A 115,343-nucleotide genomic window follows, 5' to 3' on the forward strand; every position below is an offset into this window, starting at 1 on the left:
CACCACCCGACGAATGCCTGCCTTCACAATGGCTTCCGCGCACGGGCCTGTCCGACCGTGATGAGAACACGGCTCCAGCGTTACGTAAATTGTCGCTCCCTGAGCGTGTTCCCCCGCCATACGCAACGCATGAATCTCGGCATGTGGCTCGCCGGGCTTCAGATGAGCGCCGATCCCAACGATACGACCGTTGTTGACAATGACTGATCCGACGAGCGGATTCGGTTCTGTTTGCCCTTTAGCACTTCTGGCATTTTCCAGTGCCAGGCGCATATATTTTTCGTGAGTGGTCATAGAACCTCCCTGAGATCGGAATCCCGCAAATGGCCGGATCGTTCCACTTTTGTATTCAAATACCGTTCATTATATTGCGACACATCGCCCCAGAGCGGCATGCGACCCGCCACATTCATACCCGATTTCTTCAAGGCATCCAGTTTTTTGGGATTATTTGTGATCAGGGTTACCGGTTTTTGTCTCAGGTGACGGAGCACACTAATGGCGTCTGCATAGTTGCGGGTATCATCTTCAAAACCCAATTGGTGGTTGGCTTCTACAGTATCCATGCCTTCTTCCTGCAGAATATAAGCCATTGCTTTACTAAACAAACCGATTCCGCGGCCTTCATGGTTAGCCAGATAGAACAATGCACCCGTTCCATGTTCCACAATCATTTTCATGGACTGGTGGAGTTGAAATCCGCAATCACAACGCTTGCTACCAAAAATATCTCCAGTATGGCAAATACTATGCATGCGAACTAATGCATTTTCCGACTGTTGAAGATCGCCATACACCAAAACGCTTGACTGTTGTCCCTCTGCCAAATCCAGTGTGGACAATCGCTTCACAATCGTCTCAGCGGTGGCATTCAGTAAGTCCTGACGATCTTCCTCATCCCGTACAGGCAACCAGCAGTACCACTGAAAAACAACCGTTTCTCCTTCCAAATTAACTGGTAGCTTGATCGGTCCTACTAAAATCGTCGAAGATTGCTCTCCGCGAACGGTTTGAATTTTATCGTTAAGTAGCGTAGCTACATCTTTTTGGTTCATCTCTCTGCACCATCCTTTATATAAACTCTATATATGAAAATTCCGGTAATTCATGTTGTTGTCAGGATTTATATCCTTTGATTATCGGCTTGTAAGAAATGTTCATGAAACGTGGATTCCATCGTCAGCTGCCGTCCCTGAAGCTCGGTGACAGCCTGTCGCCGTCCGTCTTCGAACGCCTTTAGGTCTCCTGCGGTATAGCTCTTCTGTCGTAAACGAAGAAGCTCACTGGCTAGCACATCGGCATCCTTCAAAGCTGCATTCAAGCCAAAAGCTCCGGTAGGTGTCATGGTATGCGCCGCATCTCCAATAAGGACCAGCCCGTTCTGCGCCCAGGTGTCACTGCGACTGCTGAAAATATCCAACGGTACGAAGTCCTTCCATGAACGAATGTGATCATGCACACTATGCTTCAAATCCGGAAAAGCCTCGGTAAACCGTTGTATAAAGGGTTCAAAAGATTGCTTAAACAGGGTTGGAAAGCTACCTTCCTCCACATTCCAGCCAATTTGAATATAGCCCTCAGCCTGCGAGAATAAAGCCAACTGCCCTCCGTTGACCCGTGCCAGACGAGTGACGGGCTCCCACCCAGCAGGTGCTGTGATTTTCGCCCATAGCAGATCATAGCCGTGTCGAATGTTTGTCACAGGCATCTGCGCCAGCTTGCGCACAGTCGAATAGCGACCGTCTGCCCCTACAATCAACGAACTGTCAATCGTGATCTCATGACCGTTCTTATCGCGGGCGGCCAAGCCCGTGTACCCCTGCTCGCTGTTACCTTCCAAGGTAGTCACAGTTGTACCCGCCAGGTAACGGAAGGACCCGTAGGTTGACGCCTGCTTGAGCAGAGCCTCCAAAAATCGAGGCTGTGGAATATGAACCCCCACATTACCATCTACTGATGCTGGCTTGACCGTCTTCACTTGCTGCTGATGCTCCCAATATTCGATTCTTGTAGAGGCGAGAACATAGTCCTTATGAATTTGTTCGAGCAGCTTATGCTTTTGGATCACTTCCTGACCCTCATCATTCAAGATTTCACCGCGGAAAGCCTTTCCCGCTATGCTCTGCCGCTCAATCAATATCGTGGATACACCATGCGCCGCCAGTAGACAGGACAACAAAGTTCCTGCGGGTCCCCCTCCAACTACGCACACTTCACATTCCAACTTCATCTGACTTCCCCCTACGCCCAAACCACACCATAACGATTAGTTCGTATCTGTTCATTTAATTACATCATTAATAATATCAAAAATAATATCAAATTAAGTTCAAATTTTAAGTATTCATATCTCAAGCTCCGTATCAAAGCCAACAAGTTACTTTATGTAACAAAGTATATTTATATCACACCATTTCGTCAAGTAATAAATTTATGTAAAGTAAAATCATTTACTTTTAACAGTGGATCGTTAATAATAGGAGCATGAGGTGATCACATGAACATTCCGCAGATGTGCCCACGGTTTGAAAAAGCTATGGAGCTACTGAGTAAGCGTTGGACGGTGTTGATCGTATTTCAACTAACCAATGGTCCGCAACGTTTCGTCGCTATTGAGAATTCAATCCCTAATTTAAGTGGAAAGGTCCTTTCCGACCGTCTAAAAGAGCTGGAGGAAGAAGGAATCATACAACGTATGGTTTATCCTGAGAAGCCTGTACGGATTGAATACTCTCTTACAGATAAGGGACGCGATTTAGCTCCTTTGTTTGACCATATCGGTACTTGGGCTACACGCTGGATTGAGGTTCTACCAGCACTTGAAAAGCAATGATCCATATGGGCTACAGCTATTTTTCCTAAACTAACATGATAAAAACACACAGACTGCTAACATGCCAAAGAACGCCTTTGCTCTAAGTACAATTTGTACTCATAGTGCAAGGCGTTCTATTTTTCATATGAAGGAACTTTATTGATTCACCTACATATCGATTCCATTATTTAAACGTTTCCCTCACCGCTGCGTTGCATTTCCTCACGAATGGATTGCACCCGTTTTTTCCCCCAGTCATACATCATCTCCACAATGGGCAAAATCGTCATCCCCAGTTCAGTCATCGAATACTCCACCTTTGGAGGTACCTCGGGATACACTTCCCGGTGCACAATACCGTCCTCCATCAACTCCCGCAGCTGATTGGTCAGCACTTTATGCGACAGCTTCGGAAACAGCCTTTGCAGGTCACTGAAACGGTGCGCCCCTTCTACACCCAGATGCCATAAAATGACGACCTTCCACTTTCCGCTTAAGACCGAAAGGGTCAGTTCCTTTTCGCAGTTATAGTCTCCGTTGACGATCTTCTCCCGTATTTCTTCTCTTAGCGTATCGGACATATATCAATTAACTCCTTCTAAATCATCATGGTCTTGCACTCTAATAGTAACCTACAGGTAACCTCCGTACTTGAAAGTGCATTCTTCACAGCCTGACGATGCCATCCTACAATAGTAGATATCGTTTCACATTCAAGGAGGAATGAAGTATGAGTAAAAAAGCTCTTTTTATTATACCCCCAGAGCGCTTTAATGAGGATGAATTGTTTAAACCAAAGGAGGCACTGGAGCAAGCAGGTGTTACTGTGACGCTAGCTAGTACAAAAACAGGCGAAATCATAGGTGACTACAACGGTAAAGCGACAGCTGATCTTGTTTTTACTGACGCTGTGCTGGCTGATTATGATGTGGTATCTGTGATCGGCGGATCAGGAACGAATGACTATCTTTGGAATAACGCGGATCTCCAAGCTCTGCTGAAACAAACTCATGAGCAAAAGAAACTATTGGCTGGCATCTGCGCAGGTTCTGTAGCCGTGGCTCAAACTGGACTGCTCTCCGGCAGAACGGCTACATGTTATCCTGTGGATGTACAAAAGGACCTGCTCCAATCGCATCAAGCCGAATATGTGGCACAGCATGTCGTTGCGCATAGCGACATTATTACAGCCGACGGTCCAGATGGTGCACAGGACTTCGGCGCAGCACTTGTCAAAGCCCTGCAATAAGCACATCTTTGAGGTTCTAGGTGGGCACTTTAAACAGCACTCCAAAAAGCCGCATCGCGTCCTTTCTTTTGTATGGGACCCGATGCGGCTTCTTTGTGCCATTTTCATGCTTAAGTGATTAATTTAATTGTATGGTCCTGGATTTTCGTGTTAGCTTTAAAGAATCGACGTTTAGTATAGGAGGCTTATATGCCGTGTTTATGAAAGGCAAAATCCATTTACATCAGGTAACGTCCGAATCGTTGCGACTGGGCGCCTTACTATCATTAGTAGGGGGCTTTTTGGACACATATACCTTTGTTGGAAGAGGCGGTGTTTTCGCCAACGCACAGACAGGCAATATCGTGCTGCTGGCTGTTAAAGTCATTCAGGGGCACTGGATTCAGGCATTATCCTATATCCCGCCTCTGATCGCCTTTTCACTGGGGGTTTTTGTTGCTGAAGGGATTAAACGCAAATCAACCCACCGTTTAACTCCAGACTGGACCCGCGCAATTCTTTTACTGGAAATCGCGATTTTTTTCATCGTGGGATTGATTCCACAAGGAGTTCCCAATACGGTAGTAGTGGTGATCGTCTCATTCGTCGCTTCCGTGCAAATGACTTCCTTCCGCAAGCTCATTGATGTGCCGTACACCTCCACGGTCAGCACCGGTAACCTTCGATCAGCTATCGAGGCTGTGTATGTCGCTGTAACGACCAAGGACACGAACGCTGCCATTCGAGCGATGCGTTATGGTGTCATCCTGGCTGCCTTCTTGGTAGGAGCCTTGCTGGGGGGATTTCTGACTTTGACGATTGGGGATAAAGCCGTTTGGGGCGCTGTTGTTGCACTTATTTTTTCTTTTATTTTATTTACAGAAGAGGAAAAGTGGAAGCTGCCGCTTCGTCACTAATCCTCCATTACATCAGCCCTGAATGAACTGCCGCTGGGCCGTTTCGAAGAAATTCAAGAGGTCATTGCGGGACGAAAATGCTGCCTGCGCAGATTGGTTGCTACCGCCCCCTTTGCCCTGAAACGCGCCCAGATTTTCCTTTAAATACGCTCCGCAGCTAATGGAATGGGTACCATTATGTGCCAGAATGATTTTGTTTTCGGCTGTTGTGGCAAATAAAACAAGCAGATCATGCTCAGCGGTCAGCTTGGCAGCCAATTGCTGCATCTCCTGAATGGATTTTTGTTCAAATACATGAGCAAGAACATGCCCCTGTACAGCAGACAGCAACTCTTTCGCCTGGTACGATGCATTTTCCTCTTGCAAGAACTCCACTTGCGCCTTGAGCTGCTTATGCTCCTGCTCCCACTTTTCGAATCGAGTCAAAATATCCTTTCGTCCAGTATTGAACTTCGTAGATAACACGTCCAAAATCCGAACACTCTCATTAAAGTCCTGGAGTGCGCGAGCACCACATTTGAAATGGATTCTCGCCATCCCTTTTTGCTTTTCCCATTTCAAGCATTTAATCATTCCAATTTCCCCGGTCTGAGCTACATGTGTACCGCCGCAAGCATTATATTCAATGCCCTCGATCTCGACAATCCGAATATTTTCCGTCACTTTGGGCGTTTTCACCAGCGGAATATCCTTCAATTGCTCACTGGTTACAAAAAAACTTTTTATGTTGCGATTACTATAGATTTGCTGATTTACTTCCTGTTCGATTGCCGATAGCTGCGCAGGTGTTACATCCGAACAGTTCACATCAATCGTGGCATATTCTTGTCCCAGATGAAAGCTTTCAGTACGCGCACCCAACAACTCCAGACAAACCGCTGACAGCAAATGCTGTCCGCTATGCTGCTGCATATGTTCAAATCTGCGCTCCCAATCCAATTGGCAGGCCACCTTTACATCCTCTGGAAAACGTTCTACCTGATGCCAAATGTCCCCATCCTCAAGAACAACATCTAATACACGGACGCCCTGAATTGTTCCTGTATCACAAGGCTGGCCTCCGCCATGCGGATAAAAGGCCGTTTCCTCCAGCATAACCAAATATTTTCCGTCTCTTTCCATGCTCTGTGTAATATGAGTGTCCCACTCCGTAAGATTTGGAGCAGTGTAGTATAATTTTGTCGTCATTCCAGATTCCTCACTTTTAGGTTCTTTGTCTCGTACGATATCCACTTATTATCAAGCACTTCATTGTAAATATCAATGTAGGGAAAAGCTTGAACCATGGCACGAACAACTGTAGAAAGAAAATAAAGTACTAGCTGGATATGTTGGTCCCACGCGACATTTCGAATTATAAAACCGTCAGATCTCGTAAAAAAAGTATTAGACTGGCCCCAGCTATAAAAACAGCGGCAGCCGTGGACGAGAAAATAAAGTCCTAGACTGTCGCTGTTTTATTGAACTAAAGTTCTCCGTTAGTATAACAATGCATCATCTTTACGGTTCCCGAAGGAGTTAATGCACAATGAGGACTGGGCAACTTGATAGCTGTGAAACCTTGTGGCTGACACTTCCAAGCATCATTTCTTTTATGCCACTTAGCCCACGGCTTCCAATAATAATGAGTTGCTGCTTGGAATCTCTTGCATAATTTAATATTTCATGTGCAGGATCTCCCTTAAGATGAAGTGTTTCCGGGTTAATCCCCGCAGATTCTAATTTGGATTTGGCTTGTTGCAACTGTTCCAAACTCGCTTTCTCCATTTCGTTCAATATTTCTTCCAAGAAATGCCCTGGTAAATATGTCATGCCATTCGATACATATTCCTGGCTGACATTAACCAAGGTAACTTGAGTTTGTTTGTTTCGAGCTATTTCAACGGTTGCATCGAGGAGTTTGTTCGTTATTTCAGCTTTATCAATTGCCACAATAATTTTGTCAAACATATTTATCGTCCTTTCCGTGGCAGCTCGTAACTATTTCGGCTACCTACAAAACGGTTTCTTGCTGCTCCTATACCGACTAAAAAGAGTAAGACCGAAGCGCCAAGCAGAATGAAAAGTGGCAGATTCCAACTATTTGTCGCATCATGCAGAAATCCTATAAGGGCAGGACCGATTGCGGCAAGAAGATATCCGATCGATTGCGCCATGCCAGACAGTTCCGCTGCTTGATGCGCATTTTCAGTACGTAAACCGAAAAACATCATGGACAAACTAAAGGCGCAGCCTCCACCAATTCCGAGTATTATAATCCACAACAGAATGATATAGGAGCTTCCGTATAGAAGTCCGAGCGTTCCCGTTAAAAGCAAAATGATTGTGATGACCACTAACAAACGTTGGCTAGACATGCGCCCAGCAATAACGGGGACAATAAAGGTAAATGGAAGCAGAGCTAACTGCATTATCGAGAGGTACCATCCTGATTGGTTTGAGCCAATTCCTTGCTGCTTTAAAATTTCAGGCAACCATGCGATCAACACATAGAAAACCATGGACTGTATACCCATAAACAAGGTTACTTGCCAGGCAAGAGGGGATCGCCAAACATTCACATCGTTGCTGGCCATCTGTTGACTCGTCGTGGTTGTTTGCTTCGTTTGATTTCTTAATTGAGGTAACCAACAGAGAATCGATACAAAGCTTAGAATCCCCCATATTCCCAATGCTCCCTGCCATTTTAGACCTGCGTTCACGGCTAGCGGTACACTGATTCCCGATGCGATTGCTCCAAATAAACTCATTGAAATTGAGTAAACACCTGTCATGGAGCCAATTTTATTTGGGATATCCCTTTTGATTAAACTTGGCAATAATACATTACATACGGCAATTGCGAATCCAAGAATTGCTGTCCCAATATATAGATTAGCTGCGCCAGATAAAGAACGTATTACAATGCCAACAGTCAGAAAGATTAGGGCAATCAAAATGATACGTTCAATCCCATACCTTCGTCCAAATTTGGGTACTAGAGGTGATAATAAAGCAAAGGCAAGCAAAGGTAGCGTTGTTATCAGGCCTGCTACTGTATTTGAAATACGAACGTCATCCCTTATGAGACTCACTAAAGGACCGACTGAGGTTAAGGGAGCACGTAAATTAGCTGCAATAATAATAATGCCGAGAATTATCAGTCCTATAGAGGATGGTACGGCTTTTATATTTTGTTTGTTCGACATTCTTCATTTCTCCTTACTAAATTCATACGTAAAATTTGTTTCCTGCTGATTGAAAAACTATGAAATAACATCCGCGCGAACAATAAAAGTATATTATAATATATTATTTTTAACAATAATTATTTTATAATATATTATTTTTAACAATAATTATTTTATAACACACATTAACTCATCTAAAAACAAAAATACAACTCTGAATTCCCGTCATGGAATTCGGAGTTGTATTTAATAAGTGGAATTTTCGACTTTTAGAAACCATACTTTAAGGATATATGGAGCACTGTTTCGCTATTCGTACGATTGGTATAAGAGTGAGGACAATCTGCACGAAAACTGATCGTATCATATTGATTCAATGTGTAAATCTCTCCATTGACTTGAATTTCAATGGAACCAGTCATTACTGTCGCAATTTCAGTTGTATTCACATGATGACCTTCAGGGTGATACGAGCTATTCGGCTGTAAGTAAGCCCGACACATTTCAATATCGTTGCTTGCGTTTTTAAAGACCGGTTCAATGATCCAATTTTTTTGATCATTAGAAAACCGCAGTCCTTCGCCTGCTCGATACAAACTAACAGGGTCTTCTGATTTCAACAAAGCTAATAGCGGTAAAGATATGCCTTTTGAAATTTTCCATATAATCGCCAAAGTTGGATTTGTATCGCCACGTTCGATATTCCCCAGAGTAAGTTTGCTTACACCCGTTAATTCCGCTAAGTCGTCTAAGCTCATGTTTTTTTCTTTTCTGTACTTTTTCAAGACACCGCCGATTTGTAATACAATTTGTTTTGATTCATCGATTTCATCCATTTGATATGCACCTCAACAAAAAACAATTATAGCTAGTATACTGTTTATCTAGACTCTTTTCCATACAATTAGTATGGGATGGTGGACTACACTCCTATGCAAAATTCTGACGTCTATGTAACTAATCTGCCAGTTAGCTTAATGAAGCATCGTCAGTCTAACACTTTATTTTTCAGTCTAATACTTTATTTTCTTTTTACAACAACCTCCATATAGTGAAAAATATACATGACGATTAACAAATTTTAGCTTGAAATTCATTTTTGAATAGATTAAGATTAGTCGGCTAACTAATTTGTTGATTGGAACATACTGTAAGAAGAAAGGAGAACCCTATGGATTTTGATTTACGGGACTTGCCCACTCGTGAGGCGCTGCAAGAATTTTCTAAGCGTATCCCCGAGATTGATGTAAGAGCGACAGAAGCTATGCTATTTTTTATGCGAGTATCTTCCAGTGTTTTTAAAGTCAGTTTTGAGGGCTTTGAGAAGTTCGATATATCTCATGGAAAATTTTCAATATTAATTCTCCTGTACCGTAACATCCAAACAGGATTGCTGGCTACAGAGCTTGCGGAGAAAGTAGGAGTTAGCAAGCCTACCGTTACCGGTCTGCTTGACCGCCTGGAACGCGATGGGCTTACTATGAGATCCGTACACCCTTCCGACCGCCGTATGAGCATTGTTAAACTGACCGAACAAGGAACAGAAATGATGGAAAGACTGCTGCCTACACATTTCACAAGCACTTCCACACTGATGAGCCACCTATCCACCGATGAAAAAGAGCTGCTCCTGACATTACTCCAAAAAATAGAAAGCGGCATCCCTCAAGCAAAAGAGATATATAAAGCAGCAAAACCAGAATAAGTTTTAATTTTGCGTTTTAGTTAGCCGACTAACTTTTAAATTATTAAATAAAAGAATAAATAAAATGTACATACCAGGATATTTATTCGAGTCTATGTTTAACTCATTTTATGAATGTAAGGAGCGTATTACTCATGAATCGCACACAAGTCGCCAGCCTCATCATCCCTGTCATTTCTATTGCCTGCCTTATCGGCGGGGGGTTCCTGCTTCAGACTAACGGACAAGATCAAGTCAATGCTTCTCGATCTGTTAAAGGCACAACACTAAATGCGGATAGCATTCATGTATCGTTTGAACAAGTAGGAGGCAAAATCCTGAACATCCCGGTAACAGAAGAAACTAAGGTGAAAAAAGGAACTGTCCTTATGACTTTGGATTCCAAAGATGTGGATCTGCAAATTGAGCAGCTGCGGACACAAATCGCCCAGTTCAATACGCAGATCAGCCAACAACAACAATCCATCCATTTAGGGTATACACGAGCAGCAACTCAGGAAAAACAGGCACAGCTAGATATCGCGCAAGCTCAAGTGACTGAGAGTAAAAGTCAGGCCGCATTGCAGCGGGCACAAGCGGCTGAACGTCAAGCCACTGCTGCGGAACAACAGGTCAATAACGGGGCTCGGGATGAAGATGTTCAGCAGCAACGAATTGCCGTAGCCTCAGCCACCAAAAATGTTCAGACGGCTCAGACCAACTATAAGCGTAATAAAGCACTCTATGATGCAGGAAGTGCATCCAAAGCAGCGTTGGATGATGCCGAATCCTCTTTGACTTTAGCGACAAATCAGTTGAGCCAGCAAAAAGAGTCTCTTCAAAAGCTACTTCATGGTGCCACTTCTGAAGAACGTATGCAGGCCAGTGAACAGACGACACAAGCAGCCGTTTCGGTAAAACAAGCCGAGGAAGAAATTCGCGGTGCCCAATTGTCCGTCGATCGTTCCAAGACCCAACTGGAAACCATTCAGCAGAGTCGTCAACAGTTGGCAGATCAGAAGCTGGCTATTGACCTCTTAAAGCAACAAAAAGACACACAGGAAGTTCAGCTTAAAACGTTGCTGCTCAAAAAAGAACGCCTGGTGTTAAAAGCACCACAGGATGGCAAGGTTACTTCGATTAGTACCAAAGTCGGCGAAAATGTGGCGCAAGGGGCTCCTGTGATTACCCTGGAAACCAATGATTTATATTACGATCTCTATGTGAATGAAGAACAAGCGGGGAAATTCAAGGCCAATCAAGAAATTAAAACTCATATCTCTGGTCTCAATAAGGACCTGAAAGGTACGGTACGCTATGTAACTGCCGCACCACAATTCGCTAATGTGAAGATGTCCCGTGAAAAAGGAGAAGCAGATACCGCTACATTCCAGGTACGTGTATATGTAACAAGAGAAGCAGCTTTGCTACCAGGCATGACAGTTGAGGTGAATACAAATGAAATCTCTTCGTGATGAATGGTCGTATCTGGTTCACTCCAAGTATCCGATCATAGCTATCATCTTCCCATTGATTGCCGTACTGGGGTATTCACTGTTGCTCCCAAGCAGCCAAATTAACGACGCTAACGTGGTAGTGGTGGATCAAGATAACACAGCTTACAGCCGTGAGTTCATTCAGAAAATAGATGCTTCCCCGTATATGAACGTAGCTGAGATTGTTTCGTATACGGACAACCCTGAACAGTATTTTTATCATGAGCAATATTTGGCTGTTATTTCCCTGCCGCATGGTTTAGAGGATAATCACAATCGTTCCCTTTCCAGCCGCGTGGGTCTCATTCTCGATAATACCAATGTTCAATCTATTACTTCGATTCGTACAGCTATGCAGGAAATTAGCGTTTCCGAGAATATGGAACTGTCTGTTCCAGCTATGTTGAAAACCGGGATGAACGCAGAACAGGCCCAAGGGGCCCTCAATGGTATCGCCTTGGAAGTGCGTTCCCTGTTTAATCCAACGAATGACTATCAGAATACGACGATACTTGCATTCACTTGTATGTTCTCTTTTATGATACTCAATATAAATAGCTTACCTCTGGTCGCTAGACTCCGGGTTTCCAAGAGGCTGGCTGCTGAGCTGCAAAATCCGTTCAACATACTACTGCGTATGCTTCCTTATACGCTGTTTTCGACGGCTGGCTTAATCTTCTCTCTCGGGATGCTTAAAGTGTTTGGAGGAGGCCGTTTCGAGGCCAATCCGATTCTCTTTATAATTCCGGTTGTCCTGTATGTATTCGGTACCGTTTGTATCAATGTCCTGGTTGCATGGGGCGCTGCACATCCAGGACTAGCCATCGGCAGAATGGTGATGATACTCATGCCTGCTTTTGTTTTATCAGGGGCTGTTCTTTCCAGATCACTGTTTCCACCTTTAGCGATTCAAATCGGTGATTTCTTCCCCTTTGTATGGATGTACAAATTCCTTCGTACCATGGGTCTGCGTGGTGCACCTTTGCAAGAGATGCTTCCCGAACTCGGTTCTCTGTTACTATATGTGGGTGTACTCTCCATGCTGGTGATCGCCAGAGCACTGTGGGAAAAACAAAAGCTGGCCAAGCAAACTGCTGGCAATGCTTCTGAAAAGGGATCACCACATCCTGTTGTTCCAGCAAGCTCAACTGGCGGCGGGTTATCTATGCAAGGGGCACCATCAGCACCTATGCATGAGCCTATAAAAGGATAGAGTCTCGTCTATAAAATAAAAAAGGGTTAAGTGCCGTCTAACGAGCCTTAACCCTTTTTCAATAATCAGGATTTTGCAAAATTCTCAATAATATTAAATTGTCATTGTTATCAGAATAAAATTCACTTATATGCCCGACCTAATTGATAAGCGTGCTCCAGTAAACCTTCAATGTATTCTTTCGATTCGGACAAAGTATCATAGAAGAACTCCACCTTGGACTCTCTTACTCTTGCGTAACCAGCAATGGCTTTATTCAAATAATTAGTAACTAAATCGTGATATTCATACTTGATCAGATGTTCTTTCGTTCCTCCCGCCAAGCACAGCCACAAGACCTGTTTTGTCTTGAACTCCTCAAGTAAACCTATGTTCCACACTTTATCCAGGTACCCTTTTAGCATGGAAGGAACACTGTACCACCATAGAGGAAACACAAAGACCAGAGCATCCGCAGCAGCAATTCTGTCCATCTCTCTCCGTGTTTCAGGAGCATATTGTTTATGAGGCGTATTCCAATCCAGCTCATCTGCCGCGCTATATACCGGATTAAACCCATCCCGATACAAGTCCAAAATATCTACCTCGTGCTTATTCTCTTTCAATCCCTCTACAAAACGATTCATGACCGCAAGGGTAAGTGAATCTTCTCTAGGATGCGTGACGACCAATAGAACTTTCATGTATCCGTAACCTTCTTTCTCCTCGTGATTGGTGTACCCTGTTTACAGATGCTATTATGGTTGATATATATATAAGTGTGAAGTACGCACTTCATTGTACCGTAGGTACTTTAAGGTTCCTTAGTGCTTTTAGAACTACAAATTGGAGGGGGAAAGTTTATGGAAGACAACGCCAAAACCTATATGCTCGGGATCGAAGCAACTTTGGAGGTCATCAGTGGAAAGTGGAAAGGCATCATCCTACACCATTTAATCAGCGGCAGAAAACGTACATACGAACTTCGTCAACTCATTCCCAAAATCACCCAAAAAGTGCTCACCCAACAGCTTAGAGAGCTTGAAAAGGATGGAATCATCCACCGTATCATTTATAACCAGGTTCCACCCAAAGTGGAGTACGAGCTTAGTGAATATGGATGGGATTTTAAAGATCTGCTTGATCGTTTTTGCTTATGGGGAGAAGATCATTTGGATAGGATCTATGGAGATAAAACAAAGGTGCTGGAAGAGTATACTGTGAGGGAAAAAAACGCCAAACAAGCACCACCTCTTTAAGGAAGCGTGCTTGTTTGAAATACTATACTACATGCCTCTTCCTAAACTGTGCACCTTGTTTATTCACCAGTCTCCAAAAATTTCCGAATACGAGCCCCTACTTCATCCCGTACACGCTGGAACACGCTCCATTTCTCTTCTTCTGTTCCTTGTGCTTTAGCCGGATCATCAAACCCCCAATGTTCACGACGAACGTGCGGAGGTGTGATAGGACATTTATCAGCAGCATCTCCGCACAAGGTCACAACGAAATCCGCGCTGTTCAGCAAAGCAGGATCTATAATATCTGAAGTTTGACCGGAGATATCGATCCCTATTTCATTCATCGCTTGCACCGCTTTAGGGTTAAGGCCGTGTGCTTCAATGCCCGCACTGTATACATTCCAACGGTCTCCCAAGTATTTTTTGGCCCAGCCTTCTGCCATTTGGCTGCGGCAAGAATTACCAGTGCATAAAAAGTAAATTTTCTTCTTTTCCATCATTAATGTCTCCTTCAATGTTCAATTATGAAATGACTAACCACAGGTATAAGCCCAGTAGGGTCATAAAAAGTGTAGGAATGGTTAAGACAATGCCTGTCTTAAAATAAGTCCCCCAAGAAATTTTTACGTTTTTCGAACGGAGCACATGCAGCCACAACAACGTGGCTAATGAACCAATCGGAGTTATTTTCGGCCCTAGATCCGATCCAATCACGTTAGCATAAATCAACGCCTCTTTGACCATACCGGTTGCATGGGTGGCATCAATGGCAAGCGCATTAATCATGACCGTAGGCATGTTATTCATGACCGACGAGATAATCGCCGCAATAAAACCCATGCCCATGGTGGCCACAAACATACCTTGATCGGCAGCCGCTTGAATCACATGGGCCAGCAGATCCGTCAAACCGGCATTACGCAGACCATACACCACAACATACATTCCGATGGAGAAAAATACGATAGCCCATGGAGCGCCCTTGATGACTTCTTTCATCGGCACTGCAGGACTTCTACGCGCCATCAATAAGAAAAAGATAGCAATAATACCGGCCACCACCGAAACGGGAATATTAAAAAATTCGCATGCAAAGTAGCCAATGAACAAAACCGCGAGAACGATCCAGGACATACGGAACATCTTTGGATCTTTAATCGCTTCCGCAGGCCTGATTAATTGTGTCGCATCAAACGTTTTCGGAATCCTTTTACGAAAAAAGAGATACAGTACTCCTATACTGGCTGCTAAAGAAAATAAATTAGGTATAATCATGCGACTCGCATATTCCATAAAGGTGATACCAAAGAAATCGGCTGACACAATATTAACCAAGTTGCTGACCACAAGCGGAAGCGACGTCGTGTCTGAAATAAAACCGCTCGCTATGATAAAAGGAAAAACCATTTTCTCATCCAATTTAAGTGCCCGAACCATCGCCAGTACAATCGGTGTCAGTATTAAGGCCGCACCGTCATTCGCAAAAAAAGCAGCAACAACGGCGCCAAGAATGGTCACATAAACAAACATCCGGGTTCCGCTTCCTCGCGCAGCTCGTGCCATGTGAAGCGCCGCCCATTCGAAGAAGCCTATTTTATCAAGCACCAACGAAATCAGAATAATGGCTACAAAAGCCAGTGTCGCATTCCAGACAATATGAGTAACTTCCCAAACATCATGCAAATCGACGACACCCACCAGCAAGGCGAGTATGGCACCGCCGCAGGCAGACCATCCTATGGACAAATTTTTAGGCTGCCAGATCACCAACACTAAAGTGGCTAAGAATATAATGCATGCCAACAAAATCAATGTTTTAAACCTCCATTACATCACCTTATAAACATATACTTATATTAAAAACATCTTTATCCCTGCAAGGAGTTAAACGGAGCAGCCTTTAGGATGAGCAGCAAGCCGATGAATCCGGTCCACAAGATGCGATCGGCTCCTCTTTATTCAGCCATTTTAAAATCTGCTTAGAGTCTGGCATACTCTCAAGAACAGCTTGAATATGCGGCTTGTCGTCTACATTTAAGGAATAGTATACCCACTGACTTCGTCGTTCTTCTTTTACAATCCCTTGCGACTTTAATTTTCTCAAATGTTGGCTAATGGCTGGCTGCGACATATCAAAGATATCTACAAATTCGCAAACACACCATTCTCTCTCTCTTAGCAGGGAAAGCATGGCCAGCCGAGTTTTATCCCCCAATAGCTTTAAATGATCGGCTACATAACCAAGTTGATCCAAGGTGTGCCCCCCCTTCCACTTATATAACTATATGCTTATATACTAATGTAGTACGGTTTTAATATCAAGCACGAATAATACTTATTCGTTCACCAATTGCATAATCCAGTCTTTTATATCCACGATTCGCAGTGTTTTGGGACGTGTATTCGTTCCGGAAATAATTAATGGGACAAGGGAATCTTTTTCATGCAGCGATCCATGAGCTCCCCCTCCGATGTGAGTAGGGGAACTTTCGCCGACGAGTTCATATCCAGGTTGGACCGTGACGACAACATATCTTCCTTCATGTGAATTCATTGCCCCGTGTAGCCTCGCCAAAACGTCTGGATATTTTCCATATTGGATCCGGTTGTTATTCACCGTAATATCCACAAGGTCCTCTTCGCCCGACAAGGTCCACGATTGCCCATATTCATCGATGAATTTTCCACCGGGATGATAAGAAAACAGCTTACCCTTTTTTCCCTTTGTAACATGAATATTGTTTTTACCATCTTTCATAGCGATAATGTCGAGCTTGTCCTCATGCTGTAAAAGCTTCGCCACGTTGGACAGCTCTACGTTATCGCTTATCGCATAGATATAGGCCATCCGTTCATTAGCGGCAATCACGATTTGGTCATCACTTCTTACAGGTTGATTTAATTTTGCAATACGGTAATGATTCAAAAGCGACTTTAAATCAACAGCGGCAACCTGTCGATCATCATAAACAGCGCTTTGCGCACTGTCACCCATGACAACCCATATCGCATTGTTTACAGCTTGTTCCCACGAACCATATGCATTCAACACAGTTTGCAGTGCTTGATCTGCTTTTTCGATTCCCTCCAGTTGAGTCGGGCCCTTTCTATGCGCTAAATTATCATTCTCTGGAAAGTATGTGATGGTTACGTCTGGAAGTTTCTTCTGGCTTATTAGAAAAGCGGTATCTTTTGCGGAAAATTCGTCGTTCATCCCAAATTTTTTCCACAAAGGAGTATTCCAGCTATTTTTCAGATTCAATTGTGCCAAAGCTGCATAAGATAACCATTTAGGCCCTGTTACTATCATTTTTTCTGGCACCCTGCTGCTATTCGCTATGAAGTCAGGCACTTTTAAGGCATGTTTCGTTTTCCCTCTGAAGACAATAGCATTGATGGACGCGGATTCTTTTCCTTTGTCAGCCAATTCCTCATGTATGGTTTTCGTTTTTTTATTCAAATGAACTTGGTTTAATTGGTAAATTGCGTCTAAGAATACTTGCAGTTGGTCTATCTTCAAGGCTTCTTTGGCACCATTGCCGTAGAGAATCATGCGTTTCTTTTGGTCGCTGTACCAAACGAGTCCGGGCACATGATGTTGGTTTGCATACGTTCCCGTTAATAATGTACTGTCGATTGTCACAGACATCGTGGGAAATGAACTCACTACTTGCGGGAAATATTGCCCTTGATGAAGGAGATATTGCATCGCGGGTGCACGGCCTTCTTGAATCGCATCTCGCAAAGGCTTATCCATTAATGAATCAATCAAGATCACAATGACAGGTTTTTTGCCCATTTGATTTACTATGATAGGTGACTTCACACTTTGTTGTTTTAGCTGTTGACTGGAGTCCGCTCTACAGCCCAAGATCATCAACAATAAACTTAGCACTAGTGCTATGGTAACTTTATTTTTCATGCCCATGTATGTGTCCCTTTCTTAGAAAAACTTGATCCTCTTATTTTTTTCTTGTACTAAAAATATTATTCCTGTATTGGATCATTGGGACAAAGGTATTTCATACAAGCAATTAAAGTTACGCCTCCATGAATTTTTTGGATCTAATAGGCCAAATTTAAGATCAAACCATTCAGGGAGGGAGCATAACCATGGCTACTACAAACATAAACGAATACTCTATGCATTACATGGATTCTGGTGAAGGAATGGCCATCCTATTCATTCACCCTCCAGTACTCACAAGCTTAAATTTTACATACCAATTCCAAGAGTTATCATCCGATTTTCGAACTATAGCTTTTGATATCAGAGGACACGGTAAAAGTCAGCCTTCCGAACAAACGGTTACTTATCCTCTCATCGCCCTGGATATTAAACATTTGATGGACCGGATGAGCTTAGATAAAGTATTTTTGTGTGGATATTCTACCGGAGGCTCGATAGTACTTGAGTTCCTCTTGACTTATCCAGATCGGGCATGGGGAGGAATTGTTATCAGTGGAATGTCGGAAGTAAACGAATGGCGACTAAGAAACAAAATTTCTTTGGGCATTGCTCTTTCCAAAATCGGCGCAGTCGGTACGCTTGCCCTTTCTATTGCTTGGTCACAAACGAAACAGCTATCTTTGTTCCGTAAGTTATTCAACGATGCGAAGCAGGGAAATCCCAGGAATGTCGAACAATATTACCGTTACAGCTTGAAGTACAACTGCACCTCTCGGCTCACGGAAATCCAGCTTCCTGTCCTGCTCGTTTATGGTGAAGAAGATAAGCACTTTCATCCCTATGCCAAAATATTGCATCAACAGTTACCAAATAGTGAGCTGGTTTTCCTTAAGAAAGCTGACCATCGCCTTCCTACGAAGGCCGCCAGATTATTGAATGAACTGATCAAGCAGTTCGTAGATCGCTTCAGTCTTTAAGGTAAATCCTACAGGAAAATTCCACATACATATCTACATCCCACTCCTGTTACGTAAGCGTCAAGTAGCCCCCACCTGTTCAACTAAATGAGGGCTAAGTTATGCTGAATTATGATTTAACAAGTTAGCGGAAGTGATGCTGACCGAGGTGTTTCGGTCAATCTCGCCTTTGAACCCTTCCATAAACGAAGCAAGAAGCTGAGTTCTGAAAATCATTTTATCGGAGATTGGAGATTGAGCTGTCTTCACAATTGTGAAACAAACAGCCCCGGCCGAAAGGCAGGAATCAGCACATTACATGCCGTTTTCTGCGCCATCGTCGCGCAACCTTACAAGAGTGTTAGGCAATTGTCATCTAGATCAATGGTATCAACCTAGCTGCTCCTCTATACTAATCCATTGATAGGATTATTTTTAAGGGGGAGTTGGCGTGAGGTTTTTTGAAATGCTGCTATTCTTTTCAAGTGCTTGTTTGTTGGCACTCCTGTTCATTATCAATCAACGTATTCGAAAACCAGCTTTGCTCCTGACAAGCGGAGCAGGCTCCATTTTTTTAGTGATACATTTGCTTGTCGAAGGATACAGGGTTCAGCTTTTATTTTTATACGGATTTACGATCCTGATGCTTATGCTCTCACTTATAGACGTTTTCATAACGCTGAAAGTCGTTCGGACTGCCTCGCGAATCCGTAGGGTGCTGGGCCGCCTTTTTATCGTGATTGGGCTAATCGCAACGGGGTGCTTCCTCTATGTGTTTCCCGTATTCGACTTTCCGGCGCCAACCGGCGAGTTGAAGGTAGGTACGCAAGTCTTTCATTTCATCGATCCAAGCCGGGAGGAGACATTTGGCAAAACCACGACAGGCAAAAGGGAATTGATGGTTCAGGTATGGTATCCAACTCAAGCTGGCATAGGCAAGTATGCTCCCTTTATTCCCGAAACCCAGATTTTACGTTATATGGCCGCGGACTATGGCCTTCCCGGGTTTACTTTTCAACACCTGAAGTACGTACCCAGTCATGCTTATTCGGGGGCCGAAGTCTCTTGGGCACAGACTTCATACCCGCTGATCCTTGCGAATCCCGGCAACGGCTCTTCCAGGTACCTCCACACGTCGCAAGCCGAAAATCTCGCGAGTCATGGATATATCGTGGCAGTGATCGACCACACCTACAATACATTTGCAACCGAGTTTCCGGACGGGCGAATCACGACCAGCACAACCAACGACTTATTCTCGCCCGACCATGATTACCAGACGAGTAGAGGAAATCGCGACAAATTGGGACAAGTTTTAACCGGCGATGTGGCGTTTGCGCTGGACCAATTCGAGCTCATCCAATCGGGACAGATTCCAAGTCATCTAAAAGGGAGAATTGATCTTGGTCATGTCGGGGTGTTCGGTCATTCCATCGGCGGAGCGACGGCCTATGACGCTTCTTACGATCCGCGAATCGCGGTTGGAATAGACCTTGATGGAGGGCTTTATCGACTGCGTGACAGAGAGGGTCTGCGAAAGCCGTTTTTGTTCATCAACTCGGAAAGCTATTTCGAAAAATTAAAAATGGTGATGGATAACCGGGTCTACACGGATGCAGAGCTTAACCATATGGGCTCAACAAGAGAGTGGGAGGATCAAGTAACGGAAGATAAAAAGTTGGAGCTTGAACGGATGCGCGAAACGGTCGACGAAGGAGGACAAGTCCTCTATATCGAAAATACGGAGCATTTGAATTTTGCCGACGTACAGTTCATTTCTCCGATTTTCAAAATGCTGGGCATTACAGGAAAGATTGCGCCCGAAAGAGCGAACTCCGTTATCAATGCCTATATGCTGGATTTCTTCGATAGGTATCTGAAAAATCAAGGCGGAATCTTAATGAAAGGACCGGATAGCCGCTTTCCGGAGGTGAAGTTCGTAACCTCGCTATTATAAATTACGGAACAGGCTACCGATTTTGATATGCTCCCCTTCAAGTAGACAGGTTTAATAAATAAACCGCTACTTGAAGGGGAGTTTTCCTTTGTCTAAGAAGAACGAATACAATGCGATTGAGAAACTAGCCATCATACAGGAGTTAAAAGCAGGACAGAGCAGCCGTGTGGAAGTAGCAAAAAACATAACATCAGCGTTACCACCTTAGTAAAATGGCTACTACTTCTTCCTTGCCTGTAGGCCATTGAAATCTGCCACGTTCTAGGCTGCGATAGTAAAGCCAGAACCCATTGTGATCCCAATATAGAATTTTGAGCTTGTTGCATGCCCGGTTACAGAATACGAATAAGCCGGAGGAGAACGGATTCAGACCAAAGCTTTCCTGAACGATGGCAGCAAGTCCGTCGATCGACTTGCGCAGATCGGTGGAACCACAAGCAAGAAACACACGCTGATGCTTGGAAAGGTCAGCATGGTGAAGTAAGCGCGTGAATCACTTCGCGCAAAAGCATTGGGTCAAAGCGGGAATGAAGCTCGATACTGGCTTCACCGATATGAAGGATTAGAGAAGGAGAAACGCTGCCAGGTGGATCTACAGTGGCAAGAGGTACAAACTGTACGGGAGAAGTCTTTGGATCTGGAGTAGCTGAGGATGATACCGCTTTATTTTGTACAGCAATATTTCAATTGTTCGACAGAACAATGATTTGCGGAGCACCAAGCTTTCATCGTGAGGCCACTTGCCCGATAGGCTGCGATACGTGTGTGCCAATCTTGTCTGCGTTGTTCTTTGGCATTCATGAGTTACCCTCCGTATTCAGGTTAATCTCATGATCTCATAGCTAGGTTAGTAGTTGAAGGTATGGAGAGTTTGACTCTTAGCCTGTTACTGTATCTTTGCCTGTATATTGACCTGCTCCTCAAAGTGAAAAATAATATATAATATTTCACACCATGTAAATATACATTTTATACTAAAATCATATATAGTTTAGGAAGGATAGAAATGTTTCTGCTACTAAATCCGAAGGGGTGTAAAAAAGAAATGCTAAAGCGTATTCAAAATCTTTTCGTTATCCCTAACTACCCATTGTTCATGATCTGCATGTTATTGCAAGGCATGGCTATATCCATCAGCGCACCTTTTTTAGCTGTATATTTTACAAGTACACTTGGCGTATCTGTGGGAACCTTTGGTGTGTTTACAGCGGTGACTTTGATTTGTGGCATATGGATAAGCTCTCTGATTGCCAAACGTTCTGATACCGGATTAGATCGTAAACAAATTTTGGTGATTTGTACGTTATTTAATGCCGTAGCATTTGCAGGATATCTTGTAATCCAAAATTTTTATGTACTTTTTGTTTATATGACGATCTTTACGGCCATTGGTGCTCCTGGGATGCCGCAGTTATTTGCCAGTGCACGTGAAGCAGTAGATCGCAGTAAATCTGCGGATCACGCCTTTGCTAATTCAACGCTTCGGTCTATGTTTTCTCTTGGCTTTATTACCGGGCCGCTTTTTGGTTCCTTTTTGATTGCACATACGGGCTTTAAAGGTATCTTTATGGGAACGACCTCTATTTTTGTTCTCATTGCTGTTCTTTTATTCTTTTTTATCCAGCAGCCTCCCGCTCAGCTTAAACATAAGAATCAACTTTCACTTCATAACATTACATTACATAAAAATATTGAGATTCTGATCCCCTTTTTAGTTCTTACTCTGCTCTATACGTCTCACTGGATGAACAGTTTAAATATTTCTTTGTTCATCATTCACAATTTAAAAGGTGACACGAGTGACGTTGCTCTAGTATCCAGTATTTGCGCCATTTTAGAAATCCCCTTGATGCTCATGCTAGGCGTACTAGCAGCTAAATACTCCAACCGTTTGCTTGTATTTTTAGGGGCATTAACAGGAGTTGTCTATTATATCCTTGTTATTATGTCTACGGAGATGTGGCAGCTATTCGTGGGGCAACTTCTTCTAGCCTTCTTTGTTGCAGTGATTTCTGCCATTGGCATTAGTTACATGCAGGATTTGTTGCCCTCTCTTCCAGGGTACGCATCGACGCTATATTCCAATGCGACAACCATCGGAAGACTGGTAGGGAGCTTGATGGGCGGATTAACCGCTCAATGGATTGGTTACCGAAACACCTATTGGGTATGTTTGGCCCTAATCATCTGCTCCCTTGGTCTCCTGGCAATTTCGAAGAAATTAGAGTTTGAAAAATCTGCTGCTTTAAAAGAAAGGAATCACAGTATATAGACTGCGCTTATTTTTCTATGGTGGAGAAATGACTCATAATTGTATCTGCCGCATGTCTGTACCCACCAGCCTGGCGTAATGATTCGCCGATCACATGAGCCTGTTCTTTATAGGTTGGATGACTCAATACCTCTAATAAGGCAGCTCTCAAACTAGCGGGTGTAAGCTCATTTTTATCCACAACAACACCCGCTCCCAGTTCCTGCACCCGACTGGCTACGATCGGCTGATCCGATGTTAAAGGAATCATGACCTGCGGTACATTGTAATATAGGGCTTCACTTGTACTGTTCATCCCCGCATGTGTAACAAAAGCGTCCACATGCTGAAGCATTTCCAATTGCGGAATATAAGGCTTGATTATAAAATTGTCAGGGATACACGGGGCCAATGGCTCCATGTCTGTATAATTGCCTGAAGACAGCACAAACTGCACAGGCAAATCGCGAAATGCTGCAAAACAAAGCTTATAAAATTCCAAGTCTTTATTCAAAATAGTACCCATTGAAATGTAAACCGCCTGTGGATGCAGAACACGAAGTTGTTCGAACGGGAAAGATGGAGCATCTTTCCGCGGTACAATAGAAGGACCTGTAAAAATAAAACTGTGATCCAGTTTTTCGGCTTGCGGTTGAAAATAGCGGCTTGTATAAACTATTCTTAAGCGCCCGCCATGAGGAGCAATCTCTTCTATAGCCGGAGCGTCAACCTGAAGCTCATTAGCTAGTTGATGCGTTATTTGCATCGTAGCCGTGTACAACTTTTTTACCTCCGGATCATTGTCATTCATGCCTTGTCCCGATCCCAACGGCTCTACGAAAGCAAAAGAAGCGATAGAGCACACAGCAGGGATTCCTAGCTTCTGTGCAATAATCGTGCCTCCCCAGCCCATCAAAGAATCATAGATTAAATAATCATAGGTTCTGTTTTCAATAACTCTCAAAACCTCTGGAATAATCGGAAGAATCATACCTTTTACCATCATGTACACAAATTGATAATGATGTTTGTATTCTGCTGGCTTTAAATCAGAGTCTTTAGAAAAAGCATCATCAACAAAAGGGTAGGTGATCATCTGTGCTCCTGTCTGTTGAATTCTCGTACGATATTCTTCCGTACACACATAGTCAACATCCTCCCCACTGTCTACCAACCTTTTCACTAATCCTAGTGTCGGATTAACATGGCCTTCAGCAGGCGTGATCACTACTAACACACGTGCCATACCTTACACCTCCAAATCAATAATAAATTACAATTTGAAATAAATGCACTTTTAACATAGCAAACATTTACCATATAAACAAGTATTTTCAACACCGAAAATTAAGTATGTATCCTCTACTCAAACTATAGAAATAAGCGAGGCTGAACGCTAGAAGCGCTTGCCCCGCTTAACCATTGAACATCAAATTTAAAGACGCCAATCCCAATGGTCTGTCCCGCTCAGAACAGCTTCAACGGTGTACTGGCTTGCTTCATCGGCGGTAAGCTGTTTGGCCCAAGGTACACGCCCGCTACTTTCTGCACCTGGCCCAAAGTTGTCAAACTCTCCAAATCTTGCGGTCTGCTCATTGGATTCCTTGCCCCAATTGTTCCAGCCGCCCGGCTTGATATGGTCATCCATATAGGTCTTCAAAAAAGTAACATGAGCGTAAGGGCGCCATGGCCGTCCGAGATCCACCTTGCCTGTCAAGCCATTTTCTGTTGTCAGCCGACATTGAATAAATACAAAGCCCGGCTTGTTCTCTTCTGTTGAAGCTGCTGTCACATATCCAGCACGCAGGCTGTGTATGATCGAATTATCAAACACGGCAGGTGCATTGCCAAATATAAAATCTACACTGCCACTGATGTAGCTGTCCTTGAAATACTGTCTGCCACGGTTCACAAGCAACGTATCCTGTAGGCCGGTAATTTTGACATTGTGATACTTACCACGATCGCCTTCGGCATATAACGCTACAGCCTGCACCTGCCCAGTTCCTTCTGTATTGGCAACCGTGACATTCTCCAACACAAAATCGGGACTTTGCACACGCATTGTATAGCTGTTGCTTGTTCCTAATTCTTTTCCGTCCACCACGGTTTTGGCCGTATCATCAAAAGAAATGATCGTTTTGTCGCGATCTTCTCCGATAATGCTCAGATTTTTTTTGGAGGAATTCACCTTTATTTTTTCACGATACGTACCGTTTTTGAGATGGATAACTGTCCTTGTGTTGCTGTCGTCAGGGACTGCGTCAATAGCTGCCTGAAGAGATCTAAAGTCAGCAGGGCCATAGGTTGCTACCACCACACTAGTGGGATGAGTTCCTCCTGAGTCTGTCAGGTTGCGGATGGTGACATTGCTGAATTCCGAAGTATTGTAATTCCATACATCGTTTTGTTGTTTGGATGCATCGGTAGCCAACCCGATCAATAGCGGCTGATTATCCGGCACATCTATAACAGTTTCACCAACCTTCTCCCAGTTCGCCACACCATCTGCGGATACCCAGCCGGTAACCTTTTGTCCTTGTCGTACAAGACGAACCGAATATGGCGTTGTAATAAAAGCCTCCATTGACGCACGTTTCGTCTTACCATCCGTTTGATCACGACTGATAAGAATACCCTGTTTGCCATATTTAACAAATGCTAAAGACATAAAAGCCATTTTTGATCCAGGCTTCAGCGATTCACGAATCATTACACCCGCTTCGGCATTATCATCCACCGGGGTAATTTGTTCCACACGGGCTGTGATCTCAGTGTCACCTTCCCATTTTTGATAAGCATAATGGAAAATATCTGCCTTACCGTCAACGTCTCCCGCTGACTTCAGTCGTATGCTCCTACCGCTTGCATCTTCTTTTAAGACCTGAGTATGCCCTTTTATATAACCATCGTTGCCCTCAGAGCCAATCTCTTCGCTGAGCCAACTTCCCGATGGCGCAGTCGTATTGACGTGAATGGTAACAGGATTGGAAAATACAGCAGTCCCCTTGCGGTCGGTCACCCGTACAATAATATTGTGGGTACCGTCTGTTACATGATTCCAATCGAGATGATAAGGTGCGGTCTCTACTTTACCAACAAGTTTGCCATCAATGATAAATTCAACGTGAGCAATACCATCTTTATCCTTGGCTGTTGCTGTTATGGTCGCATCCCGGCCTGCTTCCAAAATATCGTTATGCTTTAGTGAACGTCCGTTTGCATCCGACACCTGAACGACGGCCTCTGGATTATCCACCTCATTTCCATTCGCTAGCTTCTCAATAAGATCATTTAAATAGACCTCAAGATTCGTATAACCCTTGGCAAAATGAGCATACGCCCCTGTACCGGCAAGCCCCTGACCGTTACGGTCATCTGCATTATTGGGGTCCAGCCCATTGGCACGTTCCCATTCATCCGGCATTCCATCATGGTCACTGTCAGAAAGCTCCGTCGTCGTTACGTTATAATCGTCATAAATCCACCCTGCTTCACGCGGAGAGTTAATAAACGCACCCGTTCCATTCTTCACATCATTCATAATTCGGGCGTCCACCGCATCTCTTCTTGGCAGCGTGGCTCCTGAGCCGGCAAGCACCTCAGTATATGCGGTTTGTGCATCTGTCGCTTGATATGGACCATACGCATCTGGTGAGATTCCGTTGTCGTATTCCCCTCTAACTTCAATCGGCTCCGCCAAACGGGTGGAAGGATCAATAATTGACCCAATGGATGTTCCAAGCTGCCAGTTGTCTTTCGTAACCGAGTCATTGCCGTACATGTAGTTACCACCAATAAAGATGCGTGTTTTATATTTTTTACTACCCACGTCCACAAAGATTTGACCGCGAACGTCCTGATATGTGTTGGGGCCATACTTATAATAGTTATTTAGCACATTATACGATCCTTCACCGCCGCCGTACGAAGAGAAAAATCCCCAGTTATAAATGACATTATTGGTCATTTCCACAGCGTCGATTTGTTTTTTATCGGTTGGAAAACGCGGATTACGGCTTGCATTGTGAGCCAACAAGTTATGATGATAGGTGGAATTTCGTCCGCCCCATATGCCGCCATAGCCGTGGCGACCTTTCTGGTGAGTGGTCATTAGCATACTTTCTGACGCAATGGACCATTGTACCGTTGTATTGACGTTGTCATACAGGCTCAGTATCTCATCCACCGACCAGCTAAAGGAACAGTGATCAATCATTATGTTTTTATGGTATCTGGCTCCTAACGCGTCATCCTCACTGGGGTAACGGTCGGTCAATCGGAAACGCAGGTAACGGAGAATGACGTTATCTGCATCAATCCCTGTTGTGTAATCGCTTACAGTTATACCGTCGCCAGGAGCTGTCTGACCAGCAACCGTCAGGTTGTTTCCCAAGATTTTAAGTGGCTCCTTGAGGTGAATCGTTCCACCCACCCGGAATACGACCGTCCGATTATCGGAGCTGACCGCTGCGCGAAGAGATCCGGGTATTATCTGTTCCCCTTTGCCGTAGTCTGCCAGCGTGGTAACCTCATACACTTCACCTCCGCGTCCACCGGTAACATATTTACCGCCACCCTCAGCCCCCGGAAACGCCGGAATATCCGTCGCTACTTTCGACACCTTTGCATTCTCTGTTCCTACCGCAGTCTCCGCTTGGATTAGTGGTGGGCACAAGGTCAACAACAATGAACCCACAACCACATTACATAGCACCTTTTTCCATGTACGCTGCTTGCTCATATTCTGTTTCCTCCCTAAGATTTTCTTCCACATCAGCGCATATTTTTATAAAAACACGATTCGAGACGTTCAGAAGCGCCTTCACCTCCTTTCATCAATCTTTTCTGCTTTTATCATTGGCAGGTTGTCATATATACTGTTGGTATATGAATGCGCTTACTTATCTTAATTTGTAAAGGAAGAAGCACATGAATGAAATGAAAGAAGATAAATATGTCATTGGCGAACAACAATTTTCCATTCATCACATCTATCGTACCGGTTTCACAGTCATGCCCCGGCCTCATGTCCATGAGAACTATGAGCTGTATCTCTTACTGCGAGGCGAACGCATCTATTTTATGAATGGCAAGGTATACACCGCTCGCAAGGGGGATCTGATATTCATCCTTCCTCATGACTTGCACTCTACCGCCAGTACGCAATTGCAGGAAACAGAGCGCATCTTGATTCATTTTTCTCCGACGTTTCTCCCACAGCAGGATCATGACATTCTTGACCTGCCGCCGTATCAGCAATCCGCGTTGCTTCGCTTACCTGCGAGAGAGCAAGTGGAAGTTGAACGTTTATTCCTACAGATGAATACCGAATGCAGGAATAAGCAGCCTCTGCATGACCGTTGCGTACAGCATCTACTGCTGGAAATGCTGATCCTGGTGCACCGATCGGAAGCGATCGAGCGTAGTGAACCTGTTTCCTCTCATCCCATGCATCAGAAAATCACGGAAATCTCTTCTTTTATTCAGGATCATTACAATGAACCGTTAACTCTCGAACAAGTGGCCGCCTGCTTTTTCATTAGTCCAGCGTACCTAAGCCGTATCTTTCTAAAGTTGACTGGTTTTCATTTCAGCGAATACATCCGCGTAGTGAGGGTCAGGGCGGCCCAAACCAGACTTCGAACCACCAAGGACAAAATCCAGCATATTGCAGAGGATGTCGGGTTCGGTCATGCTTCCCACTTTAATAAAATCTTCAAAAAAATAACTGGGCTCTCCCCTCTTCAGTACCGCAAGCAGGTTCGGTAGATATTCAGTGTAAAGAATTAGACGCCGATTTTATACCTCCGCTCTTGTCTTGTTTTTCCATTTTTATATCCACTTGCTCTTTCATGGAACTAAAGACAAGCCACTTTGGAATAAGTAAAATGCACAAAAAAAACCATACTTCGCTGCAATGCATGCAACGAAGTATGGCTATTACATAGTCATTCTACATCTTTAAAATTATAAATTACTCTTTCTATGACCTTTATCGCAATGCTTTAATATCCTGAATTAGCAATTCAACATTTTCTTTCTTCGTTGCCCAACTGGTACAGAATCGAACAGCACTATGTGCATCATCAACCTTTTCCCAAAAGGAGTAAGTATATTTTTCACTCAATGCCTTTAGTATACGATCTGGTAAAATCGGAAACTGCTGATTGGTTGTAGAACGGTATTGAAAAGAAAACCCTTGCTCAGATAATCCGTTTTGAAGCAGCATGGCCATATCTATAGCGTGTTTGGAAATTTCAACGTATAAACCGTCTTCAAACAAAGTTTCGAATTGAATGCCCAACATTCTTCCCTTAGCCAGCAGCCCTCCTTTTTGCTTGATCATATATCGAAAATCTTTTTTCAATGTACCATTTAGAATGACTACTGCTTCTCCCATCAAGGCTCCAATTTTGGTCCCACCAATATAAAATACATCGCATAGCTTCGCTATATCTGCTAAAGATACATCGCTATCTTCGGCCACCAAGCCATAACCTAATCGGGCTCCATCTATAAACAGTGGTAAACCACACTCTCGACAGACTCTACTTAATGCCTCCAGCTCTGATTTACTATAGATCGTTCCATTTTCAGTAGGTTGGGAAATATAAACCATACCGGGCTGTACACTATGCTCAGGAGCGGCATCATTCCAGTGAGCGTCATACAAATCTTGTACCTGCTCGGCCCGGATCTTCCCATCCCCGCTTGGCAAAGTAAGTATTTTATGTCCAGTAGCTTCAATCGCTCCGGTTTCATGAACAGCAACATGTCCAGAAACTGCCGCAACGACGCCTTGATGTGGACGCAGAATAGAAGAAATGACGGTGGTATTGGTCTGTGTACCTCCAACCAAAAAGTGTACATCCGCATTTGGGGAGTCACATGCTTCTTTAATATATGCTCTGGCTTTTTCACAATGATCGTCCACACCATAACCTGGAGTTTGTTCATCATTAGTCTCCAGTAGTCGCTTTAATATGCGCTCATGGGCACCTTCGGTATAGTCGCATTCAAATCGTATCATTCTGTATCCTCTCCAAATTATCCAATTTCTTCTGAATTAACAACATAGAAGCATGTAATTCCTTTATCTCTTCTTCTGAAAGTCCTTGAACTAATTTTAGAATTTGTTCATCAGACCTTTCATTCAGTTGGTTATAGAACTCCTTTCCTTTAGGAGTCAAACGAATCAGATTTGTTCTATTATCCAACGTTGAATTTTCCTTAACAAGAAAGCCCTCTTTGCAAAATTTAGCAATGATCCTACTCATATAGCTGCGATCAATTTTAAGAGATTCGACAAGAGTATTCGCAATACATGGCTCGATCAACCCGATCTCTATAATGACACGGGCCTCGGTAAAGGAATATCCGCTATCCAGCACATGTCTATCTAAAACCCCCAGTATATTCGTATAGAACCGATTAAAACGCCTCATATCCGCTATGATATTAGCATCTATATTGATCATAACTCCCCCAATTTAGTGGACTTTTGCAACAATTATAGTAATGATTTTTGTGGACTATGTCAATGAAATAATAATCACAAAAGAAAAATCGTACATTAAGACACTCGTCTAATGTACGATTTCATAATAATAAGGAAATAATGAAGTATATTCTTTTCTATATTTACTTACAAGGTCATTGAGCTATCGCTATTTATAGCCTTTTCCTTCTTATGCTTCCGTTTCAGCTTCAGATGAGCTACGACCATATAAAGAGTCGGAACTACAAACAACGTTAAAATGGTTGAAAAAATCAGTCCGAATATAATGGTCGCTGCCAATGGCTTGAATAGAATTTCTCCCATCGTAGCAATCGGTATCATTCCGACGATCGCAGTTAGCGAGGTGAGCAAGATCGGACGGAAACGGGCAGAGCATGCCATTAAGATGGCTTCTGTTAATTCTGCGCCTTCACGCCGCGCATCTTCAATAAACTCGATCAATACAATACCATTGCGCACGACGATACCGGCAAGTGAAATGATACCCATAATACTCATAAAACCAATTGGCATACCTGTAATAAAGCTACCAAGCACTCCTCCTGCTGCTGCCAGGTACACAGTCGTCATTATAATGATCGGTGTGGAAACCGAGTAAAACTGCATGGTGATCAAGAGCAGAATGAGAAAAACAACGATAACGGCTAATTTGCCTAAATCCTTAAACAAATCGGTCTGCGTAGATGTTTCCCCGTCCATTTCCCAAGTGTACCCCGAATCGAAATGTGTACTTGTAAGCTTGCTACGGATGTCCTGGGTGAGCTCCGTAGCCGTACGCCCTTTTGCATTGGCGGAGATCGTTACCGTCCGTTCCAAATCATAGCGGTGGATTTGCTGAATGGAAAAGTCCGGTTTCATCGTTGCTAACTGGGATAACGGGATCTGCTCTCCTCCCGCATTAGTGACACTTAGCTGTTGGAATAACACCTCAGGATCATGGTTAGGTTTATCCATGTACATATTGATATCCAGCAGTTCCTTACCCGTGTCAAAATCCGTGACCTTCACTCCGTCACCCATTAGCAACAAAGTGCGGGTTAAGTTGGAATAGTTGACCTGATATTTATCCAAGGCCTGCTGGTTGACTTGAAAATTCAAATTATAGCTTTGCATCCCCATATTATCGGTCACATCTACAGCTCCAGAAGTTCCCGCAACAATTTCTTTTATTTTTGTGGTCATCGTTTGCAACTTTCCAAGGTCTTCTCCTTTAATACGGACAGATACTGCACTACCGACTGGGATGCCTAATTGAGGAACACGTATACTTATTAATGCTGCTGGATATTTGGCTTGCAGCGTACTTGTCCAGCTGTCCACTGTTTTTTTGATATCAAAGACTCCCTCTTTACCAACAACAGTAAGTTGTCCGTGTACCGCTCCCACGGAGCCACTACCAGCTACTATATCGCTGTACATTTGAGGTGCTCCACCACCTGCCGTTGCTGCCAAATGTTCGGTTTCTGGCTGCTTTTTAACCCAGTTCTCAATCTCGGTTATAACCTGATTGGTTGCCTGCAACGACGTTCCTTCTGGCATCGTTACGTTGATTGTGGCATCCGGTTGGTCCGATTCAGGAAATAATTGAATGGGCACAATAGCAAGCAGTCCATAAGCTGCCGTACCAATCATAAGACCAATAAGCGCAGTGAAAAGTGGTCGACGCAGTATTCTCGGCATCCAGTTTTTAGCGTATACATTAGAGAGGGACTGAATTTGATTGCCAAGAAGCCCTGGAGGCTTGGTCGGTTTGCTACGTTCTTTACCTTTATGACGGTTATCGTACCATTGACGGAAAATAGGAATGATCGTAAGCGACATAATCATGGAGGCCAGCATCGTTAACGAAATAACGGTAGGGATCGGTTTAATAAAGTCTCCCATATTGCCCGGTAGAAATAAAAGCGGGGCAAATGCTGCAACCGTAGCCAGCGTGGCTGTAATGATCGATAAGGATACTTCTTTCGTTCCTTTAATTGCCGCCTCCGTAGCATCTTCCCCAAATTCAGAGCGTCGGCGTTCAATGTTGTCGTTTACCACAACGGCATCATCAACCAGTATCCCCAGTACGATGATTAATCCGATGACTGAAATTTGATTCAGCGTCGTTCCTGTCATCGGCAAGACAATAAAACCGATGGCAATAGAAACAGGGATAGCCAAGGCCACAAATGCAGAGGTCAGCAAGTTCAAACCTAATGTACAAATCACAATAACCGATGCAATAGCAATCATCATCTCTTTGGAGAGATTACCAAATATTTCACTTACACGGTCATTTTGAGCGAAAAGTAGTTCAAAATGTACATCCTTAGGTAAACTACTCGCAAGTTCGTTGATTTTGGCTGTTGCCGCTTTGGATACCGTTGGTACGTCTGTGCCTTTATCTCCACTCAAACTGATTGAAATAGCAGGCTTGGTATTCACATACGTATAACTCCCCGTTTTTTTTAAAACAAGCGAGGCTGAACCTATATCCTTCAAGGATATAGGGAACCCTTCTTCGTTGCTTGAAATCTGAACATTATTTAAAACATTGGGATCAGTTGAAGCATCTACTGTCAACTGATACGTACGCTGATTGAAATCCAGACTTCCTGTAGGCACTCTATCGTTTTCATTTTTAATGGCTTGAACGACCTGTTCCCAGGAGATGTCATATTGCTGCATTTTTTGAGTGTTCAGGCTTATCCGTACTTCTTGTTCTGGAATTCCTTGAATATTAACTTTTGAAATTCCTGAGACCGTTTTTAATTGATCTTTCCATTTATTCATCAATTCATTTAACGCATATAAATTTTCAACTTTATCAGAAGTGATTGCGTATGACCCGATGAAGGAGCCTGCCATACTATCATTGATAATGGGCTGCATCGCATCGTCCGGAAGTTCAGACTGCGCATCCTGTACCTTTGTACGAAGATCGGCCCACACTTTTGTCGGATTTGCCTCATCCAAAGCTTCTATACTTATACTAGATTGGCCCTTAGATGAAGTGGAAGAAATAGTTTTGACACCCTCCACTTCTTTAATTTTCTGTTCCAATATCTTCGTAATGGTTTGTTCGATTCTTTCAGGTGAGGCCCCTGGATACACAGTTGTGACACTGGCTGACATAGGAATAACGTCGGGCATCTCCTGTTTAGGTAACGATGCAAAATTGTAAATCCCTAGCAAAATACACATGCCAAAGAAAATAAGTGTGATTTTCTGCTTTTTAACGATATATTTAATCATTCGGACGACTCCTCCGATTTCCCAAGTACATCATTCCCAATTAAATCACCATTAAATAAGGTTCCTGCTCCTTGCGTAACGATTTGATCGCCTGCCTGTAGCCCAGAGACCACTTCGAGTAGATTATTAGTCACTTTCCCCAGTTTAATCGCGGCTTTTACGGCCTTTCCATTCACAACTTTAAAGACATACGGGTCATTTTCCGTACTAATTACAGCCTCTACGGGTACTAAAAGCGCTTCGTTTTGATTCATGCTTTTAGAAGCACTAATGACTTGACCAGGCTTCCAATTCAGTTCAGGATTGGGAATGCTAACTTCCACATTGATGCTTCCCGTTTTGGAATTAGTCGATGGATAGATCTGGGTAACAGTCCCTGTTCTGATTTCATCATAGAGAGATATATTTACTTTTTGGTTTTTCTTCCACGATAAGATTTCACTGTCCGGTACGGGGAGAAGTACTTTTAAAGTCTTGATATTTCCGACAACAAATGCCTCACTCCCGCTGGAGCCCAATTGACCATCAGATATCTTTTTTTCAATCACAACACCTGTGATCGGGGAGGTTAAAGTAGCTTTTTTCAGTGACAAGGATGACTGTTCATAAGCAGCCAATGCATCCTCATAGGTAGCCTGCGCCTGGGCTTTGCTGGCTATCCCTTGTTGCCTAGTAGCCCTAGCTGACTCCAGCCCTGCTCTGGCCTGATCTACCCCAGCCGAAGCTTGTGCACGTTGTTCTTGGGATGCCCCTGCAAGCAAAAGAGACAATTTCTCTTGCGCATCACTTAAACTTTCTTGTGCGTTCGTTAATTCCAGCTGTGCATTCTCATTTTCCGTTAAGGATACTGCACCTGCCTGGAATAGACTTTGGGACCGTGCGGCATCCGCTTTCTTCTTGTTGTAATTATTAGTTGCTACAGTAACCGCATTTTGAGACTGTGCAATCTCCTGCTTTTTGGCGCCATTGTTCAATTCCTGTAATTTGGATTGGGCCGCATTGACCTGGGATTGTGAACTATGAATGCCCGCCTGTGCCGATTGAACAGAAGCCTCCGCTTGGCTAACACCAGCCTTTGCCTTTTCCATGGTTGCCTTTGCCCGATCCAGCTGTAACTGATAAGCAGATGTATCTAACTTCGCAAGGACACTCCCTTTTTCTACTGAATCTCCAACCTCGACCATGGTGTTCAATATACGTCCATCCGCTTCAAAGGAAACATTGGCCTCATTACTTGCCTGCAATGTCCCCGCCAAATTAAAATCATTGGCCAAAGGTTTCATTGCAAGTTTCTCCACTTTTACCGGGTGACTGGCTTGTGTTACAGAGTTCTCCGTTGCACTGGAGCAACCAGAAGCTACTATAGCTAATGCAACCCCTGCAATCATTATTCTGATTCCTTTTCTCTTCAACTAATGTCATCCTCTCTGATTCTCTCTTCTAAAGGTGCTATCAGCAACCCGTGGGTCAAGTAAACTTTTTCATTCTTTTTTCATGTTATAACAATGAACAAACAAAAAAATCGTACAAAGGGGCAAGCACCTTATGTACGACTGGGCAAATAAATAACATATTTTCAGTTATTATTTCTAAAGCTGTAAAATACCACGTTCCAACGAAACAGCAACAGCTTCGGATCTGGAATCAACACCAAGCTTGTTATAAATATTCGTTAAATGTGCCTTTACGGTACGCTCGGAAATTCCCATATCAAACGCAATTTCCTTACTTTTATAACCATGTGCAACAGACTTTAATATGTGCTTTTCCTTATCAGTCAGAACTAAGTTTCTTTCGTGTGACTCTATCTCAGCTTCTCTCTTATTCGTGGCAGCGAATACCCTTGCTGTTATTTCTGGCTGAAGCAGCGTTTCCCCCCTTAGCGCAGACTCAATAGTGCGAAATAAATTTTCTCGACTGGTATCTTTTAATAAATATCCTTTTGCTCCCAAAGAGAGTCCTTTAATCATTAAATCATCTTCGTTATAGGTCGTCAGGATAATGACTGGTGTTTCATTTTGTTTTTCTCTGAGGGCTTTCATGGTTTCCAAACCACTCATTTGTGGCATATATAAATCCAACAATATGACATGCGGCTGAAGTTCTTCAATCAATTTAAGAGCCGTTACACCTTCTCCGGCTTCACCAATAACCTCATAACTGTCATTGGTCTCCAGCACCAGCTTTAATCCTTCTCTAACTACCCAATGATCGTCGACAATTAAAATCTTGTATTTCATGATAGGTCTCCTTTAGTAAGAGGCGCCTCTATTTTTATAGCTGTACCTTCTTGAAATATACTGCTAATATTGATTTTTCCACCCAGTATCCGTACACGTTCATGTATACCTATTATTCCGTAATGCCCTGTTTGCTTGGCAATAATATCCGTATCAAATCCTTTTCCATCATCGCGAATCTCGATTTCAATCTTGCCTTCGTTATCTAAAATATTAATCCATACGGTATTAGCATGTGAATGCTTCGCTACGTTGGTTAAACACTCGCTTATAATAAACAATCCATGTTCGAACACCAGTCTGGGAACCGAAGCTTTAATTTTGATGTTGCGTATTACACGAATGCTCGTAGCCATTGTAAATCGCTGTATTTCTTCCTCCACTGCTTCTGCAAAATCAACTTCCGAGATGGTTTTCGAACGCAGATTGTCTATAGCTCGCCTTGAATCAGACAATGTTCTTCGCACTTGTGACATCGATTGTTGAACGATCTCCTGAGCTCTTTGCGTACTTCCTTTTGTCAGATGGGCATCAATGGCTTCAAGTTGCATGATTAGCCCAGCAAGCCCCTGTGCCAGCGTATCATGAAGATCACGGGCCATACGTTGTCGTTCGTTAGCAATTGTAAGTTCTTCGACCTTTTGATGTGCGATTTCAAGTTCCTTAAGAACATTTTGCGTGTGGATTCGTGCTTGGACTTGTTTGAGAAAAAGAATGGCATAAGCTACTATAACAACTGCAATTAGAAAAAATAGCGGGATGAACAATACAAACTGCTTGCCATCATTATGCCAGACCACAGCCACACAAAAAAGTACATAGGAGATCAAAAATACAAGAATGACCTTAAGCGGCTTATAATAAATACCTATACTCTGCCCCACCAAAATTGGCATTAACCCAACCAGTACAATGGAGAAACTTTCAGGTAAAAGTAAGGCACTTGAAAAGATCAATCCTCCTTGTACAACAAAATAAGCCCATGAAAAATATTTTGCAACTCTTTGAGCATGCAAGTACAAGAGGATGTGTAATATGACAATTACAGTAAATAAGACACTTTGCAGAAGATTTAGTCCACTAGACAAATGTTGAAGAATGACAGACTCACTATAAATTATAAAAATCCATATTATAGTTAATACTTTTGAAATATCTTTCTTTTCAAATTCACCTTCACTTTCACTTATTTCCGTATCTACATTCTGGACCTGTACATTGAATTCATCGTTCATAATTCCCTCCTACAATTCTGAATTCGGCTTTTCAACTTATTAAAGACCATGCCGCTATGAGGGCCTGATCCATTTAGTTTGGACAGAAATCATTTATATATTATTTTACAAAAAAACAAACAGAAAAAAACGTACACATGGGCAATATCATTTGTACGTTTGGGCATTAAATACTATTTGCTTTTTAAGAATCATCTTCATTTCGGTATAAAAGCTTAATGCTAACTCTCCTCTGCACGTTACCTGCAGCTTCATTGTCTTCAGCAATCACCTGCCACTGTCTGCCGATAAGCCCTTGCAAAGTATCGATTTCGAGAGGATCAAGATACAGATTTTTCAACGTGATCCCATCTTGCTCATAATCGCGATCTAGGGCTCGATCAAAACGAAAATAAAGCAGCCTTTTCAATCCATTGATGTGTAAAAACTTAAATTCATAACCACTAAGGATCGCTTCTTCCCACTCGTCTCCTATGTCTTCTGCCGTTTGACAACGTTCTTTGAAATCCATTGTTTTTTCTTTAACCTTGTCGAGCAAAGGAGTGAAATCCTGTTTTTTGATACATTCAATGATGACGTCTTTTGGTTCACCACTCGTACATAAGTTCTCGATCAGAAAGGCCACTGGGATGGACAATTTCACTTTACTCATTGGAGTATACTCCTTTACTCAAGTAGGAATTGAACCAAGCCACCACTTGTTCAAAGTTATCCACACGAAGGGACGGTTTACCGCTCTTTAGCAATGAATGATTGGACCCGGGATATCGAATGAGGCGTGTTATTTTACCCAACCGCTTAAGAGCCGTAAACAACTCATCCCCTTGGCTAACAGGGCAGCGCAGGTCTTCCTCGCCGTGTAAAATCAGCAACGGAGTTTCAATGCTATTTACATGTGCCAATGGGGATTTGAACCAGAGTAGCTCAGGATCTTCCCACGGGTTAGCCCCAACGATTCCCTCTGTGTAGGAAATACCAATATCGCTCAAGCCATAGAAGGAGAGCCAGTTGGAGATGCAGCGTTGCGTAACGGCAGCTCGAAATCGGTTCGTGTGAGAAATGATCCAGTTGGTCATCAGGCCGCCATAACTGCCGCCAGCCACCCCGAGCCTGGTTTCATCTATACAATCAAACTGGTTCAGCGCAAAGTCCAAGGCGTCCAGCAGATCACGATAATCTCCTCCCCCAAAGTCCCCCCGGCAGGCCTGAGTAAAATCCTGACCATAACCAAAGCTACCGCGCGGATTGGTCATGAGCACGGCATATCCCTGCGCAAGGAGCGTCTGCATTTCATGGCTATACGTGCCGGTATACATCGCATGGGGTCCGCCGTGAATTTGTAAGATCAAAGGAACCTGATCCCCCGGTACCATTCCGGCCGGTTTGAAAATCCATCCTTGTACCTTGAAGCCATCCGAAGCCTCAAACCAAAACGTCTCTGGTGAACTCACTTGCAAGGAAGCCATATGATCGTCGTTATGGTGCGTAAGTCGCTTCTCTTCCCCTGTCTCCAGATTCATTTGATACAGCTCGCCTGGCCGGTCCACATCAAGTGCAGCAAAAACCAAATAGCGGCCGTCAGCAGATAGCGTGTACTGATAGATATCTCTATCACTTCCGCCAGTCACCGCTTGAACATCCCCGTCCATTGTGATGCGGTATATATGAACAGCACCCTGCAACGTCCCGAGCACATACATTTCTGGCTTCAATCGTGCAGGAGCATATAACGGAGATGGAGACAGACCAAATGATTTCATATCGCTTAAGGCGAAGTTGCCGATTTGCATGTCTAATTCAGGAACCAATAGTTCCGGGGCTCCCCCCGTAACAGGCACGGTGTATAGTCGATTCTGGCTACCACTTCCATAAATGCGATCACTAGCGATCAGAGTCAATGATTTTCCGTCTGGGGCATACGAAAATTGGCTAATCGCCAAGCTGGAATCCGTAACTTTCACCAGATTACCGCCGTCGCAATCGATCGTATACACATCCGAAAACGAAAGCATGTCTGCATCCTTCATGTCGTCGTCTACACGTTTGGACAAGAAGGAAATCTGCTTGCTGTCCGTGGACCATACAGGGTAAGATGCATTCCAAGGTCCCGACGTTATTGGCGTGATCCGGCCGTTTTCAAGCTCCAATACATATAAATGACTAAATAGACCATTCCACCAGCCCGATCCTTCAGCTTTGGGAGTGGTGCGATCCACGATACGTCCCCGCTCACCGGATTGCTTGCTATATTCCTCAAGCCCCATGGCTTCCCGCTCAGCGTGTATACTCACCATACTTGTGAATACAATATACTTTCCGTCCGGTGACCAGACGAATGCACCCACTCCCCGCTTCACCTCCGTCTGCTGCTGTCCCTCTCCACCTTCAGCCGGAACCGTCCATAGCTGTTTGCTTCCATTCGCCAGACGTAAAAAAGCTAGCTGTAATCCATCGGGTGACCAAGCTGGAGCCGAATCCTTGTGGCCACCGGTCAACGGCTGATCGTCGTTCCCAAGAAGGGATGCGACACGGATGGTGTTTGGTAGTCATTCTTTGGGCGATCTATGCTTTTATTGACGTAGGCAATCGTTCCATCGGGGCTTATTGTGGGATCACTGATCCACTGATATCCGTACAAATCCTCCGGTACAATTGATCGTTTATTCATGAGTAGCCTCCTTTTTTTGGTTAACGCCTACTTCCAAAAGTTCATCTATTCGTGAGCCACCTGCTCATGCAGGGGAAAATGACAGGCAGCAATATGTCCTGGAGTATGCTCTTCGAGCAATGGACTCTGTAGTCGGCATATCTCTTGTGCATAGGGGCAACGCGTGTGAAAAGTACAGCCCGAAGGCGGATTGGCAGGATTGGGGATTTCCCCCGTCAATGTGATCCGTTCTTTACGCAGCCTCGGATCAGGAACAGGCACTGCCTCAAGCAATGCTTTTGTATACGGATGTTGCGGTCTTGCAAACAACTCGTCACGATCTGCAAGCTCCACGATTTTGCCCAAGTACATCACCGCGATGCGGTCGCTAATATGCTTGACGGAGGGCAACCCGTGGGCAATAAAAATGTAGGTAAGCTGGAACTGCTGCTGAAGCTCCTTTAACAAATTCAAAATCTGAGCCTGAATTGACACATCCAGCGCGGATACAGGTTCATCACAAACAATGAGCTTCGGTTTCATAGCCAGTGCTCTCGCTATGCCAATCCGTTGACGCTGCCCGCCACTGAATTCATGGGGATGCCGATCCGCTAAATGCGCGCCTAACCCTACCGTTTCCAACAGTCGAAAAACTTCAGCTTTAAGCTCCTTGCCTCTAGCAATCCCGTGTACCTGCAGCGGTTCCGCGACGATATCAAAAACCTTCATTCTTGGATTTAAAGAGGAATACGGGTCTTGAAATACAAATTGTAAATCTCGTCTGACTTTACGGACTTCTTCGTCTGTTAAATCAGACAGGCTTTGCCCTTGAAAACGAATTTCGCCTGCCGTGGGTTCTAATAGTTGTGTAATCATTTGTCCTGTTGTTGATTTGCCACACCCTGATTCCCCTACAATACCTAAGGTTTCTCCTGGCATCACCTTAAAGCTCAAATCATCAACCGCCCGTACATAACCGCTCTTTCTGGAAAACCAGCCCTTGTTCATCGGAAAATATTTCTTAAGCCCATTCACTTCGAGAAGCGGTGTTTTCTGTGCTGTCTCGTTCATACTGACACCTCCTCCATCCGTAAACATCTGACATAGTGTCCTGGATTCTTGGCCTGTATTTCAGGATGAATCCTTGTGCACTGTTCCTGGGCATAAGGACAGCGGGGATGAAATGGACAACCACTCGGCATCTGCATCATATTAGGAACGGTACCGGGAATGGAATCCAGCCATTCCCTCTGTTCCGTAAGCTTAGGGAGTGATCCTAGCAGTCCGATCGTATAGGGATGGCCCGGCTTTTCGAACAATTCAAATACGTCCGCTTCCTCGACTACTTCCCCGGCATACATCACGACTACCCGGTCAGCCATTTCCGCGACGACACCTAAATCGTGGGTAATAAGAATGATGCCTGTATTCTCTTCCTTGCTCAGCTTGTGGATTAAATTCAAAATTTGAGCCTGTATCGTTACATCCAGGGCCGTCGTCGGCTCATCAGCGATGAGCAGTTTTGGCTGGCAGGCCAAGGCCATTGCGATCATCACCCGCTGACGCATTCCTCCCGACAACTGATGTGGGAAATAACCTACCACTTTCGACGCGCCAGGTATACCTACCCTTTCCAGCATCTCTATACTTTTCTGCCGTGCTTCGGGTTTGCTCAGCTTCTGATGCTGCCGGATGACCTCACTGATTTGGTTGCCAATCGTAAATACAGGATTCAACGAACTCATTGGCTCCTGAAAAATCATGGATACCTCGTTTCCCCGATATTTGCGCATTTCTCCCTTGGACAATTGGAGCAAGTCTCGTCCTTCAAGCAGAATCTCCCCGCCCACGACTTTACCTGGTGCTGCCACTAAACCCATAATAGACAAGGAGGTTACACTTTTACCGGAACCGGATTCTCCAACAATAGCTACTGTTTCGCCTGGATTCACAGTGAAGCTGACACCGTTGACCGAAGGAACGATGCCATCCTCCGTTTTAAAGTAGGTTTTCAAATGATTCACTTCAAGCAATCTCGTGGTCATCTTTTCCGATCCCCCGCTTTCTGTTATTCTTTCGCTTTCATATGGGGATCTAAGACGTCGCGAAGCCAGTCACCGAGAAAAATGACGCCCAGGACTGTGATGGTAATCGCCAGACCGGGAAACGTTGCCACCCACCAGCTCGTGGCTATATACTGCCTCCCATCGCTCAGCATGCCACCCCAGGACACTGCTGGCGGTGTAATCCCTAACCCGAGAAAACTAAGAGAAGCTTCCATAATAATCGTCGTTGCTACATTCATACCGGAAATGACGATAAACGAAGACAGGACATTTGGTAAAATGTGCTTCAACAAAATCCTACTATTTTTAGAGCCAATCGCCTTGGCTGCTTTAACAAAGTCTCGTTCCTTGATACTCAATACCTCGCCCCGGACAACTCTCGTATAAGAAACCCAATTTGTAACGCCAATGACGAAAATGAGCGTGGTCATGCCAGGCCCTACAACGGCCAAGACAACCAGCATCAGCAGAATAGCCGGAATAGCCAAAAAGGCGTCGGCAACTCTCATTATGGTGGCATCCACCCATTTACCATAAAACCCGGCGAGGAGGCCGAGGATTGCGCCAATGGTGCCTGAGACCAGAACTGCACCAATACCGACGATAAGCGAAACTCTCGCTCCATATACGATACGACTCCACATATCTCGTCCTAGGTTATCTGTACCAAGCCAATGTTTCGGCAATCCACCATCCAGCCACATAGGCGGCTTCAGACGGTTAAGCGGGTCAATTTCCGCAGGATTGTGACTGGCCAGCATAGGGGCACATAATGCCGTTAAACTAACGAGCAGTAAGATTACTGCGCCGACTGTTCCGGTTTTACTTCGTAACAGTTGCTTCCATATGCGTCCGATACCGGACGGTTGTGTCTGCTTTTTGCCATCCAGGTTTAGATCTGGACCAAGGGCTTGTACATCATGAATGCCTGCCACGCTTCCCCCTCCCCTCTCTAGTTGTATTTAATCCTTGGATCAAGCAGTCGGTAAACGACATCGGTTAAAATATTGCTGACCACCACAATAAAGGCAATCACAAATACAGCAGCCTGAACGATAGCCATGTCGTGCGTATTCACAGCGACGACAAGTAACTGTCCCAAACCCGGCCATGCAAATACCGTCTCTGTAATCAGTGTGCCTCCGATCAAGCTCGTAAATTGCAAGCTCATAATCGTAACGACCGGAATCAATCCATTACGGAAAGCGTGTTTTCCGATAACCACGATTTCTAGAATCCCTTTACTTCGGGCTGTTCGAATATAGTCCTGATTCAAAATGTCCAGCATACTGGAGCGAATGAGTCGGGTCATCTGTGCAGAAAGGCCGACACCCAGTGTAAAGGCCGGGAGTATTAAATGATCCATCCCGCCCCGGCCGGACACCGGAAGCATCCCTAACATGACGGAAAATAATAAGATGAGCATAATCCCCATCCAAAAGTTAGGCATGGCCTTGCCGACTACGGATAAACTGGAAATGATTAAATCGGTAAAGGTATTCCGTTTGACTGCTGAGATGACGCCCAACGGCACAGCAATGATGACCGCAAAAATCATGGCGGCTACTGCCAATTCAAAACTGGCAGGCAGCCGTTCCAATACTAACGGCAAAGCCGATTCACCATAGCGAAACGAGGTACCAAAATCTCCTTGTAAGGCACTGCCAATAAATTTAATGTATTGCGTATATAAGGGCTGATCTAGCCCCAGCGCCTGCGTTAACACTGCACGATCCTCAGCTGTAGCGGTCTCCGGCAGCATAAGGGCCACAGGGTCCCCGGTTACCCTCACCAGGATGAATACAATAAGGGAGACAATCAACAGTACAGGGATAACCTGAAGCAGTGATTTAGCGATATACGTTTTCAATCTGTCACCTCCGTAACCAGCAGGCTTTTTTTAAAAGGACGGGCAGGAACCTTCATTGAGGTCCCCGCCCGTTCATTTCTCTTCTTTATTTAGCAGGTGTAATATCCTGTGCATAGAACATCTCATCGCTTCTCGGTTGGAAATTCACACCGTTACCGGTGCCATAAATCCCTTCCATTTGGAACAGATATACGGCTGGACGATCTTCAGCCAAAATCTGTTGCACATGCTGATACTCCTTTTCACGCGAGGCTGTATCCAGATTCGTCAGCGCATGCTGCAGCAGCTTCTCTACCTTCGGATTGTTATAATCCGTTTCGCCTTTTGCCTCTTCTACCAGATAGCGATTATAGTTGTTGGAAGCATCAAATAGAGAATTACCAATGCCGATCATAAACATTTCTTTGAAAGATTTGGAACTGTAACGCTCACTGAAAGCACTTGGCTCCAGCACGTCCAATTTAATGTTGAATCCTTCTTTATTTAACATGGCGGCTACGACCTCGGCATACTCTTTGTATATTGAGGATACTGAAAGGGTCAATGTCGGGCCTGCGCCAGCATAACCGGCCTGCTTCAGCAGTTCCTTAGCTTTAGCCGGATCATATAATGTTTTCTCATATAAGGAAGGATCGGCACCAAAGTTGCCTGGTGTAACCGAAGTACGGGTTACAATCCCGGCACCGCCTGCGATGCTGTCTACGATTCCTTTTTTATCAATCGCGAGATCTATCGCTTCTCTCACTTTGGAGTCAGCCGTAACACTGCCCTGACTTTGACGTAAAATCAATTGCAGCACACGCTGGATCGGAGCCTTAACGATTTTTTTACCCTCTTCGCCTTGAACACGTTCTATATCCGTGGAAGGGATACCAGATGCAATGTCAATCGAGCCTGCGAGCAGTTCAGATACACGCGTAGAGGCTTCTGGAATGGAGCGAAAAACAACTTGATCCCATTTGGGCTGACCTTCGTAATACTTATCGTTTTTAACGAGTACCACCCGGTCATCCTTGATCCATTGGCTAAATTTATAAGGGCCCGTACCTATCGGATTTTTAAGGAATGCCTCTATCCCATTTTTCTCAATATACTTGGAAGGTAAGATGCCAGCTCCCATTTTGGATAAACGATTCAACAGCAACGGATCAGGTCCATCGGTGATGATGTCTGCCGTATGTTCATCTACCACTTTCACTTCTTTGATATTTTTAAAGTAGGAATTTTGTTTGAGTGTGTTATCCTTTGCTACTCTTTCTATCGTGTACTTCACATCTTCGGCTGTGAATGGATCACCGTTATGGAAGGTTACCCCTTCGCGCAGATGAAAACGCCAAGTGGTATCATCTACCTTTTCCCAGGAAGTAGCGAGTCCAGGTACTTTCTTTTGCTGACTATCATTTTTCAATAAGTAGTCAAATACGTTAACCAGAACAGCTTCACTCGCCGTATTGTTATTGTTATGTGGATCAAAACTTTCAATATCCGTAGCATTAGCAATTGTCAGTACTTTACTGTCGGTCGATGTTGCGCTGTCTTTACTACCGCCCGTGGATTGGGTACCGCAACCCGCCAGGATCATCGCAGCAATCAGTAACGTAATCCCGCCTCTAAACCACTTATGTCTATTCATCTTGTCCACTCCACTCCATTAAGGTTGTATATTGCCACACAGCTGCATTTGAGCGTCTTAATCCCAATTTTATGTTGTCTTCAAAAAATTCAGCGCGATGGCCGACATCATGGCTACCCCATAAGGCAGTACCATTTCATCTAAATCAAATCTGGGATGATGTAATGGATAGCTAGTATCTTCATCACCTCTCCCACATCCCAGCCGGAAAAACACGCCGGGTACCTGCTCACAATAAAAAGCGAAATCCTCCCCGCCTGTTGACGGTTTGATGTAGTCCCACTCCTTGGAGCCAAACAATTGCTCACTCGTTTCCGTCATCAGATCGACCATATCCGGGTCGTTCTGCACAACCGGGTAGCCCTGCTGATAACTCAGCTCATATCCAGCCCCGAACGACTCACACACCCCACGGACCACCTGTTCGATCAGCTCAGGCATCCGGTTACGCAGTTCCGCAGATAGGGTACGCACGGTACCGATCATCTCTACTTCCGGTGCAATGGCCGCTCCCATATAACCGCCACTAATTTTGCCAATCGTAATGACCATGGTTTCAAGGGGATCAACCATACGACTTGGAATGTTTTGCAGGGCAGAAATAACCTGCGCGGACACGGCAATGGCGTCTATTCCCTCGTGTGGACGGGCAGCATGACCGCCTTTGCCTAGAATCTTAATCGTTAAGCTATCTGCCGATGCAAAAGCGACCCCTTTGCTGACCCCCAGTGTTCCTGTCTTCAGACCCGGGAACATATGTAGTCCTGCCATCGCATCCACTTTTGGATTCTCCAATACACCGTCATCGATCATAGCCTTGGCCCCTGCCAAACCTTCTTCAGCCGGCTGAAAGACAAATTTGATATTTCCTCTTTCAGGTCGCTCCAAATGAGCAAGTAACTGTGCAGTTCCCATCAGTATGGCTGTATGGGCATCATGCCCACATAAATGGGCCTTACCTGGGATCTCCGAACGATAGGGGACCGTTTTTTGATCCTGAATCGGTAATGCATCCATATCTGCCCTTAGACCGATGGTAGGCCCTGGGCTTTTTCCCCGTAACAGAGCCACAACCCCGGTTTTCCCTACCTGGGTTGTCACCTCCAACCCGAGACTACGCAAGTGCTCGGCTACAATGCCCGATGTTCGAATCTCTTCATAACCCGTTTCAGGATGGCGATGAAAATCTCTTCGCCATGTGATCAATTGCTCTTGAAGTGGTCTAGATAAAGCCAAAAGCTCGTGTATGTTCATGTTTTCACCCTCCCCACTCGAATCGTATTCTTTTTCTGTATGATATCGTTAGCCTTTTGCAACCACTCTTGCATAAATGGCATCTGCGGAATGTCCGATATGATGCTTCATCATTTCCCGCGACTTCTCAGCATCTCGTGCCCGAAGTGCACTCAAAATTTCTGTATGGACGTCGTAATTCACCATCCGAATCTGATCATCATAGGGCATGAGATCAAGTGCCGGGTTAATCTTGGTACGAATCTGCCTAACCGCATCTTCACAAAATGGATTGCCAGATGCTTTGGCAATGGCCAGATGGAATTTAACATCCAAGGCCCGAAACCATTCTCGGGTACAGTCCGCTTCAATGCTCTGTTCCAGGTAATGCTGAAGCAGGTCCAGTTCATCCGTGGTGATCCGCGCAGCCGCTAAAAAAGCACCCTCTGGCTCCACAATCATCCGATATTCAAAGACCTTCAGCATGTGCTCCCAATCTTTTGCAATTTCTTCCCGGGTACGTTTATGAGAGTTTGCTGTCACTGGAAGAACAAAGGTCCCTCCCTTGGCACCTACTCTCTTCTCAATGAGTCCCTTGGATTCCAATTGAGATAACGCCTCACGAACTGTAATTCTACTGGCATTAAATATTTCTGCGAGTTCCCGTTCTGTCGGTAGTTGCTCCTCGCTAAGCAATTCCTTTAAAATAATAGCCTCTTCCAACTGCTCTCTAATAAAATCACTCACTTTTTTAGCTGATACTTTTTCAAAGCGCAGAGGAGTTTGGATTAACATATGAACACTCCGATCATAAATCTTTAAGGTCTAAACCTTATACCATTGTGAAAAACAAAAAAATATAAATCTGTTGTTATCATAATACCTAGTAAACCTATATGCAATACTTTTTTTTAAAAAAATATTATGATGCTTTCGAAACAATAAAAAGAAGCAGTCCCTTACAGAGCTGCTAAATCTTTGGTTATCCTTATGCATCATATAAAAAGCACGCAACAGGTTATCCTGTGCGCGCTCGGCCATTCTCTATTTCTCCTCCAACTCATCCGGTACATCGTATTTATTGATATGTGAGGTCATTGCTGCAACTGCTTCGCTGGCATCCGTCGTGGCCGGCACTTCTCTAACCACATCATCCGTCTGGTCACGAAAATTCAAACGGTCTGCCTCGACTACTTTCTGTTGATTTGGTTTCATTTTTCATATCGCTCCTTTCTTATTCCAGTACCTGATCTCGTTCTGTTAACGTGTACAAAGGTACTTCCCGTTCCTCTTCTGGATTGCTCAGCGCATAAATGCGTGCCGTCTCACTCTGCTCGTTCACATGCTGAATATAAATGGGTAACCCATCACACAACACATTCGCCATTATGGAAGAGGACGCTATTTCTTGCGCTCTTTGAACATTCATTTAGAAAAAACCTCCCTTGCTAAGTAGAGTTCCCCCTTACTATGCACGAGGTAAATATTTGTTATACACATTTCATGCCAACATGTGTTTTATGATCATGAAAGGATATCATTTGAAAAAATAAATATTATTGTTATTATGGATTGAGAGATTCAGTGAAAACTGCGATCTTAATTGTAGAGAAAAGGAGTAATGATGAATGTTAAACATATTAATGGTTAACTTTCCGGCAGAAGGACATGTAAACCCTACGATCGGGATGACGCAAGCCTTTGCAGCACGAGGGGACCAAGTACATTACATTACAACTGAGAAATACAAGGACAGACTCGAAGCCGTTGGAGCAACGGTTCACCTGCATACCGATCTGATCAGGACTGCTTCTATTGATTCCAGTACTCCGGCTGGGTTGAGTGCATTTATGAATATTCATATTCAGACTTCGATGGACATATTAGCAATCACTAAGCAACTGTCTGAAAGCACTGATTTTGACTTTGTATTCTATGATCGATTCGGAGCTGGCGAGTTAGTTAGAGACTATTTGAAAATCCCTGGTATTGCTTCCTCCCCATCTTTTCTGATTTCGCAGAATCGGATGGCTACCAATCTCTTTCGCTCTAATGGAAATGAGCCGTTTCAACTTGATGAACAGGCCACGACCTCACTACATCTCATGAAAGAAAGATTCGGTGTTGCTCCCAAAGATATGGTTCAATTTATGAACAATACAGGGGCTCTAAACGTTGTATACACCAGCCGATATTTCCAACCAGACGCTGACAGCTTTGGTGAAGAGAATCTCTTTATTGGTCCCAGCTTCCCAGAACGCAAAGGGGAAAATTCATTTCCTTTGGACGCACTACAAGATAAAAAAGTTCTGTATATTTCGATGGGAACGGTTTTGGATCATGTTGAGGACTTTTTCAACACCTGTATTGAAGCTTTTTCCGATTTTGAAGGTATCATCGTGATTGCAGCTGGCGAGAAAGCTGACTTTACGAAAATCAATCCAGCCCCAGAGCACTTTATCATCTCGCCCTATGTTCCCCAATTGGAGGTACTACGTCATTCAGATGTATTTATTACTCATGGTGGAATGAACAGTGTGAATGAAGGGATTCACTTTAATGTACCCTTGGTTGTACTGCCTCAGGACAAGGATCAGCCCATGGTCGCGCAGCGGTTAACAGAACTTCAGGCTGGCTATCGAATAACCAAAGACCAAATCAATGTCCAATCGTTAAGAGATGCCGTAGATGAGGTAATGTCGAACGCGGCGTATAAAGAGGGCGTACAAAAAATAAATGATAGCTTCCAGCAATCTGGCGGTACAGAAGAAGCCCTCGCAAAAATTGATGCCTATCTTCAAGATAAGCTTGTGTAAATCACACGATTACAATTCTACAAAAAACAGGAGCCCTGACCATCAATGGTCGGGTTCCTGTTTGTCATGCATTTCCTATGTGGATATATCCCACTTCTGGAACGAAGCAATCGTACACTTTCCGCTCGCGAACGCTCGAATGCCCGTAGATTCCACTCCCGGATACACTCTTCCTGTGAGGACGTATTCACCATCGCCGATGAATATTTCCACCGAGCTTTTATCGACAAAAACCCGAAGCTCCAGACGGCCCTCGTTTAAGCCCACAGGCACTCTTCTCTCCCCGCCTGGGCCTATACCGGCACGTTCTCGGTTGAAACGGAACAGACCGTCATCGGGACGGTACGACAGTACAGTCTCCTCTTCACTACCCACCCGCAGTTTCAAACCGAATTCATCGGTGTTACTGGCCTCAAACTCAAATACGACCTTCAGTTCGTAGCTATCTCCACGCGCGTCCATAATCTGCTCACCTGTCAGTAAGATATCCCGCTGCTCGAACAGATTGCATCGGTAATTCTTTACCTCTTCAAGCGGACGGAACAGCAGCCTGGCGCCGTCGATAACCACTTCCCGCGGAAGACTCATCGCCCCAGCCCAATGGTGCCCCTGCTGGGTCGGCATCTCCGACTCCCACATATCCATCCATCCGATGACGATACGCCGCCCTTTATCATCCAAGGTTGACTGTGGGGCATAGAAATCGAATCCGTGATCCACCTGAGCATACCGCTCTGCCGTAAATGTTCCTTCAACGGAATTGAAATCACCTATACCGTACATGGTGGAATGCAGATTGCGGTAAGCCTCCCCCTGTGCAGGCATGCGCTGCGGGGACAGCATAAATACGTGCCGACCACCGAGCGGGAACAGATCCGGGCATTCCCAATTATCGCCAAAGCGTCCGTCACTCACGGCTAGTACATTGACATACGTCCAGCTTTTCAGGTCTTCAGAACGGTAAAGCAGTACAAGTCCGTTCCCTTTCGCATCATTAGAACCGAGAACGGCGTAATATTGACCTTCGTGTCTGAACACCTTAGGGTCACGGAAGTCTTTACGGCTGATCGTGTCCGGTATGGCGTCATAACCGATGACCGGGTTGCCCTCCCACTTTTCGAACGTTACTCCGTCTTCTGATACTGCGATTCCCTGCGACTGCTTGTAATCCTGATCTTTGTCAGGCCCGGTTACAACATGTCCGGTATACATCAGGACAAGCTTCCCGTCCTGCTCAATCGCACTGCCGGAGAAGCAGCCATCCTGGTCGAACTCACCGTCCGGTGCCAAAGCGATCGGCAGATAATCCCACTTCATAAGATCGCGGCTGACTGCATGTCCCCAGTGCATCGGTCCCCATACTGATTTATACGGGTAATGCTGATAGAACAAGTGATACTGCCCGTTATATTGAATGAAGCCGTTCGGATCGTTCATCCAGCCGAATTCAGCCATTAAGTGGTAGTTCAGGCGATAATCCGGCCGAAGCATATGCTTCGATTGGGAAATAAATTGATCTGCACGCTCTCTCGTATACGCTTTAGTTTGTTTGATAAAGCATCCTTCCCCTGCAGTTATTTAATCGAACCTTGCATAACACCCTGAATAATATACTTCTGGGCGAACAGATAGATGATAATGATCGGAAATATCGTCAGTACCAAACTTGCCATCAATGGACCATAATCCACTGTATAGGTTCCATAAAAGTTGTACGTGGACAATGGAAGTGTCCTTTGCTCCGGATCGACCAGAATGAGGGAAGGCAGCAGAAAATCATTCCAGATCCACAGCACATTAAGAATGGAAATGGTGGCCGTCGTGGGCATCAGTACCGGAAACACGATCCGGAAGAATGTCTGAAACCGCGTGCATCCGTCAATTAGCGCCGCTTCCTCCAGTTCCTTTGGAATACTCTTTACAAAACCATGATAAATGAAGACGGCCAGCGAGCTGCCAAAACCGATATACATATAAATCAGCGACCACTTACTGTTCAGCAAATCAAGGGACCCGTAGATTTTCACCAATGGAATCATGATAGCCTGGAATGGAATGATCATGGATGCAACCATCAACATAAATATATATTGGTTGAACTTGGTATTGTTTCTGACAAAATAATGAGCCGTCATCGCCGCGAACAGTGAGATAAACAGAACACTTAACACCGTTATGACCAATGAGTTGGTGAAGGCAGCGATGTAATTCATTTTATCGAATGCATTCATATAATTGACCATACTGAAGCTCTCTGGAAGCGATAACGGATTTGAGGTGATGGCCATGTTTTCCTTGAACGAATTGATCAGCAGAAAGACGAACGGTACGATGAACAATATGAGTATGACTGTCAACACAATGAATTTGATCACGGAGGAAGCAACTCTTTTTCTTGTCATTACGCCTCCACCTCCAACTTCTTGCTAAAATAAACCTGAAGCAGAGTGATGAGAGCAACCATCAGGAACAACACGAATGCTTCTGCCTGCCCCACACCATAATCACGGGAAAGGAATGCCTTTTCATACACATGCATCGACACCATTTGAGTACTGCTGAACGGCCCACCTTTCGTGAGCGCAAGGTTCACGTCATAGACCATAAAACCGCGCTGCAGGGACAAAAATATACATACGATGAAAGAAGGAACCATCAAGGGCAGCACCATTTTCCGCAGTCTGGTCCAGCTGTTCGCCCCATCAATGCTTGCGGCCTCCATAATATCATTCGGCACACCCGTCAATCCCGCGATGTAAATGACCATCATGTAACCCGCGTTCTGCCACACGGTTACAATCACGAGTGCCCAGAACGCTTTGTCGGGATCAGCCAGCCAAGTCGTGCTGAGCGACTGTATGCTGGCATGTTGTCCCAAATAGACAAGCACGTTGTTGAATATAAACTGCCATATAAAACCGAGTACAATGCCGCCGACAAGGTTGGGCAGGAAAAATCCCGCCCGGAAAATACTCTGTCCTTTTAACCCTTTTGTCAGCACATAAGCCAGCATAAAAGCGATCACATTGATAAGAACAACGGTATAAAACACATACTTAAGCGTCAAGCCGAACGATTTCCAAAACTCAATATCTCTAAAAACAGCCAGATAGTTTTGGATGCCAACCAGCGATAGTGTGGTGGAAATACCATCCCAGTTTGTGAACGTCAGATAGATGCCGTACAAAAATGGAATGATCATTACTGTTATGAAGGCAAACAAGGTTGGTCCGGTAAACAGCAGCCGCGTCCGCAGCCGATTCCATACTCCTTTTTCCGCAATCATGATGATCCCTCTCTTTGTCCCTGATTTCTCTCTCTATTCCGGGTAATTTGAAAACAACCTTATTTTGCGGTCTTCCAGTAGTTTTCGATTTCTTTAACCAGTGTTGCGCGATCACCCTGTTTCGCCAGATACTTTTGCATGGAAGATCCTGTCTTGGACCAGTGGTCGGCAGGCAGCATGCTCATCGACTGCTCTGACTTGCCTTTTGCGATATAATCCTGGATGGACTTGCCAAGCGGATTGGCCGCAGGCAGTGTAATATTTTTGAACGCCGGGATAATGTTTGCTTGGTTCACGAGGAAATCCTGGCCTTTCGCTTCATAGACGATCCAGTTCAGGAACTTCTTCGCCGCCTCTTGCTGTTCTGGAGTAGCCTTCTCCTTGTCAATAACAATGCGCTTGGATACAGCAGACGAAATCTCCTGATTGCCGTAGTCATCGGCATTGTTGCTGATTGGTACAGGCAGAAAACCATATTCTTTGTTAGCGGTATCAAAACTGTTGATTTGCGGCCATGCCCAGTTGCCCATGAACCAAATGCCAACTTCACCTTTGCCGAGCAGTTCCGGTCCGCGTTCATAAGTTCCTGCTAGCGGAGAAGCCTGATCGATATTGTATTTCATCATGACGTCGAATGTATCCATAAGTCCGTTAAATACAGGATTATTAGCCAAGTCCGCCTGGCCCGCTTTTAGTGACGCCATGAATTTGTCCACTTCAGCCATGTCTTTGTTCTGGCCTGCATAAGCAAGAGGCAAATAATGAGCGCCCAGGGACCAGTCCATTGATGAAATCACCAGTGCTTTCTTTCCGGATGTCTCGATTTGCTGAAACAGTTTTTCAAGGTCATTTCGGGTTTTAATTGTGGTGGGATCAAAGCTTCCGCCTACCGCTTTATCTACAACGGCTTTGTTGTAAATGAATCCGTAGCCTTCAACAGCCAGTGGAAACGCGTAATTTTTACCATCAAATGTCGTAGCAGTGGTAGCGTTTTCAACAGTGTCCGCATTCCACTTTTCCCCACTTAAATCGAGGATACGGTCCTTGAATTTCTCAACATCACCTGTATCTAGCATGATCATGGTCGGCGGGTTTCCTGATGCATACAATGCGGAGGCACGCTCAAAAGGAGAACCACCAGTCGGAACCGGCTGGATTTCAACAGTAATGCCCGGATTGTCTTTCTGGAACGCCTTAGCGGCTTCCTCCAGCTGTGGAAGGATTTCGCCTTTGGAGTTCAAAAGCGTAATTTTCACATTTTTTGAATCCCCTGATCCCCCTCCAGAAGCCGAATTACCTTCTCCTCCGGAGCCACTGCATGCAGACACCACCATAACCAAAAGAAGCAGCATTACCATCCATTGAACTCTTTTGAATTTCCTCATTGTTGTCATCCCCTTATTTATATAATGGCTCTGAACACTTAAATAAAACGCTTACAAACGGATTATATGTCAAAGGTTTAACTTGTGTCAATCGTTTGACATGTTGAATTTTTAACATGTACTAAAAAAAATCTGTTCCCCTTGTTAGAGGAACAGATTTTCATTCAGGTCGTTGCACGCTCAATTAGTTCAACAGGCAGCAGATTGACAGGTTGTACCTGCTCCCCTTCCGCCTGCCTGCGGATCAGCTCGACCGCCAGTCTGCCGATGTCTGCAATCGGCTGTCTTACCGATGTAAGTTCCGGCGTCAGCCAGGAAGCAACGCTTACATCATCGAAGCCTACAATGCGCACATTCTCTGGCACATGCCTTCCAGCGCGAATATATTCTTTCAGCGCAAAAGCGGCAATAATATCACTTGTTGCGAACACTCCATCCACATCGGGATGTTCATGAACGAGTTTTGAAATGATTCGCTCGTACTCCTTCTGGTCGAACACATTCAAGTCTGTTTGAACGATCACATGCTCGACACCATTCCTGCCCACGACATCCCGGAATGCTTTGGTCCGCTCATTGGATAGCATGTTCAGCTCCAGATTTCCGCAGATATGCGCAATTTTCTGACAGCCTTTGCGAATGAGCAGCTCCGTAGCCAGCTCGCCTCCGCGATAATTATCCGAGGATATGTAAGGAATATACGGGTCGATCTGCCTATCAAACGTCACGATCGGTGAATTCAAATGTCGGTACTCTTCTACTTCTAATGTATGGCTACCCATAATGATGCCATCCACCCGGTTCCGCTTCAACATATCGATATATACTTTTTCCTTCACGGGATCCATATGTGAATTGCACAGCAGGACCTTGCAGTCATGCTGATAGGCATAATACTCGACCTGATTGGCAAGCTCACCGAAGAAAGGATGCGAGACATTGGGAATAATAAGGCCAATAATATTGGACTGCTTACGTAGCAGAGATCGTGCTATTTCATTCGGTTGATAATTAAGCTCCTCCATTGCGTCAAACACTTTTTTGCGTGTAGTTTCGCTGATATATCCTCGGTTATTCATTACACGGGATACTGTAGTGACTGACACGCCCGCTTTTAATGCTACATCATGAATTGTCGCCATATTAACCTCTTCCCGCACAAAATAAATACATACAAACTATACTCTCTCCTCATCATTTCAACAACCTTACATAACGGAAGGCCTCAAAATGGCCGTAAATGTTAGGTGACTGAACTTTGCGAATCCAAAATTAAAGGTCACAATTGCTCTAAACCATAATGATAGCAAGGCCCCCTTAAAAAGGTCTTGCTATCTTTTCTTTAACCATCCTTCTTGGATTCAACTTCCCCGCCGGACGTAAAGGCTCTGGTTATCGGGGTGAGTAGCGTAGCGGCCCAGCGGTGCATTTTTAAACCACAACTTGATAAAATTTAGGTTTTTTTAAATTATGTTTCAAGCGTTAAGTTTGCTATAGTCTACGCCTCAATTTCAAGCTACAATGAAGATACCAAATATGGAAGCGTTTTATATTTTTTCGGTAAGCCGGTCAATACTTGAAATAATGTATCATTGTCAGCCGCTTCTTTCATGTTTGGTCAATCTTTTATGGAGGTGTAAAATGAAGAAGAAATCTTGGTTTACTTTACTGGCAACTGGAATTGTCTCTCTGTTTTTTTCAGTAAGCGTTTATGCGGGGAATGTTTTTTGGGAACCACTTAATGGTTTCAATTCTGGTGCATGGCAAAAAGCGGATGGATATTCCAATGGGAACATGTTTAATTGCACTTGGCGTGCCAATAATGTCAATTTTACGAACGATGGCAAAATGAAGCTTGGCTTAACAAGTTCTGCGTACAATAAATTTGATTGCGGAGAGTATCGATCGACGAACACTTACAGATACGGCTTATACGAGGTCAGCATGAAGCCGGCTAAAAATACAGGGATCGTATCTTCCTTTTTTACGTATACGGGACCTACTGATGGCACGCAATGGGATGAAATAGATATTGAATTTTTAGGCAAAGACACGACAAAAGTGCAATTCAACTATTATACAAACGGGGTCGGTGGTCACGAGAAGATTGTAGATCTGGGCTTCGATGCATCAAAAGGCTTTCACACCTATGCATTCGATTGGCAGCCAGGATACATTAAGTGGTATGTTGACGGGGTTCTAAAGCATACGGCAACTACAAACATACCAAGCACGCCAGGCAAGATTATGATGAATTTATGGAATGGCACTGGCGTTGACGACTGGCTAGGTTCGTATAATGGAGCGAATCCGCTATACGCTGAATATGATTGGGTAAAATACACGAGCAATTAGCCCATAGTACCAAAAGCAGCCCTGTAGTGGCTGTTTTTTTTGATGATGCATTCGGCCATGAATAAAATCGCTGGAAATCTATTCAAAGCTGGCGATCACCGATGCGCAGCTGAATATAATCAGGTATTTAATAAATCCCCTGTTTAACCCATATGTTTGCGGATGGTTAGCATTTTCCTGCTTCAATTACTTTAAAGATACCAATACAGGAAAGGGGTTATGTAACTCCAATCGGTTTATAACTCAGGAACCAACTTTAATGAAGGGAAGTCAGACAACAAGTATTACGTTTGAAGGAATCATCCCCGGTTCAGCTTCAAGTTCAAGCTTATATTGCTGTCCATTCCACCTTAGGATACTCACGCTCGCGTTTTCTATTTTCTTTCCTGACCATATACTGCTTATTGACATCTGCTTAGCGACTCGCTTTGATACATTAACATGTGCCTTTCAAGGCTTTTTGGACGTTGGCTTCAATTATGAACAGGCTAGCTTAGGTTTGAAATATGTCCCTAGCAATTCATTGACCAGTAAAAGTATGGATGATATAATCATAAAAGGAAAAAATCATTGGTATAGAGCCCTGTGTGAATGGGCTTTTCTCATATTTTATTTTGTAAGCGCGTACAATGATTATTTTCCATATATACCACGGAGGAGGCGATCAAAGAATCCATTTTATCAAAATAAATGTCTTCTTTTTTTTTTATTTTCAATGCAACCGGTTGCATTGTCTATTCCACTAAATATTATCAGGAGGTTGTTAACTTGCTAGGAAAAAAAACTGGGAGTTTTATTTCTTGGTTGATTATTTTGTCGCTTTGCTTCAACTTCTTCGGTTTACCCGGCGTAGCTTCGGCCAGTAGCACCGATTATACAGCCACCTACACGAATTCCACAGCGACTCCCCTTCCCTCTACAACCGCTTCGATCACGTCTACCGTTACCGCAACGTATGCACCTACCACAATACCTAAATCAACTCAAACTGGGTTAACGGTTCACTTTAAGAAACCTTCAAGCTGGAATTCAGCGATTCGAATCCATTACTGGAATCTGAATCCGACAACCGTTCCGATAAGCGGAGCGTGGCCGGGAATCCTGATGAAGTCGGATGGAAACGACTGGTACAGCTACACCATTGCCGAGGCCACAGGCTCAAGTCTCATCTTTAATGACGGTAGCGGCAAACAGACGGCCGACTTGTCCCGCAGTGTGAAAGAGGGCTGGTATTACACAGATAACACATGGTATGATACCAGCCCGGAAATGCCTAAAATTCCGGCGATTTCCGCCTCTCCTGTACCCAAAACATATGATTCGTCCCAATCGGTGACGCTTTCCAGCACCAACAGTGACGATAAGATTTACTATACGATAGACGGCTCGACACCTACGACATCCTCTACCTTGTATACCTCTCCAATCCAAGTTGCTTCCTCTTTGACCATTAAGGCCTTCGGTGTCAACTCAATCGGTCAAACTGGAAATGCATCCTCTTTCGCTTATATGATTGACCTGAATTCAGATCTGCAAGCTCCGACAATCACAGCGAATTTGCCTACCAGACATTCCGATTCCTCTGTGACTGTATCCTTCAACCTAAATGATAACAAGGCGGCAACGACCAAGGCATACTACACGGACGATGGTACGGAACCAACCATAAGCTCGAAAGTATATATCCTCGGCAACGCTATGGCCGGATTGACCGGACCGTCCATCCTTATCTCCAAGACCACGACATTAAAATTTCTCGTTATAGACGGCGCTGGCAATCAAACCAAACAAAGCTTTGTTTATAATATTGGAAATAAAGGTGATTTTCGGGAAGATACTATTTACTTCGTGATTACTTCCCGGTTCTATGACGGTGATTCGAGCAACAACATGCACGCATGGGATGATGCCAAGGCGCGTAATCCGGATTCGGACCCGGCTTGGAGAGGGGACTTTAAGGGGCTGATTCAAAAGCTCGATTATATCAAAGCCCTCGGATTCAGCGCCGTCTGGATTACACCTGTTGTGCAGAATGCCAGCGGTTATGATTATCATGGTTACCATGCAATAAATTTCGCCAAAGTAGACCCAAGATATGAATCGGCGGGAGCTTCTTACCAGGATTTGATCAATGCGGCCCATGCCAAAGGGCTGAAGGTTATTCAAGACATCGTTGTCAATCATACCGGTAATTTCGGTGAAGAGAATCTGTACCCCATGTTCAAGAAAGATCCGGCTAAACCGGATACGGCTAACAACTTGGTGAAAACTACGGATAAGCTGCCGTCAAACTATAATACTATGACACCCGATCAGCAGTATCAGGCAAGGCTCGCTTTAATGAAGAACGCGGAAACGAACAATAACATTTACCATACAGAGAAAAGTCTCTCCTGGGAATCCTATACTGTTCAAACTGGTCAGATAGCGGGAGATTGCGTGGATTTGAACACGGAAAACCCTGCAGTTAACAAATATTTAATTGATACCTACAATCACTATATAGACATGGGTGTTGACGCTTTCCGTGTCGATACGGTGAAGCATGTGAGCCGGTATATTTTCAATAAATACTATATTCCTGCCTGGAAGACAAGAGGCGGCTCGGATTTCTATATTTTTGGAGAAGTAGCCACCCGTTACAGAGATGTCTGGAACAGTGGAATTCCGGCGATCTCGACGCCATTCTATACTTGGAAAAGCTCGAAATCGTATCCGGGCGATGGAAAGAATGATTACGCCTCCAATAAAGTGTCGGTTGAACAAGAGTGGGCGGACAACTCTACTACAGCAGGACAGCCAACCTCGAACAATGCTCTCTTAAACGGAAATACCTATCATACGCCTGACTATTCAATGAAATCGGGCATGGATGTGATTGATTTTCCGATGCATTGGGCATTCAAGACCGCGCAGGAAGCATTCAATATGAGAAGTGGCGATCAATACTATAATGATGCTACCTGGAATGTAACCTATATCGACTCGCATGACTATGCGCCCGACCAGGCTCCGGAAAATCAAAGATTTGCGGGCACACAGGACACTTGGGCCGAGAATCTCGATCTGATGTTCACCTTCCGCGGAATACCCGCTATCTTCTATGGTTCCGAAATCGAATTCCAAAAGGGGGCTGTCATTGATCCGGGTCCAAACGCACCACTAAGCAAAACGGGACGGGCTTATTACGGCGATCACATGGAAGGCAGTGTTACAGTACAAGATTACGGCAAATACACAAATGCTACCGGCACACTTGCGGAATCGCTCAACCATCCTCTGGCAAAACATATCAGACAGCTTAATTTAATCAGAAGAGCTGTTCCCGCCTTGCAAAAAGGACAGTATTCCACAGAGAATGTAACGGGCAATCTGGCGTTTAAGAGAAGATATACCGACAGCGCCAAAGGCATTGACAGCTTTGCATTGGTCACGATTTCAGGAAACGCCACATTTACCGGAATTCCGAACGGAACCTATGTGGATGCGGTGACTGGTAATTCCAAAACCGTTACTGATGGCAAGATCAACCTGACATGCTCCGGCAAAGGAAACGCAAGGGTATATGTATTGAATGGCAGCGGTGGAATTGGAGAAACGGGAACCTATCTGAAGTAAACGGCAGTATGTCTTAGTTAACTGAAGCAACCTCAGTTCGGTATTACACCGTGCTAAGGTTGCTTCCAATTAAAAAGTATATCCAAGAGAGAGAGTCAGGATATTGCTCTGGACTAAATTTTTAACGGATGGGGAGTGAACCAAGATGCACCAACGACAGCTTCTATGTGCGTACATTCCTCCGTATATTTAATGACCAACAACCATCAAGTATTAACGGGTTCTGACCGGTCATCCGGATATGTTCTACCGCATACAACGGGTACAAGCGTTAGACCAAAAGTACCTAAAGCATATGATAATTGAGGATGTCCTTCATGAATGTATAATGCTATTGCCATAATAATGATAGGCAAAACTGTAATACAATCATTATAGTTGTTTCCTCCATTTGCATTGTATTTCACACACGTTTCTTTAACAATTCTTTCAGCTGTGTGTTCGGGTCAGCAAAAGACTGAATAATCTCCTTTATACCTTCTAGAACGTTTTTTGAAGTTGTTAGATACAAATCTATTACTTCCGCAGGCCAGCTGTTAAAGTTGGCCGTGATTTTTATAACTTCTGTTCTTAAAGAAAAAGCACTTAAATTATTAGGGTCTAATCCCGCATTATTAAGCAAATGGGTCAATCCATGCACAAGTTCTACTCTTGAGCGATCGAGATTTTCAAAAGGATTGGAAATATCTAATATATCCCTTAGCTTAGGGATAGCCCAGGTGATTTGTATAAATTTAACCCACGAATTTTTCCTTCTAAGCAACGATTTTGATTTGAATTACGGATATGAGATTATAGGGGGTGTAAAAAACGCCGGTGACCTTAAGGAGGTGACCGGCGTTTTCATATTAGCGTTTCGGCATTTTGCTCTCATCCATGTACAGCAGATTCCAGCGGTGACCGTCCAGGTCGGCAAATCCTGCGCCGTACATCCAGCCGTCAATTTCACTCGGTTTGCCAAAGATGTTTCCTCCGGCAAACTCTACTTTTTGAATAAAGGCATCTACTTCTTCTCTGCTTTCAGCGCCAATGGAAAATATTACTTCTGCGGTATGGGAAGTATCTGCGATTTTTGAACCTGTAAATTTCTCAAACGCCGTATCCAGGAACAGCAGAATCGTTGTTTGGCCTATGGCAAGCTTGGCTCTCTCGTTACCAACGCTAGCCGCATGTAATCCAATCTCATTGAAAAAGGCAGTTGACCTCTCAACATCTTTGACCGGCAGATTAATCCATATCTCCTGTGACATGGCTGTAGCCTCCTGGAATATATTTTCAACTACTCCTACTATACTCTACTTCTGGCAGCAGAAGCGAATCTTATAAAAGAAACCGCAAGGTATCGATCTAGCCAAGAATGGATTTCGCATCAAAGTAATGACTCTCTTACAACAATTCTGCACTCTTCAAGTTCTTCGGAATCCGTATCTAGGTAAAGAAGCTTCCAGTCAGTTGGGTATATTGAATGCGCATGCCGATAATGGATACCCAAAGGTGTCACTGAAGCAAAATCATATATTTTCAAAGAATCTGATTTTAGGGGCATCATCGTTCTTCCCTTTAGCTTATAACTATATTTATTGGTAATAAGATTTTTTATATTCACAAAACAATAAAATATCCGAGTATCAATAAACCAAATACGATTCAGTCAAGAATATATTCAACTCTTCATGCGTAGCTAGAGCTTTCACACTGAATTCCGTCTTCTAACCGAGATGGGGGGCGCTGAAGCTTAATCATGGAGCTTGCAACTGGAGCACTTGCGTAGGAAGCCCTGTTCAACTTTAACGGTGGAGAGTCTTAGCGAAAGAATCTCCATTTCAAGTTATTACTTAGTTATACAAATTCTTTAGATTTTCTTTAGAAATATACTCATTAATTCCTTAGTTTTTTTTATTATGCTTTCTGCATTGAAAGAAAGAGAGAGAAGTAAAAAATGGTTAGATATAACCTAAAAATTTATTAATTCCTAGGGCTATCTATTCTTATTTCGCCCTCTCTCTGAGTTCTTTTAGAATACAATCCCATATGAAACTACATCTAGTATCCTCGTATCTGGCCCACGGTAAGGATGAAGCGTACGTAGCCACAATAATTGAACATAAACCCGCTTGCATACTCCCATCAACAATGCCGATCGTACGGAGTTGTTCATAGAGATTGCGCTAGGTGTAACCATCACACAGTACCCCGCAGGCAGCTTATTCACAGCCACTGCTAACTGAACCAAGTAGTTTGCTTGCCAGGCGGATATGGAAGCTATACTTAACCTGCTAGTTTATTTTGCTGACGCTATTTGTCCTAGCAACGCGGTTTGAATGAAAATGCTAACGGTTTACTGCTGGGTTCCTCCCCAAGAGTACTGATGGCTTGGGTCACGGATGAAGATCTCCTTCATTTACTGGATCTAATTAACCACCGACCCCGAAAATGTCTGGATTGGAGGACCGCTCACGAATCTTTCACAGAAGTCCTGTCGCATTTGGTTTGACAATCCGTCTTGTATTAAAAATATCGATATTATTTTGTCCGAAGGTGGAGTCGACGACACAATGAGAGAATTGCTTCGAAAGCTTAAAATTTTACAGCTATTTTTGGCTTTGTACCGTGCTAAAATTATTAGGATACTGATTCCTGTAGCTATTTTAGTCATTATCTATGTGTATGGAAGACACGAGATTCAGAATATTAACTTAGCTAAAATTATTTATGAATTACGCATGATGCCCGTTCATGTCGTTATTCAATTGATCATTGCTTCTTTTATAGCGGTATCTGTAATGAGTACTTATGATTATTTAATACGAAAACAATTTAAGCTTGATATCAATTGGAAAACGACTTATCGATATGCATGGATAGCCAATACATTTAATAATATGATTGGGTTCGCTGGTCTTACCGGTCTAGGACTACGTACATTACTGTATAAGAGAAGTGGCGTTCCTATGAAAACAATGGGAGCTGCTGCACTCTTTTTATCGCCTATCGTATTAGTCGGTCTATCTTTACTTGGCTGTCTTGTACTGGTCGGTGTTTTTCCTGTAGAACCTGTTTTTGAACAACTTCCTTGGCTTCGTATCGGTGTATGGGGAGTTTCATTGTACTTACCGTTCTTCCTATTAATGCAACGATCTTCCCTGTTCGCCAAATGGTTTCATAAGGGCGATGGCAAGTTACCTTGGAAAGTAGTCATCGCTTCTCTAGGTTCCTCTGTTCTAGAGTGGGCTTGTGCAGGGGCATTATTTTGGTTATTCACTTTTTATGATCTGAATCAATTACCGTTTGCCCCGGTATTCGGTGTGTATATTGTAGCAGCAATTGCAGGGATTATTAGTATGGCGCCAGGTGGTATTGGAGCATTTGATCTGATCGTGTTGCTTGGACTTCAGACATTAGGTGTTGATCCATCACGTGCACTAACGATTTTGTTATTGTTCCGCATTTTTTACTTTGTAGTTCCTTGGTTGATCGGTCTTGTGCTAGCTACGTTTGAGATGAGTCCGAACAGTAAACAAATGCGTGAAATGATTACAACTAGTCTGGACGCTTCACGTAACACATGGGTCAAATTCTGGGGCTGGCCTTCTCATTTCGGTCTACTTAGTGATCTAGGAGCATGGGCGCTTGGAAAGTTAGTATTCACCAGTGGTATCATATTACTACTTTCTGCGGCTACCCCAGGCCTAATTGCTCGCCTACGTTTTATGGAACATGTGTTATCTTTACCTATTATGCGTTTTTCAGAACAGTTATCTGTGACTATCGGTATTATGCTTATTGTCGTATCACGTGGTATTTCAATGCGCACTCGTCGCGCTTACATATGGACGGGAGCATTGTTGTTAGCAGGTGCTATCTTCACATTTGCCAAAGGGTTCGATTACGAGGAAGCTATTATTTTACTTATTGTTGCATTGGTGCTATGGATATCTCGGGCTCGATTTAACAGTGAAAGTGCTAGTATTTCTTTACGTAGTATCTGGATTTGGGCGTTCCTTGCTTTTATCTCATCGTTATCGTATTACGTTATTGGTACACATATTCATCCAGCTATTTTGCGACATCTACCAATGCGTGCTCAACAATGGTTTTTGAACCCGCATGAATATGCAGTGACGGCCCTTGTTGGATTAATCGGTGCTTTAATTTTAATGGCATCTATATTCACATTACGCCCGCATCGCTACACAGGAATACGTCCAGATGAGGCGGGTATAGAGAAATTAACTCAATTTATTGCCAAAGAAGACGGTAATCTTTTGACTCATCTTCTCTATCTAGGAGACAAAAAATTTTATTGGGCGCAAAATGATCAAATTTTAATTCCCTATTCTCGAATGCGTCACAAATTAATTGTACTTGGCGACCCAGTTGGTAATAAAAATCTTGTCTCTGCTGCGATTCAAGAATTTCAGAGGTATGCGGATCAGTATGCATTAACCGTTGTTTTTTATCAAGCAACACCTGAATATCTATCGATCTATCATGAGAATGGTTACAAATTCTTCAAACTAGGCGAAGAAGCTTTGGTTCCTCTAACTACATTCACATTAAGTGGGAAAAGTAAGCAGAACTTGCGAACTGCTAAAAATAAATCAGATCGTGAAGGTCAAATATTTGAAGTGCTTGCCCCACCCTATCATTCAGAATTACTGTCTGAATTACGTCAGATTTCGAATGAGTGGCTAGGCGATCGTAAAGAAAAAGCTTATTCTTTAGGCTGGTTCAACGAAGCGTATATTCAGCGCTCTCCCTTAACCTTGCTTCGTAATGCTGAGGGTCACATTTTGGCTTTTGCAACATTAGCTCCAGCTTATGACCAAAATAAAGTGATCTCAATTGATCTGATGCGCCATTTGAATGATACACCGAATGGAACGATGGATGTGTTATTTGTACGTATAATTGAATGGGCAAAAGAACAAGGTTATTCTTATTTCAATTTGGGTATGTCTCCTCTCTCCAGTGTGGGTGAAAATCAGAATGCGCATCGTGAAGAAAAATTAGCTCGGCTGGTGTTCCGATATGGTGGGCACTGGTATGGATTTGAGGGATTGCGCCGTTACAAGGAAAAATTCTCACCTGAATGGCAAGCAAGATATTTAGCTTATCCGGCAGGTATGACACTTCCAATGCTTACGCTGGATCTGGTCCGACTGGTATCTCGTCGTCCAGAACAAGTAGAGCTTCTTTAACCTTCAGAATAAATTCTTTGGATAGGCTACAGTTACGTGGACTGAAAAAATGAGGGCAATGGAAAGAAAGCAATTATTTTTCACGGTTAGATATTCGGAATTCCTTCACATCCTAAGGTGGTCATTTGACCACCTTTTAATGTTTTGACTCAACTATTCTACCTACACTCTTCTAGACATAAAAAACGTGGTTTATTGTATTAGATAACAGATAAACTAGAGGTATTGGTTGGATCAATAAAAAGATATTTAAGGATCAGAGCTTGAAAAAAAAGCTCTTTCAGCAAAAAGAATACTGTCAGTCCTACTGCTTATTAGGTTCTTCCCAATCAGTTCATGAAATATATCTTAATTTAATATGTTTAGAAGCTCTGTACAGCGACGACTTCACGGCAGCTTCGCTCTTGTTTAAAATTTTAGCTGTTTCTTTTATGGAGTATCCTTGGACTAGGCGCAATTCGAGTACAGTCCTTTGCTCGTCATTACTTACCATCAAAAGAATTCGCTCGACTTCCTCTTGAATTACAAAATCGAGGGTATCCTAGTGATAATCAAATAGTTCTCTATGTGAAGAGTATTCTCTCATCTTTTTTCGTTTTCTTAATACATCTATAGCAAGATTTTTGGCATTACTTTTCCTTCCTGTTTCGATTGCTTTTCAACAAATACTGCACCCTCAACAATACCTATTTACGTTTCATGAACATTTTTCAATAAAATTATTCGTATCTCAATGCATCTATCGGCTTCAATCTCGCTGCTTTATAAGCTGGGTATACCCCAAATAAGATGCCTATACCTGCAGAGCTAAGAAACGAATATATGATCGGCGAGACCGTGAATTCAATGGTCATACGAGTTGTTGCTTCAATTATTTTAGACGCTCCTATGCCAGCAGCAACCCCAAGTATACCTCCCATTAGACCGAAAATGACTGCTTCGAACAGGAATTGAATCATAATATCTCTAGGCTTGGCGCCAATCGCTTTGCGAATACCGATTTCTCTTGTACGCTCTATAACGGAGACCATCATAATATTCATAATTCCGATTCCCCCTACCACGAGCGATATTGCGGCTACACCTCCCAGCAATTTGCTCATGATATCATCTACACCCAAAGCTGCACCTGCTGCTTCGGACAGACTCATAGTTTGAAATTGATCCGGTTCTGAGGGTTTTAGCTGATGCGTCACACGCAAGCTCCCCAATATATCTGAACGAGCTTGATCCATCATAGCTGGTGACTTGGCGGAGACATCCAGGCTGGTGATATTTCTCTCACCCAGACGGTTCATCATGGTTGTAGCAGGGATGTAAATTTGATCATTTGTACTGCGGCTTAAATTCGTAACGGGCTGAGAATTCAATACTCCGATCACTTTGAAGGGGATCTGTTTAATTTGAAACGTTCGTCCCACCACGTTTTTGGTATCCCCACCAAAAAGACGTACAACCGCTTGGCTTTCCAGAATAGCAACATTCATACGTTTATCCAACTCATCGTTGGTAAATGTCCTGCCTTCAGCAAAGGAAAACTTTTTAACTTTATAAAATGAAGCGGATGTTCCTATAATAGTTGCATTATAGTTATATCGACCCCATACAACTTTTGAATTGCTCGAAATACTGGGCATTAATGCCGCAATCGAACTCTTTTGTTCCATTGCCTTGATATCAACCCACATAAAGGAGGGCAAGTTGTCCCCATTGACTTCTTCCTCGGTCATTGGCATGGCTGGAGCAACCATAACCACATTATTCCCTAGACTATTTATTTCCTCCTTAATGCTGGCTTTAGAACCGTTTCCGATTGCCATAATGGCAATAACCGCTGCCACCCCAATAATAATACCGAGTATCGTTAAAAATGAACGCATCTTGTTGGTGGTTAAGCTATTCATTGATACACGGATCGTTTCCATCACATTCATAGGCTTACCGTCCTTGATGAAATTCGTCTATTCGTAATTTGCTCATCCCGCTCAATATTGCCATCCCGAAAACTAATCAATCGTTTGGCATATTCAGCTATTTCCAGCTCATGAGTAACCAGAACTATAGTTTTTCCCAGCTCATTCAACCCTTGAAACAGTTCCATAATCTCAATACTCGTTTTCGTATCCAGTGCGCCCGTAGGTTCATCTGCCAGCAGAATAACAGGATTATTTACCAATGCACGTGCAATGGAGACACGCTGCTGCTGACCACCAGAAAGCTCGTTAGGCTTGTTATACATCCGTTCGGCAAGGCCAACGCTTCGTAGCGCCTCCACGGCTCGTTCCCGGCGTTCCTTGGCAGGTATACCTGCATACATCATAGGTAGCTCTACATTGGCTAATGCTGTAGTTCGGGGAAGTAAATAAAATTTTTGAAACACAAAACCTAGCTTCTGATTTCTAATCTCCGAAAGTTCGTTCTCACGAGCATCCAATATGGAATACCCATCCAGGTAGTATTTTCCGGTATCCGGATGATCCAGGCAACCAATGACATTCATCATGGTAGACTTGCCCGAACCAGAGGGTCCCATGATAGCAACAAACTCACCTTCGCTAATGGATAAATTCACGCTGCGCAGAGCCTGAATCTCCTGACCGCCTACTTCATACATCTTTTTCAGTTCTTTAATTTCGATCACCGTTTTATTGGATTGAGTTTCGCTCATTGTGCCTGCCCCCCTCCACTGCCATTCGGATCAGCACTGCTGTTCTGAGGAGGAATAACAATAGTTTCGCCTTCCTTGACACCAGACTTGATTTCGGCCTGATCCGCTGTATAGACGCCTAGTTTTACCGGTCTAAATCCATAATCAGCAGGATGTGCCGCGTTCTTCGCCACATATACTCCATCTACACCACCTTCAGATCTCAATGCAAACAATGGCACAGACAGCGCGTCTTTGTGTTCAGCTAACAGAAGGGATACATCCATGTTCATCCCCGGTTGCAGCCTTATTTTTTGGCTATCCAAAGACAATTCAACTTTGTATGTAGTCACATTGGATTCCACAACTGGCTCTGGAGAAACAAAAAGAACTTCTCCTTTGAATTGCTTGTCCGGAAATGAATTGGTATGCATTGTAGCCTGAAGTCCAGTCTTCAATTTGGCGATATCACTTTCGTTAACCTTGGCACTAACCTTCATGACCCCTGTGTTGGAGTTATTCATTATGATAAAAGGTGCAGTAGGACTGGTGCCCACATCGCCGTTGACCTTCAAAACAATCCCATCCCACGGCGCCGTAACCTGTAATTTATTCAGAACACTTTTCTTTTGCTCCAATTCTGTTTCGGCCTGCTGTAAAGAAGCCTGTGCAGATTGAATGTTGGAAGCTTCAGGCGGGGACTGTGCTGCCTTTAATTGAATTAAAGCGGTTTTATAACCCATTTCAGCATCTTCAATAGCCTGGTTTTGTCTGATCTGTGCCTTCTTGTATTGAAGCTCGGCATTACTCATATCCAATTTTGCCTTATCCAAGCTTTGCTTGGCCGTCGCCAGGTCACTTTCTGCGGCCGCATCATTCTGAACTAGATAAGTCTGGTCATCATAATCCTTCTGGGCTTTATCCAAGGTCACCTTGGCAACCTCTTTTTGTGCAGCGGCTTCCTCTAACTCCATCCCGTCCTTGGCTGTTTTAATCGCCATCTGTGTCTTTAGGACATTTGCCTTCTGGAGCTCAATATCAATTTGCTTTGGTCCACGCTTGGCTTCCTCTAGCTTGGCCCTTGCAATCGCAACATTGGACTGGGCATCTTTAATTTGTAATTTGGCATCTGAATCATCTAAACGAGCTAAAACCTGGCCCGCCTTAACACTATCTCCTGCTTTGACATTGACCGCAATGAGCTTGGCACCCTCGACATTTGTAAAATTAATATTCACTTCCTTGGAAGCCTGAACGGTCCCAGTCACGGCAAGCGATTCGGTTATATTGTTTTTTTTCACCTGAACAATCTGATTCGCAGGACCCTCCACGGGCTTTTCCTGCCCCCTATTCATATAAACAGTACCACCGATTCCCACTATAATGATCAAGGCCAGAATACCTATGATCACTTTTAATCTTCTTTTTTTTCTTAATATTTGCAATGCATCTTTTTTTACTGTTTCCGGCAATGTCATATCCCCTTAAATATATTTTTTTAAATCCTATACACTCCACGGTTTGTTTAAAGCATGTTGTAACTGTGTCATTTGAACAATCAATTCATCCATATTCCGTTCTATTTGCTTCACTTTTAACTGATTAGTAGCGACCTCCGTACCTGTGGCAAATCCCCGTTCCTTTTTTTTACGAGAAATGTTTAATACTTTATTAGCGTTCTGCAGATTACTTTGCAGTTGTTCGTATTGCTCATCATTTTGCTGTAAATTAAAGTACATACTCTTCAATGTTTCTGCCAATTGGTCTTTGGTATTTTCCAGTCCACCTTGTGCTGAATCTACATCGATCTGTTTAATTTCATAATCATCATTCCCTGAGTTCCACGTGTAATATTTAACTTCCATCTTTGCCAGCTTGACAGCCTCCTCCTGTCTCCATACCGAAGGACTCGCCGAAATGGCACGTGTCACAAGCGTATCCAAATTCGTGCTATCCATTTTTCGGTAAACAGGTCGATCCACCAGTTCATAGACCGTACCTTGCGGTTGCCCCATTTGGGTATTTAGTGAATCCATCGCTTTTTGCAACGCAGCTTTTGCAATCTCTATATTTTTTTGTGCTTCTATACGAGTCTGAATAATGCTGCTTTGATCACTTGGAGAAATTTTCCCACGGTTGGCTTTTGCCTCAGCAGCTTTTTCCTCCAATAATGCAAGCGAAAGTGCATCCTCACTGCTCTTCACCTTGTTATCAGCCAGAAGTACCTCATAATAGTTCTTCATTGTAGTGTAGTCTGTCTGATCTTGGGCAAGCTCGATTTGCTTCTTGGATTCCAGATAAGAAACCGTCGATGAGGCATACCCCTTCCATGCTGAACTACTGGACGCATCCTCTTCTCCATTACCTGTACCTGCGGGAATGAAGTCCAGATTCTTACCTGCATTTTTCAAGTTAATCCGATTGCGATCTATCGTTTGCTGGGCCTCCTTCAAGCTAAAGCTATTGGATCGCGCCCATTGCTGGGCTTGACTCAATGTTAGTTTCACACTTGCATTGGAAGCCAATTGCTGCCCCTCTGCTTGAACAAAGGACCCTGAAAAAGAACTGGTTGATAAGGCCAACAGCAATAAAATGAACATACGTTTTTTCATAGAACCCCCTCTTTCTATTTTTAAATAATTGTACAAACACATTCTTATATGAATTATCTATTGTTCTCTTTTGAGCAACTACAAATGAATCATAGACACGTGCAGATTGCTTTCTGCTTTGGCTAAAAGTATTTCGGGATGAAACGATCTAGCAATGTAATCATATGTCAGGGTTTTCTCATAAAATGAGATATGAATGAGCGTCTCTCTTTACTCAGCAGAAACATGACGCTCGCCTCCTTTCAGAGTCAGGCGATTTCTATGATTAGGTTTATCTATAGCAATGAACCCATCATAATGATAAACTCTGAAGAACTTTAGAGGATTTTTCTAAAGAATTCCTTAACATTAGTTGGTAAGGGGTATTCCCTCTCACATCTTATTTATAGGGAATCTTATCAACAATTTACGTAATAAAAAGCCTCGCCAACTTTTTTGTTGGCAAGGCTTTTTGGGTTCTTCAATCAGATCAGCTTTCTGATTTTCATCCACTTCTTGCAGACTTCGAGTCTGAATAGTGTACATATCTTCAGATTTTCTTTAGATATATCCTCGTAAAATCCTTAGATTTTTTCGTTACTATTTTTATATTGATATAAATAACAAAACGAGGAGATATGGCAATATGTTTTGGATTATTCCTTCCAGTTGTTCGGTATATCATCCCTTTATTTGTTGGGTACCCAAAAGGGAGAAATTAAATAATGGGGGAAAAACAGTTGAATATCAGTGAATGTCTACTTTTTTTGCAAGGATTTCTCACAAATCCACAACGAGTAGGAAGTGTTATACCTAGCTCCCGATTTCTAGCAGCTAAAATCGTTGAGTCTGTACCATGGAATGAGGTAAAGGCAGTCGCAGAACTCGGGTCAGGTACAGGTGCTATTACACGTTTCATGAAGCCACATTTAACCGGATCAACAAGAGTGCTATTGTTCGAAAGGGATAAGAAAATGAGAGCTACTCTGAAGACAAAATACTCAGATTTCGCGTGTCATTCAAACGCTTGCCAATTAATCAAAAAATTGAATCAAGATGACATCGGCCAGCTTGATTGTATTATTAGCGGATTGCCATTTTTTAATTTTACGAGTGAAATGCGAGAAACCTTACTCAATCAGATTATTAAGGCACTAAAACCAGAAGGGATTTTTGTCGCTTATCAGTACTCACTTCAAATGAAAAAAAAATTTGCCGAAGATTTAATCATCGAAAAAATCGAGTTCGTACCTTTCAATTTCCCTCCAGCTTTTGTATATACCTGTCGCAAAAGGGGAGGCAATAATCGGTATTAATAAACTTTTCGTAGCAATCATTGGATTTGTCTTAATTATAGAATTTTAGTAGCCGTAATCATAAAAAGTAGGAAAGGGGCATCATGTAATGGATACAATACTTGTTGTAGGTGACGATACAGAGATTCGAGATGTCATTCACGTTTATTTGCGCAATGAAGGATACTTTGTCATAGAAGCTGCAAATGGTCTGGAAGCGTTAGATTTAATAAGATCAATCTCTTTCGAACTGGTCATCTTAGATATTAAGATGCCACAAATGGATGGCATTAATGCTTGCATTAAAATAAGGGAAATATCGAGCACCCCCATTATCATGCTATCGGGGGAGGAAGAAGATATTGGTAAAATTTCGGGTCTTACTCCCGGTGCGGACGATTACATGATAAAACCCTTTAATCCGTTAGAATTACTCGCTCGAGTAAAAGCTCATTTGCAGCGACAATCATTAATAGGAAAAGAAGAATTTAATTCTGTTATATTCATCAAAGATCTTGTGATCGATAAGAGTAAACATTCCGTTACATTGAAAGAAAATAACATTTCGCTGACCCCTCTTGAGTTTTCAATTCTAGAGTTGCTTGCAAGCCACCCTGGGCAAGTATTTAGCTTTGATAAGATTTACGAAAGCGTGTGGAAAGATCCTATTGGGTATTCCGATAATACCGTGATGGTCCATATTCGTAATTTACGAGAGAAATTAGAGGAGTTTCCCAGAGATCCTCAGTATATTAAAACGATTTGGGGAGTTGGTTATAAAATTGACTGAACATGTGCAAAAACCAAAACGAAAAAAAAGGATGATTCAGGTCAATATTTTAATCAGAATGATGCTAAGTCTCATTATCGCCACAACCATAAATAACATGCTTATTTTACTTTTACTGGATATTGGCCATGGCATGGAATCCGAGTGGCTCCTCAATTTCATTCCGTATATTTTCCCCCCCCTGTTTATGGTTAACTTTATTATTACTTTCCTAGCTTTAACTCGACGAATCGTAAGAGACTTAATTTCGTTGGAGCAGGGGCTTCAAATTATATCCGAGGGTAATTTAAGCTATCGAGTGCCTGTCATGCGAAATGATGAGCTTGGGAGGGTTGCGTTTAATATCAACTTGATGGCGGAACGTCTACAACAGCAGATCGAAAAGGAACGTGAACTAGAAATCTCCAAGTTGGAAATGATAACAGGCATATCACACGACTTGCGTACGCCACTTACAAGCATTATTGGCTATATAGAACTCTTAAGAACAAATTCATTTCAAAATAAAGATGAATATACGCGATTTGTTCAAAACACTTATAACAAAGCTATTCATTTAAAAAAATTGCTCGATGATTTGTTTGAATATACCCGACTTACTTCGGTCGATACCCGCCTGGACCTAAATAAGATCGATGTATTCCAGCTTCTAGATCAATTAATTTTTGAATTTGAACCGATCGCTCAAGAGAACGGTATCCATATTATTAAAGACTTAGGTAACTCTCCTATTATAACCGTTATTGACAGTAAAAAAATTGCCAGAGCAATCGATAATCTACTCATGAATGCCCTTAAGTACTCTGTAAAGCCAGGAACCGTTCGTATTTTAATGAAGTTGGATAATAAGCAAATTAGTATTGAGATCGAAAATAAAGGGAATCCCCTCACACAAGAGCAAGAAAATAAACTCTTCAATCGTTTTTATAAAGTAGACCATTCAAGAAGTAGTGAAGGCATTCAAACGGGAGCAGGTCTGGGCCTTTCTATTGCTAGAAACATTATTGAGTTGCATGGAGGAACCTTAACGCTCATTCATATAAATAACATATTTAAATTTACTCTTACTTTGCCTTTCGAAGGAGTTCTGACCCGTTCCATTGGATCAGAAGAAGGCCACTCCGGCAACCTTGATGTATAAGTTGAAAAACTTAAGCCCCGAACAATACTTTGTCCCGGGCTTAAGTTTTGATTTTTAGTATCCAAATTAAACTTACTCTGTTTTTTAAGTATAATCTTCGAGAGTGCTGACAGATAATGTGTTTATGTAAAATAAAAAAGCCGCGCTTATCACGGCCGTACCATAATTAATGCTCATATATTTAGCCTGTTCATTATGCAGCTCTTTTCTCATCTACTCTCTGAAAACAATATCCCGTATATAATGCTTCAATGATAAATTCATTTAATGCCTCCAACATGTATGCAGGTGCATCCCTGTCTGCTCCAAACGTTTGCCCGCTATCATGAAGAACGATAACAGCTCCACCCCTTAGCTTGGACAGCAGCCTTTGCTTAATTTTTTGCTTGCCGCCAGAGCTCTTCCAGTCACCTACAATAACAGACCAAAGAATCATGCGAAATTGCTTCATCAGAAAAAAATCAAATAGGTTAATGACTCCCCACGGGGGCCGATAATAGAAGGCTTTCTCTCCAATAATACGATTAATGACATTGGCCGTTTTGTTTACCTGCTCGCGAACCCTCTTAGGACTCATTAAAGCATTTGACCAATGTACATAATTATGGATTCCGACAAGATGTCCTTCATTGTGCATCCGTTGGATTAAATCGGGATATTTCTCTGCTTTGCGACCAAGGACAAAAAAGGTACCCTTTATATTATATTTCTTTAATAAATCAAGCAAAAGAGGCGTAAATTCTGGGTCCGGACCGTCATCAAAAGTTAACGCAATGGGCTGCTCGCCCGTTCCCCTTTTATAAACTCCGATTCCAAATAGTCGGATTATAAGGGTCGGGATAATCGTGTATACGAGTAATGCACTAATGAGAATTATGAATGTCTGCTTCATGATCCTGCTCCTTTTTAACAGTAATAAATCCATGCTTGCCTTTTTTCTAGGAGCATATCTTTATTTCACTGGATCTATTATTCATTGCAATAGTTCCAAAAATAACTTCTAATGAAGCAAACGCGGACTCTTTAGGATGGAACTGTTTAGTATTTTCTATCATATGTTGAAGAAGTTTTGCATCATCTAGTAATTCCGATAGGCGCTCGGTTAGATCCCCAGATGTCTCTGCATGAATGGCTACCCCAGAACGAACTAAAAATTTGGCATTATCCTGTTCTTGACCAGGGATTGGTTTACAAAGTAGCATCGGCAGTTCCATAGCAATCGCCTCAAAAGTCGTGACTCCTCCTGGTTTGGTAATCATAATATCAGATATAGCCATTAACTCATGAACATAGTTAATATAACCTGTTAAATAGATGCGATGTTTGGAAATTTTCAGACTCTCATTCAATTTCATTCGAAGTTTTTCATTATGCCCACAAACAATGATGAATTGTACAGGCTGTGACAATAGATCAAATTTCTGAATAGTAGAGCTTCCATCGCCAATCATGCCGCAACCTCCTCCCATCACAAGCACAGTAGGCATATGAGGATCTAAACCATACTTCTTAGCTGTTTTCTCTCTTTCTATGGACTGAGAAAATTGCGGGCGAATGGGAATTCCCGTATCTGCAATCCGAGTCTCTTCAACACCTAATTGAATTAAAGAATCACGTACACTTCTGGAACCCACAATATATTGATCTGTATATGGATAAATCCATGAACTATGATCCGTGTGATCGGTAATGATAGTAACAGTATGAATATCGATTGAACCATATGATTTCAACTTCGACATCACGCCTGCCGCCAAAGGGAAGGTGCATACTACAATAGCAGGCTGTATTTCATTAATCAATTTCATCATTCGTCCGATTCCTGTAGAAAAAACGGTCTTTATGATATAGGATAGGGTGTTTTGTCTCCGCGTTTTCTGATATAGATATCCATAAACTTGAGGGAATGTTTTTACGGCTTGGAGATAAACATTTCGACTCAAATGATTCATATAAGGATGGACCCATTCCATAAAATCAATAATGACAGGTTCCATATGAGGAAATCGAATTTGCATCGCATCTTGTATCGCTTGGGCTACTTGAATGTGACCATCTCCATAATTTCCGGTAAGAATCAACATTTTTTCTTTCGTTCCTTTTTTCATGGATCACAGCTCTCCTTTCAAAAAATCAAATCTCAGAAACGTTTAAGAATCACTTTCCTTTTATGTTAAGAGAAATCGGCATAAACTGAAGGCACAGAAAGGATGCTTTCATATGCCAAAGAAACGATTTTTATTATTGATGATGAAATGAAATTCGGGAGTTGGTGGGGGTATATCTGACCTATGACGATTAATATTTTTAAATCAGCATTTCGCCTTATGTGAAAATCGTTTGAGCTGCTAGAATATATAGCAACAGTGAAATCATAACTTTGTTGTATTTCCTTTAAATCTATCAAAAGAGAACTTGCGAACCTTCGGGCAAATCGAAAATGTATTTAAACATGTGTCGGGTCAGTTTAAAAAAAGGGGAAAATAAAGGCTGGTCTAGCTTTAGAAAAAAATATCCCGCTTGTAATCGATTTACAAACAAATTGATACAAGTTATTACAATGGCGAAACTGAGATATGCAATAACAAGACTGAAAACTAACGCCAAAAAAATCTCAAAGCAAACATTTCTTTTGCCGTTTATCAGTTTCAATTTTCTACCCAACTCCCCAAACGGTTTTTTATATATCGCGGCTCTCTTGGGAGATCATCTATTTTCTCGTGTAAATTCAGAATTTGAACTACTACCGTATTATCTAAATCTCCTAAAGGTTGATTCCACACATCACGCTTTGCTCCTTTTCCGACTTTTAAGAATCATGAATATGACAATTCCTATGATTAAGGCAAGTCCCACATATATACCGTAGTGATAAATCATTGTCCCGATTGTTTCCACATGACCACCTGCAAATTGGCCAACTACAAAAAAGACAGACGTCCAAACAAGCCCGGCTGTATAGGAATAAAGAATATAACGGCGAAATGACATTTTATTAATTCCGACTAAATAGGGAACAATATGCCTCACCACCGGAAAAAAGTAGCTAAAACTCAATGCAATATTTCCATATTTATTTAGAAGGTGTTCTGATGTTTGTATATGCTTCCCCAAATTTTTTTTATGGCGAAGTTTATCCAGCACCGGCGAACCGAAAAACCTGCCTAGAATATAACCAAGAGATAGCCCGGAGATAACTCCTAAATAAGTGATAATAAATGCTGGGAAATAATGGAGTAATCCTACTTTGCTAACGGCTCCGCCGGTCATAACGACAACCTCGTCCGGTATTGGCATTCCAACAATTCCGAGCCATAATGCAAAGAATAAAGCAGCATAACCAAACTGCGCAATCCAATGAATTAGTGTATCATAACTCACTTAAATCCCCTCCTTCTTACGGCATGTATAAACAAAAGCAGGAGGAAAATTGAGGGGCACAAAATCGATTTTATCAATAGCAGATCGATTTACTCGCAGTTCGATAAAGCGTGTGATAGCTCCTGTGCCAGAACCGAATTCTGCAATTGTGCTCACATCATCCCATGACACAGATTGAACCATTTTACTCGCCAGAAACCATGAACTGGGCAAAACACTTCCAACTCGCTTTGGATTTTTAATAAATCGTTGCAAGAACATTGCATACTGATTTGAAGTCAAATGACTCTCCCCCTTTCTTCTATTTTTTTCATTTGTTCACCAGCTTATGCAGTAAAGTTGGATAATTTCGACTTGAACCACTTGGTTGTGATAAAGGTGCCAACGGCTATCATTAGAGCAACCACGGCCAATTTAGAATCGATCAAATCTAGCAAAGCCAATATATAATGTCCAAGGAACTTGCCAAAGGTAAAGAACGTAGCGGTCCAAACAAACGCGCTGGAATACGAAATCAAAGCAAACTTCTTGTATGAGGTACCGTTTAGACCAACGAATACAGGCAAAATATACCGAATGACTGGTATGAAATGTCCAAGACACATTGCGATATCTCCGTGCTGTTCAAAAAATTTCTCTGCTTTCTGAAAGTGACGGTTGTTTTGAAACTTTAGTTTAAATTTTTCTCCAAAGATTCTGCCCGCAAAATAAGCAATTGTAATTGCTGTAAATAAGCCAGCGAGAATAACAATATATACAATCCACGGGTTTAAAGCTCCGTTGTTACTCAAAATTCCACCTGTTAGTATGGTTATTTCATTTGGAACCGGGACGCCGAATGGGCCTAGGCAGAAGGCTAAGAAAAAAAAGAGATATCCATAATGATCGACTAGCTGTAAGACGATATCACTAATCATGTTCTAACCTCCTCGTTAATGTCGATGAAAGTATATTATTATAAAAATCTTAGGAGCTTATAGGGATATTTCTAAAGAAATTCTGAAGTAATACAAAAACGCCTTTAATTCTCCCCTCCAAGCCATGGCTTGACATCTTAAACTGTTTTACGCCCAATGTAGGAAAGGTCTGATCAGCTTTTAACCAAGCTAATCAGACCTCAACTTTATCCTAACACTTTGGTAATTCTACTTCTTTAGCACTAATGGAAATTGAAAAAGAGAGAGTTCACTCTCCTATTCCCGCTCGTACTAGTGAAACCATAGCTTCACATACAAGTAGAAGAAAATACACGATCTCATAAACATCCCCCTCCCCAACATTATGAAGGGATACAAATTAGAGTCGCACTAGGTCTTTCTATAGCCATAAATATCATTGAGTTGCGTGGCGGAACAGTTTGCCCTTATAAAAAAGCCTTACCGACTTGGTTGGTAAGGCTTTTTGGGTTGGATGATATAGATTTTAAACCTTCCATAGATGAATCTTTAGATTTTCTTTAGAAATATACTCATTAATTCCTTAGTTTTTTTCATTATGATTTCTGTATCGAAACAATAAAGAGGTGCAGAAATAGAGAGATTGGGCCATGTGCATCGGTATGTTCTTCCCAATCGTACGATATTTTCTCCCTATGTCTTCACTTCAATTTTCTCATTTTTAATCGTTCCGGTATCCATTCGTTTCGATAAAAGAAATAAATTTGTTAATTTTTGTGCCATATTCAGCATTGTTCCTGACAATAAAAACAGTAATGGAGGAAAATCAGTTGAAACTTAATGAATACCTTTTATTTTTGCAAAGCTTTATTCGCAGCCCCAAAAATGTAGGCAGTGTTATACCAAGCTCCCGGTTTCTAGCGACCAAAATGGTTAAACAAGCCCCCTGGAACGAGATTAAGGCAGTCGCAGAACTCGGATCGGGCACAGGTGCCATCACCCGTTTTATCAACGCCCAGGTGAGTGAACCCACGAAAGTGTTATTGTTTGAGATGAATGAGACTATGAGGAATAATTTACAGACAGAATACCCAGACTTCTCCTGTCATCCGAACGCTGCTCAGTTAGTAGAAGCAATGAAGAAAGAGAACATTCATCAGCTGGATTGTATTTTTAGCGGACTACCTTTTTTTAATTTTGAGCGTGAATTGAGAGATACCTTGGTTGAACAGATCTATAAAGCACTCAAACCTGGAGGCTTGTTTATCGCCTTTCAATATTCGCTTCAAATGAAAAAGCAGCTTTCCGAAAAATTTATCATTGAAAAAATTGATTTAGTACCTTTCAATATCCCTCCCGCTTTCGTTTACGTCTGTCGCAAAAAGGAAACAATTTAAATGATGATGGCACTTTCATTCACTCCATTAAATGTTTTGCTTATGCGTATGTAGAAAAAGTGAAGACTTTACCTTATTATCAGGATATCTATACTAGTTGCGTAATTTCAGGTACCTTAAATACCTTTATTCTACCCAGTCAAAAAAGAAGGAGCAGTCAGTAATGAATACCATTCTTGTTGTGGATGATGATTCCGAGATTCGGGATGTCATTCATGTATATCTACGTAATGAAGGATACCATGTGATTGAAGCAGCCGATGGTGAAGAAGCCCTGGATGCCATAAAGACAACACCGATTCAACTGGTTATCTTGGATGTCATGATGCCACGAATTGATGGAATCAGAGCATGCCTTAAAATAAGGGAAATATCGAATACTCCGATTATCATGCTGTCAGCCAAGGAAGAAGATATTGATAAAATTAACGGACTGACTACCGGGGCCGATGACTACATGATCAAACCGTTCAATCCATTAGAATTGCTTGCTCGTGTAAAAGCACAGCTACGTCGTCAAACATTAATAGGAAAAGAAGAATTTAATTCCCTTATTCTTATTAAAGACCTGATCATCGATAAGAGTAAACATTCCGTAAAGTTAAAGGGCAACGAAATTTCGTTGACTCCTCTGGAGTTTGCTATTCTGGTCTTGCTTGCCAGCCATCCTGGGCAAGTTTTTAGTTCGGAGCACATTTACGAAAATGTATGGAAGGCGCCATATGGATTTTCTGATAATACCGTAATGGTTCATATTCGTAATTTACGAGAAAAATTAGAGCAGTTCCCAAGAGATCCTCAGTATATTAAAACGGTGTGGGGAGTTGGCTATAAAATTGAATGAACATGTACAAAAGTCAAAACGAAAAAAACGGATTCAAGTCAACATTTTAATCAGAATGGTGCTAAGTTTTATTATCGCCATTGCTATAAATGATATTCTCATTTTACTTTTCTTGAAAATTAGCAGTACTATGGAATGGCATTGGTTTCGCAATTTTTTTCCTTATCTTCTTACCCCCTTGTTTATGGTAACGTTTATTTTCACTTTTTTAGTTTTGACACGGCGAATCGTTAGAGACTTAATTACATTGGAGCAAGGGCTTCAGATTATTTCCGAAGGTAATTTAAAATATCGGGTGCCTGTTGTTCGGCAAGATGAACTTGGACGGGTTGCGCTCAACATCAATCGAATGACAGAACGTTTAGAGCAACAGATTGTAAAAGAACGTGAAATAGAGAAATCCAAGATGGATTTGATCACAGGTATTTCACATGACTTGCGCACGCCTCTGACAAGCATTATCGGCTATATCGAGCTTTTAAGAACAGACTCATATCAGGATAAAGATGAATATACGCGCTTTGTTCAAAACACCTATAACAAAGCAATTCATTTGAAGAAGTTGCTCGATGACTTGTTCGAATATACTCGGCTCACTTCAGTCGATACCCACTTAAATCTGAGAAGGATCAATTTATTTCAACTCTTGGATCAATTGCTGTTCGAGTTCGAACCCATTGCTCAAGAAAACGGTGTGTATATCGTAAAAGATATCGGTGATTCCCCAATCGTTGCCTCCATTGATAGCGATAAAATTGCCAGAGCAATCGATAATCTTCTCATGAACGCCTTAAAATATTCCTTGAAGCCTGGAGGCATTAGCATTCGACTGAAAACAAGTCCTAAGCAAATTACGATTGAGGTCGAAAATAAAGGAGCTCCCCTCACGCAAGATCAAGAGGAGAAGCTATTTGATCGTTTTTATAAGGTTGACCATTCAAGAAGTAGCGAAGGTATCCAAACTGGAGCAGGACTGGGTCTTTCCATCGCTAGGAATATTGTTGAGTTACATCAAGGCACCCTAACGCTCAATCATAGTCATAACGTATTTACATTCCAATTGAATTTACCTTTTGTAAACAACTCAAGTAGCTAACCGCAGTCCTTAAAGAATATTTATACAGTGGCGGATTATTATAATTTTACATCTTAATAAATCCATTTACAGCGACTCAGGATATTCCTATTTCATAACCATTTCCTCAATATACTGAATGTCGCATATAACGTGCTTAAATGATCAATTTTCTTTTTCAAAGAATTATCTCTAATAATCTGTCCATCTTTAGTCCATTGTCCATATATTTGAACTAACCGCCCTGTAGTTCGTGAGAGTTCAAGAAGAAGTGCTGTCTTCAGATGCTCTTTTTGAACTAAAGTTAGGTTATTATCCATTTTTATTTTATTAAATTCTTCTATCAAATCTCTTACTAGTTCATTATTCACTTCTTTCAATGAAGCCATTGTCTTCTCCAAGAGCTTCACGTTTCCTTATTATCTCTTGATACCCTGGAACTAAACATACTTCGGTTTGGACATCTTTGTACTCTAATTCAGCAGATTTATAGATTGATTTTCCGCAAATAGTTAAAAAGTAGCTCAATTTATCTAAGTTTGGTTTCGCTAAATTCTTTTTCCCATTAAGTTGACCCTTGTGAACATAGTCCTTAAGTGAATCAATTATATCCACCATTAAACCGATAAACTCTTCCTTCTGATCTTCCTTAAAATTTTTTTACTCTCTCAATTAAATTGTCATAATAAACTGACAATTGGTTCTCGTTCGAGATATTTGAGACAAGTGTATTTATAAGTAACGAAAGATGTGATACGCAACAATTAGCAATAATAAGAATTTATAACAGTTTGAACTCTTCTGTCATCTAGTGAATTCAAACTATCTATTATTGGTTTAATATTAGTAGGTAATGGAACAAAGTAATCACCCCCTTCATCATATTCTTCGTAATCGAGTTCAGTTCCGTTAACGTCTTCTTTTCTAATTGTTGATTCTTCCTCTTCAATGTTATAAACCAGTTTACCAATTGCAGGTACAGGTATTATATCCTCTTCGTCTGTAATCGTTCTAAGTTTATAAATTCCATTATCGTGCTTTATTACTTTTATTTGTTGTTCTAAGGCTTCCAAGGTATCTAGTGTCACGAGAGCCGCACAGTCTTCGTGCCATCATACGATATTAAAAAACCTAATGAGGTGAGCCTATTGTTCGTTCAATTAACCGTGAGTGAGATAATGATCTGAAAACAAAAAAACTGCACAAAAAATATCTCGATGGATAAGCCTTGAAAAAACAGCATCATTTTATGATAAATCTAAATGGGATTTATGCAGGAAATGCAGGATATAAAGAGAGTCTTAAAAATCTCAATTCAGCTTATTCGACCCCTTTTACAAAAAAAACTACCAAGCAGATTTGGATGGTAGTCTGTTGTGTTTTGTCGATTTTCCAATAAATTGAAATAGTTACTCAGCGGCACTTGACGTCAGATTCCTGTGGTGGATTTTTCCCTTTCATTTGGAAAAAAACACCCGGCAGGATGCGTACCGAGAGAAATACGGCATACACCCAAGCCGGGTAAGGGATTAGAAAATAATATCAATGGCCTCTAGCACATCTTGCTCCTGTTCGGATTGCCCGTTCAGGGAAATATCCTTCAACAGCACCGAAGGCTGTTCGCAAATTTGGGTGATGATCACGAGCAGGTCCTGAGCGAAATTGTCGATCAGATTGAGCGTAAACAACTTGGTGGCATATTCAAACTGCCCGTTCATTCCCTCATCCAGCAACGAAATGACCAAGGTAAGATCAAATTGGGAAACCGTATGAGTTTCCGGATAAGATTCGATCTTGATATCCCCGAAGCTTTGAACGTTATCTTCCTTGGTTTCTAGAGCAAACATGACATCGAATACAGGATTGCGGCTTTGATCTCGCGGCGCCTGCAGCTTTTTCACAAGCTCCTCGAACGGATAATCCTGGTGGTCGTAGGCCCCCAGCATCGTTTCTTTGACTTCGTTCAAGTAAGCGAGGAACGTCTTCTCCCCGGACGGATAATGGCGAATCGCCAAAGTGTTGACAAACATTCCGATGAGCGGCTCCAGGTCGGCATGTGTGCGGCCCGAAACCGGCGTGCCTACAATGAAGTCTTCTTGTCCCGAGTACTTGCTGAGCAGGATTGAATAGGCCGCCAATAACACCATATAAAGGGTGGCACCGTTCTCATCGGCGATGCGCTGCAAGCTGTCGGTCATCTGCTTGTCGATGCTGAAAGGCAGCACATCTCCCTCAAAGCTGCGAGCGGCAGGTCTGACAAAGTCCGTAGGCAGTTCAAGCGTCGGCAGTTCGCCTTCCAGCACGTCCAGCCAGTAGGCTTCCTGACGTTTCAGCCGCTCTTTTACAGGTTCGGACTGCTGCCAAGCGGCGAATTCCTTGTATTGAATCCGAAGCGGTTCCAGAGTCTCGCCGTTATACAGGCGCAGCAGCTCTTCGACGAAGATGCCCATCGACATGCCATCCGTGACGATATGATGAATGTCCAGCATGAGCAGATGTCGTTCCGCTTCCCATTCGACTAAGCCCACACGCAGCAGCGGCGGCCGCTCCAAATCAAAGACGCGTACAAAGCCGTCTACGATGCTCTTCGTTTCACTTTCCGTCGCTTTCGTATACTCGACGGCAAACTTCAAGTCCGGATAAATCCGTTGTACCGGTTCGCCGTCGACCATTTCGAAGCCGGTTCGCAAAATTTCGTGACGAGCTATCAATCCTTTGAGCGCCGCCTCGAATTGATTCCGTTCCAAGCGCCCGACGAGAACCGTCATGCCGGACATGTTGTAGCTAAGCTCGGCGCCTTCCATCTGCTGCTGGATGTACAGCCGTTTTTGCACGGAGGAAAGCGGATAGTAATCCCTCTTATCCAGAACCGGAATGGAGAGGTATTCCTGCCGCTCCAATTGGCTGATCGCTTCGGCCATCGCTTCGATGGTCGAGTGCCGGAACACATCGCGCAGCGGCAGGTCCACCCTCAGCTCCTTGTGCAACTTGCTGACCAGCGTCGTCGCCCGCAGGGAGTGCCCGCCGAGGTCGAAGAAGTTGTCCGTCACGCCAATCGTGACCGGCCCGAGCACGTCCTGCCAGATGGCGACCAGTTTCGCCTCCAGTTCGGTGCGCGGCGCCACGTATTCGCGGCCTGCGCTTGCTCCCCCTTCCGGCGCCGGCAGCGCCTTCCGGTCGATTTTCCCGTTCGGCGTCAGAGGCAGGCGCTCCAGCTCCACGAAGTACGACGGGATCATGTAACCCGGCAGCTCGCTGGAGATCGCCCGTTTCAGGTCCGCCGCCGTCAAGCCTTCTTCCGCTGTATAATAAGCGCACAAAGCTTTCTGACCTTCTTGATCTTCCCTGACGACGACGACCGCTTCCTTCACGCCACCTACACTCAGCAGCTTCGCTTCGACTTCGCCCGTCTCAATCCGGTACCCCCGGATTTTCGCCTGGTTGTCGATCCGGCCGATGAAGTCCACGTTGCCGTCTTCCATCCACCGCGCCAAGTCTCCTGTGCGGTACAGCCGCTCGCCCGCGGCGAACGGGCTGTCTACGAACTTCTCTTCTGTCAGCTCCGGACGGTTCAAGTACCCGCGCGCTACTCCGACTGCGCCGATGACCAGCTCGCCCAGCACCCCGACCGGCACCGGATTCAGATGCGCATCCACGATGTAGAATTTCGCATTCAGCCACGCTTTGCCGATTGGCACATGGCCTGTCTGCGGCAGCTTCGCCAGCTCCTCGTCGTAGAAGCTTGAGTCGATCGCCGCTTCCGTCACGCCGTATGCGTTGATGATCCGGAACAACGAGCCGAAGCGTTCCTGCAAGGTCCGGTAATCCGCCACGCTGCAGCTGTCTGAGCTCGTGATCAACAGCTCCATCCAGCTCATATCCAGCCGCTGCTCGTGCACGTACTCCAGGAACGGCACGATCAGCGCCGGTGTCGATTCGAAGATGGTGATCCGCTCCCGCTCCATCCAGTGGTGCAGACGAGACGGATCGATCCGGTCGTCCTTCGGCACAATCACCATCGTGCCTCCGTTGTACAGCGTCCGCGCGATATCTCCCACGAACACGTCGAACGAGAAGCTTGCGAGCTGCAGCAGCCGCACCGGGAACTGATCCAACCGGTATTCCCGCCGGTAGCCCGCCGCCGTGTTCACCAGGCTGCGGTGCTCGATCATCACGCCCTTCGGCTTGCCCGTCGTTCCCGACGTATAGATCACGTACGCCAGATCCTCCGGACGGGCTTCATGGAAGCTGTCGGCATTCGTCCGCTCCTCGCTGTACGACGCTTCGTCGTCCAGGTACAGCACCGCCGCCAGCGCCAGCTCCTCTTCGCCGAGCCAGGCTTCGGCACGCTCTCGCAGCGGCGTTTGCGTCAGCAGTACCTTCGCTCCGCTGTCTTCAAGCATGAACCGCACGCGGTCCGCCGGATAATCCGGGTCGAGCGGCACATACGCCCCGCCCGCTTTCCAGACGGCCAGCACGGCCACCAGCAAGTCCACCGAACGCTCGGCGAGAATGCCGACGATCGTCTCCCGGCCGATGCCGCTTGCGCGCAGCGTAGCCGCCAAGCGATTCGCCCGCTCGTTCAGCTCCGCATAGGTCAGCCGGTCATTCTCGTACACGACGGCCGCCTCTTCCGGCGTGCACTCCGCCTGTTCCTCAAACAGCCGGTGGAACGCGGCCGTAGGAGCCGCCTCCGGCTGCGCCGGGTTAAACGCGCCGAGAATTTGCTCTTTTTCCGCCGGTGTCAAAATGCCCAGCTCGGCAATAGTCGCCGATGGGTTGCGAAGAATGGATTCAAGCAGCTGCAAGTAGTGAGCGGCCAATTTCTCCACCGTTTCGGTTTTATAAAGAGCAGTGGCGTATTCAAACAGATATTCCAAGCCTTCCTCGATCTCCGTGACGTCCAAGCTGAGATCGAATTTAGAAACAATTTCTTCGCTGGCATACGTCGACAAATGGAGTCCGGGAAGCTGGATTTCCAAATTCTCTGTATTCTGCAAAGCAAACATCGTATCGAACAGCGGATTGCGGCGTAAATCACGAGCCACGTTCACCTTATCCACCAGTTCCTCAAACGGATAATTCTGATGTTCAAAAGCGCCCAGCGTCGTCTCCTTGATTTCCTTCAAGTAGTCAAGGAACGTCTTACCGGCAGCCGGATAACTGCGGATGGCCAGGGTATTGACGAACATCCCGATCAGCGGCTGAACGTCGCTATGATTTCTTCCCGCAATCGGCGTACCGACCACCACGTCTTCTTGCCCTGTATATTTATGCAATAATATTGTATAACCAGCAAGCAGAACCATGTAAAGCGTTGCGCCGTTCTCGGCTGCAAGCCGTTTCAGACCCTCGCTTTTCTCGCTATGCATAAACAATTGCAGCGTGCGGCCCTCGTAGCTCTGCATAGCCGGGCGCGGATAGTCCGTCGACAATTCCAAAACCGGCAGCTCTCCGCGGAACATGTCGAGCCAGTAGGCTTCCTGCTTGGCAAGCTGAGCTTTCTGCACGTCCGATTGCTGCCATACCGCATAATCTTTGTACTGAATGCGGAGCGGCTCCAACTGCTCCCCGCTGTACAAGCGGACGAACTCTTCGATCAGTACGTCAATCGAAACGCCGTCAGATACGATATGATGCGTATCGAACATTAGAATGTGCCGGTCCGGCGCCAGTTCGGCAAGGCCTACCCGCAGAAGTGGCGGCTTCGCTAGATCAAACGGACGAACGAATTGGCGCACCGTTTCTTCCGCCTGCTCCCCGCTGATCTGCACATATTCCACCTGGAAGGCGGCTTCTTCGTAAATCCGCTGAACCGCTTCGCCTTTTACCATCTCAAAGCCGGTACGCAGCGTTTCATGACGAGCTACGAGCCCCCGGAACGCTTCTTCAAACCGCTGCCGGTCGAGCTCCCCTTCGAGCAGCATAGCTCCCGGTATGTTGTAGCTCAGCTCGGCTCCTTCCAGCTGGTTCAAGATATAGAGACGTTTCTGAGCGGAAGAGAGCGGATAATACTCGCTAGGTTCCGCAGCCGGAATAGCCGTGAACGAGCCGATCTCCAGCCGCTCCATAGCCGCGGCCATTTCCTCAACCGTCGAGTAGCGGAATACGTCGCGAAGCGGGAATTCAACGCCTAGCTCCTTATGCATTTTGCTGACAAGCGTCGTCGCCCGCAGGGAGTGTCCGCCGAGGTCGAAGAAGTTGTCCGTTACGCCTACCGCCTTCTCCCGAACAAGCACATCCTGCCAAATGGCGGCCAGCTTCGCCTCCAGTTCGGTGCGCGGCGCCACGTATTCGCGGCCTCCGCCTGCTCCCCCTTCCGGTGCCGGCAGCGCCTTCCGGTCGATCTTTCCGTTCGGCGTCAGAGGCAGGCGCTCCAGCTCCACGAAGTACGACGGGATCATGTACCCCGGCAGCTCGCTGGCAATCGCCCGCTTCAGGTCCGCCGCCGTCAAGCCTTCTTCCGCTGTATAATAAGCGCACAAAGCTTTCTGACCTTCTTGATCTTCCCTGACGACGACGACCGCTTCCTTCACGCCACCTACACTCAGCAGCTTCGCTTCGACTTCGCCCGTCTCAATCCGGTACCCCCGGATTTTCGCCTGGTTGTCGATCCGGCCGATGAAGTCCACGTTGCCGTCTTCCATCCACCGCGCCAAGTCTCCTGTGCGGTACAGCCGCTCGCCCGCGGCGAACGGGCTGTCTACGAACTTCTCTTCTGTCAGCTCCGGACGGTTCAAGTACCCGCGCGCTACCCCGACTCCGCCGATGACCAGCTCGCCCAGCACCCCGACCGGCACCGGATTCAGATGCGCATCCACGATGTAGAATTTCGCATTCAGCCACGCTTTGCCGATCGGCACATGGCCTGTCTGCGGCAGCTTCGCCAGCTCCTCGTCGTAGAAGCTTGAGTCGATCGCCGCTTCCGTCACGCCGTATGCGTTGATGATCCGGAACAACGAGCCGAAGCGTTCCTGCAAGGTCCGGTAATCCGCCACGCTGCAGCTGTCCGAGCTCGTGATCAACAGCTCCAACCGGCTCATATCCAGTTGCTGATCGTGCACGTACTCCAGGAACGGCACGATCAGCGCCGGTGTCGATTCGAAGATGGTGACCCGCTCCCGCTCAATCCAGTAGTGCAGACGAGACGGATCGATCCGGTCGTCCTTCGGCACAATCACCATCGTGCCTCCGTTGTACAGCGTCCGCGCGATATCTCCCACGAACACGTCGAACGAGAAGCTTGCGAGCTGCAGCAGCCGCACAGGGAACTGATCCAACCGGTATTCCCGCCGGTAGCCCGCCGCCGTGTTCACCAGGCTGCGGTGCTCGATCATCACGCCCTTCGGCTTGCCCGTCGTTCCCGACGTATAGATCACGTACGCCAGGTCCTCTGGACGGGCTTCATGGAAGCTGTCGGCATTCGTCCCCTCCTCGCTGTACGAGGTTTCGTCGTCGAGGTACAGCACCGCCGCCAGCGCCAGCTCCTCTTCGCCGAGCCAGGCTTCGGCGCGCTCTCGCAGCGGCGTTTGCGTCAGCAGCACCTTCGCTCCGCTGTCCTCAAGCATGAACCGCACGCGGTCTGCCGGATAATCCGGGTCGAGCGGCACATACGCCCCGCCCGCTTTCCAGACGGCCAGCACGGCCACCAGCAAGTCCACCGAACGCTCGGCGAGAATGCCGACGATCGTCTCCCGGCCGATGCCGCTTGCGCGCAGCGTAGCCGCCAAGCGATTCGCCCGCTCGTTCAGCTCCGCATACGTCAGCCGGTCGTTCTCGTACACGACAGCTGCCGCTTCCGGCGTGCGTTCCGCCTGTTCCTCGAACAGCCGGTGGAACGCCGACGCAGGAGCCGCTTCCGGCTGCGCTGGGTTAAACGCGCCAAGAATTTTCTCTTTTTCCGCCGCCGTCAAAAGCTCCAACTGATTCACGCGGATGTTCGGGTTAGCCCCAACCTTCTCCAGTGCCCGGGCAAAATGACCGTGGATCAGCCTGATGTCTTCCTCTCTGAACGTCAGCGCATTGTACGTAAACCGCAGCAAAATATGCTCTTCCGGAATGACGGTAATGTCCAGGTCGTAGTTCGTTTGCTCCGGCGACTGGATATTAGCGATTTTCAGCGCTTCTTTGTCTCCGCCGACGACCTGCTCAATCTGTTCTTCCATCGGATAATTTTCAAAGACCATGATATGGTTGATCAAGTCGCGCTTTTGCTCGCTCAGCGACTGAATTTCGAACAGCGGGAACGTTTCGTAAGCTCCCGATGCCAGCGCTTGATCCTGGGTTTTTCTCAAGATATCGGCTACCGTCTCCTCGGCTTTGCCTTGAATACGGACCGGGATCGTATTAATAAACAGGCCGATCATGCTTTCGATGCCCGGAATTTCCGCCGGACGCCCGGATACGACGGAGCCGAATACGACATCCTCGCTGTTGTTGTATACCTGCAGAACCAGTCCCCATACGGTCTGCATGAACGTATTGAGCGTCACCTGCTGCTGGCGCGCCACCCGCTCGATTTGCCCGGTCAGTTCCTTGCTGAGTTCCACATCGATTTCAGCCGTTTCAAAAGCGCCCTGCTTCAGCTGCGTTTTCTCCTGGGGCAGCTTGGTCTGCTGATCGTAACCCGCCAAATACTCGGACCAGTAACGCGAAGCTTTCGCGGCATCTTGAGCTTCCAGCCATTCGATATACCGGGAGTACGAGGTAACCGGAGGAAGCTCCAGCGTCCGCTTCTCCTGGAACGCGAAGTAGGTGTCGAACACTTCCTTGATCATGAAGGACATGCACCAGCCGTCCATCAAAATGTGATGGTGACTCCAGATCACATGGTAGGACTCGTCGCCCGTTCGCAAAACTGTCACGCGCATAAGAGAGCCTCGGGCCAAATCGAACTTGTTCGCTTTATCTGCGCTGACGAAATCGGCTATCATCTTCTCCGGGTCATCATCGCTTACTGAGCGAATATCTTCGAAGTACACTTCACACTTCCGCTCGCGGAATACCACTTGAATCGGCTCGTCTCTCCAGCCGGTAATAAAGTTGGTCCGCAGCGCCTCATTCCGCTGCACCAGCGTATCCAATCCTTGGGTGAAGGCTTCGACATTCAGGCTTCCGTACAAATCGAAGGTCACCTGTTCGAAGTAAGCTTCCGAATCGGCATCCAGCAGGCTGTGGAACAACATCCCTTTTTGCAGCGGAGTCAGGGTGTATACATTCTCCAGTTCGCCGAGCGCCGCCGTATGTTCGGTCAGCCGCTCCAGTTCCTCCAACGTCACATCTTGAAGCAGTACGTCGCTAGGCGTAAGCTCCGGCCGCTCTTTCGATACGCAATGGCTGATGACTTCACGCAAGCTCGAATGAAGCAGGGTGCCCAGGCGCTCTACCGTTTCCCGTTTATACTGGGTTTCCCCATAACGGATCGTGAGTTCCTGCACTCCTTCCGACACCATACCGTTGATATCGAGGACATAATCCATCACTGCATTCGGGCTTGAATCGGAGCCCGGGCTGAACGGAGACGGCCTCGAGCCGCTGCTTTCGTAATCCTGGTCGAACTGACCCAAATAGTTAAAGCTGATCTCCGGCTCCAAAGCGAAGCGCTCGCCGTCACGCGGCGCCGACAAATAACGCAGGATGCCGTAGCCGATTCCTTTGTTCGGAATGCGGCGCAAGCTTTCTTTAACCTGTTTCACCTGATGACCGAGCGCCTGGGCGTGACCCGGCTCCAGAACGACAGGGAATTGGCTTGTAAACCAGCCTACCGTGCGCGTAATGTCCACATCCGGCAAAATATCTTCCCGGCCGTGGCCTTCGAGATTCACCAGCACGCGTTCCCGGCCGCTCCAAGCTTGTACCGCGAGGCCAAGCGCGGCAAGCAGCAAATCGTTCATTTCCGTATGGTAAGCACGGTGTGCCTGCTTCAGCAGCTGTTCGGTTTCCTCCGCCGTCCAGCGAACGGTCACGAGCCCGCTGTCCTTCAGCTTGGATCTGCCTTGTTCAAAATCTTTCGGAAGCGGCTCATAGGTCAATTGCTCGATATGCTGCCAATACTCTCTCTCGCTTTCCATCGCCGGACCGTTCGCATAATCAGCGAGCTGTTTCGCCCACGTTTGGAATGAATCCGTTTTGAGCGGCAGACGGATCGGCTGCCCTTGCAGCGCCTGCTCATAGCCGGCAGCAAAATCCTCAAGCAGAATCCGCCAGGATACGCCGTCTACGACCAAGTGATGGATCGCGATGAGCAGGTGGTCGCCGTCGTCGCAGCGGAACAAGCCGAGCTTCACCAGCGGACCGTTTTCCAGATCGATGCTCGCTTGAATGTCATTCGCCTTAGCCTCTACCGCTTCTTTCACGTCGCCGACTCCCTTGAAATCGACAACTTCCAGATCGAACAGCGCTTCGTTCTCCCCGGCGCCGCGGTTCCAGGCGGTATAGCCGTTCTCGGTTTGGCGGTAAACCGTACGGAGAGCATCGTGATGCACGACAAGCTGACGCACCGCTTGGCGTAAAGCTTCTTCGTCAAAGCCTTGCTTGGAGAACTGCATGAACGCCTGGTTGCTGTGATGCACGTCGGCCGGATTTTGTTCAAAGAACCAGCGCTGAATCGGGGTCAAGATGACCTCTCCCGTCACTTCGGCCTGGCTTGCCGTTCTCTCCGCCGTTTGCAGCTGCAAACTAAGGGCGGAAATCGTCGGGTAATGGAACAAATCTTTCATGACCAGCTTGTACCCCGTTTGCAAAAGACGGGACGATACCTGCAAGGCCTTGATCGAATCGCCGCCGAGCGCAAAGAAATTGTCCATCGTGCCGACCTGATCCACGCCCAGCACCGACTGCCAGACCGATGCAAGTGCTTGCTCGGCAGGAGTACGAGGCGCCGTGTATGCAGCCTCGGCACGAATGCTTCCTTCCGGCACAGGCAGCGCTTTACGGTCGATCTTCCCGTTCGGCGTAAGCGGCATTTGATCCAGGCGCATGATGCGCGAAGGCACCATATGGGAAGGCAGCGCGGCGTCCAGATGGGCCACAAGCCCTTCCAGATCGAAGCTGGAATCCGCTACGACATACCCGCACAAATATTTCTGCCCCCGCTCGTCCGTCCGGTCGATGACAAGCGCTTGACGCACGCCGGCAACATTTTTCATGGCCGCTTCAATTTCACCAAGCTCGATCCGATAGCCGCGAATTTTCACCTGGTTGTCGATCCGGCCGATGAAGTCCACGTTGCCGTCCGGCATCCAGCGCGCCAGGTCACCCGTCCGGTACAGCCGCTCCCCAGCGGCGAACGGGCTGTCTACGAATTTCTCCGCCGTCAAATCCGGGCGGTTCAAGTAACCGCGGGCCACACCCGCTCCGCCGATAACCAGCTCGCCCAACACCCCGATCGGCACCGGCTTCAGATTCGCATCCACGATGTAGAACTTGGCGTTCAGCCACGCTTTCCCAATCGGCACGCTGCCCGTCTTCGGCAGCTTCTCCAGCGGCTCGTCATAGAAGCTGGAGTCAATCGCCGCTTCCGTTACGCCGTAGCTGTTAATAATACGGAACTGCGAGCCGAAGCGCTCCTGCAAGGTGCGGTAATCCGCTACGCTGCACGCATCCGAGCTTGTGATCAGCAGCTGCATCGAGCTGAGGTCCAGACCCTCGGCATGCACATGCTCCATGAACGGCACGATCAGCGCTGGCGTCGATTCGAACACCGTCACGGCGTAGTCGCGAATCCAGCCGTAGAGGCGGGTTGGATCAATCCGGTCGTCCTTCGGCACGATGACCATGGTGCCGCCGTTGTACAGCGTCCGCGCAATGTCGCCGACGAACACGTCGAACGAGAAGCTGGCGAGCTGCAGCAGCCGGATCGGGAACTGATCCAGGCGGTAGTCCCGCCGGTAGCCCGCCGCCGTGTTCACCAGGCTGCGGTTTTCCACCGCCACGCCCTTTGGACGGCCCGTCGTACCGGAGGTGTAGATGACGTAAGCCAAATCGCGCGGCTTGTTCACATTCGCCGGATTCGATGCGAGATCCGCCGCTAGTACGTTCTTCTCGGCTTCTGCCGTGGCGGACGTTTCGGCAGCAGCCGTTTCCGCTTGCGCCAAAGCCTCCGCCTCTGCGCCTGCTTCGCCCACAGCCGCTTCCGCCGCTCCGAGGCTGTACGTCGCGGCGTCGTCAAGCGCAAGCACCGTTTGCAGCACTAGAGCTCCGTCGCGGCGCCAAGCTTCCGCCTGCTCCAGCAGGCGGGTCTGCGTGAGCAGCACCGACGCCCCGCTGTCCGCGAGCATATACTCGATCCGCTCCGCCGGATAGTCCGGGTCGAGCGGCACATAAGCGCCGCCCGCTTTCCATACGGCGAGCACCCCGATCAACAGCTCCGCCGAACGGCCGGCCAGAATGCCGACCACCTGCTCCGGCTTCACCCCGCGCGCCCGCAGTGCATACGCCAGACGATTCGCTTTGGCGTTCAGCTCCGCATACGTCAGCTTGCTGTCTTCGTAGACAACCGCCAGCGCTCCCGGAGTGCGCTCCGCCTGCTCCTCGAACAGCTCGTGGAACGTTCTCTCTCTCCACGACTCATCCGCTTCCAAACCTGTACCCTCTGCGGCGGGTTGCTTCGCAAGAGCCGAAGACGACACGTCAAACCCGACCAGCAAATCATGCTTTTCGCTGTCCGTCAAGATATCCAAATCCGAAATCCGTGCACCCGGCTGAGCCAGGATCGACGCCAAAAGCTGCTCGTAATGACCCGCCAGCCGTACCATCGTTTCCTGTCTAAACAACGAGGTAGCGTACTCGATCTTGCAAACCAGCTCGTTATCGGCTTCCACGATATCAAAGCTAAGATCAAACTTTGCCGTCTTTTCCTCGATGTCGAACAGCGACCATTGCAAGCCTTCCAGGGTTAAATCCAAGCTTTCGTGCTTTTGCAAAGAAAACATGGTGTCAAACAGAGGATTCCGGCTTAAATCCCGGCTCACCTGAAGAGCTTCCACCAGCTCCTCGAACGGATAGTCCTGGTGCTCGTAGGCTCCAAGCGTCGTTTCCTTCACTTCCTGCAAGTAATCCAGGAACGTCCGCTCCGCCGCCGGACCCAAGCGAAGGGCCAGCGTATTGACGAACATGCCGATAATCGGCTGCAGGTCGGCGTGAGAACGGGCGGCAATCGGAGTGCCGACCACTATATCTTCCTGTCCCGCGTATTTATGAAGCAATACGGAGTACGCAGCCAGCAGAAGCATGTACAGCGTCGCTCCCGAATCGCTGGCAAGCCGTTTGAGAGCTTCGCTTTTCTCCGCATCCAGCGTAAACGTGAGCGTTTGACCGTCAAACTGCTGGACGGCCGGGCGGGAGAAGTCGAGAGGCAGCTCAAGAACCGGAAGCTCGGAGCTGAATACCCCGCGCCAGTATTCCTCCTGCCGTTTGATGCGCTGCCGTTGCTCCTCGGATTGCTGCCAAACGGCGTAATCCTTGTATTGAATCCGCAGCTCCGGCAATTCTTCCCCATTGTAAAGCCGCACGAATTCACGCAGCAGCACGTCCATGGAAAGGCCGTCGGAACCAATATGATGAATATCCAGCGCGAGCAGGAATTTCTCTTTCTCCAGTTCGATCAGCAGGGCGCGCAGCAAAGGCGGCTGGGTCAAGTCAAAAGGCTGAATGAAGCCTTCAAGAATGGCCGCAACCTGATCTTCGCTTGCTTGAAGCTTCTCGACCTTGAAAGCTACAAGCGGATGAATACGCTGAACCGGCTCCCCATTCACGATTTCAAATCCGGTGCGCAGCATATCGTGCCGGGCCACCAAAGTAGTCAGCGCCTTTTCCACTTTGGCCTCGTTCAAAGCCCCTCTCAATTGCAAGGCGCTTGGGAGATTATAATTCAGCTCCAAGCTATCCAGCTGGTGCAGGACGTACAGCCTTTTTTGCGCGGAGGAAACCGGATAGTACGCTTTCTCTTCCGCTTTCGGAATCGAGCTGTGCTGCGATTCTTCCAAGCTGGCAATAGCCCCGGCCATCGACTCTACCGTCGTATAGCGGAACACATCGCGCAGCGGAAGTTCGACGTTCATTTCCTTCTGAATCTTGCTGACAAGGTTCGTCGCCCGCAAGGAGTGGCCTCCGAGCTCGAAGAAATTGTCCAGGACTCCAATACCGGAGTAACCCAGCACTTCCTCCCAGATCTTCACAAGCTCGGACTCCGTCCGGTTACGCGGTGCTACATATTCGACGCCCGTCTGCAAGCTGCCTTGGGGCTCCGGCAGCGCTTTGCGGTCTACTTTGCCGTTGGCCGTCAGCGGCATGCGCTCCAGCTGCACGAAGTACGACGGGATCATGTACCCCGGCATTCCCTGGGCCAGCGAGGTTCTCATTTCGCTGACCGTCAGTGTCCGGTCCGCCACAAAGTAGGCGACAAGTGCCTTCTCGCCCCCGCCGTCCTGACGGGCAAGCACCACCGCTTCTTCCACGCCCTCGACGTTCAGCAGCTGCGTCTCGATTTCGTCCAGTTCGATCCGGTAACCGCGGATTTTGACCTGGTGATCGATTCGGCCCAGGTATTCGATATTGCCGTCCGGCAGCCAAGCCGCCAAGTCGCCCGAGCGGTACAGTTTCTCCCCCTCCGCAAACGGGGAATCGACGAACTTCTCCGCCGTCAGATCCGGACGGTTCAGATATCCTCTTGCAAGGCCTTCCCCGGCCACGTACATTTCGCCCGCTACGCCGATCGGCACAGGGCGGCAGCTTTCATCCAGGACGTACACCCTCAGCGTCGGGATCGGCTTGCCGATATTGCTCTTCGCCGCCTCCATTTCGACCCACGTTATTTCCTTATATGTAACGTGAACCGTCGTCTCGGTAATGCCGTACATATTGATTAGCTTCGTCGTCGGGTACTTCGTCTTGAAGCCCTTGAGCAGCAGCGGACTCAGCGCTTCGCCCCCAAAGATCACATTGCGAATACGCAAATCGTATGGATGATCCGTCAAGACCTCACGCAGCAGCTGGTAGAAGTACGTTGGTGTCTGGTTCAAAATGGTAACCTGTTCGCGGCCCAGCAGCGCCAGGAAATCGGCCGGATTTTTCGCCGTCAGCGGCGGTACGATGACCAGCTTGCCTCCGTACAGCAGCGCTCCGTACATTTCCCAGACAGAGAAATCGAAGCAGAACGAGTGGAACAGCGTCCACGTGTCGGACGGCCCGAAGTCGAACAGTTTCTTGTCGTTGAACAGGAGCCGCACGACGTTCTTATGCTCGATCAGCGTTCCTTTCGGTCTGCCGGTCGTTCCCGACGTGTAGATGACATATGCCAGGTTGCCCGGCCCGGAAATCGGCTCCAGGTTCGAAGCGTCCAGCACATCGTCGGAGTCCGCTCCTCTGTCGCCCCAAACGAAATCGTCCAATTCGAGGCGCGTTCCTGCGAAGTCGGTCTTCTCGTGCAGATGCTTTTGAATCAGCAATAACGGCGCGCCCGAATCCTCGATCATGAAGCGGATGCGCTCCTCCGGGTAGTCGGGATCGACAGGCACGTAGGCTCCGCCCGCTTTGAGAATCGCCAGAATGCCGACGACCATATCGAGCGAGCGTTCGGCCAGAATCGCTACCAGCTGGTCCGCTTCTACTCCCGTCTCCCGCAGCTTCCGCGCAAGGCGGTTGGATCGCTCGTTCAGCTCGCGGTAGGTCAGCTGCCGCTCGTTCATGACGGCGGCCACGTTGTCCGGGTAAAGCTCCGCCTGCTCTTCGAACAAGCCGTGAATCGTCTGCTGCCGCGGGTAGTCCGCCTCCGAATCGTTGAAACCGCGCACCAGCTCGCGGATTTCCTCCTCCGTGAGCATTTCCAACGAGGCAATATCCCCGTCCGGCGCTGCTGCGATGGTTTCGAGCAGCTTGTCATAATGTCTGGCGAACCGCTCCGCGGTCTCCTGTTTATACAAAGCCGTAGCGTACTCCAACCGGCATTCGAGCTGACCGTCCAGCTCCGAAATATCCAGGAGCAGCTCGAACTTGGATGTTTGGTTTTCCAGTGGATAAAACGATTGCTCCAGCCCCTCGATGACAATTTGCTCGTTCTCCGTATTTTGTAGGGAGAAGAACGTGTCAAAGAGCGGATTCCGGCCGGTCGCGCGCGGAATGTGAAGACTTACTACCAAGTCTTCGAACAAATAATTTTGGTGTTCGAAAGCCCCGAGCGTGATGTCCTTGATTTCTTCCAGGTACGAAAGGTACGGCTTGGAACGCTCCGGACGGCTGCGAATGGCCAGCGTGTTGATAAACATCCCTACGATCGGCTGCACTTCTTCCTGCGTTCTTCCGGCAATCGGCGTTCCTACGATCAGATCTTCCTGACCCGAATATTTATGCATAAGGATGGTGTAAGCCGACAGCAGCACCATGTACAGGGTCGTCCCCGTCCGTGCCGCCAGTTCTTTCAGCTTCTCTGTCCGCTCTTTCCCGATATAAAACTTCACGGTCCGGCCGTCAAAGCTTTGCACGGCAGGCCGCGGGAAGTCCGTCGGCAGCTCCAAGACCGGCAGCTCGCCCGACAGCTGTTCCAGCCAGTACTCCTTCTGCGGCTGGAGCAGCTGCCCGTAAGCTTCGGAATGCTGCCAAACGGCATAATCTTTGTATTGAATGCGCAGCGGGGTCAGCTCCTCGCCCCGATACAGGCGGCTGAACTCGTCGAAGAGCAGCGCTGTCGAAATGCCGTCCGAGACGATATGGTGCATATCGAACAGCAGAATGTGGCGATCCTCGGCGACTTCGATCAGGCCGATGCGGAGAAGTGGGGGCTTGGTCACATCAAACGGATGATAGTAAGCTTCCACCACTTGGTCCACTTCCCGCTCGCTCCCCTGGAAATAATCGACAGCAAACTCCACCTCGTCATAGATGCGCTGGACAAGCTCGCCTTGAACCTGCTCGATCCCGGTACGCAGCGTCTCATGGCGCTGAATCAGCGCCCGGAACGCGTGCTCGACGCGCGTGCGGTCCAGCTTGCCTTCGAGAAGAAGCGCCGCCGACATATTGTAGCTGCGCTCGGCCCCGTCAAGCTGGCGCAGGACGTACAGACGCTTTTGCTCGGATGAAACCGGATAGTACTCGGCCTCAGCCGCCTTTGTGATCTCATACGTCTCCTGCTGCCTTAAACCGCTGATTCTTTGGGCCAGCTGTTCGATCGTGGTGTAGCGGAAAACTTCCCGCAACGGAACCTCGACTTGCAGCTCTTTCCGAATCTTGGAAACAAGCGTGGAGGCCCGCAAGGAATGACCACCCAAGTCAAAGAAATCGTCTTGGACTCCAACTCGCGCAATACCCAGCACCTGCTGCCAAATGAGGGCAAGTCTTGTTTCCAGCGTTGTGCGAGGAGCCACATACTCACGGCCTGCTTCTACCTCTCCGGTCGGTTCAGGCAGCGCTTTACGGTCAATTTTGCCGTTCGGCGTGAGCGGAAGCTTATCAAGAGACACCAGCCGGGCCGGGACCATATGGGCCGGCAGCTCTTGCTTCAATTGGGACAGCAGATCGCTCAGCTGCAAGGAAGCATCCGCCGCCACGTAGCCGCACAAATACTTTTGCCCCTGCTCATCCGTACGGTCGGTCACCACAGCCTGCTTGACGCCCGGGAAACGCAGCAGGGCCGTTTCAATTTCGCCGAGTTCGATCCGGAACCCGCGAATTTTCACCTGATAGTCGATCCGGCCGATGAAGTCGACGTTGCCGTCTTTCAGCCAGCGGGCCAAATCGCCTGTCCGGTACAGACGTTCGCCCGGCACAAACGGGCTGTCCGCAAACTTCTCGGCGGTTAGGTCCGGACGGTTCCAGTACCCGCGCGCCACCCCGGCGCCGCCGATGACAAGCTCGCCCGGAACCCCTACAGGAACCGGCTTTAACGCGGCATCGACAATGTAAAACCGGGCGTTCAGCCAAGCTTTGCCGATCGGCACATGACCCGACGGCGGCAGCTTATCCAGCGGCTCACCGTAAAAGCTGCTGTCAATGGCCGCTTCGGTAACGCCATAGCTGTTGATGATGCGGAATTGTCCGCCGAATCTTTCCTGCAGCAATCGGTAATCGGTGACACTGCAAGCATCCGAGCTGGTAATCAGCAACTGCATGGAGCTAACGTCCAGCCCTTCTTCATAAATATGCTGCATGAACGGCAGGATGAGCGCAGGCGTCGATTCGAATACCGTAATGTTTTGGTCCCGAATCCAGCCGTACAAGAGGTTCGGATCAATCCGGTCATCCTTCGGCACAATCACCATCGTGCCTCCGTTATACAGCGTCCGCGCGATGTCTCCGACGAACACGTCAAACGAGAAGCTGGCCAGCTGCAGCAGCCGCACCGGAAACTGATCCAACCGGTACTCGCGACGGTACGCATCCGCCGTATTCACGAGACTACCGTGCTCGATCATGACGCCTTTCGGGCGTCCCGTCGTACCCGAGGTGTAAATCACATAAGCCAAGTCTTGCAGGGCGCTGCCGGCAGATTCAAATTCCACGGCTAAGGCATCCCCGTTATAAATCTGTTCATCGTCCATGGCATAGACAGCTTGAAGCTTCAGCCGGTCATCGGCCAACCAACCTCCGGCCCGCTCCAACAGATGACGCTGCGTAAGCAGCACCGATGCATCGCTATCGCTGAGCATGTACTCAATCCGCTCCGCCGGATAATCGGGGTCCAGCGGTACATAGGCTCCGCCGGCTTTCCAAACGGCGAGCACCCCGACCAGCAGTTCCACCGAACGCTCCGCCCAGATCCCCGTAATCGTCTCCCTTCCCACGCCCTGTTCGCGAAGGAGAGAAGCCAGCCGCTCGGCGCGTTCGTTCAATTCGCCGTAGGTCAGCTGTTTGTCCATGTAGACGACTGCCGGATGATCCGGAATTTCCCGGGCAAACTTTTCAACATACCGATGAAACGCTTCTCCCTCGCTCAGCCCTGCCACCGGCGGGTTAAAAACGTTGAGAATGCGGTGTCTCTCCTCATCGCTCAGCAGAGAAATCTCGCGTACCGGCAGTTCGGGAGTCTGAAGAAACTGGTCCAGAACGGTTACATACTGTTCCATAATCCGATCAATCTCGGCCGTCTCGAACAGGCCGGTACGATAGGAAGCATGGAGAATTACATGGCCTTCATTCAGCATATGGTCGAAGCGCAGCAGCAAATCGTCCATCTCGTGCCTAGCGAAGTGAGCCTCCAGGCGTACCTTGATTTCTTCGTACTCCACGATTTTCAAAGGCAGATATTCCAGAGACGTGCGGAACAGCCCCGAAAGATCGTTGCGGCCGTGTTGTTCGCGTAAATCCTGGATCAATTGGTTATAAGGGTATTTCTGATACCTCAGATCCGCCGTATTTTCCTTGGAAACCGTTTGGATCAAGGAAAGCACGTGCCTGTCTGGATTCAGACGAATCCGCGTAGCCACGGTGCTGACGAACATGCCGATCGTTTCTTTTTCCTTCTTGCTGGTGCGATTGGCGAAAACCGTGCCGACCGGAACATCGGTGCTGTCGGTCAGCTTGTACAATAAGGCGTACATGGCGGACAGAAATAACGTATATAAGCTGACCTGATATTGTTCGCTAAAGGCCAGAATGCGTTCATACCGGGAACCGTCCAAAGTGATGGCCAGTTTATTGGATTCGCTGCCGATCGAGAATGGCGGATACGATTTAATGCCGGTCGTTTCAGGCAAAGTGTTGTACTTCGTCAGCCAGTATTCCTTGCCTTTTTGATAACGCTGCGATTGCTCATATTCACGCTCCGCGGAAATATAATCCAGATAGGAAGGGGCCTGGTAACTGCTGGAGATGCCTTTGCGCAGTTCCAGGTATTTTTCCATCACCGCATGCAGCAAAGCATTGACGGACAAGCCGTCGGCGATAATATGATTTACCGTCAAATTGAGCCATACTTGGCCGTTCGCAAAATGGATAATCGTAAATTGGTAGAGGTGTTCGTCGAACACGCTGGCCGGTTTTTCGCTTACTTCTTTCACCCAAGCATAGAATTGTTCGGTTGTACCTATTTCGAGGTGGCTTATCCTAGCTTGGACATTCTCCGGCTCTTCGAACCACTGCGTTGGATTTTGCAAATCCCCGCTAATGCGGATTCGGAAAACGTCATAGGTTTTGACGATCTCTGCCGCCGCTTGCTCCAGAAGCTGTGTGTTGATCTCGCCCGTAATCTGGTAGGTCGCGGAAAGCATCGTGATGGACGTTCCCGGATTCATAATTTCCATGAACCATATTCGGCGCTGGGCTTGCGTTAATCCATATTGCTCGTTAGTATTCTCTCTCACATCGACACACTCCCAGTTTAGAGATTCTTTATAGATAGGCTTCGTACCTAGATGTCACTTAGTCACTCTTAGAAGAACCGCGCAGGCCATTCCCGGAACGGCTCCTTCGGACTCTTCCTCCTTTTTCGTGTCTACGTTTTCTGGTAACTACCGGTTATAAAGTCATACCTCGGATTACTAAAAGACTCTGTCGCATTCGCAAGCAGGAAGCCGCCCGCCGTAAAGCGGGTCTAGCCGTACAGCCGGGCGTAATAACCCCCGAGCGCCAGCAGGTCCTGATGGCGGCCCCGCTCGACGACCGTCCCTTGGTTCATGACGGTAATCAAATCCGCATGTTCCACGGTGCTGAGACGGTGGGCGATCAGAATGGTGGTGCGCCCCTTCATCAATACGTTCAGGGCCTGCTGTACCCAATGCTGGGATTCATTATCCAGCGCGGAAGTCGCTTCGTCCAGCAGCAGAATCGGAGCGTTTTTGAGAATCGCCCGGGCGATCGCAATTCGCTGCCTTTGTCCGCCCGACAACGACGCTCCTCTCTCTCCCACCGGCGTTTTATACTGTTCAGGAAGTTCCTGAATGAAATGGTGAGCGTACGCCGCTTTGGCCGCTTCGATCACTTCTTCATCCGTTGCATCCGGGTTGCCGTAGCGGATGTTTTCCTCAATCGTGCCGGTAAACAAGAACGGCTCCTGCGGAACGTATGCAATCTGCCTGCGGATTTCGTCCAGCGTGTAATGGCCGAACGGTTTGCCTTGGAGCAGGATTTCTCCGCTGTCCACAGGATAAAAGCCGAGCAGCAGCTTGATCAGCGTACTTTTGCCGCTGCCGCTGGCCCCCACGATAGCGGCGACCTGGCCGGGAAACACCTGCATGGACATGTCGACAAGCACCTTTTTATCCGCCTGATAGGAAAATTCCACATCGCGAAACTCCACCGCAGCCTCCGACACGAGCTCGCTGTGAGGAGATCCCAAACGCTCCGGTTCCTCTTCCTCTCTTAGTACCTCTTGAATCCGGTGAGCGCCCGCGAGCGAATTTTGGATCATCGACAGAACCATCCCCAAGTTCAACAAGGCGTGCGTCAGATTCACTTGCAGAACCGCCAGGGCGGCGACGCTTCCCATCCCCATCAATCCGTAGGCATAAAGAAGACTGCCGATGACGATGATGCCGCAGAACGTGACGTAGCTGATAAAATGGTTCACCGCAGCCTGCATGCCGTTCTTCTGCGCCGTTTGCCGAAGCGTCTGCGTCATTTGTTCGTTCAACGCCTCGTACTGGCCGTAAATCGTGCGGATGCGGAACAGCTTCACCAATTGAATGCCGCCCATAAAATCTTTGAATTTTTCGGTCATTTTACCGAGCGTTTGCAAGCCTTGTTCGGACAAGACGCGAACATCCCGCGCAAATTTCAGGCTGACCACGGAGGACAGCAGCAGAATGACAAAGGATACGCCGGCAAAACGCCAATCGATCAACACCATGGAGACAATGGAGCCGATGCAAAAGACAACCTGAAGCAGCAAAACGAAGTAAACCTGCGAGAATGTAAACTCAACGGTCGTTACGTCGTTGTTCACTCGCGACAGCAAGTCCCCATGGTGCGTCTGCTCCAGAAATTTCGGCCGCACCCGGCACAGCTTGTCATAAAGACGTTCGCGGATATTCAGCACAGTCAGCTCGACACTGCGCTGGTATAAGTAAATGAACCAGGGAGAAACTATATTTTCCAGGAACAGGGACACGCCCAAAATAATAAAGGCTTCCACCATCAGGGACGTATCTCGGGACACGGAGAAATCAACCAAGTTTTGTACGACCAAGCTGAAGGCGATCAGGAACAATGTCTGGGAGAGCGCCGTCACGACCAGGCCAATAGCGTACTGGGTTTTGCGCTTGCCGTTCATAAACGTCAGCAAGTAGCAGAGTTCTTTCACTTGCGAGAGCCATCCGCCCTTTTTCAAGTGTACGCCACCTCCCTGCGTTCGGCAGACTTGGTAAATTCCTGGTAGTACGACTGGGCGTACAGTCCCTTCATCTCCAGCAATTGTTCATGAGTGCCCTTTTCCACAATATTTCCTTGTTCCATGACCCAAATTTCGTCGGCGTTTTGTACTGTGGAAAGCCGGTGGGCAATAACCATCGTCGTTCTCTGCTTCAGCAATATGTTAAGCGCTTCCTGAACCGCGCTTTCCGACTCCGGATCAAGAGCCGACGTTGGCTCGTCCAGCAGCAGAACGGGAGCATCCTTCAGAAAAGCCCGGGCCATTGCAATGCGCTGGCGCTGCCCGCCGGACAAAAAGCCTCCGCGCTCTCCGACATACGTCTGATAGCCGCCAGGAAGCTGCATAATGAAGGAATGCGCCTGAGCGGCTTTGGCGGCTTCGATAATCTCGTCCATCGACGCTTCTTCCCGCCCGTAGCCGATATTTTCGGCGATCGTGCCGCTAAACAAATATGAATCCTGGGTTACCACGGAAAAATACGACCGAAGCTGCTCCGGATCGGCGCCGTGGATCAGGCTGCCGAACACGCGGATTTCTCCCTGGTCCTCCGGAAGTGGATAAAAGCCGCATACAAGCTTAAACACCGTGCTCTTCCCTCCGCCGCTCGCTCCGACAAGCCCGATCGTCTTTCCTTCCGGCACTGAGAAGCTGACATTCCGCAGAATCGGGGAGTTCTCCTCATACCCGAAGGTTACGTTCTGAAACTCGATGGGGGCGGCGCTTGCTTTCGGAAGCGAACGGCCATTTTCCGTTTCGGTCGGCTGCTCGACGATTTCGGAGACCCTTCTCAGGGCACCGGACATTTCGAACGTCCGCGTGATGAGCTCGGGAATATGCTCCAGCGGCTCCAGACACAGATTCAGCAAGTACAGGAAGGCAATCAGCTCTCCCGCACCTAGCTGCCCGTTGTAGATCAAATAGCTTCCGTAACTGACGGCGAAAATGATCGGGCTGATCATCAGCGTGGAAAGCAGCGGGTTGACCCAGGCTTCCCGCTTTTTCACGGCCAGCTTTTTTTGGGCCGTCAATTGCAGCAGCACTTGGTAGGAGCGAGATAACATGCCGGATAGCAGATAGCTTTTTACAATAGGCATACCCCCGAGCGTATCCTGGAGGTTGACGTTCATTCGGCCCATGTTCACCTGGGCTTCCTCCGTTAACCGCTCCAACTGCTTGCCGATCCATTGGGAAACCAGCAGCGCTAAGGGAAATAACAGCAGGCTGTACAACATCAGCTCCCATTGGAGGTAGATCAAATAAGCGAAACAGCCGATGAACAAAAGCGGATGATAAAACCACTGGGCGAAGTCCCGAACCATAAACTGCTGGATGAGCTGCAGGTCGTTGTTGACCCGCGACAACACGTCGCCGGAATGCTGCTTTTCCAAATAGGAGACCGGGAGTTTGCCGATATGACGCATGACATGATTGCGGATATCCTGCACCGCAGAGGCGCTGCTTCGCTCCACGCCGAAGCTCATGAAAAACTTCGCCGGCACACCGATCAAGATGACCACAAAGACCGTGTACACGATTTGCAGAACGACTGGCCCCGCCCCCTTCTCGGCCTGGGTGGTCAGCTGCTCGATCAAACTTCCCGTCCATACCTCAATAACGGCGGCGGCAATCGCGGACAAGATACCGACGATCATCCAGCCTTTGTGACGGCTTACATAGGACATCAGCCAGCGGAACGCTTTCCAGGCGGCGTAAGCGGTTTGGCGCCTGGAAGACGCCGCTGTGCCTTGTTCTAGAACAGACGGCTGCCGGTCAGCTTCCATGCAGTACCCCGGCCTCCGCTTCGATTTGCCGCTTGACTTGCTCTAAGATGTCCCGGATGACGACGGCCGTTTCTTCCACGCGCGCGAGTTCCAGCAATTCCTCGTGCGCGCCCTCCAGCCGGTAATCGGCATAAGCTTGCGTCGTTGCCCCCCGCCAGGAAGGCAATTGGTACTTCAAGCGGAACGCTTCGCTGTCCTTCGCAATCAGTTCGTAAATCCGGGCCGGGATCGTGCCGGAATTAATAAGCTGCGCTTCGTACGCCAAGGTCGCTTTGACCTTCCGATGAACCCGCTCCCGCACGAGCGGGTTGCTCATTAATTCCTTCTCTTCTTCGTCGAAATCAGCAAGCATTTCTTCAAGCTCTTTCTCCGACGTTTCGGAAGGCGTCAGCGCGTCCTTAATCCACGAGTCCACCATGAGCACGTCCGTTACGGAATACCCTCTTTTCTCCATCGTTTTGGCTACCTCGAACGTCAGGTTGCCTCCGAAGCAGTAGCCGAGCAGCACGTAAGGTCCTTCCGGCTGGATGCGGACGATCTCGTCCACATAACGGTTCAGCATGGCCTTGTAATCGACGGCATCGTCGATAAAATCAATGCCGTAGAGCACGAACCGGCCGTCGAGCCTGCTTGCGAGCTCTCGATAACCGATGCCGAAGCCGCTGCCCGGAGGGAAGCAGAACACGTTCAGATCTCCTGCTTTATTCAGCTTAATGAAGGAGTCTCCTCCTTTATCCAGGCCGAGATCCCCCTCTCCGAAAGCCATGGCTTCAACTGTTACATTATGGAATTGGCGGTTCAGCGGTATCTCAAATCCCGTTTCATCATAAACGGCTTGAACGAGCCTCATCAGACTTAACGAATTGCCACCCAACTCAAAAAAGTTATCCTTTACGCCGACCTGCGGAACGCCAAGCGTATCCTGCCAGACGCGGGCGATCTTCATTTCAAGCAGCGTTCTCGGCGCGACATATTCCGCTCCTCCGACCGCGGCTTCCTCCGGCGCGGGCAGCGCTTTGCGGTCGATTTTCCCGTTCGGGGTCAGCGGCATCCCCGAAAGCTGCACGAGGTACGAAGGAATCATATACCCCGGAAGCTGCTTGGCGAGCTCCTCCTTGAGTTCATGCGCCGCCAGCCTCGTTTCCGCGACATAGTAAGCGACAAGCTGCTTTTGGCCGTTCGCGTCGTCGCAGTCGAGCACCTTGGCTTCTTGCACGGCGGCGATCTTCAGCAGTTGCGTCTCGATTTCGTCCAGCTCGATCCGGTACCCGCGGATTTTGACCTGGTGGTCGATCCGTCCCAGGTATTCGATGTTGCCGTCCGGCAGCCAAGTCGCCAAGTCGCCCGAGCGGTACAGTTTCTCCCCCTCCGCAAACGGGGAATCGACGAACTTCTCCGCCGTCAGATCCGGGCGGTTCAGGTATCCTCTCGCAAGCCCTTCCCCGGCCACGTACATTTCGCCCGCTACGCCGATCGGCACAGGGCGGTGGTTTTCATCCAGGACGTACACCCTCAGCGTCGGGATCGGCTTGCCGATATTGCTCTTCGCCGCCTCCATTTCGACCCACGTGATTTCCTTATACGTCACGTGAACCGTCGTCTCGGTAATGCCGTACATATTGATCAGCTTCGTCTCCGGGTACTTCGTTTTGAAGCCCTTGAGCAGCAGCGGACTGAGCGCTTCGCCCCCGAAGATGACGTTGCGAATCCGCAGATCGTACGGATGGTCCGCCAAGACCTTACGCAGCAGCTGGTAGAAGTACGTTGGCGTCTGGTTCAAAATCGTGACCTGTTCGCGGCCCAGCAGCGCCAGGAAATCGACCGGATTTTTCGCCGTGAGCGGCGGTACGATGACCAGCTTGCCTCCGTTCAGCAGCGCTCCGTACATTTCCCAGACGGAGAAATCGAAGCAGAACGAGTGGAACAGCGTCCACGTGTCGGACGGCCCGAAGTCGAACAGGTTCTTGTCGTTGAACAGGAGCCGCACGACGTTCTTATGCTCGATCAGCGTTCCTTTCGGTCTGCCGGTCGTTCCCGACGTGTAGATGACATAAGCCAGGTTGCCCGGCCCGGAAATCGGCTCCAGGTTCGAAGCGTCCAGCGCATCGGCGGCGTCCGCCCCTCTGTCGCCCCAAACGAAATCGTCCAATTCGAGGCGCGTTCCTGCGAAGTCGGTCTTCTCGTGCAGATGCTTTTGAATCAGCAATAACGGCGCGCCCGAATCCTCGATCATGAAGCGGATGCGCTCCTCCGGGTAGTCGGGATCGACAGGCACGTAGGCTCCGCCCGCTTTGAGAATCGCCAGAATGCCCACAACCATATCGAGCGAGCGTTCGGCCAGAATCGCTACCAGCTGGTCCGCTTCTACTCCCGTCTCCCGCAGCTTCCGCGCAAGGCGGTTGGATCGCTCGTTCAGCTCGCGGTAGGTCAACTGCCCCTCGTTCATGACGGCGGCCACGTTGTCCGGGTAAAGCTCCGCCTGTTCTTCGAACAAGCCGTAAATCGTTTTCCCCCGCTCGAACCCGGTTTCGGTGTCATTAAATCGCTTCAGCAGCGTCTCCCTCTCGTCTGGGGACAGCACATCGGCTTGTCCGAGCTCCAGATCCGGCTGAAATAAAAGCACGGACAGCAGCCGAACAAGATGGTCGGCCGCCTGTTCCACAAATGCCCGCTCGTACCACTGCCCGTCAAAGCTTATTTCCAGCTCGATGGAATGGTTTTGGCGGTCGAAGCGAAAAACCGTATCGGCCGCCACCCGGTTGCCCAGCGGTTCCGGATGAATCGGTGCAAAGGATGCGACGGTGTTGATGATTGGTAGGCCGTCCCCCGTATAGTCCAGATGGAGCGGCTCCACCATTTTCCGAAAAGGCAGGTGCTGATGCTCCAGCGCCTCGCCGATGGAGGCTTTGATGCCCCCGAGCAGCGTTTTCAGCGTAGTCTGGTGGCTTACGGACGTCTTGATTACCAAAATGTCCTGCGGCGGCGGAGTCCCGTCAGGGTCTGCGCTATAAGAAGGCATGCCCACCAGCACTTGGTCCCGCCCGGTATATCTGAACAGCAGGCTTTTTACTCCTGCCAAAACAATCATGTACAAAGCCAAATCCGAACCGTTGGCGAGGCAAATGATTCTCTCTGAGAGTTCGCTCGGCAGAGTACGGTGAAGCAAGCCCGGCTCGGCCGCAGCTTCCCCGTCGGCGGATAATTTGGAGGATTGACTGTAGGGAAGGAAGCTCAGGCTGTCATCGGCATCAAACTTGCCGCTCCAGTACCGTTCTTCCTTTTCAAACAAAGATTTCATTTGTACCTCCCCTAAAAATGAAGTGACCGCATGCCCTGGCGCAGGTCCGAAAAAGCTTGCTTTCGGCCTGCGCGTTTACGGGCTTGGACGTTGTTCGCCGTCTTCCTTGGGATGCGCGCCGCTTTCGTTTGACGGCGGAGGCGCGCTTGTAGGATTAGAACGCGAATTCGATCGTATCGACGGCACTCTTTGCGCCTGCCGCCGGTTTATGACATTCAATCCTGCTTAGCTCAAGTTGTGGATTTTCCGCAATTTGAGACAGTACCCGCAGGTAATCCTCGGTCAAGGTGCGGATCATCGCTTCTTTGAACAGCTTGGTGGCGTAGAAGAAGCCTCCGCTCAGCGCCCCGTTGTTTTCATACATAAATAGCGTCAGATCGAACTTCGCTTCTTCCAAATGGTCAAGCTCGTAAGTCTTCAGGCTGACCCCTTCCAGCTCGGCGTCTCGTTCTTCGATATTTTGCAAGTCGAAAACGGCATCGAACAGCGGGAAGCGGCCCGGCTCCCGCTTCACATTCAAACGCTCCACGAGCTCCTCGAATGGATAATCCTGGTTCTCGAAAGCACCCAAAGCCGTTTCCTTCACTTCTTCCAGGTAGGACAAGAACGTTTTGTCGTCCGACGGACGATTGCGGATCGCCAGCGTATTGACAAACATCCCGATGACCGCTTCCAAATCGGCGTTCGTTCTTCCCGCCACCGGGGTGCCCACGACCAAGTCCTCCTGCCCGCTGTACTTGGACAGCAGCACGGTATAAGCCGCAAGCAGCACCATGAACAGCGTGCTTTCACGCTCGGCCGCCAATTCGCGCAGCCGCGCAGAGAGAGAAGCTTCGACGTCGAACTCCAGATGCGCGCCTTCGTAGCTGCGAGCCGCAGACCGTTCGTAGTCCATCGGCAGGTCCGCCGTCGGCAGCTCGCCTTCGAAGGTTTGCAGCCAGTACGCTTCCTGCCGCCCGATCCGCTCTCGGTGGGCCTTCGACTGCTGCCAAACGGCATAATCCTTGTATTGAATGCGCAGTGGCGGCAGTTCTTCCCCGGCGTAGAAACTTGAGAACTCATCGATCACAATCGCCATCGATACGCCGTCGGACACCATATGGTGCATGTCGAAAAGGAGAATATGCAGGTTCGACTCCAGCTCGATGACCCCGGCTCGCAGCAGCGGCGGCTTGCCGAGATCAAACGGACGAACGAAGCTGCGGACGATCTGCTCGATTTGAGCCGCATCTTCTTTATCCGCTTGATGATGCTCGATAGCAAAATCGACCTGCGGGTAAATCCGCTGAACCGCTTCGCCCTTCACGATTTCAAAACCGGTGCGCAGCGATTCATGCCGTGTTATCAATTTCCGCAAGGCGGCTTCCAACCGGTCTAAATCAAACTCGCCTTCCACCTGCACCAGCTCCGGCATGTTGTAAAGCTGATCCGCTCCATCCAGCGTGTGCTGAATGAACAGCCGTTTCTGGGCGGAGGACAGAGGGTAGTACTCTCTCTCCTCAGCTTGAGGAATGGCCTCATGCTCCCGCCGTTCCATCCGGGCGATCGCCTCGGCCATCGCCGCAATCGTCGAGTGACGGAATACGTCGCGCAGCGGCAGGTTGACGTTTAATTCCTTAAATACCTTGCCCGCCAGCGTTGTCGCTCGCAGGGAGTGGCCGCCGATGTCGAAGAAGTTGTCGTGAACGCCAATCTCCTTCGCAAGCCCCAGCACCTCCTGCCAAATCGCCGCCAGCTTCGTTTCCAGCTCATTGCGCGGTGCGACGTACTCCGTTCCGCTTCCCGCTTCCCCTTCCGGCGCCGGCAGCGCCTTCCGGTTAATCTTTCCGTTCGGCGTCAGAGGCAGGCGCTCCATCTCCACGAAGTACGACGGGATCATGTAGCCCGGCAGCTCCTGCGCCAGCGCGCTGCGCAAATCGTTCACCGCCAGCTCCGCTCCGGTATCCGGCGTGTAATACGCGCATAGCGCCTTCTGCCCGTTCGCGTCACTTCGAACCAGCACCACCGCTTCGCGCACGCCTTCCACCCGCAGCAGCTGCGACTCGATCTCGCCCGTCTCAATCCGGTAGCCCCGGATTTTCGCCTGGTTGTCGATCCGGCCGATGAAGTCCACGTTGCCGTCCTCCATCCACCGCGCCAAGTCTCCTGTGCGGTACAGCCGCTCGCCCGCGGCGAACGGGCTGTCTACGAACTTCTCTTCCGTCAGCTCCGGACGGTTCAAGTACCCGCGCGCCACCCCGACTCCGCCGATGACCAGCTCGCCCAGCACCCCGACCGGCACCGGGTTCAGATACGCGTCCACGATGTAGAATTTCGCATTCAGCCACGCTTTGCCGATCGGCACATGGCCTGTCTGCGGCAGCTTCGTCAGCGGCTCGTCGTAGAAGCTTGAGTCGATCGCCGCTTCCGTCACGCCGTATGCGTTGATGATCCGGAACAACGAGCCGAAGCGTTCCTGCAAGGTCCGGTAATCCGCCACGCTGCAGCTGTCCGAGCTCGTGATCAACAGCTCCACCCGGCTCATGTCCAGTTGCTGCTCGTGCACGTACTCCAGGAACGGCACGATCAGCGCCGGCGTCGATTCGAAGATTGTGACCCGCTCCCGCTCAATCCAGTAGTGCAGACGAGACGGATCGATCCGATCGTCCTTCGGCACAATCACCATCGTGCCTCCGTTATACAGCGTCCGCGCGATATCTCCCACGAACACGTCAAACGAGAAGCTTGCGAGCTGCAGCAGCCGCACCGGGAACTGGTCCAACCGGTATTCCCGCCGGTAGCCCGCCGCCGTGTTCACCAGGCTGCGGTGCTCGATCATCACGCCCTTCGGCTTGCCCGTCGTTCCCGACGTGTAGATCACGTACGCCAGGTCCTCTGGACGACATTCGTGCAAGTGATCATCCGCTTCCAGCGGCGCATTCGCCCGCTCGTCGCTGTACGACGCTTCGTCGTCGAGGTACAGCACCGCCGCCAGCGCCAGCTCCTCTTCGCCGAGCCAGGCTTCGGCACGCTCTCGCAGCGGCGTTTGCGTCAGCAGCACCTTCGCTCCGCTGTCTTCAAGCATGAACCGCACGCGGTCCGCCGGATAATCCGGGTCGAGCGGCACATACGCACCGCCCGCTTTCCAGACGGCCAGCACGGCCACCAGCAAGTCCACCGAACGCTCGGCGAGAATGCCGACGATCGTCTCCCGGCCGATGCCGCTTGCGCGCAGCGTGCCCGCCAAGCGGTTCGCCCGCTCGTTCAGCTCCGCATACGTAAGCCGGTCGTTCTCGTACACGACGGCCTCCGCTTCCGGCGTGCGCTCCGCCTGTTCCTCGAACAGCCAGTGGAACGCGGCCGCAGGAGCCGCTTCCGGCTGCGCCGGGTTAAACGCGCCGAGAATTTGTTCTTTTTCCTCTGCCGTCAGCAAGTTCAGCTCGGCGATCTTCGCATCCGGACGGCTTACGATCGTTACGAGCAGCTGCTCGTAATGTTTCGCCAGCCGTTCGATCGTCTCCCTTTTGTAGAGAGCCGTCGCATATTCGAAGCTGTAATCCAAGCCGCCGTTCTCCTCGCCCACATCCAAGCTGATATCAAACTTCGCGGTATCCAGTGCGCTCGGATAAGGAATCAGGCGAAGCCCTTCCAGCTCAAATTCCTCGTTCTCCGTATTCTGCATTGTAAACAGCGTGTCGAAGAGCGGATTGCGGCTTAAATCACGGGTGACTTGCACCTTGTCCACCAATTCTTCGAACGGATAGTTTTGATGCTCGAAGGCGTGGAGGGTCGTTTCTTTGACTTCGTTCAGGTATGACAGGAATGTCTTCTCCGAAGCCGGATAACTGCGGATAGCCAGCGTGTTTAAGAAAATCCCGATCAACGGCTGCACATCCCCATGATTCCTTCCGGCAATCGGCGTACCGACGATCACGTCTTCCTGACCTGAATATTTATGCAGAAGGACGTTATACGCCGCAAGCAGCACCATAAACAGCGTTGTGCCCGTTTCCGAGGCCAGCTGCTTCAGGCCGTCGGTTTTCGAAGCGTCGAAGAAAAACTCCAGCGTTTGGCCTTCGTAGCTCTGCACGGCCGGACGCGGATAGTCCGTCGGCATTTCCAGCACCGGAAGCTCGCCTTGGAACATGTCCAGCCAGTACGCCTCCTGACGCTGAAGCCGTTCCTTCTGCTCCTGCGAATGCTGCCAAACGGTGTAGTCTTTGTACTGAACGCGCAGAGGCTCCAATTGCTCGCCGCCGTACAAGCGGACGAATTCTTCAACAAAGATTTCCATCGAGACGCCGTCGGAAATAATATGATGCATGTCGTACATTAGAATATGGCGTTCCGGAGCCAGCTCGATAAGGCCTACCCTCAGCAGCGGAGGCTTCGCCAAGTCAAACGAACGGACGAAACGGCGAACCGTCTCTTCGGCCTCTTGCTCATCCACTCGATAGAACTCCACAGCAAAATTCACGTCATGGTATAACCGCTGCGATGCTTCGCCATCCACCATTTCGAACCCGGTGCGCAGCATTTCATGCCGCGCCACGAGCTTACGGAACGCTTCTTCGAACCTTGTCCGATCCAAAGCACCCTCCAGCAGCATCGCTTCCGGCATGTTGTAGCTAAGCTCCGCGCCTTCCAGTTGATTCAGGATAAAGAGACGTTTTTGAGCAAAAGATTGCGGGTACACCTCCCGGTCATCCGCCACCGGAATGGCAACGAATGTCTGCTCATCCAGCCGGGAAATGGCGGATGCCATGCTCTCGATCATGGAATGGCGGAACACGTCACGCAGCGGCAGATCCACGTTCAACTCTTTATGAATCTTGCTGACCAGCGTCGTCGCCCGCAGGGAGTGGCCGCCGATGTCGAAGAAGTTGTCGTGAATGCCAATCTCCTTCGCAAGCCCCAGCACCTCCTGCCAAATCGCCGCCAGCTTCGTTTCCAGCTCATTGCGCGGTGCGACGTACTCCGTTCCGCTTCCCGCTTCCCCTTCCGGCGCCGGCAGCGCCTTCCGGTCAATCTTTCCGTTCGGCGTCAGAGGCAGGCGCTCCAGCTCCACGAAGTACGACGGGATCATGTAGCCCGGCAGCTCCTGCGCCAGCGCGCTGCGCAAATCGTTCACCGCCAGCTCCGCTCCGGCATCCGGCGTGTAATACGCGCATAGCGCCTTCTGCCCGTTCGCGTCACTTCGAACCAGCACCACCGCTTCGCGCACACCTTCCACCCGCAGCAGCTGCGACTCGATCTCGCCCGTCTCGATCCGGTAGCCCCGGATTTTCGCCTGGTTGTCGATCCGGCCGATGAAGTCCACGTTGCCGTCCTCCATCCACCGCGCCAAGTCTCCCGTGCGGTACAGCCGCTCGCCCGCGGCGAACGGGCTGTCTACGAACTTCTCTTCTGTCAGCTCCGGACGGTTCAAGTACCCGCGCGCCACTCCGACTCCGCCGATGACCAGCTCGCCCAGCACCCCGACCGGCACCGGGTTCAGATGCGCGTCCACGATGTAGAATTTCGCATTCAGCCACGCTTTGCCAATCGGCACATGGCCTGTCTGCGGCAGCTTCGCCAGCTCCTCGTCGTAGAAGCTTGAGTCGATCGCCGCTTCCGTCACGCCGTAAGCGTTGATGATCCGGAACAACGAGCCGAAGCGTTCCTGCAAGGTCCGGTAATCCGCCACGCTGCAGCTGTCCGAGCTCGTGATTAACAGCTCCATCCAGCTCATATCCAGCCGCTGCTCGTGCACGTACTGCAGGAACGGCACGATCAGCGCCGGTGTCGATTCGAAGATCGTCACTTGTTGCTGGCTGATCCAGTAGTGCAGACGAGACGGATCGATCCGGTCGTCCTTCGGCACAATCACCATCGTGCCTCCGTTGTACAGCGTCCGCGCGATATCTCCCACGAACACGTCGAACGAGAAGCTTGCCAGCTGCAGCAGCCGCACCGGGAACTGATCCAACCGGTATTCCCGCCGATAGCCCGCCGCCGTGTTCACCAGGCTGAGGTGCTCGATCATCACGCCCTTCGGCTTGCCCGTCGTTCCCGACGTATAGATCACGTACGCCAGGTCCTCCGGACGGGCTTCATGGAAGCTGTCGGTGCCAACATTCTGATGGCTCTCATCGCCGTCGTCCACAGCATCCGTCAGCTTGCCGGAGACCATGCCGGAGACAATCGGCGCATTCGCCCGCTCCTCGCTGTACGACGCTTCGTCGTCCAGGTACAGCACCGCCGCCAGCGCCAGCTCCTCTTCGCCGAGCCAGGCTTCGGCACGCTCTCGCAGCGGCGTTTGCGTCAGCAGTACCTTCGCTCCGCTGTCTTCAAGCATGAACCGCACGCGGTCCGCCGGATAATCCGGATCGAGCGGCACATACGCCCCGCCCGCTTTCCAGACGGCCAGCACAGCCACCAGCAAGTTCACCGAACGCTCGGCGAGAATGCCGACGATCGTCTCCCGGCCGATGCCGCTTGCGCGCAGCGTGGCCGCCAAGCGGTTCGCCCGCTCGTTCAGCTCCGCATACGTCAGCCGCTCGTTCTCGTACACGACGGCCGCCTCTTCCGGCGTGCGCTCCGCCTGTTCCTCGAACAGCCGGTGGAACGCTGCCACAGGAGCCGCTTCCGGCTGCGCCGGGTTAAACGCGCCGAGAATTTGCTCTTTTTCCTCTGCCGTCAACAAGTTCAGCTCGGCAATCTTCGCATCCGGACAGCTTACGATCGCCGCAAGCAAATGTCCGAAATGAGTCGACAGCCGCCGGATCGTG

The 115,343-nt window shown here is 47.0% G+C and carries 81 protein-coding genes (2 of these 81 only partly in view); 22 read left to right on the top strand and 59 right to left on the bottom strand.

Going from position 1 to position 115,343, the window contains the following annotated elements; translation table 11 throughout:
- The 3 genes from ribD to MKY24_RS22965 form a co-directional block, all read right to left on the bottom strand.
- Positions 1-294 carry the 5' portion of a bifunctional diaminohydroxyphosphoribosylaminopyrimidine deaminase/5-amino-6-(5-phosphoribosylamino)uracil reductase RibD gene (gene ribD, locus MKY24_RS22955; RefSeq protein WP_339200949.1) on the bottom strand. Its footprint begins 807 nt before the window's first position, so only the first 294 of its 1,101 coding nucleotides appear in the window; its start codon is at positions 292-294; its stop codon lies beyond the left edge, outside the window.
- Positions 291-1,055, bottom strand: coding sequence for a GTP cyclohydrolase II (locus tag MKY24_RS22960; protein ID WP_023990390.1), 765 nt, complete (start codon positions 1,053-1,055; stop codon positions 291-293). The genes ribD and MKY24_RS22960 overlap by 4 nt, the downstream gene beginning before the upstream one ends.
- Before the next feature lie 68 nt (positions 1,056-1,123).
- Positions 1,124-2,230, bottom strand: coding sequence for an FAD-dependent monooxygenase (locus MKY24_RS22965; RefSeq protein ID WP_339200950.1), 1,107 nt, complete (start codon positions 2,228-2,230; stop codon positions 1,124-1,126).
- Between the two features lie 267 nt (positions 2,231-2,497).
- On the opposite strand from MKY24_RS22965, the gene MKY24_RS22970 reads away from it, so the two are divergent.
- Positions 2,498-2,833, top strand: coding sequence for a helix-turn-helix domain-containing protein (locus tag MKY24_RS22970; RefSeq protein ID WP_023990392.1), 336 nt, complete (start codon positions 2,498-2,500; stop codon positions 2,831-2,833).
- A gap of 170 nt (positions 2,834-3,003) precedes the next feature.
- On the opposite strand, the gene MKY24_RS22975 is transcribed toward MKY24_RS22970, so the two are convergent.
- Positions 3,004-3,396: a helix-turn-helix domain-containing protein gene (locus tag MKY24_RS22975; protein WP_013312050.1), complete on the bottom strand. Its 393-nt coding sequence runs from the start codon at positions 3,394-3,396 to the stop codon at positions 3,004-3,006.
- A gap of 149 nt (positions 3,397-3,545) precedes the next feature.
- On the opposite strand from MKY24_RS22975, the gene MKY24_RS22980 reads away from it, so the two are divergent.
- Together MKY24_RS22980 and MKY24_RS22985 are read left to right on the top strand one after the other, a co-directional pair.
- The gene (locus tag MKY24_RS22980) at positions 3,546-4,064 is read left to right on the top strand and encodes a DJ-1/PfpI family protein (protein ID WP_023990393.1); all 519 of its coding nucleotides are present in this window, start codon (positions 3,546-3,548) and stop codon (positions 4,062-4,064) included.
- A 194-nt stretch (positions 4,065-4,258) separates the two neighbouring features.
- Positions 4,259-4,960 (top strand): YoaK family protein, encoded by a 702-nt coding sequence (locus MKY24_RS22985; RefSeq protein WP_023990394.1) that lies wholly within the window; start codon positions 4,259-4,261, stop codon positions 4,958-4,960.
- A 12-nt stretch (positions 4,961-4,972) separates the two neighbouring features.
- Here MKY24_RS22985 and MKY24_RS22990 read toward each other — a convergent pair whose 3' ends face one another.
- The 4 genes from MKY24_RS22990 to MKY24_RS23005 all read right to left on the bottom strand — a co-directional run bounded on the left by MKY24_RS22990 (position 4,973) and on the right by MKY24_RS23005 (position 8,966).
- A complete protein-coding gene (locus tag MKY24_RS22990) occupies positions 4,973-6,148 on the bottom strand; it encodes a DHHA1 domain-containing protein (RefSeq protein ID WP_339200952.1) in 1,176 nt (391 codons plus the stop codon).
- A gap of 330 nt (positions 6,149-6,478) precedes the next feature.
- A complete protein-coding gene (locus MKY24_RS22995; RefSeq protein ID WP_023990396.1) occupies positions 6,479-6,910 on the bottom strand; it encodes a universal stress protein in 432 nt (143 codons plus the stop codon).
- Between the two features lie 2 nt (positions 6,911-6,912).
- Positions 6,913-8,148 (bottom strand): MFS transporter, encoded by a 1,236-nt coding sequence (locus MKY24_RS23000; RefSeq protein WP_338532859.1) that lies wholly within the window; start codon positions 8,146-8,148, stop codon positions 6,913-6,915.
- Between the two features lie 251 nt (positions 8,149-8,399).
- Positions 8,400-8,966, bottom strand: coding sequence for an XRE family transcriptional regulator (locus tag MKY24_RS23005; RefSeq protein ID WP_023990398.1), 567 nt, complete (start codon positions 8,964-8,966; stop codon positions 8,400-8,402).
- A 335-nt stretch (positions 8,967-9,301) separates the two neighbouring features.
- Between MKY24_RS23005 and MKY24_RS23010 the strand changes: the two genes are divergently transcribed.
- From MKY24_RS23010 to MKY24_RS23020, 3 genes are all read left to right on the top strand, one after another.
- On the top strand, positions 9,302-9,835 hold the full coding sequence (locus MKY24_RS23010) for a MarR family transcriptional regulator (protein WP_339200953.1): 534 nt from the start codon (positions 9,302-9,304) through the stop codon (positions 9,833-9,835).
- Positions 9,836-9,969: 134 nt separating this feature from the next.
- On the top strand, positions 9,970-11,289 hold the full coding sequence (locus MKY24_RS23015; RefSeq protein ID WP_023990400.1) for an HlyD family secretion protein: 1,320 nt from the start codon (positions 9,970-9,972) through the stop codon (positions 11,287-11,289).
- Positions 11,273-12,523 (top strand): ABC transporter permease, encoded by a 1,251-nt coding sequence (locus MKY24_RS23020; protein ID WP_339200954.1) that lies wholly within the window; start codon positions 11,273-11,275, stop codon positions 12,521-12,523. The genes MKY24_RS23015 and MKY24_RS23020 overlap by 17 nt, the downstream gene beginning before the upstream one ends.
- Positions 12,524-12,645: 122 nt before the next feature.
- Here the strand turns inward: MKY24_RS23020 and MKY24_RS23025 are convergent, their stop codons facing one another.
- Positions 12,646-13,206, bottom strand: a complete 561-nt coding sequence (locus MKY24_RS23025; RefSeq protein WP_028541776.1) for an NAD(P)H oxidoreductase — start codon at positions 13,204-13,206, stop codon at positions 12,646-12,648.
- A gap of 159 nt (positions 13,207-13,365) precedes the next feature.
- Here MKY24_RS23025 and MKY24_RS23030 point away from each other — a divergent pair, with 159 nt between their 5' ends.
- Positions 13,366-13,761: a helix-turn-helix domain-containing protein gene (locus MKY24_RS23030; protein ID WP_023990403.1), complete on the top strand. Its 396-nt coding sequence runs from the start codon at positions 13,366-13,368 to the stop codon at positions 13,759-13,761.
- Positions 13,762-13,820: 59 nt separating this feature from the next.
- On the opposite strand, the gene arsC is transcribed toward MKY24_RS23030, so the two are convergent.
- The 4 genes from arsC to MKY24_RS23050 form a co-directional block, all read right to left on the bottom strand.
- Entirely contained in the window at positions 13,821-14,240 is a 420-nt protein-coding gene (arsC, locus tag MKY24_RS23035; protein ID WP_338533721.1) for an arsenate reductase (thioredoxin), read from the bottom strand.
- A 25-nt stretch (positions 14,241-14,265) separates the two neighbouring features.
- Positions 14,266-15,555 carry an arsenical efflux pump membrane protein ArsB gene (locus MKY24_RS23040; RefSeq protein ID WP_023990404.1) on the bottom strand — a complete coding sequence of 430 codons (1,290 nt, stop codon included), beginning with the start codon at positions 15,553-15,555 and terminating at the stop codon, positions 14,266-14,268.
- Between the two features lie 88 nt (positions 15,556-15,643).
- Positions 15,644-15,997, bottom strand: a complete 354-nt coding sequence (locus tag MKY24_RS23045; protein ID WP_023990405.1) for a metalloregulator ArsR/SmtB family transcription factor — start codon at positions 15,995-15,997, stop codon at positions 15,644-15,646.
- Positions 15,998-16,078: 81 nt separating this feature from the next.
- Complete coding sequence (locus MKY24_RS23050; RefSeq protein ID WP_339200957.1) at positions 16,079-17,671, bottom strand: alkaline phosphatase family protein; 1,593 nt, start codon at positions 17,669-17,671, stop codon at positions 16,079-16,081.
- Positions 17,672-17,856: 185 nt separating this feature from the next.
- On the opposite strand from MKY24_RS23050, the gene MKY24_RS23055 reads away from it, so the two are divergent.
- A complete protein-coding gene (locus MKY24_RS23055; protein WP_264454503.1) occupies positions 17,857-18,630 on the top strand; it encodes an alpha/beta hydrolase in 774 nt (257 codons plus the stop codon).
- 430 nt (positions 18,631-19,060) lie between these two features.
- Complete coding sequence (locus tag MKY24_RS23060) at positions 19,061-20,566, top strand: dienelactone hydrolase (RefSeq protein ID WP_264454502.1); 1,506 nt, start codon at positions 19,061-19,063, stop codon at positions 20,564-20,566.
- 196 nt (positions 20,567-20,762) lie between these two features.
- Here MKY24_RS23060 and tnpB read toward each other — a convergent pair whose 3' ends face one another.
- Positions 20,763-21,014, bottom strand: coding sequence for an IS66 family insertion sequence element accessory protein TnpB (tnpB, locus tag MKY24_RS23065; RefSeq protein ID WP_071558214.1), 252 nt, complete (start codon positions 21,012-21,014; stop codon positions 20,763-20,765).
- Positions 21,015-21,077: 63 nt separating this feature from the next.
- On the opposite strand from tnpB, the gene MKY24_RS23070 reads away from it, so the two are divergent.
- Positions 21,078-21,212, top strand: coding sequence for a hypothetical protein (locus MKY24_RS23070; protein WP_256715726.1), 135 nt, complete (start codon positions 21,078-21,080; stop codon positions 21,210-21,212).
- Positions 21,213-21,611: 399 nt separating this feature from the next.
- Positions 21,612-22,838: a sugar efflux transporter gene (locus MKY24_RS23075; protein WP_023990409.1), complete on the top strand. Its 1,227-nt coding sequence runs from the start codon at positions 21,612-21,614 to the stop codon at positions 22,836-22,838.
- A gap of 7 nt (positions 22,839-22,845) precedes the next feature.
- Here MKY24_RS23075 and MKY24_RS23080 read toward each other — a convergent pair whose 3' ends face one another.
- Both MKY24_RS23080 and MKY24_RS23085 read right to left on the bottom strand, forming a co-directional pair.
- The gene (locus MKY24_RS23080; RefSeq protein WP_023990410.1) at positions 22,846-24,063 is read right to left on the bottom strand and encodes a macrolide family glycosyltransferase; all 1,218 of its coding nucleotides are present in this window, start codon (positions 24,061-24,063) and stop codon (positions 22,846-22,848) included.
- Positions 24,064-24,252: 189 nt separating this feature from the next.
- Positions 24,253-27,561 (bottom strand): pectinesterase family protein, encoded by a 3,309-nt coding sequence (locus tag MKY24_RS23085; RefSeq protein ID WP_264454501.1) that lies wholly within the window; start codon positions 27,559-27,561, stop codon positions 24,253-24,255.
- A 188-nt stretch (positions 27,562-27,749) separates the two neighbouring features.
- Here MKY24_RS23085 and MKY24_RS23090 point away from each other — a divergent pair, with 188 nt between their 5' ends.
- Positions 27,750-28,589 (top strand): AraC family transcriptional regulator, encoded by an 840-nt coding sequence (locus tag MKY24_RS23090; RefSeq protein ID WP_023990412.1) that lies wholly within the window; start codon positions 27,750-27,752, stop codon positions 28,587-28,589.
- A 223-nt stretch (positions 28,590-28,812) separates the two neighbouring features.
- Here the strand turns inward: MKY24_RS23090 and MKY24_RS23095 are convergent, their stop codons facing one another.
- From MKY24_RS23095 to MKY24_RS23180, 18 genes are all read right to left on the bottom strand, one after another.
- On the bottom strand, positions 28,813-29,850 hold the full coding sequence (locus MKY24_RS23095) for a low specificity L-threonine aldolase (protein WP_028541770.1): 1,038 nt from the start codon (positions 29,848-29,850) through the stop codon (positions 28,813-28,815).
- Complete coding sequence (locus tag MKY24_RS23100; RefSeq protein ID WP_076161044.1) at positions 29,837-30,298, bottom strand: MarR family winged helix-turn-helix transcriptional regulator; 462 nt, start codon at positions 30,296-30,298, stop codon at positions 29,837-29,839. The genes MKY24_RS23095 and MKY24_RS23100 overlap by 14 nt, the downstream gene beginning before the upstream one ends.
- A gap of 167 nt (positions 30,299-30,465) precedes the next feature.
- Positions 30,466-33,576, bottom strand: coding sequence for an efflux RND transporter permease subunit (locus MKY24_RS23105; RefSeq protein WP_023990415.1), 3,111 nt, complete (start codon positions 33,574-33,576; stop codon positions 30,466-30,468).
- Entirely contained in the window at positions 33,573-34,964 is a 1,392-nt protein-coding gene (locus tag MKY24_RS23110; protein ID WP_339202396.1) for an efflux RND transporter periplasmic adaptor subunit, read from the bottom strand. Before MKY24_RS23110 ends, MKY24_RS23105 begins: the two co-directional genes overlap by 4 nt.
- Before the next feature lie 201 nt (positions 34,965-35,165).
- On the bottom strand, positions 35,166-35,816 hold the full coding sequence (locus MKY24_RS23115; protein ID WP_023990417.1) for a response regulator transcription factor: 651 nt from the start codon (positions 35,814-35,816) through the stop codon (positions 35,166-35,168).
- Positions 35,813-37,051 (bottom strand): sensor histidine kinase, encoded by a 1,239-nt coding sequence (locus MKY24_RS23120; protein ID WP_023990418.1) that lies wholly within the window; start codon positions 37,049-37,051, stop codon positions 35,813-35,815. Before MKY24_RS23120 ends, MKY24_RS23115 begins: the two co-directional genes overlap by 4 nt.
- A gap of 184 nt (positions 37,052-37,235) precedes the next feature.
- Entirely contained in the window at positions 37,236-37,703 is a 468-nt protein-coding gene (locus MKY24_RS23125) for a hypothetical protein (RefSeq protein WP_023990419.1), read from the bottom strand.
- A complete protein-coding gene (locus MKY24_RS23130; RefSeq protein WP_339200960.1) occupies positions 37,696-39,546 on the bottom strand; it encodes a S9 family peptidase in 1,851 nt (616 codons plus the stop codon). The genes MKY24_RS23125 and MKY24_RS23130 overlap by 8 nt, the downstream gene beginning before the upstream one ends.
- Positions 39,543-39,719 (bottom strand): hypothetical protein, encoded by a 177-nt coding sequence (locus MKY24_RS23135; RefSeq protein WP_339200961.1) that lies wholly within the window; start codon positions 39,717-39,719, stop codon positions 39,543-39,545. The genes MKY24_RS23130 and MKY24_RS23135 overlap by 4 nt, the downstream gene beginning before the upstream one ends.
- Positions 39,720-39,764: 45 nt before the next feature.
- Complete coding sequence (locus tag MKY24_RS23140) at positions 39,765-40,769, bottom strand: dipeptide ABC transporter ATP-binding protein (protein WP_053326145.1); 1,005 nt, start codon at positions 40,767-40,769, stop codon at positions 39,765-39,767.
- Positions 40,766-41,743 (bottom strand): ABC transporter ATP-binding protein, encoded by a 978-nt coding sequence (locus MKY24_RS23145; protein WP_023990421.1) that lies wholly within the window; start codon positions 41,741-41,743, stop codon positions 40,766-40,768. Before MKY24_RS23145 ends, MKY24_RS23140 begins: the two co-directional genes overlap by 4 nt.
- Before the next feature lie 23 nt (positions 41,744-41,766).
- Entirely contained in the window at positions 41,767-42,699 is a 933-nt protein-coding gene (locus MKY24_RS23150; RefSeq protein ID WP_023990422.1) for an ABC transporter permease, read from the bottom strand.
- A gap of 17 nt (positions 42,700-42,716) precedes the next feature.
- Positions 42,717-43,634, bottom strand: a complete 918-nt coding sequence (locus tag MKY24_RS23155) for an ABC transporter permease (protein WP_023990423.1) — start codon at positions 43,632-43,634, stop codon at positions 42,717-42,719.
- Between the two features lie 85 nt (positions 43,635-43,719).
- The gene (locus tag MKY24_RS23160) at positions 43,720-45,267 is read right to left on the bottom strand and encodes an ABC transporter substrate-binding protein (protein ID WP_339200962.1); all 1,548 of its coding nucleotides are present in this window, start codon (positions 45,265-45,267) and stop codon (positions 43,720-43,722) included.
- A gap of 69 nt (positions 45,268-45,336) precedes the next feature.
- Entirely contained in the window at positions 45,337-46,521 is a 1,185-nt protein-coding gene (locus tag MKY24_RS23165) for a M20 family metallopeptidase (protein WP_076295685.1), read from the bottom strand.
- 48 nt (positions 46,522-46,569) lie between these two features.
- Positions 46,570-47,295 (bottom strand): FCD domain-containing protein, encoded by a 726-nt coding sequence (locus tag MKY24_RS23170; RefSeq protein ID WP_076161023.1) that lies wholly within the window; start codon positions 47,293-47,295, stop codon positions 46,570-46,572.
- A 249-nt stretch (positions 47,296-47,544) separates the two neighbouring features.
- On the bottom strand, positions 47,545-47,715 hold the full coding sequence (locus MKY24_RS23175) for a hypothetical protein (protein WP_007432293.1): 171 nt from the start codon (positions 47,713-47,715) through the stop codon (positions 47,545-47,547).
- Between the two features lie 19 nt (positions 47,716-47,734).
- A complete protein-coding gene (locus MKY24_RS23180; protein ID WP_279835103.1) occupies positions 47,735-47,929 on the bottom strand; it encodes an H-type small acid-soluble spore protein in 195 nt (64 codons plus the stop codon).
- Between the two features lie 199 nt (positions 47,930-48,128).
- On the opposite strand from MKY24_RS23180, the gene MKY24_RS23185 reads away from it, so the two are divergent.
- Positions 48,129-49,316 carry a macrolide family glycosyltransferase gene (locus tag MKY24_RS23185; RefSeq protein WP_339200964.1) on the top strand — a complete coding sequence of 396 codons (1,188 nt, stop codon included), beginning with the start codon at positions 48,129-48,131 and terminating at the stop codon, positions 49,314-49,316.
- 75 nt (positions 49,317-49,391) lie between these two features.
- Here MKY24_RS23185 and MKY24_RS23190 read toward each other — a convergent pair whose 3' ends face one another.
- The 5 genes from MKY24_RS23190 to MKY24_RS23210 all read right to left on the bottom strand — a co-directional run bounded on the left by MKY24_RS23190 (position 49,392) and on the right by MKY24_RS23210 (position 55,129).
- Positions 49,392-50,807: a glycoside hydrolase family 32 protein gene (locus MKY24_RS23190; RefSeq protein WP_068938299.1), complete on the bottom strand. Its 1,416-nt coding sequence runs from the start codon at positions 50,805-50,807 to the stop codon at positions 49,392-49,394.
- A gap of 83 nt (positions 50,808-50,890) precedes the next feature.
- On the bottom strand, positions 50,891-51,718 hold the full coding sequence (locus tag MKY24_RS23195) for a carbohydrate ABC transporter permease (protein WP_068938300.1): 828 nt from the start codon (positions 51,716-51,718) through the stop codon (positions 50,891-50,893).
- Positions 51,718-52,602 carry a sugar ABC transporter permease gene (locus tag MKY24_RS23200; protein ID WP_028541756.1) on the bottom strand — a complete coding sequence of 295 codons (885 nt, stop codon included), beginning with the start codon at positions 52,600-52,602 and terminating at the stop codon, positions 51,718-51,720. The genes MKY24_RS23195 and MKY24_RS23200 overlap by 1 nt, the downstream gene beginning before the upstream one ends.
- Before the next feature lie 59 nt (positions 52,603-52,661).
- Complete coding sequence (locus tag MKY24_RS23205) at positions 52,662-53,987, bottom strand: ABC transporter substrate-binding protein (protein ID WP_069080152.1); 1,326 nt, start codon at positions 53,985-53,987, stop codon at positions 52,662-52,664.
- Between the two features lie 164 nt (positions 53,988-54,151).
- On the bottom strand, positions 54,152-55,129 hold the full coding sequence (locus MKY24_RS23210) for a LacI family DNA-binding transcriptional regulator (RefSeq protein WP_023990435.1): 978 nt from the start codon (positions 55,127-55,129) through the stop codon (positions 54,152-54,154).
- Positions 55,130-55,628: 499 nt separating this feature from the next.
- Here MKY24_RS23210 and MKY24_RS23215 point away from each other — a divergent pair, with 499 nt between their 5' ends.
- Entirely contained in the window at positions 55,629-56,342 is a 714-nt protein-coding gene (locus tag MKY24_RS23215) for a glycoside hydrolase family 16 protein (protein WP_023990437.1), read from the top strand.
- A 768-nt stretch (positions 56,343-57,110) separates the two neighbouring features.
- Positions 57,111-59,960, top strand: coding sequence for an alpha-amylase family glycosyl hydrolase (locus tag MKY24_RS23220; protein WP_339200967.1), 2,850 nt, complete (start codon positions 57,111-57,113; stop codon positions 59,958-59,960).
- A 403-nt stretch (positions 59,961-60,363) separates the two neighbouring features.
- Here the strand turns inward: MKY24_RS23220 and MKY24_RS23225 are convergent, their stop codons facing one another.
- Together MKY24_RS23225 and MKY24_RS23230 are read right to left on the bottom strand one after the other, a co-directional pair.
- Positions 60,364-60,723, bottom strand: a complete 360-nt coding sequence (locus tag MKY24_RS23225) for a hypothetical protein (RefSeq protein WP_144390593.1) — start codon at positions 60,721-60,723, stop codon at positions 60,364-60,366.
- 85 nt (positions 60,724-60,808) lie between these two features.
- Complete coding sequence (locus MKY24_RS23230) at positions 60,809-61,210, bottom strand: VOC family protein (protein WP_339200970.1); 402 nt, start codon at positions 61,208-61,210, stop codon at positions 60,809-60,811.
- Between the two features lie 1,305 nt (positions 61,211-62,515).
- Here MKY24_RS23230 and mprF point away from each other — a divergent pair.
- Positions 62,516-65,161 (top strand): bifunctional lysylphosphatidylglycerol flippase/synthetase MprF, encoded by a 2,646-nt coding sequence (mprF, locus tag MKY24_RS23235; RefSeq protein WP_339200972.1) that lies wholly within the window; start codon positions 62,516-62,518, stop codon positions 65,159-65,161.
- Positions 65,162-65,495: 334 nt separating this feature from the next.
- Here the strand turns inward: mprF and MKY24_RS23240 are convergent, their stop codons facing one another.
- The 5 genes from MKY24_RS23240 to MKY24_RS23260 form a co-directional block, all read right to left on the bottom strand.
- Positions 65,496-65,684 (bottom strand): sigma factor-like helix-turn-helix DNA-binding protein, encoded by a 189-nt coding sequence (locus MKY24_RS23240; protein ID WP_280782183.1) that lies wholly within the window; start codon positions 65,682-65,684, stop codon positions 65,496-65,498.
- A gap of 196 nt (positions 65,685-65,880) precedes the next feature.
- Positions 65,881-67,095 (bottom strand): ABC transporter permease, encoded by a 1,215-nt coding sequence (locus tag MKY24_RS23245; protein WP_339200974.1) that lies wholly within the window; start codon positions 67,093-67,095, stop codon positions 65,881-65,883.
- Complete coding sequence (locus MKY24_RS23250) at positions 67,092-67,829, bottom strand: ABC transporter ATP-binding protein (RefSeq protein ID WP_023990444.1); 738 nt, start codon at positions 67,827-67,829, stop codon at positions 67,092-67,094. Before MKY24_RS23250 ends, MKY24_RS23245 begins: the two co-directional genes overlap by 4 nt.
- Positions 67,826-69,280 carry an efflux RND transporter periplasmic adaptor subunit gene (locus MKY24_RS23255; protein ID WP_339200975.1) on the bottom strand — a complete coding sequence of 485 codons (1,455 nt, stop codon included), beginning with the start codon at positions 69,278-69,280 and terminating at the stop codon, positions 67,826-67,828. The genes MKY24_RS23250 and MKY24_RS23255 overlap by 4 nt, the downstream gene beginning before the upstream one ends.
- A gap of 33 nt (positions 69,281-69,313) precedes the next feature.
- Positions 69,314-70,420 carry a TolC family protein gene (locus MKY24_RS23260; protein WP_339200976.1) on the bottom strand — a complete coding sequence of 369 codons (1,107 nt, stop codon included), beginning with the start codon at positions 70,418-70,420 and terminating at the stop codon, positions 69,314-69,316.
- Between the two features lie 704 nt (positions 70,421-71,124).
- Here MKY24_RS23260 and MKY24_RS23265 point away from each other — a divergent pair.
- The 3 genes from MKY24_RS23265 (at position 71,125) to MKY24_RS23275 (ending at position 73,625) form a co-directional block, all read left to right on the top strand.
- On the top strand, positions 71,125-71,715 hold the full coding sequence (locus MKY24_RS23265) for a methyltransferase domain-containing protein (RefSeq protein ID WP_023990448.1): 591 nt from the start codon (positions 71,125-71,127) through the stop codon (positions 71,713-71,715).
- Between the two features lie 88 nt (positions 71,716-71,803).
- Entirely contained in the window at positions 71,804-72,484 is a 681-nt protein-coding gene (locus MKY24_RS23270; protein WP_023990449.1) for a response regulator transcription factor, read from the top strand.
- Positions 72,477-73,625, top strand: coding sequence for a HAMP domain-containing sensor histidine kinase (locus MKY24_RS23275; protein WP_075154804.1), 1,149 nt, complete (start codon positions 72,477-72,479; stop codon positions 73,623-73,625). The genes MKY24_RS23270 and MKY24_RS23275 overlap by 8 nt, the downstream gene beginning before the upstream one ends.
- Before the next feature lie 193 nt (positions 73,626-73,818).
- On the opposite strand, the gene MKY24_RS23280 is transcribed toward MKY24_RS23275, so the two are convergent.
- The 5 genes from MKY24_RS23280 to MKY24_RS23300 form a co-directional block, all read right to left on the bottom strand.
- Complete coding sequence (locus tag MKY24_RS23280) at positions 73,819-74,517, bottom strand: polysaccharide deacetylase family protein (RefSeq protein WP_023990451.1); 699 nt, start codon at positions 74,515-74,517, stop codon at positions 73,819-73,821.
- 46 nt (positions 74,518-74,563) lie between these two features.
- On the bottom strand, positions 74,564-75,733 hold the full coding sequence (locus tag MKY24_RS23285; protein ID WP_023990452.1) for a glycosyltransferase: 1,170 nt from the start codon (positions 75,731-75,733) through the stop codon (positions 74,564-74,566).
- A 676-nt stretch (positions 75,734-76,409) separates the two neighbouring features.
- Positions 76,410-77,006 (bottom strand): DedA family protein, encoded by a 597-nt coding sequence (locus tag MKY24_RS23290; protein ID WP_068938306.1) that lies wholly within the window; start codon positions 77,004-77,006, stop codon positions 76,410-76,412.
- Entirely contained in the window at positions 77,007-77,288 is a 282-nt protein-coding gene (locus MKY24_RS23295; RefSeq protein ID WP_053326162.1) for a hypothetical protein, read from the bottom strand. It abuts the gene before it with no gap.
- Between the two features lie 44 nt (positions 77,289-77,332).
- On the bottom strand, positions 77,333-77,923 hold the full coding sequence (locus tag MKY24_RS23300) for a DedA family protein (protein ID WP_339200980.1): 591 nt from the start codon (positions 77,921-77,923) through the stop codon (positions 77,333-77,335).
- An 809-nt stretch (positions 77,924-78,732) separates the two neighbouring features.
- Between MKY24_RS23300 and MKY24_RS23305 the strand changes: the two genes are divergently transcribed.
- The 3 genes from MKY24_RS23305 (at position 78,733) to MKY24_RS23315 (ending at position 81,239) form a co-directional block, all read left to right on the top strand.
- Positions 78,733-79,299 carry a methyltransferase domain-containing protein gene (locus MKY24_RS23305; protein WP_081391175.1) on the top strand — a complete coding sequence of 189 codons (567 nt, stop codon included), beginning with the start codon at positions 78,733-78,735 and terminating at the stop codon, positions 79,297-79,299.
- A 163-nt stretch (positions 79,300-79,462) separates the two neighbouring features.
- Positions 79,463-80,143 (top strand): response regulator transcription factor, encoded by a 681-nt coding sequence (locus MKY24_RS23310; RefSeq protein WP_339200982.1) that lies wholly within the window; start codon positions 79,463-79,465, stop codon positions 80,141-80,143.
- On the top strand, positions 80,136-81,239 hold the full coding sequence (locus tag MKY24_RS23315; RefSeq protein ID WP_076264957.1) for a HAMP domain-containing sensor histidine kinase: 1,104 nt from the start codon (positions 80,136-80,138) through the stop codon (positions 81,237-81,239). The genes MKY24_RS23310 and MKY24_RS23315 overlap by 8 nt, the downstream gene beginning before the upstream one ends.
- A 92-nt stretch (positions 81,240-81,331) precedes the next feature.
- Here the strand turns inward: MKY24_RS23315 and MKY24_RS23320 are convergent, their stop codons facing one another.
- The 8 genes from MKY24_RS23320 to MKY24_RS23355 form a co-directional block, all read right to left on the bottom strand.
- Entirely contained in the window at positions 81,332-81,607 is a 276-nt protein-coding gene (locus MKY24_RS23320; RefSeq protein ID WP_023990460.1) for a hypothetical protein, read from the bottom strand.
- Complete coding sequence (locus MKY24_RS23325; RefSeq protein WP_028541742.1) at positions 81,582-81,836, bottom strand: hypothetical protein; 255 nt, start codon at positions 81,834-81,836, stop codon at positions 81,582-81,584. The genes MKY24_RS23320 and MKY24_RS23325 overlap by 26 nt, the downstream gene beginning before the upstream one ends.
- A 146-nt stretch (positions 81,837-81,982) precedes the next feature.
- Positions 81,983-82,291 (bottom strand): hypothetical protein, encoded by a 309-nt coding sequence (locus tag MKY24_RS23330; protein ID WP_155613695.1) that lies wholly within the window; start codon positions 82,289-82,291, stop codon positions 81,983-81,985.
- A gap of 456 nt (positions 82,292-82,747) precedes the next feature.
- Positions 82,748-101,509 (bottom strand): non-ribosomal peptide synthase/polyketide synthase, encoded by an 18,762-nt coding sequence (locus MKY24_RS23335; protein WP_339200984.1) that lies wholly within the window; start codon positions 101,507-101,509, stop codon positions 82,748-82,750.
- A gap of 230 nt (positions 101,510-101,739) precedes the next feature.
- The gene (locus MKY24_RS23340) at positions 101,740-103,473 is read right to left on the bottom strand and encodes an ABC transporter ATP-binding protein (protein WP_028542659.1); all 1,734 of its coding nucleotides are present in this window, start codon (positions 103,471-103,473) and stop codon (positions 101,740-101,742) included.
- Entirely contained in the window at positions 103,470-105,296 is a 1,827-nt protein-coding gene (locus MKY24_RS23345) for an ABC transporter ATP-binding protein (RefSeq protein WP_028542658.1), read from the bottom strand. Before MKY24_RS23345 ends, MKY24_RS23340 begins: the two co-directional genes overlap by 4 nt.
- On the bottom strand, positions 105,286-108,594 hold the full coding sequence (locus tag MKY24_RS23350) for an amino acid adenylation domain-containing protein (RefSeq protein WP_338532881.1): 3,309 nt from the start codon (positions 108,592-108,594) through the stop codon (positions 105,286-105,288). Before MKY24_RS23350 ends, MKY24_RS23345 begins: the two co-directional genes overlap by 11 nt.
- Before the next feature lie 154 nt (positions 108,595-108,748).
- On the bottom strand, positions 108,749-115,343 hold the final stretch of the coding sequence (locus tag MKY24_RS23355; protein WP_339200986.1) for an amino acid adenylation domain-containing protein. Its footprint extends 8,372 nt past the window's final position; only the last 6,595 of its 14,967 coding nucleotides appear in the window; its start codon lies off the right edge, out of view; it ends in the stop codon at positions 108,749-108,751.

The organism is Paenibacillus sp. FSL P2-0322 (genome assembly GCF_037975315.1).
Lineage (GTDB): Bacteria > Bacillota > Bacilli > Paenibacillales > Paenibacillaceae > Paenibacillus > Paenibacillus polymyxa_B.

Excerpts from the sequence above, each read along its gene's own strand:
- MKY24_RS22960 (WP_023990390.1), bottom strand. The coding sequence starts at position 1,055 with ATGAACCAAAAAGATGTAGCTACGCTACTTAACGATAAAATTCAAACC.
- MKY24_RS22965 (WP_339200950.1), bottom strand. The coding sequence starts at position 2,230 with ATGAAGTTGGAATGTGAAGTGTGCGTAGTTGGAGGGGGACCCGCAGGA.
- MKY24_RS22970 (WP_023990392.1), top strand. The coding sequence starts at position 2,498 with ATGAACATTCCGCAGATGTGCCCACGGTTTGAAAAAGCTATGGAGCTA.
- MKY24_RS22975 (WP_013312050.1), bottom strand. The coding sequence starts at position 3,396 with ATGTCCGATACGCTAAGAGAAGAAATACGGGAGAAGATCGTCAACGGA.
- MKY24_RS22980 (WP_023990393.1), top strand. The coding sequence starts at position 3,546 with ATGAGTAAAAAAGCTCTTTTTATTATACCCCCAGAGCGCTTTAATGAG.
- MKY24_RS22990 (WP_339200952.1), bottom strand. The coding sequence starts at position 6,148 with ATGACGACAAAATTATACTACACTGCTCCAAATCTTACGGAGTGGGAC.
- MKY24_RS22995 (WP_023990396.1), bottom strand. The coding sequence starts at position 6,910 with ATGTTTGACAAAATTATTGTGGCAATTGATAAAGCTGAAATAACGAAC.
- MKY24_RS23000 (WP_338532859.1), bottom strand. The coding sequence starts at position 8,148 with ATGTCGAACAAACAAAATATAAAAGCCGTACCATCCTCTATAGGACTG.
- MKY24_RS23005 (WP_023990398.1), bottom strand. The coding sequence starts at position 8,966 with ATGGATGAAATCGATGAATCAAAACAAATTGTATTACAAATCGGCGGT.
- MKY24_RS23010 (WP_339200953.1), top strand. The coding sequence starts at position 9,302 with ATGGATTTTGATTTACGGGACTTGCCCACTCGTGAGGCGCTGCAAGAA.
- MKY24_RS23015 (WP_023990400.1), top strand. The coding sequence starts at position 9,970 with ATGAATCGCACACAAGTCGCCAGCCTCATCATCCCTGTCATTTCTATT.
- MKY24_RS23020 (WP_339200954.1), top strand. The coding sequence starts at position 11,273 with ATGAAATCTCTTCGTGATGAATGGTCGTATCTGGTTCACTCCAAGTAT.
- MKY24_RS23025 (WP_028541776.1), bottom strand. The coding sequence starts at position 13,206 with ATGAAAGTTCTATTGGTCGTCACGCATCCTAGAGAAGATTCACTTACC.
- MKY24_RS23030 (WP_023990403.1), top strand. The coding sequence starts at position 13,366 with ATGGAAGACAACGCCAAAACCTATATGCTCGGGATCGAAGCAACTTTG.
- arsC (WP_338533721.1), bottom strand. The coding sequence starts at position 14,240 with ATGGAAAAGAAGAAAATTTACTTTTTATGCACTGGTAATTCTTGCCGC.
- MKY24_RS23050 (WP_339200957.1), bottom strand. The coding sequence starts at position 17,671 with ATGGGCATGAAAAATAAAGTTACCATAGCACTAGTGCTAAGTTTATTG.
- MKY24_RS23055 (WP_264454503.1), top strand. The coding sequence starts at position 17,857 with ATGGCTACTACAAACATAAACGAATACTCTATGCATTACATGGATTCT.
- MKY24_RS23075 (WP_023990409.1), top strand. The coding sequence starts at position 21,612 with ATGCTAAAGCGTATTCAAAATCTTTTCGTTATCCCTAACTACCCATTG.
- MKY24_RS23080 (WP_023990410.1), bottom strand. The coding sequence starts at position 24,063 with ATGGCACGTGTGTTAGTAGTGATCACGCCTGCTGAAGGCCATGTTAAT.
- MKY24_RS23085 (WP_264454501.1), bottom strand. The coding sequence starts at position 27,561 with ATGAGCAAGCAGCGTACATGGAAAAAGGTGCTATGTAATGTGGTTGTG.
- MKY24_RS23090 (WP_023990412.1), top strand. The coding sequence starts at position 27,750 with ATGAATGAAATGAAAGAAGATAAATATGTCATTGGCGAACAACAATTT.
- MKY24_RS23095 (WP_028541770.1), bottom strand. The coding sequence starts at position 29,850 with ATGATACGATTTGAATGCGACTATACCGAAGGTGCCCATGAGCGCATA.
- MKY24_RS23100 (WP_076161044.1), bottom strand. The coding sequence starts at position 30,298 with ATGATCAATATAGATGCTAATATCATAGCGGATATGAGGCGTTTTAAT.
- MKY24_RS23105 (WP_023990415.1), bottom strand. The coding sequence starts at position 33,576 with ATGATTAAATATATCGTTAAAAAGCAGAAAATCACACTTATTTTCTTT.
- MKY24_RS23110 (WP_339202396.1), bottom strand. The coding sequence starts at position 34,964 with ATGATTGCAGGGGTTGCATTAGCTATAGTAGCTTCTGGTTGCTCCAGT.
- MKY24_RS23115 (WP_023990417.1), bottom strand. The coding sequence starts at position 35,816 with ATGAAATACAAGATTTTAATTGTCGACGATCATTGGGTAGTTAGAGAA.
- MKY24_RS23120 (WP_023990418.1), bottom strand. The coding sequence starts at position 37,051 with ATGAACGATGAATTCAATGTACAGGTCCAGAATGTAGATACGGAAATA.
- MKY24_RS23125 (WP_023990419.1), bottom strand. The coding sequence starts at position 37,703 with ATGAGTAAAGTGAAATTGTCCATCCCAGTGGCCTTTCTGATCGAGAAC.
- MKY24_RS23135 (WP_339200961.1), bottom strand. The coding sequence starts at position 39,719 with ATGAATAAACGATCAATTGTACCGGAGGATTTGTACGGATATCAGTGG.
- MKY24_RS23140 (WP_053326145.1), bottom strand. The coding sequence starts at position 40,769 with ATGAACGAGACAGCACAGAAAACACCGCTTCTCGAAGTGAATGGGCTT.
- MKY24_RS23145 (WP_023990421.1), bottom strand. The coding sequence starts at position 41,743 with ATGACCACGAGATTGCTTGAAGTGAATCATTTGAAAACCTACTTTAAA.
- MKY24_RS23160 (WP_339200962.1), bottom strand. The coding sequence starts at position 45,267 with ATGAATAGACATAAGTGGTTTAGAGGCGGGATTACGTTACTGATTGCT.
- MKY24_RS23165 (WP_076295685.1), bottom strand. The coding sequence starts at position 46,521 with ATGAACATACACGAGCTTTTGGCTTTATCTAGACCACTTCAAGAGCAA.
- MKY24_RS23170 (WP_076161023.1), bottom strand. The coding sequence starts at position 47,295 with ATGTTAATCCAAACTCCTCTGCGCTTTGAAAAAGTATCAGCTAAAAAA.
- MKY24_RS23175 (WP_007432293.1), bottom strand. The coding sequence starts at position 47,715 with ATGAAACCAAATCAACAGAAAGTAGTCGAGGCAGACCGTTTGAATTTT.
- MKY24_RS23180 (WP_279835103.1), bottom strand. The coding sequence starts at position 47,929 with ATGAATGTTCAAAGAGCGCAAGAAATAGCGTCCTCTTCCATAATGGCG.
- MKY24_RS23185 (WP_339200964.1), top strand. The coding sequence starts at position 48,129 with ATGTTAAACATATTAATGGTTAACTTTCCGGCAGAAGGACATGTAAAC.
- MKY24_RS23190 (WP_068938299.1), bottom strand. The coding sequence starts at position 50,807 with ATGCTTCGGCCGGATTATCGCCTGAACTACCACTTAATGGCTGAATTC.
- MKY24_RS23195 (WP_068938300.1), bottom strand. The coding sequence starts at position 51,718 with ATGACAAGAAAAAGAGTTGCTTCCTCCGTGATCAAATTCATTGTGTTG.
- MKY24_RS23200 (WP_028541756.1), bottom strand. The coding sequence starts at position 52,602 with ATGATTGCGGAAAAAGGAGTATGGAATCGGCTGCGGACGCGGCTGCTG.
- MKY24_RS23205 (WP_069080152.1), bottom strand. The coding sequence starts at position 53,987 with ATGAGGAAATTCAAAAGAGTTCAATGGATGGTAATGCTGCTTCTTTTG.
- MKY24_RS23210 (WP_023990435.1), bottom strand. The coding sequence starts at position 55,129 with ATGGCGACAATTCATGATGTAGCATTAAAAGCGGGCGTGTCAGTCACT.
- MKY24_RS23215 (WP_023990437.1), top strand. The coding sequence starts at position 55,629 with ATGAAGAAGAAATCTTGGTTTACTTTACTGGCAACTGGAATTGTCTCT.
- MKY24_RS23230 (WP_339200970.1), bottom strand. The coding sequence starts at position 61,210 with ATGTCACAGGAGATATGGATTAATCTGCCGGTCAAAGATGTTGAGAGG.
- mprF (WP_339200972.1), top strand. The coding sequence starts at position 62,516 with ATGAGAGAATTGCTTCGAAAGCTTAAAATTTTACAGCTATTTTTGGCT.
- MKY24_RS23245 (WP_339200974.1), bottom strand. The coding sequence starts at position 67,095 with ATGAATGTGATGGAAACGATCCGTGTATCAATGAATAGCTTAACCACC.
- MKY24_RS23250 (WP_023990444.1), bottom strand. The coding sequence starts at position 67,829 with ATGAGCGAAACTCAATCCAATAAAACGGTGATCGAAATTAAAGAACTG.
- MKY24_RS23260 (WP_339200976.1), bottom strand. The coding sequence starts at position 70,420 with ATGAAAAAACGTATGTTCATTTTATTGCTGTTGGCCTTATCAACCAGT.
- MKY24_RS23265 (WP_023990448.1), top strand. The coding sequence starts at position 71,125 with ATGGGGGAAAAACAGTTGAATATCAGTGAATGTCTACTTTTTTTGCAA.
- MKY24_RS23270 (WP_023990449.1), top strand. The coding sequence starts at position 71,804 with ATGGATACAATACTTGTTGTAGGTGACGATACAGAGATTCGAGATGTC.
- MKY24_RS23280 (WP_023990451.1), bottom strand. The coding sequence starts at position 74,517 with ATGAAGCAGACATTCATAATTCTCATTAGTGCATTACTCGTATACACG.
- MKY24_RS23285 (WP_023990452.1), bottom strand. The coding sequence starts at position 75,733 with ATGAAAAAAGGAACGAAAGAAAAAATGTTGATTCTTACCGGAAATTAT.
- MKY24_RS23300 (WP_339200980.1), bottom strand. The coding sequence starts at position 77,923 with ATGATTAGTGATATCGTCTTACAGCTAGTCGATCATTATGGATATCTC.
- MKY24_RS23310 (WP_339200982.1), top strand. The coding sequence starts at position 79,463 with ATGAATACCATTCTTGTTGTGGATGATGATTCCGAGATTCGGGATGTC.
- MKY24_RS23320 (WP_023990460.1), bottom strand. The coding sequence starts at position 81,607 with ATGGCTTCATTGAAAGAAGTGAATAATGAACTAGTAAGAGATTTGATA.
- MKY24_RS23325 (WP_028541742.1), bottom strand. The coding sequence starts at position 81,836 with ATGGTGGATATAATTGATTCACTTAAGGACTATGTTCACAAGGGTCAA.
- MKY24_RS23345 (WP_028542658.1), bottom strand. The coding sequence starts at position 105,296 with ATGGAAGCTGACCGGCAGCCGTCTGTTCTAGAACAAGGCACAGCGGCG.
- MKY24_RS23350 (WP_338532881.1), bottom strand. The coding sequence starts at position 108,594 with ATGAAATCTTTGTTTGAAAAGGAAGAACGGTACTGGAGCGGCAAGTTT.